A 105,000-nucleotide genomic window follows, 5' to 3' on the forward strand; every position below is an offset into this window, starting at 1 on the left:
CCGAGCCGCCGCGCGGCGTCGCGATCGCGACCGTATGCAGCAGCGTGAATTCGTTGTGGCAATCGATGCGGTTGTCGTCGGTCGGTCCGACGTCGAGCCGGCAGAAGCCACGGCAAATGCCTTCGCGCCACGCCTCATAGGCCGGCCCTTTCGCCAGCCCGCGATGGAAGATCGAGAAACGGTTGGGCACCTGTGTCTCGGACATGATCCGCTCCGAACGCCCGATCGACCACAACGCTGCCACGATCGATCACCTGCCGCCCGATATGCGCATGTGTCGTGCGCGTGTCGTTCCTGTCCCTACGCTTGGCGCGACGGTCCACGACTCCGGTGGGGAGCCTGATACCACTCCGCCGATTGCTGGTAAAGCTATTCACGAGATGCAACCCTATGATGCGAAACGCCAAAGCCGGGAATAAAACGGTGCAGCAGTTTCGTGACGCGGCCCTGCCGTGGCTCGACGATGCCTATGCTCTCGCCCAAATCCTGATGCGAACCGAGGTGGACGCCGAACAAGCCGTGCAGGACTGCTATCTGCGCGCGCTGCGGCAATTCGACGGCGTTCGCGGTCCGGCCGTCAGGTGTTGGCTGCTCGCGATTCTCAGAGCCGTCTGCCGGAAAAGACGTGGCGAGATGCCCGGCCGCCGCGCTACACCGACGAACAGTACCGATTACAACGCAACGACCGAGCATTGCGACGCCCCGACAATCCGGCAACTCATCGGCGAGCTGCCCGCGCCGCTCGGCGAGGTCATCGCCCTGCGCGACGTGATCGACCTCTCCTACAAGGAGATCGCCGAGGTCACCGGCGTTCCGGTCACAACCGTGATGTCGCGGATCGCGGACGCCCGCGGCCTGCTGCTCGCGGCGCGCCGCGCCGCGAACAAGGCGCCGCCCGCAGGCAGGACGAAGCCGACGGTCCTTGGGTAGCCATCTACGCCCTGCTCGAGTCCGTTTCCGCGGTCGTGCCTCGGAGAAACAGACTGATGCAGGCGCCGCGTTCAGCTATCCGGTGCCGACGTCGCTCGCGGCCTACAACGAGGCCTTCATGGCGCCCCTCACGTTCGACGCCGGCTTCAACGGCTTTCTGGTATCGAACGAGGATCTTGCATGCAAGCTTCCGACCGGTATCCCCGAACTCGCTGAGCTGCACGACCGGATCGCCGGACAGGCGATCCGGAAGTTTGAAAGCCGCACGGGAACGACGCATCGGGCGCGGCAAGCGATTGCCCGCCGGCTGCCCGACGGCACACCGCTACGCTCGGCGATCGCCGACGAACTCAAGATGGGCGACCATACGTTTCAACGCCGTCTCACCAGCGAGGGCATCTCGTTCACCGAGCTGGTCGACGACACCCGTCGCGAACTGGCCCAGCACCATCTGGCCGATCCGCGGGTGACGATCCCCGAGATCGCCTATCTCCTCGGCTACGCCGATCAGAGCACCTTCTTTCGGGCCACGCATCGCTGGTTCGGTGAATCGCCGGGCGAATATCGCACGCGCGTCTTTGACGGGTTGGCGCGCGAGATCGAGGCGGCTCGTCAAAACTAAAGCGCGATGAGATTCGGTTGAATCGTCACCGCGCTTCGGTTCGTTGTTCGATGATCTTCCCATCGCACGATCACGGCTGGGCGAACGCCTGTTGCACCGCCTTGGGATCGATGATGCCGTTGGCGATCAGGAGCTCGAGCAGCACGCGGGCCTTCTGCGGATTGAGATCGAGCGAGACCGCAAAGCCGAGCTTGTCGTCCTCGACCTCGACGTTGCGGTTCACGTAACCCGAGCCGACGCGGGTCGAGCGCACCACCACGACGCCCTGTTTCGCCGCGGCCGCCAGCGCATCGATCGCGCCCTTAGATGAATTGCCGTCGCCGACGCCGGCCAGCACGATGCCCTTGGCGCCGCGCTTGACCGCATCCTCGACCTCCGCGGCGTCCATGTTGGCGTGCGAATAGATGATGTCGACCCGCGGCAAGGGCGGCGCATCCGGCAGCTTCAGCTTGGCGGCTTTCACCGGTGCCGCCGGCTGCAGGAAGCGCAGCGAACCGGTGTCGACGTAACCGATCGGCCCGGCATCGGGCGAGCGGAACGTCTGGACGCTGGTGGTATTGGTCTTCTGCACCCAGCGCGCCGCATGGATGGTGTCGTTGAGCACCACGAGCACACCGCGGCCGCGGGATTCCGGCGCCGAGGCGACCCGCATCGCATCGTAAAGATTGGCCGGACCATCGGCGCCGATCGCGGTCGAGGGCCGCATCGATCCGACCAGCACGACCGGCATGTCGGTGTCGAGCACGTTCTGCAGGAAGAACGCCGTCTCCTCCATCGTGTCGGTGCCGTGCGTGATGACGACGCCGTCAACCTCCTTGTTGTCGATAGCCGCGCGGATGCGCTTGACGAGGTCGAACCAGACCTTGTCGTTCATGTCCTGCGAGCCGATCGACGAAATCTGCTCGGCCGAGATCTGGGCGAGCTTGTCGATGCCCGGAATGGCCGCAATCAGGTTCGCCGCGCTGACCTTGCCTGAATCATAGGCGTTGCCGGCGCGTGCGTTGGCCTGGCCTGCGATGGTACCGCCGGTGCCGAGCACAAGCACCCTCGCCAGCGAGGTAGCGGCGGGCGCCTGCTGTGCGATGCCTGGTGAGGCAAGCCCGAACATGAGGGCCGCGACCAGGCCGACGATCGTGCGTGCGGAACGGGTGGATCGAAGCGAATACGGCGCCATTTCTTCCCCCAGTGACAAACAATCTACTCACAACTCGTAGTTTTATCGCGCAAGAAATGGACAAACTTGCGGCGGAAAACATCGCCGCTGAAATTCCGGCTTCCCTTCCGGTACCGAGGGCGCAGCCTCATCCATCGAGTACCGCCCGAGCGTGCTTGCCGCCGAGCCGCGGATCAAGAAGGCCGTCGACAAATACGCGCTGCGCTAGGTGCAGCTGATCAGGCAGGCGAGCCGCGCCGGCACCTATCGCCGCAATCTCGATCCTTACACCGCGATGTCGCTGATGATGGGCGGGATGTGCCACCTTACCGCGGTCCGGCTGCTCGACGGGCGCAAATACCATCTGGTGAAAACGGGCGAGGCGCTGTTCACCACGCTGCACAACGGATTTGTTCAGCGTTAGCCCGCCGGCACGCACACGGCATAGCCGTGCCAAGCCTGGCCCGCCGCCGGAACGATTTGATCCAAATCCGGCGTTGTCTGGACGGCTGTTGAGACGATCCTTCTCAGAAACCGATACACGGCCGTCGAAATCATGTTCTAGTATGACGTGGTGGGCGCCCCGCGGCCGAAGTCGCGGGCACTGGGGATGGGAGCGAACCGATGGACGTCAAGGCTGTTCTGCCGCCGCGTGGCCGCGACTATCGGCTCGACCTGCTGCGCGGCTTCGCCAATTGGGCGATCTATCTCGACCACATCCCGAACAACGCGGTGAACTGGATCACGCAGAAGAATTTCGGCTTCAGCGACGCGGCCGACCTGTTCGTGTTCATCTCCGGCTACACCGCATCCTTCGTCTATGCGCGCATGATGCTCGAGCGCGGCACCGTGATCGGCGCCACCCGCCTGATCAAGCGGGCCTGGCAGATCTATGTCGCGCATGTCCTGCTGTTCGTGATCTACATCGCCGAGATCGGCTACCTCTCCCAGCGCTACCACGATCCCAATCTGCAGAACGAGTTCAACGTCGCGGGCTTCATGCAGAACCCGGCGGAGACGCTCTATCAGGGCCTGATCCTGGCGTTCAAGCCGGTCAACATGGACGTGCTGCCGCTCTACATCGCGCTGATGCTGGTCTATCCGCTGGTGCTGTGGGCGATGTTGCGGAAGCTCAATCTGACGCTGCTGGCCTCGTTCCTGCTGTATCTGGCGGCACGCCATTTCGGCTGGAACCTGCCGGCCTATCCATCCGGCACATGGTACTTCAATCCGTTCTGCTGGCAGTTCCTGTTCGTGTTCGGCGGCTGGTTCGCGCTCGGCGGTGCAGGCGAGTCGATCAACTTCATCCGCTCGCGCACCTTCCTTTGGCTCGGCGGCGCCTATCTGTTGTTCGCGCTGGTGATGACGCTGGCGGGTCGCTTCGCGGAGCTGGGTCAGGCGATGCCGCCCTGGCTCTATAATGCCTTCAATCCGAACGACAAGACCAACCTCGCACCCTATCGCGTGCTGCACTTCGTGGTGCTGGCCTTCTTCGTCACGCGCTTCCTGCCGCGCGAATGGCCCGGATATGAATGGCCGGTGTTCCAGCCGATCATCAAATGCGGCCAACAGTCGCTCGAGGTGTTCTGCTCGGGCGTCTTCCTCGCCGTGGTCGCGCATGTGGTGCTGGTCGAGGTTTCGGGCAGCCTCTGGATGCAGATCGTGGTCAGCGTGATCGGCATCGTGCTGATGACGGTGCTCGCCTATTACCGCTCCTGGTCGAAGAAGGTCGACAAGGCGCCCGCAAAGAAACCCGTGACTGCGGAAGCGCCGGTGGTCGCACGGCCGGCGGAATAGCCGGCCGGCGTAGATGGTCAACAGTGATGCGCATGCGCTAGAGTGTTGGGATGTCCCGCGCCCTCACTCATGACCATCCCGACATCCTTCAGCTCGAAACCGACGTGCTCGACGCGCGGCCCGGAGCTATTCTGCTCGAACGCTCGCCGTTCTTTCCGGGCGGCGGCGGCCAGCTTGCCGACCGTGGTACTCTGAAATGGTCCGGCGGCGAGCTGCCGGTGACCGGACTCGAGCGTGACGCGCGCGGCCTCTGGCACATGGTCCCGGGCAACAGCCTGATCTCCGGCAAGGTCATGCTCGAAGTCGAGCCGACGTTTCGTGCGATGATGTGCGAACTGCACACGCTCGCCCATGTCATCAACGCGCTGGTTTATACGCAGTTCGGCGGCGCGCTGCTGACCGGCGCGCAACTCAATGCCGACGGCACCTTCCGCGTCGATTTCGATCTGCCCGGCGCCGACAATGAGGCACTGCAGGCGCTCGAGGCGCCGCTGAACGACATCATCCGGCAGGACCTTGCGGTGAGTGCCGCCTTCATGCCGCACGCCGAGGCGCAAGCCATTCCCGGATTGTTTCGCAGCAAGGCGGTCGCTCCGCCGGTCGGCGAGGACGGCCTCGTCCGGATCGTCGAGATCCTCGGTCTCGACCGGCAGGCCTGCGGCGGCACCCATCTGATGTCGACCGGGCAGTCCCGCCCCGCGCGGATCGTCAAGATCGACAACAAGGGCCGCCAGAACCGCAGGATCAAGGTCGCGATCTGACCGACCCTCGCAAGCCGTGAGCGCTCGCTACTTCGCGAGCGGCTTTCCTGCGGTCTCCGGTGCCAGCTTGATCAGCGGCAGGCCGATCACATAGATCAGCGACAGCATCGAGATCGCCAGCGGAAAGCTCCCGGTGCGGGCGGCGAGCGCACCGATCAGCGACGGGCCGGCCGCGCCGAGCACGCGGCCCATGCTGAAGGCGAAGCCGGAGCCAGTCCCGCGCAGCGCCGACGGAAACATCTCCGGCAGCCAGATCGTGAACAGGCCGAACACGCCATTGGTGAAGAAGCCGAGCACCGGCAGCAGCACCATGAACAGCACCAGATTATCGAGCCATTCGATCGCGACTTCGTAGCAGACCACGACGGAGATCAGCCCGCCGATGAAGAACAGCACCGCGGTGCGGCGCCGGCTGCCGAGCCAAGTGGTGAGCGATGGCACAAGGAGGCAGCCGATCAGCGTGCCGACATTGGTGATCAGGCCGGCCACCGCGCCCATCTCCTGCGCATGCGCCGGCGTCGCGCCGGCCGCGACCAGCTTGGTCGCAATCACGGTGGGCGCCCAGAAATTCGACGACCACAGGCCGAAGATGATGCAGGCCATCATCAGCGCAGCGGCCCAGGTGGTGCGCGCCTGATCGCCGGCAAACAATGCCGAGACCGAAGGCTGCTCGTGCTGGGGGCCGCGCTCGGGCTCGGGAATGTTGCTGCGCAGATACGCAATCAGGAGTGCCGGCAGAATGCCGAGCAGGAACATGCCGCGCCAGCCGAGCGTGCTGCCGATCGCAAGCGTGACGGCGGCGGCGAGGAACAGCCCGGTCGGGGTTGCCGTGTGCAGCCATCCGGCGAGCCGCACCCGCGTGTTCTCGGGCACGGATTCCTGCAGCAGCGGCGTGCCTGCGGCCCATTCGCCACCAATGCCGAAGCCGGCAACAAAGCGAAACAAGGCAAACATCACGATCCCGGTCGCAAGCCCGCACAACGCGGTGAACAGCGAGTAGACCAGCACCGTCCAGCACATGATCCGGACCCGCCCGTAACGGTCGGCGGCCCAGCCCCAGACCATCGAGCACGCCCAACCGAGCATGAAGATCGAGAACAGCAGGCCGCCATAGATGCCGATATTGGCCTTGCTCGGCTCGATGCCGCTGGCGGGCAACAGTTCGCCGAGCGCGCTGACCAGGATGTAGCCGTACATCGAGGAATCGAAGCCATCGAGCATCCAGCCGAACCAGGTCGCCCAGAACACTTTCCGCGGCGACACCGCAGCAGGCGCCGCAACCGACGGCGCTACGGCATCAACGGTGCTCTCAGTCATGTTTCCTCGCATGTTTCTTTTGTGCGCGGACTATGACGAGGTTTGCGCGAGGGGACATCTCCGGCAAACGGGATGGAGGTATCCGGCATGAGAATGGCGGCGCCGTTCAGGAACGGTGGCTGGAATTTCTCAGGCGGCAATCCCGAAGGTCGGTAAAGACATATCGTCTTCCAAGAGGCACCTTCGGGCCGTCCAGGCGCAAGTATTCATCCGGCCTCGTGAACCTGACGACCCTCGAACCAAGTCGAAAGCACCTTGGTCTGCGATAGACGCTCCGGCGCGGTCGCTAACAAGTCGCGATCGACCAGGATGAAATCTGCCGACTTTCCCGCTTCGATCGATCCGGTGAGATCGGACAAGCCCATCGCCTGCGCCGCGTTGACGGTGTAGATGCGCAGCACCGTCTCGAGATCGAGGGCCTGCTCCGGCCAAAGCGCGCCTTCATATCCGCCCCGCGGATTGCGGCGCGTAATCATCCCTTCGATCCCGAGCCAGGGGTCCGGATTGGCCACAACCGGCCAGTCCGATCCGGCCGCCATCAACGCGCCGGCGGCGTGGAAATCGCGAAGCGGCCAATAGCAGTCGGCGCGATCCTCCGGGATCGCCGCGCGGATGGCCTCCTGGATCGGGCTGGGATACCAGATGATCGGCGACACGTCGGCGGCGACATCGAGCGCGCGGAAGCGCGGGATATCGGCGGGCGCAACGAAGCCCGCATGCGCGATCTGGTGAGTAGCACCGACGCCGTTTCCGGGTCCGTTGAAGCTGCGCACGATGTCGATGGCGTCGAGCGTATCGCGAACCGCGGCATCGCCGGTGCAATGCACCTTGACCCGCATCCGATGTTTCTCGGCCTTTGCGATCCACCGCACCAGATCAGGAATCGAGATCAAGGGATCGCCGCAAAAGCAGCAGCCTTGCAGACGCGTGGCGCGGTATGGCGTGAGCATGGCGGCGGTACGCGTCGTCGGCACCCCGTCCATGAACAGCTTGATGAAATCGGGGCGGACGTGGCGGGTGCGATAGGTCTCGCGGCGCACGATCAGCGCGTCGCCGACGAGATCGGCGCCCGACAGGGTCCGCTGCGCGGGCAGCGAGGCGACGCACCAGCCATTGAGCTCATTCGCGCGATCGAGCGCGGCCAGCGCCTCCAGGAACGGGAGCGTCGTCGTCGCATCCTGAAAGGCGGTGACGCCGAAGCCATTGAGAATCTCAACCGCGCGGCGGCATGAAGCCTTGTTGCGCTCCGCAAGATCCGGGATGCTTCGCTCGACCGCCTGCTCGGCGAGCCCCGAGGCTCGCTCCAGCAACAGCCCGGTCGCCGCCCCGGTCTCAACATCGCGCAGGATTTGACCGTCCTGGGGATCGGGGGTGCCGGCATCGATCCCGATCAGCTCCAACGCGCGAGAATTGACCCACCGGTTGTGCTGGCTGTCGTCGCGCAGCATCACCGGATGCGCTCCGGAAACGGCATCGAGCGCCGCCAGCGAACTTGCACGGCCGATCATTTCGACCAGTTGACTTCCCCAGATGCCGCCAAAGACCCACTCGCCCGGTTTCGTCGTCGCGCATCGCGCGCGCACAGCTGCGAGCACCGCATCGAACGACATCGTCGGCAGGAGTTTCAATTCATAGAGGTCGGCTTGCCCGCCACGGAGATGGTGGTTGTGCACGTCGACGATACCGGGCAACAGCATGCCGCCGCCGAGGTCCACCATCCTGGTTCCGGGACCGGCCAGGCTTTTGACGTCGAGATCGTGACCGACGGCAACGATCATGCCGCCGGCCACCGCAATCGCCTCGGCGCGGCTCGCAGCGGCATCCGCCGTGAACACTTTTCCATGATGGAAGATCAATTCCGGCCGCATCATCGTGCTTGGCCCTCAGTGCGCCGACAAGATTCGCGGCCGACGCGATAAAATAGTGAGGCCGAGAGCGTAGGCCGCGATTGCGGCGGTCTGCAGCCAGTAAGGCAGGGTGGACTTGCCGGTGAGAACGCCTTGCAGCGCGTCGGAAAGATTGACGGCGCACAGACCGAGAACCGTGACCCAGATCGCGACCAAGGCGAAGACGACCTCGCCCGAACGCGCGGCGGAGGCAAACAGGCAGATATAGGCCACCACCGCGAACGAGATGATCTTGTCCTGATAGGCGTAATAGGGTGTATCGTAGTAGACGAACAGGATCGGCGCCTTGATCCCGAAGAAGTGCGCCATCGCCATGCAGCAGAAGTAGGCCACGCCGGCCCAAAGAAGCAGTCCGAGAATCCGACCGTTCATCGAGTCACCCATGAAGGACCCTGCGAGATATTCCTGCGAGATATTCCTGGCGGCGGGCTGGTTACGTCGCTCGCGCCGTTCACGGTCCCACATCAATCATGGACCAGCCAGACACATTAATTTCTGACCGAGGAAACCATGGCCTACCATCGCAAGCGCCCTGCCCCGGATCCGTGCCCCGTCGAGGCGGTCCTCAAGATCGTCTCGGGCAAGTGGAAGGTCCGGGTGCTTCATCTGCTTTCGCTGGACGAACTCAGCTTCGGCGAATTGCGCAACTCGATCGTGGGCGTTCGCCAGCAAGTCTTGTCCAGCCTGCTGCGGGACATGATCGCCGACGGCGCGGTCCGTCAGCGCAAGATTTCATCCGAACGATCGATCTACGCGCTGACGGACAGAGGATTCGAGCTTGTTGCGCTGCTGACCCCGCTGGCCGAGTGGGGAAACAATCTGCTCGCCGAACAGGGCGTTGCGTGGCGGCCACCCGAGCCGCGGCGAAGCGCTCAGCACAGCGACGGTGACGAGACCTACCGGACCTCGGGGCACCCGTCCGCGCAGAACGTGCAACGATAATTGCGTTCGACCGGTTTGCTCACCGATTCCCGTGCCGGGTGTACGCCGCAGCCACCGTGCAACGGCAATCCGTCGGACCGGCGCCAGGAATGAATGTGTCATAATTGAACTCAGGTCTCGAGTTCGACGGACTGATTGAATGTGGAGTGGATCCGAACTGGCCGGATCGCGCATCTGAACCGAAATTGACGCGAAAAGAATCCTCACCGGATTGGCAGGCGAATCAGACACGCTGTGGTGGCTCGATCAACCGCCATCTCGCCGGACGACTAGTGCCACCGGTTAAGTCCGGTCGCGCCTGGGGATCGTGCCGCGGTCCGCTCGACGGGGCGCGATCGGCTTGTTAAGCCGCGTCTCCGCAAGGATGATTTGAGTCGGGGCATGACCGTAGCGATCGAGATGGGACAAACGACGTCCGGCACTTCGGCGGCCATCGACCTCGAGGAGCTATTGGCCACGCGCCTCCTGGTGCAGGGCAATTCGGGTTCCGGCAAATCGCATCTGCTGCGCCGGCTCCTGGAACAGAGCGCCCCGTGGGTCCAGCAGACCATCATCGATCCCGAGGGTGACTTCGTGACCCTCGCCGAGCGATTCGGTCACCTCGTGATCGATGCCGAGGACCATACCGAGCGCAGTTTGCAGGTCGCCGGCGAGCGCGTGCGCATCCACCGCGTTTCCACGGTGCTCAATCTCGAAGGGCTCGACGCCGAGAACCAGATGCGGCGGGCCGCGGCTTTCCTCGGCGGAATGTTCGAGGTCCCGCGCGACCACTGGTACCCGATGCTGGTGGTGGTGGACGAGGCGCAGCTGTTCGCACCGGCCGTTGCAGGCGAGGTCACCGACGAGGCGCGCAAGCTCTCGCTCGGCGCGATGACCAATCTGATGTGCCGTGGCCGCAAGCGCGGCCTTGCGGGAATCATCGCAACCCAGCGGCTGGCGAAGCTCGCCAAGAATGTCGCGGCCGAAGCGTCGAACTTCCTGATGGGCCGGACCTTCCTCGATATCGACATGGCGCGCGCCGCCGACCTGCTCGGCATGGAGCGGCGCCAGGCGGAAGCCTTCCGCGACCTCGAGCGCGGACAATTCATGGCGCTGGGGCCCGCGCTCTCGCGCCGCCCGCTGGGCTTGCGCATCGGTCCAACGGACACGCAGCCGCGCAACGCGGCGCCGCGGCTGATGCCGCTGCCCGAAGCGGCCCTGGAGGACGCACGCGCCATCATCCTCGCAGCTCCGCCGCCCGAAACCGTGCGGCCGCCGCGCCGCGCGCCGGCGCCGGACCTGCTCAGCCAATTGATGGCCGCCAAGTCACCAGCACCGGAGGCGGAGCCTGAAACCGCGGAGCCGCCGCCGAGCGCCGAGCAACTGGCCGAGCGGCGTGAGCGGCTGGATCGCATCCTGCGCGCCATCCTCGCCGAGCCCGACGCGGGCTTCCGCGCCATCGGCGTGCTCTATCAGGAGTTCGTGGTCCGCTGCCGCATCGAGGGACTCGGCGCCGTGGTGCCCGAGCTGACCGATTTCCGCCGCATGCTGACGCGCGCCCGCGCCGGGCTCGGCACCGACATGGCCGAGGACGACGTGTGGCAGGACGTCTCGCTGCGTGCGGCCCTGCTGCCCGAGGACATGCAAGGCGTCTTCATGATGATCGCCCGCGCGGCGAAGGAAGGCTGGCCCTGCCCGAGCGATGCAGCGATCGCCCGCGCCTACGGCACGCACTCGCTGCGCCGCGCGCGGCACCTTCTGACCTACATCGAGGAACAAGGCCTGATCGTCTGCCAGCTCGACGGCACCGGCCGCAGGACCGTGACCCTCGTCGAACTCGCCTGGGCCACGGCCGCCGCGGATCCGAATGCCGACGATGTGTCGGCGGAAGCAGCCGGCAGCTCGTCACTGTGATCCGGGATTGAGCAGCAAGAATCCGAGCATGAAAAGCCCGCCGTAAGGCGGGCTTTTCATCTCTGCCGGTCGAGAGATTTGGTTGCGGGGAGGCGCAACCACCGATACCGACATTCACTGACGGTCGCCATTTAGACGATTTTCCATCACGGCAACGAATTGAATCTACACAACAATTGCTTTGCTGTCATAGAAGAAAAACGACGACCGACCGTCAATCCGCGCGCCTGAGTCAGTTCGGCGGCCGAACCAATCCAAGCGAGTCGCGCAGCGTCGTGCCGCCATACTCTGTTCTGAAGAGACCACGGCGCTGCAGCTCCGGCACCAGTTGATGCACCACGTCCTCTACCCCGCCAGGGAGATAAGGAATCTGCAGCATAAAGCCGTCGCAGGCGCCGGCTTCAAACCATTCCTGCATGCGGTCGGCGACCGAGCCGGGCGTTCCGGTGAAGCCGCTGGTAGTACGCCCCGCGCCGTAACGCTGCCCCAGTTCGGCCAGGCTGAGACCGGAGCGACGGGTCAGCTCGGAAACCTCGCGATAATGGCCCTCGACGCCGGGGACATTGAGATTTTCGGGCAGGACCTGGTCCTGCGGAAACAGCGAGAGATCGACACCGAGGTGATAAGACAGTGTCGAGAGCCCGGCCTCGGGATGGGAAAGACCATAGAGTTCATCGTGCAGCGCCTTGGCATGGCTCTCGGTGTCTGCAATTACCGGCACGACGCCGGGCAATACCTTGAGCGTATCCGGGTCGCGGCCGAACCGCACCGCACGCGCGCGCAGGTCGTTGCGAAATTCGACGGCGACGTCGATCAACCCGGGGGTCACGAAAACGATCTCGGCCCAGCGCGCGGCGAAGTCGCGGCCACGTGCCGAGGCACCAGCCTGGATGAAGACCGGACGGCCTTGCGGTGGGCGACTGACATTGAGAGGACCGCGAACATTGAACCATTTGCCGACATGATTGATCGCCCGGACCTTGGCCGGATCGGCAAACAGCGGCGCCTCGCGATCGCGCACCAGAGCGTCATCCTGCCAGGAATTCCATAGCTTGGTCGTGACTTCGAGAAATTCGTCAGCACGGTCGTAGCGTTCGTCGCGCGAGAGCTGCTCGGTCAACCCGAAGTTACGCGCCTCCGCTTCCTGGAATGACGTGACGATGTTCCATGCCGCTCGGCCGCCGCTGATATGATCGAGGGTCGCCAGTGCACGGGCCAGACCGTACGGCTGCGTGTAGGTCGTGGAAATCGTCGCGCCAAGCCCGAGGTGCCTGGTCGCTCCCGCGATGACCGATAACACCACCAGCGGATCGAGCCGCAGGGCACCCAAGGCCCCATAGCGGAGCTGGCTGTCCAGGCTGCCACCGAGCGTATCCGGAATCGCGACAATGTCGGCAATGAAGAGCAGATCGAAGCGCCCCTCCTCCAGCAGCCGGCCAATGTTCTGATAGTACCGGGCCGACAGGAGGTCGCCGTCCGCTTTAGGGTGTCGCCATCCGCCGTGACTTCCCGAGACCGGGCCGGCGGAGACGAATGCGGCGAGATGAAGTTTCTTGGCAGCCATCGATCAGCTCACGGTCCAGGAGATTACGACGGGTCCGCCGCGCTTGAGCGTGTTGTAGATCGGATGTGAAGCCGGCGATGTGATCGAAACCGTCTCACCGATTTGGGCGCTCATGATGATTTCTCTGTGTTGCTGATTGCCGCGACGAGTGGCCTATGCGCCAAGCTCCAGGGCAACCGCCCTCTTTGCTGCGTCGAATTGTGCGCCGAGCAGGAACGATCGCACGCCAACCTTGTTCGGCAGGACGCCCAAAGCGTGGAAATTATCCGCGAGATCCTGCGTCGATGCGGCGGCTGCTTCATCGATCGGCCTCAATGCGACAGCCGTGGACTCGGAAAGTCTGGCGTCGCGGATCAGCTTCTCGTACACGGCCTGCTCGGCGCCATCAGGTGGAAAACCGCCTTGGGACGCCCATAGTGCAACCGATTCTGCCGGGTGCGCGAAAATATAGGCCTGCGTCTCGCGGATGAACTTCACGAACTTCGCGAAGACTTGCGGATACTTCACCGCGACCTCGCTGCGCGCCACATAGAATGCATAGTCGTAGGTTTTGACGTCCGGCAACAAGCGCGCCTTGTCGCCAAGCTTCGTCAGTGCGAGCGCCGTCGCGGGCTGCCAGTGAATCCAGCCGTCGATGCTCCCTTGCGCAAACGCTGTGAACGCGTCCGCCCCGCTCAGGCTTACGGCCTGCACGTCGGATAGTCGGAGCCCGGCAGTCTCCAGATACTTGATCAAACTATAGGTGCCGGTCGTCCCGTTCTGATGGGCAATCTTCTTGCCCTTCAGATCGGCCGCGGACCTGATCGCCGAGCTGGCCTGCACGAGAAAATCGACCTCGTCGACGGGCAGCGGATAAGCGGCCAGCGGCACGATCGGCACGCGCGCGGGTACGGCGTTCACGACGGCGGTCGCGGTTGCGAATGTGAAGTCGACCGAACCTGCCTTCACCGCCTCCATGACGGGAAGCGAAGCCGTGAATCCCGGTTGCCAGATGATCCTGGTGCCAAGTTCCCGCTCAAGGTTTCGGCCGCCGGCGCCGGCCCGCAGCGAGGCCCAGACACCGGTGCGGCCGTCGCCAATGACAGCCACAGTCAATTGTGGTGGAACCGATTCTGCGGCGCCCGCAAACGACATGCCACGCGCGCCGACCGTCGCTGCTGCGACCGTTACCGCGGCCGAGGCCAGGAATGTTCGGCGCGAAACGGTACGACGGCGCATGCCAACTGAGCCTTTCGAAGTCATTCGGTCATCCTTTCGATGCGTCATGCGACCGCCGGAATATTGCCTTCCGCCGTCAACAGACCGTCGAGTAACTCTTCCTTCAGAGCAGCCAGGGCCGGCTCGCCACGATGCCTCGGACGTGGCCGATCGAACACGAGGTCCCGCGCAATGCCGCCGTCCTTGACCAGGAGTACGCGATCGGAAAGCAGCAGCGCCTCCTCGACATCGTGCGTGACCAACACGACGGTCCGGGGGCGCGCGGCGAGCAGTTGCTCCAGTAGCAATTGCATCGCCGCGCGGGTGATGGCGTCGAGCGCGCCGAAGGGCTCGTCGAGCAGGAGGAGATCCGGTTCATGAATGAGCGCCCGCGCCAGCGCCACCCGCTGCCGCTGCCCGCCGGAAAGTCCGATCGGGAACTCGTTCTCGCGCCCCCGCAAACCCACGGCGCGAAGGATGTCAAAGGCCTCGCGGTCCCGGCCGTTGAGGCCCAGTTGGACATTGCCGAGCACAGTCCGCCACGGCAGCAGGCGATCCTCCTGGAACATCAGCCGTACGTCCGCAGTGCGGCCGGTCGCGCGCAGTTCGATACGACCGCCGGAAGGTGTCTCGAGGCCCGCAACGAGGCGCAGCAACGTTGACTTGCCGGCACCACTCGGGCCGATGATCGAGACGAACTGGCCCGCTGCGATGTCAAGGTCGACCTTTTGCAGGACTGAACGGCCGGCAAACGACTTGCTGACGGAGCGCAAGCTGACCTCCGCGCCGCTCATGCCTTCCCCCGATCGGTATAGTTCGGATGCCAGCGCAACAGGCGCCGTTCGATCAGCCGCGTGATAAAATCGGATAGCCAGCCTGCGATCGCATAGAGGATGATCGCCAACATGATGATGTCGATGCGCAACAGCTCGCGGGCATTTTGCACGAGGTACCCGATGCCGTCCCGCGATGCGATCGTCTCGCCGACGACCAGGGTCAGCCAGGCGACGCCAAGCGCATAGCGGATGCCGACCAGGATAGGCTGCAGCGCCGCCGGCAGGATGATGGACCACACCAGCTCCACAGGTCCGAGACCGTAGGACCTGCCGAGCTCGACCAGCTTGGGATCGACGTTGCGAATGCCGCCGACAGTATTGATGTAGACGGGGAAGAACGATCCCATCGCGACCAGGATCAACCGCGGCTCCTCTCCGATACCGAACCAGAGGATCATGAGCGGCACCAGCGCCAGATGCGGAATGGTTCGGATCATCTGCAGCGAGCGGTCGAGCAGGTCGCGAACCGTCACGAACAACCCGACGAGCAAGCCAACGATGAGGCCGGCGGTGGCGCCAATCCCGAAGCCGATTGCGACACGACGGAGGCTGATCAAGATATCATGCTGCAATTCACCACGCTCGGCGAGCTGACGGGCAGCGTTCCAAATATCCGCTGGTGCCGGCACGATCGCTGTCGATACGACCCCACTAACCGACAGGGCATGCCAGATGGCGAGCACCGCAAGGGGCGGTAGCCAAGGCAGCAACAACGAACGCCACGGCACGCCTCGCGAAGCCGACGCTGCCGACATGTCCGCGCTGTGCCTGACGTCGGCCACGATCGTCACGACGGGTTCGCCCCCGCGGAGGGCTCTCTCCTTGCGAGCAAGTGTTCGCGCCGCTGCCGCATCGGCAGGCGCAGAAAGCAGTGACGCATCCGCCATGAAATCGAACTAGTGCCGCCTTGTCCTGAGACTAAGGCACCTTGGCAAAGTCCGACGCGGAATTCGACGGCAGTGAAATTCATATTTCAGCACTTTGCATCGAAGCTGTTCTACTTTTCCGCGCCATTTGCAGAACTATTTTTCTGTGCTGGGCCTGCTTGCTCGCATCTCCGCCCAATCCGGTCGCTGCCGCCCACGAGCATTTCTCGGCGGTTTCATCTCGAACGCCGAGAGCGGCCACATGGAACGAAAGGTCGCTGTGTTATGCGTTGCAACTCGCAAGGCTGCTTGGGCTCGGCTATTTGCTGGCAGCATCTCGGCGCCCGGCGTGACGACGGTCTCCTGACCTGCAGCAACCGCAGAGACGAACTACGAGAAGCCGCACCTGCAGAACGGATCTTCTCCGACTGGAGCTTTATTCAAAACGTTGGCGACTTGCGTAGAATATTCTTTCATCTAGCATCAATCATAACCCATTCATTTGAAAGTTCTCTGCATATGACCGACATCCACACGCCTCCAGCGGTCGCGCCACGCCGCCTCGATACGATCGATCGCAAGATACTGAGGGTGCTTCAGGAAGACGCGTCGCTATCGGTCGCCGAGATTGGTGAACGCGTTGGGCTGTCCTCAACGCCTTGCTGGAAGCGCGTGCAGCGCCTGGAGACGGAGGGGATCATCACTGGCAAGGTCGCCCTCGTCGACCAGAACAAGATCGGCCTAGGTTTGTCGGTCTTCGTGTCCGTCGAGAGCGACGATCACTCCGACACGTGGCTGATGAGGTTTGCGTCCATCGTCAGCGCGATGCCTGAAGTGATCGAGTTCTACCGCATGGCCGGCGACATCGACTATGTCCTGCGCGTGGTCGTCGCGGACATGCAGAGCTATGATCTGTTCTACAAGAAGCTGATCGGTGCAATTGCACTGAAGAATGTGACTTCACGTTTCGCGATGGAAAAGATCAAGTCGGTAACCGCCCTGCCCGTGCCAGGACTTGAGCTCGCCAAGCCACCTCACCTCCCCACTCGATCAGCCGTTGAGACGAGAGTTTAGCGAACGGACCCGAACGAGAGGCACCGGTGGCCTTGAGCGCGGCGGACACCGCGCGGAGTAACGGAACCCGTGAACACCGGAGGAACATTTTACGTCATTGGCCTGACCAAGAAAATGAATCATCTCGAGAACGTCGCAATGCAGTTCATCGATTTCAAACTTGCAACTGAAGCCGGGATTCGAAGGTGAGCGACGCAAAGGCGTGATACCCTCGTGGCAAATTATGGATGCGAAGGAGGGTCTATGCAGCGGATATCTTCTTGGCTTTATGCTTTTGGTCGAATGACTGGACGGTTCCAGGCAAAGTGTCGAGAGCTCGCGCGACCCAACCGCGCCAAAGGGGGCGAAGACGCGCACGAATTCTTCTTTTTCGGCCCACACGGCTAGGACTTTTCCTCGTCTCGACCCCGCAGAAATCGGCGGGCGGCTTTTTTAAGGGCTGGACGTCAGCCCCCGTCACAGCCCCTGACGTCACGTGATGACCTGCAATCCAAGGCGTCCATCGCTGGCATCGCCCATCCGGAGCGGCCGGCAGATCAGTGGAGCGGCACATGACAGGTTACCGTGGACGAAACGTCATCATCATCGGTGGTGGCGCGAGCGGCGTGCTGCTGGCGTACCAGCTGCTCCACCAGCCAACCCGCGATCTCCGCGTCACCCTGATCGAGCAGCGCCCGGATATCGGGCGCGGCATCGCCTATCACACCGGCAATCCCGATCACCTGCTCAATGTACGGGTCGCGAACATGAGTGCCCTGCCGGATCAGCCCGATCATTTCTGGGGCTGGCTTAGCTCACGCGAGCTCGATGTTCCCCTCTGTCCGGACCCCTATTGCTTCGTGCCGCGACGCATCTATGGCGACTACATCGCGAGCTTACTTGAGCAGCATACATCCGATCCGGCAGACGTAGAGCGTCTTTCCATCGTTCGTGGAACTTGCGTCGATATCAACGAAGGCGACGCCGGGGTGACGATCACGCTCGACGATGGTCAATCGCTGGCCGGCGAGGCTGCTGTTCTTGCGACCGGACATGACATGCGCGCCAGCCGCGCGGGTTATGCCGATCCGTGGGCGCCGCCGTCGGCCGCCCCGATCGATGCCGATGCGACCGTGCTGCTCCTCGGCACGGGACTGACGATGGTCGACTACGTCCTGTCACTGTTGCGCGACGGGCATCGAGGTCCGATCATCGCGATGTCCCGGCGCGGCCTGCTGGCAAAGTCGCATCGGCGTGTGGATGCCCAGCGCATTGACGAAGCCGATGTCCCATTTGGCGCCAGCATCAGCAAACTGCTCCATTGGCTCCGCAGCCGCATCGCGCGGAATGCGGCCGAGGGGGGTGACTGGCGTGGCGTGATCGACGGCTTGCGGCCCTACGCTCAGCGCCTGTGGCACGAGCTTCCGCAGGCGTCCAAACGCCGCTTCCTCGAGCACGCTCGCGCCTGGTGGGACGTGCATCGGCACCGGATGGCGCCGGAAGTCGAGGCCCGCGTGTCGCAAGCAATCTATACGGGGCAGCTCAACCTGTTGGCAGCCAAAGTCGTCAGCGTCGCGCCGACCAACGATGGAGCCCGCATCCATTATCGGCGGCGCGGTGATACCAGGATCCTCAACATGCAAGTCGGTACCGTCGTGGATTGCACCGGCATCGTCAAGGATCCGCGCGCCACGCCAAATCCGGCGGTACGCGGCCTGTTCGACCGAGGCCTGGCGCGCGTCGACCCGCTCTGCATCGGCATTGAGACGGATCGCAACTGTGCCATCATCGGCCGCGATGGCGAGGTCTCGCAGCGCCTCTTCGCCGTAGGCCCGCTGACGCGGGCGGCGTTCTGGGAGATCATCGCGATTCCCGATATCCGCAACCAGTGCGCCACTCTCGCCGCTCGGCTCGCCGAACCGGTAAGTTCGCGTCAAGCAGAGCCGGAGCGAGTCCAACTTTAGCACGCCCGACAAAGTGTACGAAGGCCCTGCGAGCCCGGCGGCAGCGCCACCGGGACCTCTCACTGAACCTCACCTGATCCCAAGCGGACTCAACCGCGCCAGCGACTTCGCGCTATCCGGCTGCTTGAGAAGATCGAGGATCCGGCGCTTCAGACGCACAAAATCCGGCTCGGTGACAAGCTCGGCCCGGCGTGGCCGGCCAAAGGGGAGGCGGATATCCTCGATGACCCGTCCCGGTCTGGCGCTCATGACAACGACGCGGTCCGCAAGAAACAGCGCTTCCTCGATATCATGCGTCACGAAGATGGTTGTTGTCGGGATTCTCGTCCAGATCTCGAGCAGAACCTCCTGCATCATGCTACGAGTCTGCGCATCCAGTGCGCCGAACGGTTCGTCCATCAATAGCACGCGTGGCCGATTAATCAGAACGCGCGCGATCTCGACGCGTTGCTGCATCCCGCCGGAGAGTTGCGAAGGATAGAAGTGCTCGAAGCCTTCGAGGCCGACCAGCCGCAGAAGCTCGTCAGCGGCGTGATACCGTTCGCTCTTGCCTACGCCACGCATCTTCGGACCGAACGCGACATTGTCGCGAACACGCTTCCACGGGAACAACGTATGCTGCTGAAATACAATACCGCGATCCGGACTCGGACCAAGAACTGTCTGGCCATCCACCGTCAAGCGCCCGCCCGTTACCGGCAGGTGGCCCGCCAAGGCACCGAGCAAGGTGGATTTGCCGCAGCCGGATGGGCCGAGCACGCAAACCAGTTCACCCGGCCCGATTGCAAAATGGAGATCGCGAACCGCCTCAAAGGCGTCGGCACCGTCGCCGAGTGAGATCGAAACACGCTCGATGCCGATACGCCCAACAGATCTCGTAGAAGCATCAGATATCCGAATGTTCATCGTGCGACTGCCGGCTGTCGCCACGGCATCAGATATTGTCCCAATGTCGTCAAGAGCCAGCTGCTGCCCATACCAAGCAGCCCGATCACGAGCATGCCGACGATGATATCGGCATAATTCTGCAGCGTGTAAGCCTCCCACGTGTAGTAGCCAATGCCGAATTGGCCGGAGATCATCTCGGCTGTGACCAGGCAGAACCACGATGTACCCATGCCGATCGCGAGCCCGGTAACGATGCTCGGCGCAGCACCCGGCAGTACGATCTCGCGCAGAATAGCGGTTGGTGTGCCGCCGAGACTGCGCGCGGACGCAACCAGCCGCCGGTCAATATTCGCAACACCATGCACGGTGTTGAGAATGATAGGAAACAACGCGCCAATGAATGTGATGAAGATCATCGACATTTCCGACGACGGAAAGATCAGGATCGAGAGCGGTATCCAGGCCACCGCCGGGATCGGCCGCAACAGCTCGAGTGGCGGCAGCAACAGGTCGCTTGCGGCGCGCGAGCGGCCGATCGCAAAGCCGAAGCCAATTCCCAACAAGACCGCTGCACCATATCCAGCGAATACCCTCCACAGGCTGCTACCGACATGTGCCAGTAACTTGGGCGATTTGAGCAGCACGATCGCGGATTGCAAGACTTCGGTCGGTGGCGGCACATTGCGGAATGTCACGAAGCCTAGGCTCAGGTGCTGGGCCGAGGCGAGTTGCCACAGCACGATGCAAGCGACGATCGAGAGACCCCGAACCAGCCAGCGTGACCGTGGCACTTGGCCAGCGGTGCGTGCGGCTGTCATTGCTCACCGGCTCGCGACGAGCGATTCCCGCGCGCCGGCATAGTCCACGACTACGCCACCATGCGCCTTCGACCACCGTTCCGCCCCATCCTTCAGCAGGAACGCACTGAGCTCTCCCTTCGGCGACCGCACAAACCACGCCTGATTTGCGAACAGTTTGATGCCGGTCTCGCGATCCTGGACATATATAACGCGAATCGCCTTGCCTTGCTTCTCCAGGGCTGCAAGAGCCGTCAAAGCGCCCTCCGGTGAACTGAAGTGCTGAACGAGCGGCTCGTCCTTGACCCAAATCTGAGCGACACGACTGAAATCCGTGATCCTGGCGCCGGTCGTCACATCTTGGGCCTTTAGACCAAGCTGGCCGTAGTCCTTCAGCTGCGCTTCGTAGTCTCCGCCGGCTTCCGCAACGGCCGCCCGGATGTATTTGTCGGTCACGAACTGATTGATATCGAGGTCGCTATCGGCACGCTTCAACAGCGTCAGCGTCTTGATCGAGGTGGCCACTGCCTGACGATATTCGGGTTTCCAAGTCACGTCGCGCGTCTGCAGGCCAAGCGGTCCGTGGAACAGATAGACGACTTCCGCCTCGATACCGGTCACCTTGGCGATCAGATCGCTGTATTTCTCCGGTTCGTTCGCAATCAAGCGATTCGCCTCGAGTGCGGCGCGCTGATAGGCAATGACGATCTCCGGATACTTTTCCGCGTAATCTGCATCGACCAACGACCCGTGAAACGTCGGCGCATTGGCCTGTGAACCATCAAAGATCTTGCGGGCAAATCCGCGCCAGGGGAACAATTCGGCAAACGGAACGAAATCGGCGTGCGCCTCGATCTTGTTGGCCTGAAGCGCGGGACCCGCGACTTCAGGCGCCTGGGTGATGATGTGGACGTCCGTCTCTGGATTCCAGCCCTCGGCCTCGATCGCGCGCAGCAACATGCCGTGTGACGTCGATGCGAAGGGCACGGAAATCGTCTTGCCCTTGAGATCCTTGATGGACTGAACCGGAGAGTTCGAGGGCACCACGATGCCGTTGCCGCTGCCCTTCGTGCTTCCGGACAGGACACTGATGAAGAGGCTGCGGCGGCCTGCCTTCTGGAACGCCACTCCGTTCAGCGAGCCCGGAAAATCCGCCATCGCGCCAAAGTCCAGCTTACCGGCGACCATTTCGTTGGTCAGCGGGGCGCCGCTGGTGAAGTTCTTCCATTGGATGTCGTACGTCACATCCTTGTACTTGCCGTCATGCGGCAGGAATTTCTCCAGCAGCTTCAGCTCCCGAATCAACAGGCCGCCGGTCGCGCAATTGATGGTCGTGTCCTGGGTCCCAACCGCGACTCGGATCGTTTCGGCCTGCGCTACGCCGGTTAAGCCCAACACAGTGGCAACAACCGCAGCCGCCACCTTTACAAGATCGAACGAACGCATTGGCCTGTCTCCAACGATAGATCGGCGGCGGCCAGCAGCCGCCGCAATATGCGGATCGAAACTATCGAGCCGGCGCGCCGATCACATAAGCAATTACTTGCATCGCGGTGGGGAGGTCAGTCGCTGGAAGGCGCGCGTTAGGACGCGGGGCGAGTGCTTCAAATGATTTTCTCACGCCAGCTGCATCCGCAGTTAATCCATTCCAGCGGAATGTCGTTCTCGCGTCATCTTTGCTAAGTGCGTTGACGGGCATTCAAATAGGTGGACTTCGCGATCTCCTCACACTTAGCTAGGGGACGACAGCGCAGGATATCCGGGCCGCAATGACCACAATCAAGGAAGCTTCCGAAGGCTACTCACGCACTCCGATGGTGCAGACAGGCCTCTCGGTGGACGGCAGCTATCGAACAAGGAAGAGCCTTGCTGTCTCCAGCGGACCGCACGCAACGGCCAGCGACTCCGCATTTTTCATAAGCGAGAGCATCGACGGCCTCAACGTCGGCGCCCAGTTCCTGGATCGCTTGTCCACCGAACAGAAGGCCCAAGTCCTGGCCGCCGGTCGCACCGTTTTCACCGCGCAGGGCGAAATGGTGTTCAGCCAGGGCGAGCATCACAACGGCATCTTCATCATCAGGCGAGGACAGGTCCGCGTCTACTACACCGCACCATCCGGCCGGGAGATCACCCTCGCCTACTGGACGGCTGGCCACTTCATCGGAGGTCCCGAGATCTCCGGTGGCGGTCCCCACATGTGGTCCGGCGTCGCCATGGAGGACTGCGAGATCCTGGCCTTGTCGAGCCCCGCGCTTCAACGAATGCTGGCCGAGATGCCGACTTTCGCGCTGGCGTTGATCGATGGCCTCGTCGCCAAGGGCAAGTGCTATTCATCGATGGCGCAGATGCTCGGCACCCGCTCGGTGATTGAGCGGCTCGCTCAATATCTTTTGAATCTCGCCGAACTGTATGGACTCGCCGACGGCGAGACAGTCATCATCAACCGAAAGGTCACGCATGACCAGATCGCCGCGATGGTTGGCTCGACCCGCCAGTGGATCACCATGATGCTGAAGCGGTTCCAGACCAAGCGCATTATCGCGATCGAGGACGGCGTCATCAGGATCCGGCGCCTCGATCTTCTCGAGAACATCCTGTTCAAGGATTAGTCATCCGCTGCCAATCTGTTCAAGCGCCCGGATCACGGTCTTTCGAACGTCGGGGTCCGCATCGCCAGTATGCCGCGCCAGAGCATCGCGCGAGCGCGGATCAGCGATATCACCGAGCGCTGCGGCGGCATCCTTGCGCAGCGAAGGCAGCTCGTCGTCAAGGAAGGCAACGATGGTTTCGATCCCGTCCCGAACCCTTAGCCGACCCAGGTTCTGCAGCGCTTTCTGACGAACTTGCCAATATGGGTCGGTAAGCGAGGCGACCAGCGCGCCAGCGGCTGACACCTGACCGATCCGCCCAATCGCTTCCGCCGCGGCGGCCCGGACCTGCCACTCCGGATCCGAGAGCGCGGTTGCCGCGGCCTGAGCCGCGATCTCGTTGCGAGCGAACGACAGCGCGTTGACGGCGGCGAGCCTGACATCAGCAGATTTGTCTCGCGTTGCGCCGATCAAGGACGGCAGCGTTTCAGTCTTCTTGAGATAGCCGATTACTCCCACGGCCTGCACGCGCACGCCGGGATTGTCGTCACCAAGCCCTGTGATCGCGGGACCCAGCGATGCATCGACCTGGAGTGCCTTCAATGCCCGAAAAACCGCAGCACGCACGAAAGCGGCCGGGTGAGTGACGAACGCCAAGAGGAGGCCACTCGTCTCTGGATCGCGGAGCTCGGCAAGGCTGTCAGCGGCCGCCTGCGCGACCTCCGCCACGGGGTCGGGCACCGCGCCAATCAAAGCCTTGGCAACCTGAATGCCGTCAAACTCCCCAAGGGCCTGCGCGGCTTGCTGGCGGACCATCGGTTCAGCGTCGAGGATGGCACCCGCCAGCAACGGAACCGCCTCGCCACTCGACGTCTCCACGAGGTCAAGCACCGCCAGTCGGCGCACCGATGGATCTTCACTCGCCAGCCGCTCAGCAATCTCCCCGAGATCCCCGAAGGTTTCGAATGGCTCGAACACGGTCATGTCAGCGTAACAGATAGGGAATGTTGACCGTCACGGCGCCGGTCGGGCAATCGGTCTCGCAGGGCATGCAGTACCAGCACTCGTCGTACTTCATGTAGGCCTTACCGGTGAGATCGCTGATCCGGAGCACATCCAGCGGGCAGACGTCAACGCAGACCGTGCATCCCTTGTCGGCAATGCATTTGGCCTCGTCAACGATAACTGGAACAGCGGTTGGCGTATGAGCAATTGGCATGCGACGTCCCCTTCTCTCTAGGCGTGCCGCCGGATGCGCTGGCGGTCATAGGCCGAGCGCTCGGATTCGTCGATTGGCACAATATAGGGCGCGACCGGCCGCTTCTCTGCGATCATCCGTCCGTCCCGCTTGCGCAGAATGCTGTGGCAGAACCAGTCGTCATCATTCTTCTCGGGATATTCAACTCGGTGATGATAGAGCCCCCAGCGGCTCTCAGTACGGAACAGCGACGCAGATGCCGCCATTTCGGCACAATCCAGAATCGATGCCGCCTCCAGTGAACGCATCAGTTCATGCGCGTCGCGCACTATCATCGCATTCTCCATATCCTCGCGGATTTCGGCGAAACGAGCTTGCCCCAGCTTCATCTTCGCGGTCACTTTCGGCGGCTGAAGATAGTCATTCACGAAGCGTCGCGTCTTGTATTCAAGCTGGTTTGGCGGGATGCCATCTTCTCGCCGGGTCGCGGCCAGCACACGTTGCTGTTCACGCACGACGTCGGCGGTATCGTAGTCGACGAGGTCAATGTTTGTCGCAACTTCCGCCGCATGCTCGCCGGCCACCGCTCCGTTGGTGAAGGCGCCCAGCATGTAATTGTGCGGGACGCTTGCCATATCGCCGGCTGCATAGAGACCCGACACCGTGGTGCGCGCAAATTCGTCGACATAGACCCCCGAAGCGCTGTGCCCGGAGCAAAAGCCGATCTCGGAGATATGCATCTCGATCATGCGTTCGCGGTAGTTCGTGCCGCGGTTTTCATGGAAACGCCCGCGCGTTGGCCGTTCGACGTGATGCAAGACCGCCTCGATCTTGCCGATCGTTTCGCTGTGCAGGTGATTGAGCTTCAGGAACACAGGTCCCTTGCCGGATTGCAGCTCGTTGTAGAACTCCTGCATCATCTGTCCCGACCAATAGTCGCACTCGATGAAGCGGTTTCCTTCGCTGTTGGTGGTGTAGGCTCCGAATGGACCGGCTACGTATGCACAGGCCGGACCGTTGTAATCCTTGATCAACGGATTGATCTGGTAGCATTCAAGGTTCGCCAGAGCGGCTCCGGCATGGTAGGCCATGGCATAGCCGTCGCCGGAATTCGTCGCGTTCTCGTAAGTGCTCCAGAGATAGCCCGATTGCGGCAAGCCCAACCGGCCGGCGGCACCGGCGCACAGGATGACGGTCTTCGCACGCAACACCAGAAACTCGGCACTCCGGGTGTTGACGGCGATCGCGCCGGCGATCTGCCCATCGCGTCCGGTCAACAGTCGCGTCGCCATGTAGCGGTTCGAGATCAGCACCTTCTCGCGGCGCAACTGCCGGTACAGCGCCTTCTTGACCGTATCTCCGTTCGGCATCGGCAGCACGTAAGAGCCGAGGTGATGAACTTTCTTGACATCGAAATCACCGTTCTCGTTCTTCTGGAACTTGATGCCAAAACCATCGAGCTCCTGGATTATTTCAAAGCAGCGTGATGCATATTTAAACACCGGCGCCTGATCACAGATGCCGTCATTGGCGATCGTGATTTCCTTGGTGTACTGCTCCGGCGTCGCGTAGCCTGGGACGACCGCGTTATTCAGCCCGTCCATGCCCATCGCGATCGCGCCAGAGCGCTTGACGTTGGCCTTCTCCAACAGAACGATACGCGCCTCCGGGCTATGGCGCTTCGCCTTGTAGGCTGCCATCGGCCCGGCGGTGCCCCCACCGATCACGAGGACGTCGCAGACGACCTCCGCCAAGCCACTCTTGATCTCATCCATGTTGTGCCCTCAAGCTGGCTGCCGTCCGGCGAGCTCGCGCAAATAGGACCACGGGTAGATCCCGCGGTCGTGGCCGTCCGAAAAATGGAGCCGCAGCGCGTAGTTCCCGACTGGCTCGAGCGCTGCGATATGGAGGTCCGGCGGGAGCGCCAGTTCGATGCCCTCGATCTGCCGACGGATTTCGCTGGCTGCACGGCTGGCTCGGCGCAGGGCCTCGGCGTCAACCTGCCGGGTCCCGCAATCCGGCCAGGTCAGCGCCAATGCCGTTGCGCCTTCGCATAACTCGACCTGGGATGGTTGCATGTCGACTCTCCTTGTTGCCACGGCTTGTAGGCCGGGCTGTCGCCCCTGGCGCGCAATAAATTGCTTCCGCAATGTCATGACCAGGCGGCCAGAGGCTCGCTCAATCTACGGGCCCTTCTGTCCGGCCTGCTCGGCACCGTACCAGGGCAGCAACCTGCGGACCGCGTGTTCAAACAGGAGATCAGCCGCAAATCCCATCGCACCGAGCGCGATCAGCCCGACGAACATCTGATCGACCCGAAATACCTGTTGCGACATCTGGATCAGATAGCCGACCCCGAACGCCGCTCCGGCCAGTTCCGCCGCCACCAGCACGACCAGCGCAACCGACAGGCTGACGCGAAGCCCGGCGATGATGAACGGCAGCGCGCCGGGTATGACGACGTAGGCGAAGTTGCGCCAGCCGCGTGCGCCGAGACTCGCCGCCGCCCGTCCGAGCAGCGGGCTCACGTCGCGCACGCCGATATAGGTATTGACCCAAACCGGGAAGAAGACGCCCCAGGCGATCAGAACAATCTTGGACATTTCACCGATTCCGAACCAGAAGATCGCAAGCGGAACGAAGGCAAGCGACGGAACGGCGCGAAACATCTGCACGAGGGGATTGATTGTACCGTGAAGCAGCGGCAATCGTGCCATTGCGACGCCAAGTATCACACCAAGCGCCGATCCGCCGAGGAAACCGATCGCGGCCCGCACCAGGCTCGCGCCGAGATGCCTGGGCAATTCGCCCGTCAGAATCAACTCCCATGCGGACTGTACGATCGTGCTCGGCGCCGGCAGCATCACGTTGTTGACGAAACCGCTCCGGCTGAGCGCCTCCCACGCGCCGAAAAATGCAAGCGTACCGATCATACCGGCGACGCTGTGGCGACTGACGCCGAACGCCATGCTCCTACTCCGCCGTTTCCAGGCCGATCGCCCGTGCCACGTGCTCGTAAATTTCATTGAAGCGCGGCGCCGTACGACGGCGTGGACGCGGCAGATCGATCCTGATGTCCTCCACGATCCGTCCCGGGTTCGGCGCCATCACGATCAGCCGGCTCGCAAGCACGAGCGCTTCGGTGATGTTGTGGGTCACGAACAGGATGGTTGGCCGCTCCTGCCGGTGAATCTCAACCAGCTTGGCTTGCAGGGAGCTGCGCGTCATCGCGTCGAGCGCCGCGAATGGCTCGTCCATCAGCAGGAGCGACGGACGGGTCGCAAGCGCGCGCGCGATGGCGATGCGCTGCTTCATTCCGCCGGACAGTTCGAAAGGATACTTCGCACCTTCATCGGGCAGGCCGACGAGCCCGAGCAGATCGTGCGCAATTGTCGCTCGTTCGCGGGCGGCGCGCCCCGCCATCCGGAGCCCGAACTCGACATTGGCCTGCGCGGTCAGCCATGGGAACAGGGAGTAGTCCTGAAACACGACGCCGCGCTCGGAACTCGGTCCGTCGACCGCATGGCCGCCAACGCGCACGTCGCCGTGCGCGGGCACGACAAAGCCGGCCAAGATGTTGAGGAGCGTGGTCTTGCCGCAACCGCTCGGCCCGAGAACGCAAACGAATTCACCACGATCGATCGTAAGCGAGATGCTGCCCAGCGCGGCGGTACGGCCGCGGCCGAAATCATAGACATGACCCAGCTCGATGCACGTGATCAGTGGCTCGCCGACGGCGATCGGCGACGCAATCTCCACCCTTGCATTCATTGCGGTCGACCACCCTATTCCCGGCCTGCCCGATCCAGCACGGATGTCACCACCACCGTATTGAAGTCCGGAATTTTGGCATCGGGCCGGACCAGCTTATTGTCGACGGCCCACTTCGCCTGCTCCTCCATCAGGGACACCAGCGACGGCTTGTCGAGCTCGAGCTTGAAATTTGCCCGCTTCCAGAACGCCTTTGCGATCGCGGGATCGAGCTTGATGCGCTCGGCGGTCAGCGTGGCCGCGGCATCTGGGTCCTTCCTGATATTGTCGTCCGCCTCGAGCAACGCTTTTACTGCCTTGACCAGCAGGTCCGGCTTGCTGTCAATTGTCGATTGCAACGTGATGATCGTTGAATACGTGTAGTAGAGACGTTCCGAGCGAATGATGTGGAATCTGTCTGCACCTTGCGCGATCGCTTGCGACAAGTGTGGCTCCGTCCAGATGAACCCATCGATCGCACCGCCTGCCAGGCTGCTGACGAAATCGCCCGGGTTGAGGCTGACCGCCGTGATATCCGACCACGCCAGACCTTCCTGCCTGAGCAGCTTGGACAGGTAGTAATGCGCGTTCGTCCCCTGCGAATAGCCGATACGCCGACCCTTGATGTCCTTGGTGGTCTTGATGTCCTTGATGGCGACGAGATCGAAAGGTTCATGCCGGTTCAACGTGCCGATAATGCGCACAGGCAGCCCGTTCAGGGTGGCGAACACCACGGGTGTTTCCGCCGCGGTGCCGATCACGACGCCGCCGCCGACCAGCGCGTCCAGCACCAGGCGGCCACTGGCAAACGTCGAGACCTTCGGCGCCAATCCCTGCTTCTGCCAGGTCTTGTCATGATCGGCGACGAAGAATTGGCCCCAGCCGAGCGCAATCCCTTCACCAATCGTGATGTCCTGAGCGCGCGAAGGCGCACTCGCCAGCGACAGCACGGCAGCAAGCGCGACTGCCGCGGCTCGTGCGAACCTGCTGGATCCGGCAAATAAGGCGGCAATTGACGTCACGATATGGTCTCCTTGTCTCGGCGGGCATGAACCGGACTCGCGGCCGGGCGCACGTGGCGTGCACCGAGCGGCAGGCCGACGTCGTGAAATCGCTGCGCCAAGGCAGCCGCATGATGATCCGCGAAAGCCGGGGCGATCACCGTGATACCTTGTGGCAAGCCGTTGGGCAGAAACCCGGAGGGAACGGCGACCGCCGAAAGATCGGCCAGATTGACGAAGTTCGTATACGTCCCGAGCCGCGCGTTGAGCGTGATGGGATCGGCCGCGACCTCATCGATGCGGTAGATTGTGCCGGTGGTCGGCACGACGAGGACGTCGATCGCGCTCCAGAGCATCTCAATCCGACGCTTCAGAATGTTCAGCCGCTGCTGCGCCGCGAAGACCTCGCCGCCGGAAATATCACGCCCTCCAAGCAGGATGTCGCGGGTGACCGGAAACAGGGCTTCGGGCCGGTTATCGACGAACTGGCGCAGAGCGCCGTAGCGATCCGCCAGCCACGCCCCTTTGAACAGGAGATCGTTGATCTCCGCGAATGGGGCGTAATCGACCTCGACCTTGCTGCCGCCGAGGTTTTCCAGCCGCCCGACGGCCTTGCTGAACAGCGCAGCCGCATCTGCATTGCCGAAGAAGTCCAGCCATTGCGGAGCGGGAACGCCGAAGCGGAATTCGGCCGATAACGGACGATTTGCCGCGGGCGACCCGGTCCGCGAGAACGGATCCGCCTCGTCGTACCCTTGCGCGACATCAAATGCCGCCTGTGCATCCCCGACCGTCAACGCGAAGATCGAGAGCGTCTCGATCGAACGGCAGGCCGCGACCGATCCGACACCACTGATCAATCCACGAGTCGGCTTCAGTCCCACGACATTGTTAAAGGCCGCCGGCACCCGTCCCGATCCGCCGGTATCGGTCGCGAGCGCAAAGCTGACCAGTCCTGCCGAGACTGAGACCGCCGCGCCCGAGCTGGATCCGCCGGGAATATAGGCGGGATCGAACGGATTGCGCGCAACGCCATAGGGCGAGCGGACCCCGACCAGCCCGGTCGCGAACTGGTCCATATTGGTCTTTCCAATCAGGATGGCTCCCGCCGCCAGCAGCCGTTCGACAGCCGGATTATTCTTCGCGGGCTGGTAGGAAAATCCCGGACAGGCTGACGTGGTCGGCAGGCCGACCGTGTCGATGCAGTCCTTGACGCTGAACGGAATGCCCCAGAGCGGCAGCGCGTCCCGCTCGCGCCTCGACAACGACTCAAGATGCACGGCTCGCGCGAGCGCATCCTCGCGCGCCACGACACTGATCCAGACGCCGTCCGCGCCGCGGCGGGCGATCTCGCCCAAGATGTGCTCGACCACGGTCGACGGGGTGAACGCGCCGCTGGCATAGGCGATCGCCAGTTGCGGCAGTTCGAGGTCGGGGCTCTGGGGTTGCTTGGTCATGACGGATCCAGTGGACGCGGGAATGGCGTTGCCTGCTCGAAGGCGCGTGCTGCGCGCAGGACGGTCGTATCCGCGAACTTCGCTCCGATGATCTGCAGGCCCACCGGCAATCCCGCGTCGGTAAGACCCGCCGGCACCGAGGCCGCTGGCTGCTGCGTCAGATTGAACGGATAGGTGAAGGGGGAGCGAATCGGCCGAACCACAAGATCGGCCTCGGACGCATCGATCGCTGAAGCGGCATACGCCGTGGTCGGTGTGAGCAGAAGGTCCCAATCCTGATGGAAACGATTGAAATGTCGACCGAGCGCTTCGCGGCGATCGACTGCCTGCAGGTAGGTGACGGCATCGATCGCTCGCCCCTTCTCAGCAACCGCCTGCAAGCCCTGCTCGACCAAAGCGCGACGGGCCGGATCGAACGAGGCCAGGAGCTTGGCTGCGCCCGCGAACCAGAAGGTCTGGAAGAGATCGATGGGATCTTCGATACCCGGATCGACCTGTTCGACGATCGCCCCGAGCCCGGCAAGCGTGTTGGCGGCCTCGGTGACGATCTTCTCAACCTGCGGGTCGATCTGTGCGTAGCCGAGCTTCGGACTGAATGCGATGCGCAGGCCTCGAACACCTTGATCCAGCCCCGCTTGCCAAGATATCTCGGACGGCGGCAGAGCGGTCCAGTCGCGTAGGTCGGGCCGTCCAATGATATCGAGCAGCAAGGCCGCGTCACGCACGGAACGCGTCATCGGCGTGACGTGGAAAAGCGCACCGTTCTGCGACGGCGGATAGACGGGAACGCGACCAAAGGTCGGCTTGAACCCGAACACGCCGCTGTGCGCCGCCGGAAGCCGGGTCGAACCGCCGCCATCCGTCGCGACATGCAACGGCCCAAAACCCAGCGCCGCGCCGGCCGCGGATCCGCCGCTACTGCCACCCGGCGTGTGTGCGGTGTTCCACGGATTGCGCGTGACGCCGGTCAACGGACTGTCGCCGAGCCCCTTCCAACCGAATTCTGATGTTGTCGTCTTGCCGAGCAGCACCGCGCCCTGCTCCCGCAAGCGGGCCGTGGCGGGGGAATCCTCGTTCCAGTTTTGCGCGGGATCGATCGCCCGGCTGCCCCGCAGTGTCGGCCAGCCCTTGGCGAGAATGAGGTCCTTGAGGGCGACCGGCACGCCGTCGACCGGACCGAGCGGCTCGCGACGCCGCCAACGGACTTCGGACTCGCGCGCCGATACGCGCGCGGCGTCGGCATCCAGCAACGCGAAAGCGTTGACATGGCGGTCGAGACGCCCGATGCGATCGAGGACAGCTTGTGTCGCTTCAACCGGTGAGAGCGTTCCTGCCCGATAATGTTCGATCAGGTCGGTTGCGGAAAGAAGGGCGATGTCATCCGACCCGCGCAGCCGCGAAGCCGGATCCCGCAACGGAGCATTCTGAGCCGACATGCGCGCTACCTCATTCCTCGATCAGGGCAAATCACTTGCCGGATGAATGATGGCTAGGCGCTCGTGCTCGCGCGCATCAGCAATTAATTGCGGAACTGTGAGCGGCGCTACAAGATTGCAAGATCTGACACGCCGACCAATACTACGTCGGAATGAAACTCTCCGAATCGCAAATCGTGCAACGAAGTCCACCTAGCCAAGGCGACGCCGAGCTACTGCCGTGCCTCCCGTCCGGGGTCGGGCTCTTCTCGAAAATCGAAAGTTGTGAACCTGCCTCAGAGACGCTCATCTGCGCAGAGCTCCGCCTTTCGGACGTCACGACGCCCGGAGGCTACGACGCACCAGTGATCGAACGGCTTTCGGCGACGCGCGCGCGAGCCCTACCTTTGATGGCAGCGCCGGCTTCCTGGCGCCGCTGAGATGTCTCTTCACGCCGCAGGCGGGAAGAACACCAGTGCGCGGACCTCGATGCTTTCGCGCGGCGGCGCGCCCGGTGCGAGCGGATTTTCGAACGAGGTATGAAACGACAGCCGCGCACGACCGTCGTTAGCGCTGTCATGTATCCGGATCAACAGCGCCTCGTCGGCCTGCATTTCGGAGAAATAGTACCAGCGATGCGTCGGCTTGTACTCCACCCTGGACGTTTCCCCGCGAACGTGGGCGTAGACCAGATCACTGGGGATCAGATCATCGTCGGTAAACGAGCGCGCGTCACACAGCGCGAGCGGGGAGTCCAGCACCGGGCCGCGTACCGGTCGCCACACATTGACGATGCCAAACCGATGCTTCAGCAGTTCGTCCGCCTCGGCGCCCAGGTGGTCGCGGACGCGCCGCGGGGCAGAGTTGACCGTGTGATCGTTGTGCACCTGCCGCGAAGGCGGAGCGAGGCCGGGAACGCTGGCATTGCGCACATTGTGGTCGAAGATGAACACGCGGCTTGCGCCGACGGCACTGCGCAGCAGCTGCTCGACCTCCGGGTAGTAAACCCGCTTGATCTCTTCCGGATCGTAGAAACTGGCGACGGCCGTCGGCGCCTTGACCAGGGCGAAGCCATTGCGGTCCAGCGAGAACTCTGACTCGCGTCCGCGCGCATCCTCGATCGATACCTCGTGCTCATCGTCGATCCCGTTCCATTGCGGTACGCCGGGCGGCGGCTCGATTCGATAGAAGGTCGGCTTTTCCGCGCCACGCTTGAGGTAATGAAGCTTCGCGGTGAGATTGCGGGGAGAGATGGGTCCGTCGAGCGCCATGGTTGCTGCTACTCCACGTTGGCGCGCGGAAAACGCCGCGGCTATTTTGTTGCAACGATATTATCGCTTTGGCGCGCGAACGTCAGCGCTGCGAATCACCAAAGATTCCGCGACCGCGCATGTCACGCTCCAGAACCGAACGTGAAGATGGAAATTACTTCTCTTCGGCGATCGAGCGGGACTGGAGAGGCGCTGTGCAATCCAGCGCATCCGATCCGAGATAAGCCACCAGCACGCCGGACGCTTCGCCGGCGAATTCCGCGGCACGCTCTCGAAAAGCCGCCGCCTCCTGATCGGTTGCGGCACGCAGATGCGTATCGATGCTTTCCGCACCGAGCCGCTTCGAACAAAAGCCATCGAGTGCGCGGGTGAACCAGGACGCCCGGGTTAACCCTTCTGCATCGTCACGGTTTCCCGCTTCGAAGGCAAACCTCCGGGATTCGGCCGTCTCGACGATGTACACGCTGCTGGCGATCATAGCCGTAGATGAACCGTTAGCTGGATGGGGACTGGAGCGTTCCGGATGGGTCATTCAGTACAATGCCGAGCCTGGCTGCTGTTGTGGCGGTCGAGGTGACGCTGCGATTGAGACTTCGTGCGATCTTCTCGACGGGCGTGTTCGTCTTCGCCAGGCCTCTGAGCTTGTACTTCTCCGCAGCTGTCCACGGACGACCACTGGCCGGCCCGGATTCCTTGTTGGCGGCTGCGTCCTGTCGCGGGCTCACACGTCCCTCCCCTTGGCCTCACCTCTCCCACCGATCGACGCCCGCGATCGGCTGGCCGCGGGCGCCACCAATACATGATCGGTTGTCAGCTAGTTGAACAGGTCCGGCTCGGCCTCGCTGATCCAGTCCCAGAGCGGCTGGAAGCTGAAATAGCCACCTTTGTGCGTACCGACCTGACTTGCGGTCAGCTTCGCCACGTCATGCGGGATCGGCTTCGGCGTACCGGCGGCCTCCGCGAGCAACTGCGCGCGAGCTGCGTTGTCCATCGCGATGTACCACCAGGCGGTCGCCTCGATCGTCGGTCCGACCGTCAACAGCCCATGGTTCTGCAGGATTGCGGCTTTCTTCGATCCCAGCGCCTCCGCGATTTTCCTGCCCTCCTCCGCCTCCAGCACGACGCCAGAGAACGGATCGAACAGCGCGTGGTCCTCATAGAAGGCACACGAATCCTGGGTAAGCGGATCGAGCAGGCGGCCGAGCGCGGACCAGGCCTTGCCGTAGGTCGAATGCGTATGGGCGGCGGCAATGACATCCGGATGCGCCGCGTGAATCGCAGAGTGGATCACGAACCCGGCCTGGTTGATCGGCTTGTCGCCGATCAGGATGTTGCCGGCATGATCAACCAGTTGGAGGTCCGAGACCTTGATCTGACCAAAATGCTTCGACAGCGGATTGATCCAGAAGCGGTCCGGAAACTCGGGGTCACGGACGGTGACGTGGCCGGCGAGGCCCTGATCGAACCCGTAGCGGGAAAACAGCCGGAACGTTGCCGCGAGACGCTGCTTGCGGTGCAGCCTCTCTTCTTCGAATGAAGCTGCGGGCGTGCGTTCGACGAGGGAATACTTCTTCGGCTTTTCAACGATCTGGTTCATTCTCGAGGCTCCTTGCTTCAGTATCCGAGCTTCTTGTCAAAGACATCGGCCAGCGGCGCGCCGTGCGCGTAGGCGTCGAGGTTGACCAACGTCTTGTCAGCCAGTCGCTTGACGTCGTCTGCGCCGGTCCAGGACACGTGCGGCGTCAGAACGATCTTCGGATGACGGTAGATCGGATCGCCCTCGGGCGGCGGCTCAGGATCCGTGACGTCGAGCGTGGCGCCCGCCAGCTGGCCGTTGTCGAGCGCGCGTAGCAGAGCCTCCTGATCGACGATTCGGCCACGCGCCACGTTGATCAGGTGCAGCGACTTTTTCGCGCGCGTCAGGACCTCGGCGTTGATCAAATGCACTGTCTCCGGCGTCGCCGGCAGTGCAATCACCAGATGGTCGGAGGCCGCAACCAGCGCCTCGATACTGTCGACCGGGAGGATGCCCGGAACGGCATATTGCCACGGTGAGCGCCGCAGCACCCTGATCTGCACACCGAACGGCTTCAAACGCTCGGCGACAGCATGGCCGATCGCACCGAATCCCGCGATCCCCACCGTCTTGCCGGCAAGCGAACCGAGCGAAGAGATCTTCCACTCTGCGCGATTGCGTGGACGCACGTCATGGAGCCGTTTGGCAAAGCCCAGAATCGCAGCCAGGACATATTCCGCAATCGCGTCCGCTGAGATGCCGCGTCCAACCGTAACGACTGGGCCATCGAGCAGCCATTCCGGAAAGAAGTCGACCCCTGTCGACGCGGTCTGGATCCAGCGCAGGCCGTACGGCCATCCCTTCGGTTTGTCCGCCGGCGCCTTGCTCCAACCTGCGGCTGGCCGAGTCAGCAACACGTCGGCTTCCGGTGCGATGTCCCACGCCGGCCTCTCCGGCGGATGATCAACGATCAGCGGGCGGGACCAGTGATCGCTCAATGCCGCGCCAACTTCGGCTCCAAGCTGGTTGACGATGATCGGCGATCGCACGCTCGCTGAGGTGCGCGCGCTGACGATGCGAGGCGTGTTCATTGCATGCACTCATGATCTCAAGACCGAGAGATGCTAGGCGCTTGCCGCAAGATAGTCTTTTCAAAGATGTCTGAGGCTCTGCAACAACAGGATGACGCCCCGAGACCGGGCAAACGAAATCGCCTCTCTGAGTTCGGCTCGCGGCGAATCGACGGCCCTCTCTGAAGGATCGAGGTCAAGGCGTGGACGGCTTCAACGACCTGACGCCGTACCGCTCAGCCGATGCACCTCCAATTTAAAGGATGAATATCCGTAATATTGGATATCTGGTCACTGCATCTCGCTTCGCCTCCATTTTCCCGGAGGAAAGCAAACGAGACGAAACTTTCCCTATTCGCCGATATCGCACTGCACTCTATCTATCGTGATGACGGAATTGAGTACGCTATGCTCTGACCCTGGAGAACGATGATGAACACCGCGATGCAGATGATGCCCATGCCGATAATGATGGGCGGGATGATGAACCCTGCGATGGCCGGCGGCATGATGCCGATGATGAACATGCCCATGATGGGCATGCCGATGATGGCCTGCCAGATGAAGTGCACCATGACCCCCACCGGTATGACCTGCGAGATGATGCCGATGGATCCGGCCATGAAGGACATGTTCATGAAGTGCTGCGAGAGCATGATGAACATGATGCAAATGGGCATGCCCATGATGATGGGCTGCGGCGGCATGATGATGACGTGCATGCCGATGAAGGCCTGAGGCCTCAACCGGCTTGCGCTGCGTTTGCCAAAGGGCCGGCACTGCCGGCCCTTTTTCGTTTCAGGTCGCATCCTCGGCATAGGTCATGACGAGATAGAGCACTGCCTCGCTGGCCACGAGGTTCTTGTAGACATGCGGTACATCGGCTTCGAAGACGATCGCATCGCCTTCCGTCAATGTCTGCGGCTTATCGGAACCGGCCGCGATCTCAACGACCCCCTTCGCCACAAACAGGTTCTCGCGCGTGCCGGGCGCGTGTGCTTCGGCGCTCTCGCGATGCAGCGGACCGATTCTAATTTCGTAGAACTCGACCTGATGATCGCCATCGAACGGAAATAGCGCGCGAGACGTGAACTGTCCCTGGCTCGATGACAGCAGCTTGGCATCGCTGCGCCGAAGCACGACCGGGCCTCGCGCGACGTCCGCCTGTAGCAGATTGGCGAACGGAACATGCAGTGCGTTCGCAACCTTCCACAACAATGCGATGGTCGGAATGCTCTTTCCGGTCTCGATCTGTCCAAGCATCGCCCGGCTGACGCCGGACTGCTTGGCCAACCGCTCCAGCGAGTGACCGCGGCTGGTCCGCAACCGGCGCAGATTGCGCCCGAGAACCGCAGGGAGATCCTGGTCCGTACCGGATGACGGGGTGGTACTTGATGACGAAGCGACGTTGCCGTCGCTCATAAGGCATCCCATTGCACGACGGGTGTTGCGGAGACTGCCACCGGGACCCAGACCCAGGCTGGCCAGACCCAGAACAGTTGCATCGCACCAAAGAAGGGTCCAAAAGTGGTGCTCTGCCGGGGCCCAGCGGATATCGTCGTCCGCTGACGGTGACGCATCGATCGATACGCGTCGAGATCAATAATCCGCGCTGAGTTCGAGATTTCTGTCACCTGCCCGGTCCGCGTTCGATTGCCTTGTTCGACATCGTAGTCGGACCTTGGCTTCCGACAAGCGGTCGTCAAACAAAACAACGCACGCCCTGTAAAGTCCCGACGCGTAGCAAAGGCTTCTCGCGACCGTCCTTCCGGGAGCAGCCCGCTGCTCTCGCTCAAGCGGCTTCGCGACCGTCGCGGATGACGGATGCACCTTCGCGGGCCGCCGGCCTGGTCGATCTTTCCATTCGATCCCGCCGTCGGATGCCGTGCTGCTCCGGGCTTGCGTCGCACGCACTGGAAGACGGCATCTCACGTCAGGAATTGATTTCTCCGTCAAAGAAAAATTGGAGAACAACGATCTCCCCAGGCATCATTGAACGAATTTTCTGGATGCCCGCGATTTGCCCAATCCATTGGACCAATTGCAGCATGTCCTGACGTGTGTCCAAAAGGATCAAGTGTGGCCAAAAGAATCTGCAAAGCGCCACGTGCCGCTTGGACAAACGGAAACCAAGAAGATCACAGAATGAACACAACGCTTCTAAGTGCCGGCGCGGCTCCTCCGGGAAATTGGCTAGACGTCAATATCGACGACGACGCGATTGGCAAGCTTGGCCGGGTCCGTATTGGGTTTGATGATCGTGGCACGTTTCAGATCGCTCGTGATCTTCACGACTTCGCGACGCAGGTCGGCGCCTGCCGGATGATGTCCGTGCGTGTGGCTGCGCAGCATCGTCGCAAGATCGGCGACCGCTACCTTCGGGGTGTATTTGGAGAATATCTCGGCAGCGTCATCGGGATTTTCGGCGACATGATGCGCCGCGTCGCGAACAGCGACGGTCAGCGCCTTTACCGCCGCAGGATCTGACGCCCAGAGCGAACTCCGCACGCCGAGCGTACAGCATGACAGGTTGGCATATTCCCCGCTGAGATTTGATGCGATCTCGACCAGATCGCCATTGGCGCGCCGCTCGGTCAGCCAGGCATTCGGATCGGAGTCCGCAATTGCCTGGATCTCACCGCGCTGCAAAGCCGTGAGCTGCAGGTCGGCAGGAAATTCGCGCCACTGTACGTCGGTCTGCGGATCGAGCCCGTTGTCCGACAGCAGGATGGCAAAGAAGTTGCGCGGAGGCCCGGAAATGCTGGAGACGCCGATCGTCTTGCCCTTGAGATCGGTGATATCCTTGTAGCCGGACTCCTTGCGCACGAATAGCCGGGTGCAACCGCCATGCAGGCCGGTGGTCAGCTTGACGTCGATGCCCTGTTCCAATGGCTTCAGCCAGTTGAGCAGCATGCTCGAGCCGGCATCCGCCTTGTCGGTTGCCAGCGACTGCAACATCTGGTCGGTGCTCCCTGCAAGCTGCAGGAATTCCACATCCAGATTGTGACGTGCGAAATAGCCCCGGTGCAAGGCCACGGGTACCGCCGCCGTGCAGATGCCCGTGCCGTTATAGGCAAAGCGGATGTGACGAGCCGGTCCCTTAGGCGCCTCCTCCGAACCGCCGACACGGCAGATCGGCGCCTCACCCAAGAGATCAGCAGCCGCATTCAGGCCAAACGCCGGAAACGCACGCGCGGCCTGCATGGCGGCCAACGGCGCGGCAAGACCTGCCAAACCAGCCAGCCCGAGAAGACTGCGCCGCGACGGTGAGAAAGATTCGCGCTGGTATTTCGTCATGGAGCGCCTTCCAATCTGTAATATTCATCGCACGCTCCGGACCAGCGTAGCGGGGGACGGAGCAACCGCCGTGCTCGATAAACACTCGCTACGGCGCGCGATCTGCCGTTCAAAATGCTAGGTCTAGCGACCGGTTGCGTCGATCGCAAAGTTGACGGCAAAGATAGAGAGTCCTTGTCGCGGTGCGACGCGCGGCGGAATAGCTCTCCTGAAGCGCGGCAGATGAGGCTTTCCCTCGATCAGACCCGCGCTGACGCAGCGCCCCACGGTATCAACCAGCGCTCCAGCCAACTCGCGCCGCGATCGACCAGGAAGCCGACCGAGCCGACAACGAGAATACCAAGCATCACGAGATCCATATCGAAGCGTTCGCGACCGGAAATGATGAGCCCACCGATACCGGGACCGGCAGCCATGAAGTATTCGGCACCGATCGTCGCGAGCCACGCATAGATCAGCGCCAGATGCAGTCCGGTCAGCAGCGACGGTAGCGCCGCTGGAAGGTAGAGGTGAAGAATGAATTGCCTGCGGCTGAAACGGAACACCTCGCCCACCTCGATCAGCTTGCGGGATGTGGCGCGAACACCTTCGACCAGGTTGAGAATGACGGGAATCGCTGCCGCTAGTCCGATGAAGGCGATCTTGGCCATCTCATCGAACCCGAACCAGAGCGAGATAAGGGGGATCCACGCCAAGAGCGCGATCTGCTTGATTCCGTTGAACCAAGTCATGACGACGCGGTCCGCGATTGTGGAGAGGCCAAGCAACAGCCCGAGCAACACTCCAATGCTCGAACCGAGCGCAAATCCGAGGAGATCGCGGCGCAGGCTGGCGGCAAGCGCCTCAACGAGCTCACCGCTCGCCAATTCCTGCCAGGCGCTGGTGCCGACGTGCTCGAGCGGTGGCAGGAACTGGCGATTGACCAGGCCGGAATGACTGGCGATCTCCCAGCTCAGCAGCAAGCCGACCGGCAAGACCAGCCCGCGGCCGATTGATCCAAGGGCGCTATCGGACGTCATCGATCCGCCAGCGTTGCAAACGGGCTTCGATCACGGCGAGGACCTTGTCGCTGGCAAAACCGATCACGCCGATCACGATCATCGCGACCAGGACGGTATCGAGCCAGAACATCTGGCGTCCCCAGACCAGGAGATAGCCGAGCCCCTCCGACGAGGCCAGCAGTTCGACGCTGACCAGCGCGATCCAGGCGTGGGTCAGTCCGTAGCGCAGACCGGTGAAGATCGGCGGTACAGATCCCGGGAGGACGACGTGCCGCAGCATCTGCAGGGGAGTAAAGCGGAACGTTTCTCCCACCTCGACGAAAGCCTTCGGTACGTTCGCGATGCCCGCGCTGGTGTTCATGACCACCGGCACGAAGGCCGCCTTGGCGATCACGACGATCTTGAGCCCCTCCCCAATGCCGAGCAGCAGCATCGCAAGTGGAATCCAGGCCAGCGCCGGTACCTGGGCAATCGCCGTGAACAGCGGACGGACATAATCGTCCACGCGCCGCGACAGTCCCATGGCGGAGCCGGCAATCAGGCCGGCGGTCGCGCCGATCGCGAAGCCAAATGCAACACGCCGCAGGCTATAGCCCGCATGCTGGGCGAGCTCGCCGCTCGCGATCATGTCCCGCAGCGTGTGCAGCACATCCTGGGGTCGAGGCAGGATCTGCTCCGGAAGCCAGCCATGGCCGGTGCCGACGATCCAGATCGGAAGGGTTACGGCCGGCAGGATAAGCAACCAGCCGAGCTTCACCAGCCGGCGGAATGCCGCTTCGCCGATGCGAAGGGAGATTCGTCGAAGGCCCGCCAGCGCGGGAATTCGCGGTTCGAGCGTCGTACGAAGCGCTGCATCGCTCATCCCAGGCCACCGATCGGCGCGGCTTCGGGGCCATCTTCTCCGGCATCGCCGAGTGCACGCAGCACGGCGTTACGGATACGGACGAGATCATCGTCGGTTCGCGACCTCGGCCGCGGCGCAGAAGTCTCAAAAATCCGAGAAACCCGGCCGGGTCGGGGTGCGAGCACGATGACACGGTCACCGAGCAGCACCGCTTCGTCAACATCGTGGGTGACCAGGATCATCGTGATCCTCTCATGCGCCCAGATTCGCTGTAGCTCGACCTGGAGCCGCGCCCGCGTCAGCGCATCAAGTGCACCAAAGGGCTCGTCGAGCAGCAGGAGCCGCGGGCGATTGACGAGGCCACGCGCGATCGCTGCGCGCTGCGCCATGCCGCCCGAGAGCTGGTGCGGATAGGCCTGTGCGAATCCATCGAGACCGACGAGCGCGATATGCGCGGCGACGGCCTCCCGCTTGGCCCGCTCGCCAAGCGGGGCATTCTTGAGGCCGAGGGCGACATTCTGGGAAACGGTCGCCCACGGGAAAAGCCGCGGCTCCTGGAAGACGATTCCGCGATCCAGGCTGGTCCCCGCGATCACATCGCCATCCTAGCTGATGCTGCCACGAAACTCCGGCTCGAGCCCGGCAATCAGCCGCAACAGCGTCGACTTCCCGCAACCGCTCGGCCCCAGCAACACGACGAACTCACCGGCCGCGACGTCGAGCGAGACGTCCCGGAGCGCCTCGACGGGCTCGCTATTGACGACGAACGACTTGGAAACGTTACGCACTTCAAGCCGCCCGCCAACGGGCCCGGCGAGCGGGAGCGAGTTTCCGCGCGCCTGGACCGTGACGCTCATTGTCCGGCCGCCTGCGGCTTCCCGCTCGCGTCATATTCCTGCCAGTAGCCGACGAGACCCTGCTCCTTGATCGCAGCATCCAGGAATGAACGATCGAACCACCCATTGAGGTCGACGTCACGGCGAAGCAGACCGAACTCCTTCGCCTGCCTGGCCTGCACGCGGTAGCTCTCGATGATCGATGCATCGATGATCGGGGTGTTGCGATACTTCAGCTCCTGCCCGGAGAAGTCGAAGCGATATCCCGAGGCCGGGAAACCCGTTCGGGCCGATATGTCAAAGAACGCCTCCCGATTGGCTTCGTCCGAAGCCCACCGTGCCGCACGGACGATCGCCGAGACAATCTTCTGCGTGATATCGGGGTGCGCCTTGATGAAAGCCTCCTGCCCGATCAGGGTCGAATGCCGTTCATAGGCCGGATTATCGCCTTTGGTCGTGTAGATGATCTCCGCGATATTTTTCTCGGCCAGGCTCGCCAGTGGGAAGTTTCCGAACGCAGCGTCGATGTCCTTTGACGTCAGCGCCGCATTCGTGGTGGCCGTATCCATATTGATGACCTGAACGTCCCGCTCCTGGAGACCGTTGCCCGCCAACACCTTGACCGCGGCGAGATGATTGTTGGTTCCGCGAAAAATCGAGACTTTGCGGCCACGGAGATCGGCAACCTTTCGGATCGGCGAGCCGAATGGAACAGCAAGATAGATCGGCGCGTGAGCACCGGACGCGAGCAGTATCCTGGTTTTCAGGCCATTTGCACGGCCGATGATCTCCGGCAGATCGCCCTGGATTGCGAAGTCGAGCTGGTTGTTGGCGAACGCCTCATTGACCGCAGGCCCGGCTCCCTTGAAGAAATACCATTCGACTTTCACATCCGGTCGATCGCGCAATTCCTGATCGAGATAATGTTCTGAATGGGCGACCGCCGCGGATGAGCCTCCGGAGAACTGGCGATTGTCGGCGCCAACGGAGGCAAAGCCGATCCGCACCGTGAGCGCATCGGCGGCGAGCCCCGACCTCAAGCCGACCAGGAGACCGGCGCCCACAAGCAGGAGACAGAAAAGTCTGCATTTCGAAATCATCAGCACATTCCTCGCCGCACCACCATCCGTCCGGCATCGCGATCAGAGTATGGCAATCCATGATCGCCCCGCGCAATCACACAGATTTTCATTCTTGACGCGTCATGCGTTAGTTCTCTTCTGCGCTGGCAGGCGAAAGGAAAAGAAAGTGATGTCATGGCCTAGACCGACGGATCGATCCAGAGATCGGCGAAGCTACCGTTCAATCCTTCAGCCCCGGGCGCGAAGTTTCGGACCTTCTTGTTGGCAATGATCACGCCACCCGCCGCGACGATGTCGACGGAAGCCACTTCCTCGTGGATGATCGACTGGAACTTGGACCAGATCGCCCGACGCCTCTCGGCGTCCGGCTCGATCGCAGCCGCCTCCAGCAGTTGGTCGACCTCCGGATTGCTGTAATGCGCAGCATTCGAGAACGGCAGGCCGATACGGAAGTTCTTCGACCAATAAGCGCGTTGCACGCCGAGCGTCGGATCGAACGTGTTAGAGAGGCTTTCGATCGTCAGATCAAATGCTCGGTCACGATAGACGACATTGAGGTAGGTTGCGAGATCGTAGCGCAAGATCTCGATATCAAGACCGATCCGGCGCAAGGAGTTGCGCAGGAAATCGGCGAAGCTTGCCGGCAGAAACGGGTTTTGCGTGAGCCTCAGCTTGGCCCTGATACTGCCCGCGCCGCGCTTGAGGCCAGCCTCGTCCAGCAATTGATCCGCCGTCTTTGGATCAAATGGCCAAGCCTGGATCTTCGGATCGTAGAACTTGGGCAAGGCCGTGCTGACCGGGGACGGAGAGATCAGGCCGTAGCCGAAAAACACGACGTTGAGCAACGCCCGATGGTCGATCGCGTGCGCGATCGCCTTGCGCACACGGCGGTCCTGCAGGATCTGCGTGTCGAAGTTGAAGAACAGCTGCTGCTGCGGCCCTGAATAGGCGTAGGTTGTGGTATCGACCACGAACCGCTTGTCGACCTTGAAGCGCTCGATATCGCCATGCGGCACCGGCGTCGCGCCGATGTCGACCTCGCCGGCCTCGAGCGCCGCCGCACGCGCGGCCGGATCCAGAACGACCTTCAGCACAAGGCGATCGACATAAGGCTTCGGCGCATCCCAATAGTTCGGATTGCGAACGAACAGAAGATGACTGCCGGGAACCCATTCCCGCAGAATGAACGGCCCGGTACCGATCGTCTGCTCCAGGCGGGGCTGTTCCTCGGGCTTCAGCGCCTCATAGATGTGCTTCGGCACAATGGGGGATTCGGCACCGGCCAACGCTGAAATCAGAAAGGGGGCTGGCTTTGACAGGACGATCACAGCCGTCAGCCGGTCCGGCGTTTCGATCGCCTCGACATTCGCGAATGTGATGCGGCCCCGCGGATGAGCGATCTTCAGCCGCTCGATCGAAAACGCGACGTCGGCCGACGTGAATTCCCTTCCATCGGACCACTTTACATTCGGTCTCAAGTGGAATGTGTAACGCCTGCCATCGTCGTCGATTGTCCAGGATGTCGCCAAGACCGGCTTCGGATTGAGATCGTAATCATACGCCAGGAGCCCTTCATTGACCTTGGTGCCGATTGTCTGTCCGGTTCCCGACGACGTATTAATCGCAATGATCGCGGACGGATCAGGGTAGTACACCCAATTCAGAATGCCACCCGACACCGGCTTGGCATCGGCTGCCATCGCTCGCGGTCCGAGCAGACCGACCGCGCCGGCGGCAACCAAGCCGCGATTGAAAGCCCGTCGATCCAGCGACATCGCGCCTCCGCGTCTGGCCGTGGCTTTCGGAGAGCCCGTCTCGCCGAAAAATCCATCGCGCAATTTTTATCGACACAATCTTGATCACGCTTCGTAGAGAATTTGCTTTTGTTGTTCACAGCATCGGCGCGCGTTCATGAGCGCGACGCGCCACACATGCAGCAGCAAATTTTCATTATGCGAACAGGAGCTCCGCGGGATTGATTGTCGAACCTCGAGGTGGATTATTGCGACGCAGTGTTCACACGTGACGTGCGATTGGCAATGAACGGGCTTACGCGTCGGCAAATCACGAATGCTCTGCTGTTGGCTTCCGGCGCTCTTGTCGGCGTTCCAATGCTGACCTCGGCGCGTGCAGCCGATGAGGGCAAGCATGGCGGGACACTGAACGTCGTGATCCAGCCCGAGCCCCCCATTCTCGTCAGCCTCACGCACACCGCAGGCCCAACCACCCGCGTGAGCGGAAAAGTGACTGAAGGGCTGGTCACCTTCGATCTGAATTTCAATCCCCGCCCGCAGCTCGCGACCAGCTGGCAGAAGAGCGAGGACGGTCTCAGCTATCGGTTCGAGCTGCGACGCGGTGTAAAGTGGCACGACGGCCGTGACTTCACGTCCGCAGATGTCAGCCACTCCATCGAGCTTCTCAAGCAACATCATCCCCGCGGCCGCGGCACTCTCTCCTCGGTTCGCGAGGTGCGCACGCCCGAACCGCATGTTGCGGAAATCGTGCTCGACAAGCCCGCGCCATACCTGCTTGCCGCCCTCACGGCCTCGGAATCGCCGATCGTGCCGCGACACCTCTACGAGGGCACCGATCCGCTGGCCAATCCCAACGGACGTGCGCCGATTGGAACCGGCCCCTTTGTTTTCAAGGAATGGAAACAGGGCAGCCACATCCTGCTCGAGCGCAATCCTAACTATTGGGATCCGGGCAGGCCCTATCTCGACCGTATCGTCATCCGGTTCATTGCTGACGCCAACGCCCGCGCGGTGGCGATCGAGACCGGGGAGATCCACTACGCGCCCGACACGCCGGTGCCGCTCGGGCAGATCGAGACGCTCAAGGCCAACCCGAACCTTCTGATCGAAACGCGCGGCTACGATTATCAGCCCATGGTGTACCGGCTCGAGTTCAACCTCGCCAATCCCTATTTTGCCAAGCCGGAGGTCCGGCGTGCCGTCGCGCACGCGGTGGACCGCGACGCGATAAGCCGCCTCGTTTTCTACGGATGGACACAGAGTGCACCAGCGGCAATCAGCCCGGCACTGAAGCAATTCTACAACCCCGACATTCCACGATACGAATTTGCTCCAAAAAGGGCCGAAGCGTTGCTCGACGCCGCAGGCTTGCCGCGCGGGCCGGACGGAACGCGCTTCAAGGTCATCCATGACTACATGCCTTACGGCGAGACCTACCAGCAGCTTGGCGCCTACACGCGCCAGGCGCTTGGCGCGATCGGCATCGGCGTGACGCTGCGCGCGCAGGATGTCCCGACCTGGTTCAAGCGTACCTACACCAACCGCGACTTCGACTTCATGAGCAACGGCATGAGCCACTCGTTCGACCCGACGGTCGGCGTGCAGCGGCTGTACTGGTCGAAGAACTTCAAGCCCGGCGTGCCTTTCTCGAACGGCTCGGGCTACAGCAATCCTGAGGTCGACCGGCTGCTGGAAGCAGCTGCCATCGAAAGCGATCCGGCAAAGCGCCGTGAGCTGTTCTACGCGTTCCAGGTCATCGTCGCGACGGACCTGCCCGACATCAACCTGGTGACGGGACCCAACCTGACCATCGTCAATCGCAAGGTCCGCGATCACAGCACGACGATCGATGGGCCATCCGGCAACTTTGCCGACGTCTGGCTGCAAAGCTGATCTTGCACGAGGTGCCTTCAATGAGCTTCGATCTCGATACGTCAAATCCGCATTTCGCCAAGGCTGTCCGGTTGCGCGAGATCTTCGCGCGCGACGCCGCAGAGCGCGACCGCGCCGGCGGCAAGCCGCTTGAGCAGTTGGCCTTGCTGAAGGAGAGCGGCCTGCTCAACCTGTTGATACCTGCAGAATTCGGCGGTGCCGGAGAACGCTGGTCGACCGCGCTGAAGATTGCCCGTGAGTTCGCCAAGGTGGACGGGGCGCTGGGACACCTCTACGGCTACCATTTCGGCTCCCAGCACGCCGCGCATCTGCGTGGCACGAGTGAGCAGGCTGCCGACATCTTCCGGCGGTCCGCCGCCGGCAACTGGTTCTGGGGCAATACCGCAAACAGCTTCTCGAAGAGCCTGTTCGGTCGCCGCGACGTCGATGGCTATATATTGGACGGGTTTCGCCCGTTCACATCGGGATCGCATATCGCGGACTATCTGCAGGTCGCCTGGGAAGACCGCGACACCAATGCCCGGAGCTTCGCGGCTATTCCAGCAAACCGAGACGGTATCCGGATCGAGAATGATTGGGACGGCTTCGGCCAGCGGCAAACGGGAAGCGGACGCGTTACCTACACCGGGGTCCGGGTCCATCGAAACGAGGTGTTCGACCACAAACCCGACGGCGGGCGTGCTTATCAGACTGTTACACCCTTCCTGCAGCAGAGCACCCTGCTGAACGTCTTCGTCGGCAGTGCGCAGGGCGCCCTGATCGCGGCGCGCGACTATACCCGGGAAACGTCCCGCCCCTGGCTTCATTCGGGCGTTGAAAAACACACCGACGACCCCTGGGTCAGACGGGTCTATGGCGAGCTTTATACGCGCGTGAAGGCCGCCACGCTGCTCGCGGATGAGGCGGCCGCGACACTCGACCGTGTCTGGTCGCGAGGCCGCGATCTGACGCCCCAGGAGCGTGGAGAGGCCGCGGTCGTAATTGCCGGCGCCAATGCCCATGCCGGAGAGGTCGCGCTCGATGTCACCAGCCGCATCTTCGAGGTAATGGGCGCCCGCTCCGCGACGATCGCCAATGGCTATGACCGCTTCTGGCGCAACGTCCGCATCCACACGCTGCACAATCCCGCGGAATACAAGACGCGCAATGTCGGGAACTGGTTTCTCACGGGTGTCCATCCCGAGCCGTCCACCTTCCAGTAGCCAAGGGAGTCCGCCGTGCCCAAGCAAATCCAGGTCAACGGCTTCGCCATCTTCAGCCCGGTTCACCTTTCTCCAGGGCTATGGCGTCATCCGCAGGACCGCTCGCTTGACTTCGATACGCTTGATTACTGGACGGACGTCGCGCGCATTCTCGAGGCCGGCAAGTTCGACTCCATCTTCATCGCCGACGGCATCGGAATTCATGACGTCTATGCGGGAACGGCCGACGCGGCGCTGAGCAGCGGGGCGCAGATTCCGAAGCTGGATCCGATGCTGCTGGTCTCGGCCATGGCTCATGTCACGGAGCATCTCGGCCTCGGCGTCACGGCGCCTGTATCGTACGAGCCGCCCTTTACGCTCGCCCGCCGTTTCTCAACCCTGGATCACCTGACCAAGGGGCGCGTCGCGTGGAACATCGTGACCGGCTATTCCAACGCAGCGTCACGCGCGGTTGGCCACGACAACATCATGCCACACGATCCTCGCTACGATCTTGCCGACGAGTTCCTTGATGCCGTCTATGCACTCTGGGAAGGCAGCTGGGACGACGAGGCCATCGCCGTCGACCCCAACAGGGGCGTGGTCGCGGATCCACAGCACATCCGCAAAGTCCATCGCCATGGCACGCATTTCAAGGTCGATGCCATTCACCTCGTCCACCCCTCGCCGCAACGGACGCCATTCCTGTTCCAGGCCGGCGCCTCCAATCGCGGCAAGGATTTCGCAGCCCGGCACGCCGAAGCGGTGTTCCTCGGCGAGCACTCCAGGACAAGAACTGCAACCAACGTCGCCGAGACCCGCGCACGCGCACGCGCGTTCGGCCGCAACGAGCGCGATATCCGTTTCTATGCCCTGACGACGGTGATTGTCGCCGAGACCCGTGCCGCGGCGGACGCCAAGTATCGCGACTATCAGCGTTATATCGACCCGAAGGGCTCGCTCGCATTGCTGTCGGGCTGGACCGGGATCGACCTGTCCCGTTACAGCCTCGACGATCCGTTTCCGACCGTGAAGAAGGACAACGCGGTCACCTCGATGATCGATTCCTTCTCCAGGAGCGAGCGCCCCTGGACCATTCGCGAAATCATCGAACACAACGGCATCGGCGGCCGCGGCCCCGTCATCGTCGGCTCACCCGCAGAAGTGGCCGACGAACTGCAGAGCTGGATCCGGGAGACCGATATCGACGGGTTCAATCTCAGCTACGCCGTGACGCCCGGCGGATATCGGGATTTCGCCGAGCTTGTCGTGCCGGAATTGCAGCGGCGCGGCGTCTACAAGACTGAATACGCTCCGGGCACGTTGCGCGAGAAGGTCTTCGGTACTGGTCGGGCACGTCTGCCCTCGTCGCATCCTGCCGCCGGCTTCCGGCTGTCCGCCGTCGGGCGGGCGCTCAAAGCTGCCTCCGCCTGACCCGCATGGAACACGCGTCAACCAATCTCGAGCTTCGGCACGACATGGCGCAGCCCGGCCTGCTCCATCAACGGCAGCACGCGGCGACCGAAGAAGTCCAGATCAGGCTTGAAGTCGAAGAAGCTGAGCTGAAGACCATCGATCCCGGCTTTCTTGAGTTGTACGAACTGCTCAACCACCTGCTCGGGCGTGCCGATCACTTCGATATTGCCTCCGATGGCACGACGCTTCGGCGCATCAACACCGACGCGTCCCTTCCACGCATGCGCATCGCTCGCGAAGTTCTGCATGCTGGCGACAGGATCGACGTGGTCGACGATCGCGTCGTGATACTGCCAGGTCTCGCGTTCAGTCTCGCGGCAGACGACCATCGGATTGAGCAGCGTCCGCACCTCGCGTCCGACATCGACAGCAGATTGCTTGACGCGCTGGACATGCGCCGGCAGCACGTCGATCGCGCTCGCAAAGGACGAGCCTGCCGGGCTCGTGACGAACACGATGTCGGAATAGCGGCCCGCGAACGCGATGCCGGCGTCCGATCCGGTCGCGTTGACAAGGATTGGCCGCCCGAACCGCGGCTTGGGCGTCACGAACGCGTTGCTCAGGCGCCAGGGAGATTGCCCCTTGAACGAGAAGTTCTCGTGGTCGCTCCACAGCCGCTGCAGCACCTCGATGAATTCGGCCGCCAGTTCGTAGCGCCTGTCATGCTCGATCTGGTTCCAGCCGAACGCCTCGTGCTCGATGGCACGGTGCCCGGTCACGACATTGATCCCCCAGCGCCCTCCGGAAATGTGATCCAGCGTCGCACCGTATTTGGCGAGGTGCAGAGGATGGATCGGTCCGTAGAGCACATGGATGGTCGAGATCAGCATGATCCGCGACGTGACGGCCGCGAGCGATGCCGTGGTGATGAACGAATCGAGCGCTTCACCTGTGAAGACGCCACCATAGCCGCCCTTCGGCAGCCATTGCGACAGCGCGAACACGAGGTCGAAGCCGAAGGACTCTGCGCTGAGGGTGAGATCGCGATTGTAGTCAAACGTCCAGGTCGTCGAGCGCGGCAGGGTCGATGCGCTCCAGCCCCCGGCCTGGATCGGCAGGAACAGCCCGAGCAGCAGCGGCTGTTGCAGTGCCTTCGACAGCGGACTTTCTGGAAACTGGCTCGGGCTCGAAAAGACCGGCCAGCCAACGATGTCGCCCGGCTTGTGCACTATCGTCATCATCATGTCCGTCGTGGTGATACGTGTGGTTCGTGGCGCATTCGCAACATCGATACGATCGCACGTGAATGTATCGACGTTGGCGACGCGCTTCACCGTTGTCAACCGCGTCTCCTCTCTCGTCATGGCGTCTCTCCATCCGCCCGCCGCACGAAGGACGACGAGTTGAGCAAATGCATCTATCCGAGACATCACGGAAGTTAGAAGAAACATGTCGAACATCCAGCGCATCGGAAATACTTTTCGCCGGACGATCTTGCAGGCGATCCCGACGGTGATCGGCATCATCGTCATCAATTTTTTTCTGCTGCAGCTCGCGCCGGGAGATGCGGCCGACGTGCTGGCCGGCGAGTCCGGATCGGCGACGATGGAAACGGTTGCAGCGCTACGGGCCCGCTTCGGCCTCGATCAACCGGTCCTGCTGCAACTTGTCGCCTACCTCGATAATCTCGCCCATCTGAGCCTCGGCTATTCGCCACGCTACAATCTTCCGGTCGCCGACATCATCGGTCAGCGACTGCCCGGTACCGTAGCCTTAATGGCAACCGCACTTGTCATCGCGCTCGCCGGAGGCATCGCGCTTGGCATCGTGATGGCGACGTTCGCCGGCCGATGGCCTGATCGCCTGATCTCGATCGTGGTCACGCTGTTCTACTCGATACCCGGCTTCTGGATCGGCCTGATGCTGATCCTGCTGTTTTCCGTCAAGCTGGGCTGGTTACCAAGCGGAGGCGCCGCCACCATCGGCGCGGACGTTAGTGGCTTCGATCTGCTGATCGATCGTGCGCGCTACATGGTTCTTCCCGCTCTCTCGCTCTCCCTGTTCTACATCGCGATCTACTCCCGGCTGGCTCGCGCGGCCATGCTGGAGGCCCAGGCGCAGGATTACGTGCGCACGGCTGCCGCGAAGGGACTTTCTCCGCTCACGATCACGGTACGTCATGTGCTGCGCAACGCCTTGTTGCCGGTTACCACGGTCGCCGGCATGCATTTCGGAGGCCTACTTGGCGGCGCAGTGGTGGTCGAGACCGTGTACAGCTGGCCCGGCCTCGGCCGCCTCGCCTTCGAGGCCGTGATGAGCCGCGACTTCAGCGTGCTCCTCGGGATCCTCCTGCTCTCTTCCCTGCTCGTGATCGTCGCCAATATGACGGTTGATCTCGTGCAGGCCTGGCTCGACCCACGCATCGAGGCTCGCTGATCATGACCGACGCCATCCTCGACTCCACACGTCCTGCCGAGCGGTCTCCGGACGACCGGCTACGGACCGATCCCGAGCGTCCCGAATGGCCGAACATTCACGCGCCGGACACGCATCTGATCGCGGCCGACGCTGGCCATTCCCGATCACAATTGCTCCGGCGCCTTGGACGGAATCCGTCCTTCGTCGCCGGCGCAGGCTTGTTGCTGGTGATCTTCGCTGCAGCCGTATCTGCGCCGGTTCTTTTTCCCGGCGATCCTCTTTCGATGGTGGCGCGCCCGCTCTTGTGGCCCGGACAGGATCTGGCCTACGCTCTTGGAACCGACTCGCTGGGCCGCGATGTCGCTGCAGGCCTCATGCACGGCGCGCGAGTCTCACTTCTGATCGGTCTTGTCGCCACGACGATCGGCGTCGCGGTCGGCACAGCGGTCGGAGCCGTCGCCGGCTGTCGGGGCGGCCGTATCGACGACATCCTCGTCCGGATCATCGAACTGTTCCAGACCGTTCCGAGCTTCATCCTGCTCGTCGTACTGGTCGCGATCGCCCAACCTTCGATCACCACGGTGACGTGGGCCATTGGGTTGGTCACCTGGCCGACCATCGCGCGGCTGGTCCGCGCCGAATTCAGGGTGCTGCGCGAGAAGGAGTTCGTCATGGCGGCGCGCTCTCTTGGCTTCAGCGACAGCCGTATCGTGATCCGTGAGATCCTGCCGAATGCTCTCCCGGCAATTATCGTGACCACATCGGTGATGGTCGCAACTGCTATCCTGATGGAAGCGGCGCTGTCATTCCTCGGCCTTGGCGACCCGAATGTCGTGAGTTGGGGCAGCATGATCGGCTCCGGGCGCGAGTTGATCAGAACAGCGTGGTATCTCACCGCGCTTCCGGGCGTGGTCATCGTCCTGACCGTGCTCTCACTGAATCTGATCGGCGACGGGCTCACGGACGTGCTCAACCCACGTCTGAGCAAGGAGTAACAGGATGACGCCGTTGCTCGACGTCCGCGACCTCACTATCTGCTTTCCGAACGCAACGCCGGTGCGGAACCTCAGTTTCGGCCTTGCTCCGGCCGAAGCGCTTGCCATCGTCGGCGAATCCGGGTCTGGAAAATCGCTGACGGCGCTGGCGCTCATGCGCCTGCTCCCCGGCGCCGCCCGCATTGCCTCCGGTCGGGTGCGTCTTGACAATGACGACCTGCTCGCGCTTCCAGAAGTTGAGATGCGCAGCCGGCGCGGCCGCGATATCGCGATGATCTTCCAGGAGCCGATGACGTCGCTGAATCCCGTGCTGACCATCGGCCGGCAGATCGCCGAGGTTCTGCAACTGCATCGCGGCCTCACGAAGGCGCAGGCGCGCCGCGAAGCCGCCGAACTGCTCGATCTGGTACGCATTCCCAATCCCGAGCGTTGCCTTGATGACCATCCACACCGGCTGTCGGGCGGCATGCGCCAGCGCGTCATGATTGCGATCGCGGCGGCATGTCGTCCCAAGATCCTGATCGCGGACGAGCCGACAACGGCCTTGGACGTAACCATCCAGGCTCAGGTGCTGGAGCTGCTCGACCGCCTGCGTCGCGAACTGTCGCTATCGCTCCTGCTGATCACCCATGATCTCGGTCTGGTGGGCCAATGGGCCGACCGTGTCATCGTCATGTATGCAGGACGAAAGGTCGAGGAAGCGTCCCCGGGCATCTTGTTCGAGCGTCCCTTGCATCCCTATACGCGGGGGCTTCTCGCGGCATCCCCGCGATTGCACGACAGGCTGCATTATCGAAGCGCCAGGCTGGCCGAAATCCCCGGCAACATCGCCTCTGCCGCGACTCAGGCAGGCTGCCCTTTTGCGCCGCGGTGTCCTGACCGGCTGGCGCGGTGCCGGACCAACGTCCCGGACGAGCGCGATGCTGCAAGCGGACGGCGCGTTGCCTGCCACGTCGATCTCACCGAATCGTCCCGCGGATTACACCATGACGCTGCTCTCAGTTACTGATCTCAAAGCCACCTATCGGGTCGGCGCTGCGCCGGTCCACGCCGTCGACGGCGTGTCGCTCGATATCGCGCCAGGCGAGACCGTCGGCCTCGTTGGTGAATCCGGTTGCGGAAAGTCGACCCTAGGCAAGACAATCCTGCGGCTCGTCGAGCCATCGGCCGGGCGCATCGCGTTCGATGGCGTCGATCTCACGACGCTGCCGGAGCGGCGGCTGCGAGCCTATCGGCGCAGATTGCAGATGATCTTCCAGGATCCGTTCGCCTCGCTCAATCCGCGCCAGACCATCGGCGATATCCTGCTTGCACCGCTCAACGTCCACCGCGTCGGCTCGCGGCCCGACCGGCGCCGGCGGGTCAGCGCCATTCTGTCCCAGGTCGGTTTGCCGGAGGACGCGGTCGCACGCTATCCGCACGAATTTTCCGGCGGCCAGCGTCAGCGGATCGGGATCGCGCGAGCCTTGATCCTGGGACCGGACCTCATCATTTGCGATGAGCCGGTGTCGGCGCTGGATCTGTCGGTGCAGGCACAGATCCTCAATCTGCTCGCCGACATCAAGCGCGACCTGAAGCTGTCGCTGCTCTTCATATCCCACGACCTCTCGGTCGTGCGCTACCTATCCGACCGGGTGCTGGTGATGTATCTCGGGCGCATCGTCGAAACCGGCAGCCATGAGCAGATCTGGAAGACTCCGCGGCATCCCTACACCCGCGCCCTGATCGACGCCGTTCCGGACCCCGCGCGGCGTCGGTACGCAGCCCCCCTGCCCGGCGATCTGCCTGACCCGCGCAACGTGGCCGAAGGCTGTCGCTTCCAGCCACGCTGTCCGCTCGCGACGGAGCTCTGCACGCGACAGGCCCCCGAGCTGCGGGTCACGTCGACGGGCCATCAGGTTGCATGCCACCATGCCGAGATGACTGCAGCGCCGAGCGCGGCCTAGCCGCGCAACCAGACGTTCGCAAAATTGCCCTGCACACCGGCGCTATCGATGGTGTGGCCGACCACGCGCCGGTTGTAGACCGTCACGGGTTTGCTCAGCATCAGCGGGAGCACCGGAAGGTCATCCGCGACAATCTCCTGAAAGCGATCAATCAGCGCTCTGCGTCTGTCCGTGTCAGATTCGACGGCGATCTCGGCAAAAAGCCTGTCGACCTCCGGATTGGAGTAATGGCTCGCGTTGGTGAAGGCCACACCCTTACGAAAATTGTCGCTGGTGAAGAACCGCTGCAAGCCGACCGTCGGATCGAACATGTTGGTAAAAGGGTGAAAGGTGAAATCGTAGTCGCGGTCGGTATAGACGCGCTTCAGATAGCTCGGAAAATCCTGCCCGCGAACGGTCACGTCGATGCCGACGGCCGCCAGCGCGCTCTTCAGGGCCTCGCCGCTACGCTTGAAGTTCTCGCCAAAGGGCTGGAAGTCATGCGTGAGCGCAAAGCGCCAGCGCCCCTTCAAGGGGAAGCCCGCCTCATCCAACAGCTTGCCCGCTGCCTTCGGATCAAATGGATATGTCGGGACCTTGGTGTTGTAGAACCGCTTCAGAGTCGGACTGACGATGCTGACCGTCCGCTCCCCAAGTCCGTACCATGCCACGTTCAGCACCACGGCGGGATCGACCGCATGTGCGATCGCCTTGCGAACTTGCGGGCTCTTCAGGATCGGGTGATCCAGATTGAACTCGAGGCCGTACAGCGTCGGCGAATATTCGTAACCACGCGTCTCCTGGCCCAGATGTGGAAGGGATCGGAAACGCTCCAGATCCAGTGGCGAAACGGGCGTTGATCCACCGAGGTCCAGTTCGCCGGTTTCAAACGCGACGGCGCGCGCTGCCCCGTCAGGGATTATCCGAACCAGCAAGGCGTCAAGGTATGGCTTCGGGTTGTCCCAGTAGTTTGGATTGCGGGAATAGCTGACGTAATTGCCGAGCACCCATTCCTTGAAAACGAAGGGTCCCGTCCCAATTGGCGCGCGGTTGTTCGGATTCTGCAGCGGATCGCCCTTGCCGTCGTAAACGTGGCGCGGAACGATGGGAGACTCACCTGCCGCCAGCGCATAGAGCAGATACGGCGACGGCTTGGACAGTCGAAGCACAACCGTGTGCACATCGACCGCGGCGGCTTCGAGCAGATTGGCAAATGTGGTGCGGCCGCGAGGATGCGCGGTTTTGAGAAGACCGATGGAATAGACAACGTCCGCTGCCGTAAACGGTTGGCCGTCATGCCATTTCACGTTTTGCCGCAGGTCGAAGCGGTATTGCAGCCCATCTTCAGTGATGCTCCAGGCCGTTGCGAGCTGCGGCTTGGGATTGAGCTCAAAGTCGTAGGTCAGCAGCCCCTCGACCACCTTGGTGCTGGCCTGGATCGCCGGACCCTCCGTGGTGTTGAAGCACACCAGAGTGGTCGGCTCGGGCTGGATCACGAAGCTCAGTCGCCCGCCGGTGCGGGGGCTGCCCTCCTGCGCCCGCGCGCCGCCGGCCGGCGCTGCGAGCCCAGCCAAGGTTGCTTTAACGAAGGTTCGTCGGGAGATCGAGACCATTGTGCCTCCCTACGACCCCGGGAAGCTCACAAGCGACCCATAAAGTTCCAGCAATCTGGCACGCACGGCTTCGGATCCACGGTAGAGGGCTATGAAGCGCTTCAGGCGCTCATCGTCTTTCAGTTCCGGGCGCGTTACGAACTGGAACGCATAGATCGGGTCGTTCTCGAAGATCAGGCCCGCCGACGGATCAAGTCCCGCAAGTTTCGCGAACGTCGGATAAGTTGCTGCGGCATCAACGTCGTCAAGGGCGCGCGCAATCTGCGGGCCCTCGAGCTGAACCAGCTTCAATGGCCGGCGATAGCTGACGATGTCCTCCAGCTTCGCACGATGGTCGGCCCCTGGCTTGAGTTCGATCAGGCCGGCTCGCTGCAGAAGCAGCAAGGCGCGCCCCGTGTTGACCGCGTCACTCGAAATCGCAATCCGGGCATTGTCCGGAAAATCCTGTATCGACTTGTACTTCTTGGAATAGAGCCCGAACGGCGTACTGAAGGCGGCCGCGACGGGAACGAGCTTGTAGCCCGCATTCCTGATGCTGAATTCAAGGAACGGAGCGTGCTGGAACAGATTCGCGTCGATCTCCTTTTCGGCCACTGCGCGGTTCGGCGTATTCCAGTCGTTGAACTCGATCAGTTCAACGTTCAGACCCTGCGCCTTGGCTTCGCGCGCCGCAATCTCTGCGGCCTGGTTCGATATGCTGGTCGCGAGCCCGATCCTGAGCAGCCTTTCATCAGCCGAAGCCAGCGAAACGCTGGCAAGCAATCCAGCGAGGGCCAGGCCAATCGCGACGTATCGCCTCGGCCGGGCCACGTTGAAGGGATGAGATCTGCTTCCTCGCGACATCGTCTTGCTTTCCCGATCCTTGCCGCGGCAATCCATGCGTGAGACGGAGACGACTGTCGCGGGAGATCGACCAAAGCCGCCGTTTGGCCGTTTCTCCGCGCGACAGTCCCGTTCTGATCAATCGACCGGCGAGACCGCCGGCCGGTTGCTCAGAACTCTCCCCCCGCCCCGGGAGCCACGATTGCTGGCTTGTCCTTTGGCAGTTCAGCCACCAGCGCTTCCGTGGTCACGATCAATGACGCGACTGATGCGGCATCCTGCAACGCCGTTCGCACCACCTTCGCCGGGTCTACGATCCCTGCCTCGATCAGGTCGACATACTCCTCGGTCTGCGCATTGAAGCCGTAGGTCGGCGAGCGCTGCTCAAGGATCTTCCCGACCACGATGGACCCCTCAACGCCGGCATTTTCGGCGATCTGCCGGATCGGACTTTCCAGCGCCTTGAGGACGATATTGATCCCGGCCTGCACATCGGAATTGCCATGACTCAGCCGACCGATGGCGGCCTTCGCCCGCAACAACGCAACACCGCCGCCGGGCACGATGCCTTCCGCGATTGCCGCTCGCGTGGCATTGAGCGCATCGTCGACACGATCCTTCTTTTCCTTGACCTCGACCTCGGTTGCTCCACCAACGCGGATTACGGCAACCCCGCCCGAGAGCTTGGCAAGGCGTTCCTGCAGCTTCTCGCGGTCATACTCCGAAGTGGTCTCTTCGACCTGCGCCCTGATCTGGGCGATCCGACTGTCGATATCCTTGCGCTTGCCGGCCCCGCCGACAATCGTCGTGTTCTCCTTGTCGATCCGGACGCGCTTGGCACGGCCAAGCTGCGACAGCGTCACGTTTTCGAGCTTGATTCCAAGTTCATCCGAGATCGTCTGCCCCCCGGTCAGGACTGCGATATCCTCGAGCTGAGCTTTTCGCCGATCGCCGAACCCCGGCGCCTTCACGGCGGCCACCTTGAGGCCGCCACGAAGCCTGTTGACGACCAGGGTCGCAAGTGCCTCGCCTTCGACATCCTCGGCGACAATCAGCAACGGCTTGCCGGACTGCGCGACCGCCTCAAGCACCGGCAGCAATGGATGCAGCGAATTCAGCTTGGCTTCATGGATCAGAAGATAGGGGTCCTCGAACTCGACCAGCAATTTCTCCGCGTTCGTGACGAAATAGGGTGACAGGTAGCCACGGTCGAACTGGAGGCCCTCCACGACATCGAGCTCGGTGTCGAGGCTCTTTGCCTCTTCGACAGTTATGACGCCATCATTGCCGACCTTCTTGACCGCATTGGCGATGATCTTTCCGACCGCAACATCGCCGTTCGCCGAGATCGTGCCGACCTGGGCGACTTCTTCGGAAGACTGCACCTTTCGCGCCCGCTTTTCGATATCCTTGATCGCCTCGGCGACCGCCAGGTCAATACCGCGCTTGAGGTCGAGAGGATTGAGGCTTGCGGCGACGGCCTTCGCGCCCTCCCGGACAATGGCTTGCGCCAGTACGGTCGCGGTCGTGGTGCCATCGCCGGCAAGATCGTTGGTCTTGGAAGCAACCTCGCGCAGAAGCTGCGCACCGATGTTCTCGTATTTGTCCTCGAGCTCGATCTCCTTGGCAACCGTCACGCCGTCCTTGGTGATCCGCGGTGCCCCGAATGCCTTTTCGATGACGACATTGCGCCCTTTGGGGCCCAGAGTCACCTTGACGGCGTTCGCAAGTGTGTCCACACCGCGCAAGAGACGATCGCGGGCATCGGTCGAGAATTTCACATCCTTTGCAGCCATATGCATTGTCCTTCGAGCAAACTGATCCTATCGCGCAGAAGACTGCGCGGAGCGACATCGTTGAGGTGTTGTGGATGACGGGATCTAGGCGATCACGCCGAGTATGTCGGATTCCTTGGCGATCAGCAGATCTTCTCCATTGATCTTGACTTCGGTTCCTGACCACTTTCCAAACAGGACCCGGTCGCCCTTCTTCACGTCGAGCGGATGCAGCTTGCCGGCTTCATCTCGCGCCCCGCCACCGACGGCGACGACCTCTCCCTCCTGCGGCTTTTCTTTCGCCGTGTCGGGAATGATGATTCCACCTTTGGTCTTGTTGGTTTCCTCAATGCGGCGGATCACCACACGATCATGCAACGGACGGAAGCTCATCGGGCCTACCTTTGACAATATCTGCGTTCAGGTTCGCGCATCAATGGTGCGATTTCGCTTTTGACGGCTTCAAAACGTTATGGTCGCGATCGTTTCGTGTCCATGTCAAATTGCGTCGACAAAATAGATGATTGCTGCCAACGCAGCGCGGCGCGGAAAAACGTTTGGATCGGTAAGATGCAAGGACGCACCGAGCGAGATCAGCCGCGTGTCGCACCGTCTAGGCTGCGGCCTTGGCCTGCAGGCGTCGTACGCGCGGGATCACGTGCTCGGCGAAGCGCGCCATGTTCTCGTCCACCGGCTGGAATTGCAGCATGAACAGCTCGACACCAATTGCGTTGAATTCAACGATGCGCCTGGCGACGGTGTCGTAGCTTCCGACCAGCCGCGCCGACGTGCCGCCATTGGTCCCGACCCGCACCTCCTTGGCCGCGGTCTTGAACATCTGCGCGTCGGGATCCGCATTCGCCACCAGCCGCGCGCGCGTCGGCTTGTCCTGCTCCGAGATGGCAAATAGCCGAGCCAGCTCGGCCTCCGCTTCGGCATCCGTGTCGCGTGCGATGATGAAGGCGGACATCCCGAAGCGGATGGGCGGCCCGACACGTGGCCTGCGGGCGACATCCTGGACAAGGGCTCGGATGTCCTCGAGCGGCTGTCCATTCATGAAATAGACGTCCGCCGCGTGGGCCGCGAGCATCCGCGCCGCCTCCGACTCGCCGCCAAGATAGATCGCCGGCCGTGGCCGGAACTGGTCGCGCGGACGGAGTTGGTAGGCTTCGACATTGAAGTGCCGGCCGTGAAAGTCCACCCGATGGCCAGATGTCAGCCGCTCGAATATCTCGACCCACTCCCGCCCATAGGCATAGCGATCGTCATGATCGGGAAAGCCAATTCCCGAGCGCTCCAGCTCCGGTCGATACCACGCATTGACCAGATTAATACCGAACCGCCCTTCGCTGATATTCTCGATCTGCAGCGCCATCTTCGCGAGCACGACCGGGTGGACCAGCAAGGGCTTGATCGCCGCAATCAACTCGATCCGGTTAGTCACGGCGGCAAGTGCCGCTGCGCCAGTCCAAGTTTCGAGCAAATCCTGGTCGTCGCCGCTCGGATGAATGATGTGCTGCGCAAGCAGCGTAGATTCATACCCGAGCGCTTCGGCTTTCAAGATCTGGGCGCGAACGCGGGTCCAGGACGCATCGGGCGGATCGGTGGGATGATGACGGGAAGCCCAACTGCCATGGGTAAGCGCCCATACGCCAAATCGCAAGGGGAATGCCATCGGTGAAGAATCTCGTCTCGAGCCTGCTCTCGCCTCACGGCGTCCCGATCCGGTATTGACCCGGCGGGGGCGTTCCGTTGACGGCGAAATCGCCGACAATGCGGTCCCGATAGACCCGCGGGTTGTGGTTGGTGATCGTCCGCGCATTGCGCCAGTAGCGGTCGAGTGCCAAATTGCGCGCCGCCGACGACGCCCCGAGCGCATCGAAGAAAATTGTCGTCGCCTCCAGGATCAGGCCGGAAACAACCGTCACCGCCTGATCGAGCTCGAGTTCGGCAATGGCCACGGCTGCGGCAGTTCGGTCTTCGTCCCGTGAGAGCTGCGCCTCGTGGGCGCGTTGCAAGGCCTCGGCTACCTTGAGCACGATCGCGCCAGCTGCGTAGGCATTGCCGCGCACCCTTCCGACCACTTGAAGAATCTGCGGGTCGGCCGCAACGCTATCTGCATTGCCGTGGCTGAATACCCGCGTGCGCTGCTTGACCAGGCGCGCGACGTCGTTAGCCGCCGCGCGACCGATGCCGGCGAGTGTCGCGAGATGCACGAGCTGGTAGAATGGATTGGAGTATTTGAACCGCGCAGTCACCGGGACAACTTGGTTACCTTCTACCGGAACGTCCTTGAAGATCGTCGTGCCACTCGCCGTGAGCGCCTGGCCAAAGCCGTCCCAATCGTCGAGCACCTCGACCCCGGGCGAATGGCGCGAAACGACGACACCGACCGGCTCGCCGTTCTCATGCTGGGCCGCGATGTTGATCCAGTCGGCGAACAGCGTACCAGTCGTGTAGTATTTCCTGCCATTGAGCACCAGCTGCCCGTCCCTGCTCGAAACAGTGGTCGAGAAGGCTTGCAGCCTGTTGTCGCCGACCTCGCTGTGCCCATTGCCGAACAGCGTCTTCTCGCCGATGCGGCGCAGCCACAATTCGCGGCGCTTTGGATCGGCCGAGTTAAGCACATCCTCGGTAAAGCCAAAATGCGAACGGAGCGAATTGGTGACGTTCGAGTCGGCCTCCGACAGTTCGATCAGCAGGTTGAACAGCTCCGGCAGCGTCGCGCCGGCGCCGCCAAACTCGTCTGGCACCCGCACGGTCGTGAAGCCCGCCGCTCGCAACGCCTTGATCTCGTCATAGGGCAGGCGCCGCTCAAGATCACGCGCGACGGCGGTATCCCTGATCGAGCGGAACAACGGCCGAAAGGGCTCCGCAAGGTCTTCATATCGTGACGACGGGCCGCTGCCCCAGGCTTGATCGATCTGCGTCATCACTATCCTCCTGTTGTGGCCTCTGCCTCTTGGGCAGGGCTGGCGATGATCACGCCGGCCTGTTGCGCCCTGGCGGTTAATCCACGTTGGATATCCGGAACCGCGGCCAACAGAGACTGGGTGTACGGTTGCTGCGGATGTCCGAGCACCGCCTCGGCAGTCCCCTGCTCAATCACGCGGCCGTTGTGGAACACGAGCACCCGATCGGCCAGATGCTCGATCACGCCGAGATCATGCGAGATGAAGAGCAGTGCCGTGCCAAGCTTCGACTGCAGCTCCGCCAGCAAGTCCAATACCTGAGCCTGGATGCAGATATCGAGCGCTGACACCGGCTCGTCGCAGACGATCAGGATGGGCTCGGCGGCCAATGCCCTCGCGATCGAGACCCGCTGACGCTGGCCGCCGGACAGCGACCTCGGTCGGCGTTCGAGATATTCGGCACTCAGACCGACGAGTTCAAGGAGCGACACAATGCGTTCACGCTGCCGCTTGCGCTCCGGTTTGCCCGCGAGATTTTCAGCGATGATGTCCTGAACGCGATAGCGCGGATCGAAACTGCTGAGCGCATCCTGCGGAATATATTGCAGCTTGCGCCGGACCGGCCGCCGCGCCGCCTCTGAGATCGCCGCCCAGGGACGACCGAGCAACCGCACCTCTCCCTGATCGGGTGAAAGCAAGCCGAGAACGATTTTGGCACAGGTCGATTTGCCCGAACCCGACTCGCCCACGATGCCGACGACCTCGCCGGCTCTGACGTCGAAGCTGATGTCCTTCAACACAGTCGATCGGACGCGCCCCGCCGCCTTGGGCGAAATGAAGCTCTTGGAAATCATCTCGACCTCCAGAACAACCTCGCCGGCCTCCCGCCTGTCCGGCAGCGGCTCGCGCGTGATCTTGATGGAGTCTCGACTTTCGGTATTCGTGGCTACGAATTCGATTCGGGCTGACGCGAGCCGCGCGCCGCGCGACCGGACGGACGGAACAGCAGCGATCAACTGCCGTGTATATGAGTGTCGCGGCCGGGTCAGCACGTCGCGGGTCGGACCGCTGTCGACAACCTTGCCGTCACGCATCACGATCACCCGATCCGCAATCCCGGCGACCACGGCGAGATCATGGCTGATCAGCAACACGCCCGCACCTTCGCGGATCCTTTCCGCGAGCACTTGCAGGACCTGCGCTTGCACCGTGACGTCGAGGGACGTGGTCGGCTCGTCCGCAATGATCAGATCGGGATTAGCGGCGATGGCCGATGCGATCAGTGCACGTTGGCGCAATCCGCCCGAAAGTTGATGCGCATATTGCAGGGCGCGATCCGCGGCATTGGGAATGCCGACCCTGCGCAGCGTGTCCAGTGTTCGTTCCCGGATCGATCCAGGATCGGTCAGTATCTTGTGACTGGAGATCACTTCGCCGACCTCCTGGCCGATCGTGCGCAGCGGGTCGAGCGAGACCAGGGCATCCTGCATGACGAGACCGGTGACCGTGCCACGCAGGTTCCGCCAGTCAGCCTCGCGATAGCCGCGCACATCGCGCCCCTTGATCTCGAACCGGCGGGCCCTCGTGCTGGCGCGCTCTCCGGCAAGATTCAAGAGGCTTCGCGCAGTCACGCTTTTGCCCGAGCCGGACTCGCCGACCAATGCGACGCATTCGCCGGGGTGGATCGTCAGGTCGATGTCGATCACGACCGGCCTCCCCCCATTCGCGCCGGCAAAGCCTACATTCAGACCCTCGATTTCGACCAGCGGAGCTTTTTGCGGGAGCGTGGGTTGACCGATGCTCATGCCACCCGCCCCTCGAATTTCTTCTGCAGGAAGTTGCCGACCATGCTGAAAGCAATCACCGTGGCGGTGATCGCAAGGCCCGGAAACACGCCAGGCCACCACGCTACCCGCAGGACGTCCCGGCTTTCCGCCAGCATGACGCCCCATTCCGGCGTCGGCGGCTGCGGACCGAGACCCAGGAAGCTCAGGCCCGACACGATCAGGATGGTGCTGCCGATATAAACGGTCGCGATGATCGGAATGGCGACCAGCACGTTGGGCAATACGTGCCGCAGAAACGCCTGCCACTGGCTCAATCCATAGATTGTCGCCTGTGTGACGTAATCAGCATCGCGCACCAATTGGGTTTGCGCCCGGACCACGCGGCCGAACTTGGGAATGCCCGCGATCCCCACCGCGATCGCGATATTGAGCATACCCTGGCCGAGGAAAGTGACGATCAGCATCGCAAGCAACACACCCGGAAAGGACGACAGCATGTCGAACAGCCGAGACACGGCTTCATCGAGGATTCGGTTGCGCTGGCCCGCGATAATTCCAAGGATCACTCCGATACCGAGCCCGACCGCAACGCCACCGAATCCGATCAGAAGCGAGTAGCGGGTGCCGTAGATGGTTCGCGCAAACACATCGCGGCCCAGGCGATCCGTGCCGAACAGATGCGACCAGCCTGGCGGCTTCAGGCCCTCAGAGAAATCGCCGACAAGCGGATCGAAATGAGTGAACAGCCACGGCACGGTCGCCGCAGCGATCAGAAACGCCACGAAAGCCACGGACACGATGAACGCGACCGGCAGACGAGACCGATCGGCAATGACCGGAAGCGGAGTTTCAAAGGCGACGACGAGGTCTTCTGGCCGGTCGAGCGGGACTGCTCGCTCGAATGAGCGGTGCGACGGCGCGGTCATTGAGCCCTCAATCTCGGATCGATCAACACATAAAGGATGTCGAGCAGGGTCGACGCGGCGACGTGAATGAATGCGGCAAGCAGCACCACGGTCAGAACCACGGGCACATCGTGCGTGAGCACCGCACCGAGCGTGACCGTGCCGAGGCCCGGCCGGCCGAATACCTTTTCCGTGATCACCGCGCCGCCGAGCAGGCCGCCGATCAACCAGCCCCCTAAAGTTACCGCCGGCAACAATGCGTGCCGCAGCACGTGTCGCCACCGGATGAGGAACTCGCCGACGCCGCGCGCCCTGACCGTCGTCACGAACGGCGCGTCGAGCGTCTTTTCCATCGCTTCGCGCAAGACCTGCGTCAGCAACCCCGCTGTCGGCAGTGCCAAGGTGATCGACGGCAGGACGATCGACTTCCACCCGACCGCGCCGGACACCGGGAACCAGCGCAAGTTGAAGGAAAATGCCATCAAGAGCAGAATGCCGAGCCAGAATACCGGCGTCGAGGCAAACACGAGCTCGACCACCGACGCAATCTCTCGCGAAATGCGACCACGGCCGGCGTCAGGAGCGCGATGGCCCCCGCAATCACAACCGCCAGCAGGCCGGCGGTCAACGCGAGTTCGACCGTCGGCAGCAGCTGCGAACCGACCACTTCGAGCACAGGCTGTCGCAGCACGTAGGACGTGCCGAAATCGCCGCGAAAGATCCGCAACAGGAAATCGAGATACTGCTCAGGCAGAGACCGGTCCAATCCCCATTCGGCCGCGATCGCCTCACGCAGGCCGGGGTACTCGAGGTCTCCGGCAAGGATGTCCTGGATGCGCCCCGGTAGTGCGTGAAGTGCGACGAACGTCGCGGTCACGCTCGCCCAGGCGACCACCAGGCTGGTTAACAGCCTGGATATGATACGAGACCACATCCGGCTGCCCTTACTTCTTCGCAATCCAGCAGTCGTAAGCGCTCGACGGCGAGTCGAGACCTGCCTCGAAGCTCAAACCGTTGACAGTGCTCTTGGCCGCCAGGAACCAACTCGGGGCAAACAGCGGCACGATGAAGGCCTGATCGACGCCACGCTTCTGGACCGCATCCGTCAGCTCCCGTTTGCGGACCGGATCGGTCGACGCAAGAGCTTCGTCGATCTGGCGGGTGATCTCGGGATCCGGGTTGGGAATGTTGACGTACAGAAATCCCTTCGAGCCCAGCATGTCCCAGAGTTCGCGCGCCGGATCGGAGGGGTTGTCCGTGTTCGGGTAGATCGTCCAGGTACCGTTGGCATTGTTCTTGGCATATTCGCCGGCCGTGATGAGCCGCAAATTCAGATCCAGACCGACATTCTTGCGGAGCGACGCCTGAACACCCTGGATCAGGATGTCACGATTGTCCCGGACATAGGGCTGGGGATAGCCGACCTCGATCGACAACCGCTTGCCCTCCTTGGTTCGAAAACCTTCGGAGTCGCGGCCGGTCCAACCGGCTTCATCGAGCAACTTGTTGGCCCCCGCGATGTCGTTGCCCCAGGAACCGACAAGCGCCTTGTTATAGGCAGGATTGGCCGGCCCGATGATCGACCAGGCGCGCGGCACCGTTCCCAGATAAACTTGCTTGACGATCGGCTCGAGATCAAACCCATCGCGCAACGCGCGACGCACACGAACGTCATCGGCCGGTGGGCGCGTATAGTTGATGTTGAAGGTAAACGAGGTGCTGGCGCCAGATGGCCCGGTCAGCAGCTTGAAGTCCGGTTGCTCGGCAAACAGCGGCGCATCGGTCGGCTGCACCCCCTCGATCAGGTCGACCTGCCCGGAGGTCAAAGCGCCGGTCCGCACCGCATATTCGGGCAAGAATCGAAAGGTCACGCGATCGAGATAGGCCGGGCCCTCATGAGCCGCATTGCCCGGTCCCCATTTGTAGGCGGGATTGCGAACGAAAACCGCGGATTGACCGCGCGTATAGCCCTCGAAGATAAACGGCCCGGTGCCTGCCAGCGCGCGTCCACCGCCGCACAAATCCCCCTTCTCCAGCGCCTTCGGCGAAATCAGACCCAGTTTCACGTTCGATGTCGATTCCAGGAAGCTCGAGTCCGGCTTGGACAGGACGAGTTTCACGACGTAGGGAGAGACCACCTCGGCGTGATCGAAAGCCTGCAGAAGGGAGACCGCGGTTACCGCATTCTCCGGCTTGAAGATGAAGTCGAAGTTGGCTTTGGCTGCCGCGGCATCGAATTTCTCACCGTCGTGAAAAACGACGTCCTCGCGAAGCTTATAGGTATACTCCTTGCCGTCCGCTGAAATCGACCACTCCGTCGCGAGCCATGGAGCGAAGGTACCGTCGGTCTTCTTCGCGATCAGCGAGTCGATATAGTTGCGAGCGACAAAGAACGCGGCCTGTTGCGATGCGCGGTGAGGATCAAAGCAGGACGGCTCGGTCGTGACACCCCATGTCAACGCGCCGCCGGAAACCGGCCGATCCGCAGCCTGCGCCGTGCTTATCTCCAGCAGAGCAACGGCAATCCCGTTCACGAGTAAATTATTGTTCTTCATACGCGCCACCTGCACTTGTTTTCCAATGCCTGCGTCGGCGGCGCATCGAACATTCCCCGTCGGAAGATTGGAGAACGTCAGCGCATCAGCCGCTTCTTGCAGGCATTTTTTCTGTTGCAGTGCGATCTAATTCGTGGCCGAGCACGAGCGCAACAAGCAAACGTCCAACCTGGTCCCCGCAAGCGAAGTTTGAAAGATCATTCGCAAGCTTCGTTAATCGATGGATGAAATCGGTCCGACGCGATGCAAAATCGACAATCCGATGCTGTCCGAACATGACGCGCGCACGACGGATATCCGAATATACTTTTGATGATAGCGAAGTGTTGCGGGAATTTTGTCACGCCCGTCTCGTCCAATTGGTTGAACAGGGGATACGGCGCGCGCATGGCGGCAGATGGATACGGCTTCAGCATTGCCTACGATGTCGTTGGCGGGACAGCACGCCCCTTCCGGACCGAAGCTACGCCCGCAACGGCGCAACCCGTTTGATGCCTTAAAACGCGGGGATCTGGCCGGGTAACTTGTCCTTGATGAGCTGCCGGATAGTATCGTTCTGATAGGCCTGCACCAGCTTGGCGACCCAGGGGGCATTCTTGTCGCGCTCGCGAACTGCGATGAAATTGTTGTACGGATTGTTGACGGAGGATTCGATCGCGATCGAATCCTTGCCCGGGATCAGCCCGGCCGCTACGGCATAGTTGGTGTTGATCACCGCCGCGTCGACGTCGTCAAGGCTGCGCGGGAGCTGGGCTGCATCGATCTCGCGGATCTTGAGCTTCCTCGGATTGTCGACAATGTCCAGCACGGTCGGCAAGATGCCGACCCCATCCTTGAGCTTGATCAGGTTTTGAGTCTGCAGCAGCAGGAGCGCGCGGCCGCCGTTGGACGGATCGTTCGGAATCCCGATCGATGATTCATCCCTGATCTCGGAGACCGATTTTGCCGTTTTGGAGTAGAGGCCGATCGGCGCAACGATGGTCACACCCACCGGAGTGATCTTGTAGCCTCTTGTCTTGGTCTGATTGTCGAGGAACGGCCTGTGCTGGAACGCATTGGCGTCGAGATCGCCGGCATCAAGCGCGGCATTCGGCAGCAGGTAATCGTTGAATACCACCACCTGGACGTCGAGCCCGTCCTTGGCCGCGATCTCCTTCACCTTCGCCCAGACGATTTCGGAATCACCGCCGGATATTCCGACCTTGACCTTCTGATCCGCAAAAGCGGGTGCGGCAAGGAGAACGACTCCGGCAACAAGTGCGAGCAGGCTGTTTTTCATTGTCGCGCGTTCTTACAATTGTGGTGAATGGAGGTAGCGCATGATGCGAAAAATTTCGCGCGCGCTCAATGAAACTCTAAACCAAAGATGATTTCCGGAATGGAAGAACCATGCTCCGAGCATTGCGCGCCGTGGCGACATTCTTTCGTCCGCGGCGACAACATTCTGTGCACTCAACGCAGCCGCTGGGTACCACCAATCACCCAAGACGCGTCAATTGCGGTCAAGAAAAGCTCTGCGCGAAGCCGGCAACCACGCAGCCGAGAGCGATACCAGCAGCGACGACAATAAGCGCTTCATGTGAGCTTCCTTCGAGACGCGGCGGATTTCATCCGGATTTTGCGACGCCGGGCGTCTGCGCATTTGGGCGTTCGCGCTTGTCGCCGTCAATTCCAAATGGGCTCGCGAATTGAGATCAACGCAGCTGTCAGCGTCCCCCCGAAGAATGAATCTCATTCATCACGTGCGGCCGAAGCCCTATTCATTGCGTTCACCCACGGCACGCTGAAACGAATATCTTATTTTTCGACTGCGATTGACTCGACGCCACCGCGATGACGATCTGCACGCCTCATTCACGAAGGTGTAGCATGACGACATATATCCGCGCGAGCAGGCTGGGACGACGCGACGTGCTGCGACTGGGCCTCGGCGCGGGCGTGTTGTCACTGACGGCAGCACGCAGCCGCGCCCAGACCACGGCGAAGCCCGATGTCGTCCGCATCGGCTATCTGACGGCGGCGCGAGCCTGGGTGGTCGGCAAGACCGACGGCAGTTTCGACAAGGCGCTTGGTGTCAAGGTCGAGTGGGTACCGTTCCCGTCGGGCGGACCGGCGCTGTCGCTGCTTGCTGCCAAGCAGATCGATTTCGCGATCTTCGGTAACACGCCGATCGTGGCCGGGCTTTCGCGCAAACTGCCGATTCAGATCCTGGGCTCGCCGGAGATCGTCGCCACCAGCGAGCGGCTCGTCGCCAAGCCGGGCATCACCACGCTCAGGGATCTCGAAGGCAAGCGCATCGCAGTTGCTCCCTCCTCCACGATGGCCTTCGCGCTTGAAGCCCTGATCCGTATCAACAAGCTCGATGCCAGCAAGATCAAGCGCCTGCCCCTGAGCCAGCCGGACACGATCGCCGCATGGAAACGCGGCGACATCGACGCGACCTACATCAATGGTCCGTTCTGGGCGGAGCTTCTCGCGGACGGCGGCCGGCAATTGCTGGTCTCCGAACAGTTGCAGCCCTCAGGGGTCTTTGTCTGGAACAGCGCCGTGGTGCGGAGCGAGTTTGCCGAGCGATTCCCCGAGACGGCGGTGGCCTGGCTGCAGACCGTTCAAGCGCAATTCGACCGATACCGGTCCGACCCGGACGGCGTGTCGCGGATTCTGGCGAAGGATTTTGGCGCACCGTTCGAAGCCGTACGCGACACCCTGGCCGGGCTGCGCTATCCCACCTTTCAGGATCAGCTCAGTGCGAAATATTGGGGCGATGGGCCGGTCGCGGCAACGGATGCGCCGCTCATCAAGGCGCTCGGCGATGCCGCCGCCTTCCTCGCCGAGACAGGCGAGATCAAACGCGGCGACGTCCCCGCCTCATTCGTCCCGGCGGTGAACTACGCATTGCTGCGGCGCGCGTTCCCGTCTTGAACGCGAGCCGTCGTTTCCTGATCGGCCTGGCCGCGGTCGCCGGCATCACGCTGGCGTGGGAGATCGCCGGGCGGACTCATCTGGTCGAACCACTGTTGCTTCCGCCGCCATCCGAGATCGTGACGACCGCGATCGATCTGGCGCGGGACGGCTATCGTGGTACCCCGCTCTGGCAGCATCTGGCGCTCAGTCTCGCCCGCGCTCTGGGCGCGTTTGCGGCGGCGACGCTGGTCGGTGTGCCGCTCGGACTCGCCATGGGAGCAGCGCCGGGCTTTGGCGCCGTGCTCGATCCTTTCGTCCAGTTCCTGCGGCCGCTCCCGAAGCTCGCACTGATCCCCCTCGTGATCCTCTGGTTCGGCATCGGCGAAACCTCGAAGGTTCTTTTGATCTTCATTTCAGCCGCGCTCAGCATCATTGTCGGAACGGCAGCTGCGGTCAGCACCGTACAGAGACAACGGATTCGCGCCGGCCGGGCGCTTGGCGCTCACGGCCTGGCGTTGTTTCGCTACGTGATCCTGCCCCACATCCTGCCCGAGTTGTTCGTGACGCTGCGCCTGTCCTTCGGGATCGGCTGGACGACCCTGATCGCGGCCGAGATGATCGCCTCCGACGCCGGGATCGGCTGGATGGTCGTCAACGCCGGCTCCTATCTGCGCACTGACGTCGTCATGCTCGGCATCGTCATCCTCGGCGGCACAGGTTACGCGCTGGACCTGGCGCTCCTGGGGCTGCAGCGCTGGGCGGCCCCCTGGTCAGGGCGCGCCTGAGATGACGACCTCTCCATTGATCGTGCTTGAACACGTCGAGAAGCGCTTCGAAGACCGGCGCGCCCGACGCGAGACCGTCGCGCTCGACGGACTTTCGCTTGGCGTAGGCGAAGGCGAATTCGTATGCCTGCTGGGACCCAGCGGCTGCGGCAAATCAACCGTACTCGACCTGCTGGCGGGTTTCGAGCAACCCACGCGCGGCCGCGTGACGATCGACGGCAAGCCGGTCGGACGCCCGTCCCCCGATCGCGGCATCGTGTTTCAGGAAGCGACGCTGTTCCCGTGGTTGTCCGTCATCGACAACATCACCTTCGCATCGCGTCTGGCCGGCCGGCCGGCGTCCGAATATCGACCCCGGGCGCAAGAGCTGATCGAGATGATGGGCCTGCGCGGCTTCGAGCATCATGCCGTCTATGAGCTATCCGGTGGAATGCGCCAGCGCGTCGCGATCGCCCGCGCCTGGATATCGCAGCCGCTGCTTCTCTTGATGGACGAGCCATTCGGGGCGCTGGATGCCCAGACCCGGCTCGCGATGCAAGAGCTGCTGCTCGCCGCACGCGAGCAACGTCGCTCCACCGTCCTGTTCGTCACGCACGACATCGAAGAAGCGCTGTTCCTGTCGGACCGCATCGCCATCATGAGCGGCCGCCCTGGTCGTATCGTCGAAGAGATCATCGTCCCCTATCCGCGTCCACGCGCCTATCAGGAAATCATTGCGATGCGCTCGTTCGGCGAACTGAAACGATCGATCCTGGCGACGCTGCGCGAACAGGCCGCACGCCCTCAACACGCAACAATGGAAAGCTTGGCACATGGTGACGACTGACGATCGTATCCGCGGTCTCATTGATCGGCGAAGTGTCCTTAAGGCGGGGGCCGGCGTGCTCGCGCTTCCGCTCGCCGGCTCGCCTTTGCCGGCGGCCGAATCCCGGCGTGGCGGCACGCTGACTGTCGTCACACAGGGGGAACCGCGAACGCTCGTCCCCTTGCTCGACACCAACACGCAGACCCGCAATATCAGCACCAAGGTCACCGAGGGTCTGCTGGCCTACGATGCAGACTTCACACCGCGTCCGCTTCTGGCGACGGCCTGGAAATCGAGCGCAGACGGGCTCGAATATGGCTTCACCCTGCGTCCCAGCGTGAAATGGCACGATGGCGCGGACTTCACGTCCGCCGACGTCCAGTTTTCGCTGCAGGCGCTGCAAAAGGTCGGGCCGCGCGGACGGATCAGCTTCGCCAATCTCGATCGCGTCGAAACGCCTGATGCGCTGACCGCCGTGGTGAAACTGTCGAAGCCGACACCCTACTTCCTGAAGGCGCTCGCAGCTGCGGAATCGCCGATCGTTCCGCGTCACGCCTATCAGCCCGATAATCTCGACGGCAGCCCCAACAACAACGCACCGATCGGAACCGGGCCATTCATCTTCGAGGAATGGAAACGCGGCAGCCACGTCAGCCTGCGCCGGAACCCGCAATATTGGCGGCCCGAGCGGCCCTTTCTGGATCGGGTGGTGGTCAAGTTCGTTGGTGATCCAGCCGCAGCCTCCACGGCGCTTGAAACGGGAGAAGCCGACACCAGCGGCAGCATTTCGCTCGGCGATGTGAAACGGCTGGCAGAGGGCGGCAAGCTTGTCGTCTCGTCGCAGCGAGACGCCTATCTCAACAACGCCGCCGTGCTGGAGTTCAGCCTCGACAACCAGTACCTCGCGCAACGCGCCGTGCGGCACGCCATCGCGCGCACGATCGATCGCGATTTCATCCGGCAATGGATCTATTACGGCTATGCCAGCCGGATTCGCTCGCCGATTCCGGAAGTGCTTTCATCCTATTTCGACCCGACGAGCTTCGACCATCCCTTCAATCTCGACGAGGCCAATCGCCTTCTCGATGAGGCGGGATTAAAGCGCGGAAGCGGCGGCATCCGGTTTGCGCTGAAGCTGACCTTCATTCCGGGGGCCGCGTTCAAGGCCACTGCCGGCTACCTGCGATCCGCCCTCGGTCGTGCCGGCATCCGCGTCGATATCCTCGATGGTGATCTCGGCACCTTCATCAAGCGGGTCTATTACGACCGTGATTTCGACATCAACCTCAATGGACTCGGCCTGCTGTTCGACCCGACGGTTGGCGTGCAGCGGATCTACTGGTCCGACGGGATCAAGCACCCGCTGCCCTATGTCAATGCGGCCCACTACAATAACCCGGTGGTTGATGAGCTGTTCCGGCAAGCGGCTACGGAGCGTGACGAAGCCCGGCGCTCGGATCAATTCCGGCAGATCCAAAAGATCGCCAGTGACGACCTGCCAGCCTTGCCCCTGGTGGCGCTGGAGACAACCCTCGTCAGCAATGCGCGTGTGCGCAATCTTTACAACAGCATCGACCTGACCGCGGGAGATTTTTCCGACGCCTGGCTCGACCGGTGATCCCGGCGCCTCGATCGAGGCCTCCGCTCAATCACCCGAGCTTGCGTGCGAGAAATGAACTGATGGCGTCGAGCACGGCGTCAGGCCGCTCTTCCGGTTGAAGATGACCGCCCGGGATAGCCCGGCCATCAACATCGACAGCCCAGTTCCTCCAGATCTGAAGCGGCGTGTCCGTCTCGCCAAATCGGCCCTGTTCCCACAGCACCAACACAGGACAATCGAGGATTCGCCCGGCGGCGCGATCGGCAAGATAGTGCTCGTGGTCGAGACTGGCGCCGGAGCGATAATCCTGCATCATCGCGTGCCGCACCTCGGGCCGGCGAAATGCTTCGCGATAGGCGGCGCGGGCCTCATCCGACAGGGCATCGAAATCCTTGGCCATTCTTCGCAACGTACAGTCCAGGAAGAAGTCGGGATCACCGCTCAACAGCCGTTCGGGCAGGTCATAGGGCTGCGCGAACAGCAGCCAGTGATAGGCGCCGAGCGCAAAACCCTTGCCGGCGCGCGCCCAGACCTCGCTGGTCGGGATCACCGTCAGCGATACGAAAGCCTGCACCGTTCCGGGATGGTCCAGCGCCAACCGGTAGCCGACTCGTGCACCGCGGTCGTGCCCGATGACGGCGAAGCGATCGAAACCGAACTGCTTCATTACCGCGAGCTGGTCGCGCGCCATCGTCCGCTTGGAATAAGCCGATGCATCGACAAGCTGCGGACCGCGGCTGTCGCCATATCCCCGCAGATCAGTCGCGACCACGGTGTGGTTGCGCGCCAGGACCGGGGCGATACGATGCCAAGCGACGTGGGTCTGCGGGTACCCATGGAGCAGAAGCAGGGGAGGACCGCTCCCACCTATGAACGAGGCGATCGTGGCACCGTCGGTCTCGACATCGTGACGCTCGAATCCTTCAAACATGGCAGCTGTCCCGTCATCGTTCGACAGATACCTTGTTAGTCGACCTTTGCGCGGTCCGCCAGAAATCCAACTACGGGACGGCCGGACGAGCGCGAAGCCGTTCAGCGATCGATGCCCCCGTTCACGAACGCCGCAATCTCCCGCAATGCCTCGGTCGCCTCGGGAAACAAGCCAAGAAAAGCGTGCCAGACGTGGGCAAGCTCCGGCCAAATGCTCAGATTGACCCGAACGCCGGCCTCCGCGAGCCGCGCTGCGAAATTTCGGCTGTCATAGGCGAGTGTCTCGATTGCACTCACCTGCAACAGGGTCGGTGGAAATCCGGTGAGCAGCGCGTGCGGTCCACGAACCGGCGAGACGCGATAATCCGACGGAACTTCCCCCGGACCGAGATACGCGGCGGTGGCGGCAGCGAGAGATTCCGCCGTCACAATCTGGTCGTCTATTGCAGTTCGGTCCGGCGGCGACTGATTGTCGAGGGTGCCGGCGATTAGTACCAGGCGATCGGGCGTGCGCGCGCCCCTGGCCACCAATTCCAGGCAGGTCGCGGCGGCCAGATTTCCGCCCGCTGAATCGCCGACCAGACTGAGATGCACCTGCGCTTCGTGCTCTCCCTGACGGTGCGCATCAGGTCCATGGCGCGAAGCCCAGTCGAAGGCAGTGATGCAATCGTCCAGGCCCGCGGGAAAGCGATGCTCCGGAGCCAGACGATAATCAACCATCAGAACGGCCGCGCCGGAGAGTCTGGCCAGCGCGCCCGCGATGGCTCGATAGTCGTGAGGACAGCCACCGACCCACCCGCCCCGTGGATGTAAACCAGGCGACGAGCAAGATCGGCCTCGGGCGCAACGACCCACTCCGCCGACACTCCTCCGGCATCGACAGGCACAACCTTGACGTCGTCAAGCGCCGGTGCCGCGCCGACATCGCCGTAGCGCGGCATCAGGGCTCTGATCACGGCAACGAATTGCAGGAGAGGATCGGACACCCCTGTGAGATCAGCCGACGCGGCAAGCCCGGCGAGATGTGCGAAGGCCTGCTCAAGTTCCGGCCGACGCTGGCGCGGCGGGGTGATCTGATCCATCGGATGGCTCCATGGCTGTCAAGTTGCCGTCAGAGCCTAGCCGCAGGTACGATGCCGTACGCGGACCTAAGCGTGCGTGCTGGGGGGACAAAAGCGACCAGAAAACCGGGCCGACGGTTGATTCCGCCCTGAGCAAATTGCGATCCTTCCCGTTTACCCCTAGGATCAAGACGACGGCTCGGCGGTTGCGAGGCTTCATGCGTCAGCACATGCCATTCGAATGGATCACTCGGCACGTCAGCGGCGTGGTCCGCCAAGGCCTGCCGTTCGAGCAGATGATGGCGGCATCGCTGATCGACTTGCGTTACGGGGACAACCGCGACGTGGTCGGTCCAGCGCAGTATCTGTTGCTGTGTCTGAACACCGCGCTGGCGATCGGTGATGCGGCCCATGGCTTGACGCGCGCCCGCATCGATCCCGCCTACACGGCTCTCGGGCTGAGAGTAGCCCTTGGCTCCGCGGCGCTGGAGGACGCGATCCTGTCGGTCGAGCGGCTCTATAGGGCCGCGTCCAGCGCCGTTCGGATCGAGCTGAAAACCACAAGCGACCTGGCGATCCTGAATGTCCGCGCTGACTCGGCGCGAGACGCGGACGCCGTTCTGCTCGAGGATATCTACCTCAGCTGGGTGTTCATGCATTGCATGTACTTTCTCGGAACGGCGATGCCGGTCGTCGATGTGACGACCCGCGATACGTTTCACTTCAATCTCGGCCAACGCCACTTCGCCATTGGTGCTCCCGTGCGCCACGGGGCCGTCACCGGCATGCGGTTTGCGCGCACCCTGCTCGGCAAGCGCGGCACGGGCCGGGCTGGGACCAACCCGCACTGGGAGTGCTTTCGATTGTGGCTCGACCTTGTCGAGCCGGAAGACCTGTCGCTCCATGGCTGCGGGGGTCTAGGCGATGGCGGCCGGCCACGGTTGAAGGATCTCGCCGAGAAGGCCGGCGTCAGCGCGTCTACACTGCGGCGGCGGCTGGGGATCGGCGGCGGATTTCGTCACGCGCGCGAACGCACCCTGGCTCAGTCCGCGATTCGCCGACTGCGAGATTCCGACGACAGCATCGAAGCGATCGCGGCGGAGCTCGGCTATTCCGACGCGAGGAGCCTGCGCCGGTTTCTGAAGAACGCGACCGGTTCAACGCCAAGCCAAATTCGCGCCGGTAGCTTCTTGTCGCGCGACGATGACGATGCCGTTCGCAGGCGGCTGCAGACGCTCGGCGCAATGATGGGAGCCTGACGAAGGGGCAAACGCGCGGGGAGCCCGCCGGCCGAATGCAATGGCCGACCGGCGAGGACGACGCATTGCACCTCAATGCAACGGCGCTCGTGATCGACGCGGCTGCGGACTCAGGTTGAGTGATCACGCGCCACGCACGACGAAACAGTCGAGGTAAAAGGGCTCCGCGCGATGGCTCGTCGTGATTTGAACCTACGAGCTAAGTCACCGAGACTGTTACGCTCGATTGGACGGCAAAATAAAGCCCCAGCAAACCATTGAGGTTGCTGAGGCTTTTTACAAACTTGGTTGCGGGGATAGGATTTGAACCTATGACCTTCAGGTTATGAGCCTGACGAGCTACCGGGCTGCTCCACCCCGCGTTAAACCGTTGCGTGCCTTGCAGAAGGAGTGCCCGAACCGGCCGGCCAACGCTGATAACGGCGCCGATCGATCCGTCCGGAGGGCTTCCTGAGAAGGCGACCCGGGCCGAAGCCGTCGGGTGCGGGGCGTATGTATCAATGTGAGGTCGGTTTGGAAAGCCCCGGATGTGGGTTTTTGAGGATTTTGTGACGTCGGAATCACCGGTTTCCTCGGCAAATTTACCGCCGGGAACCGGGTCTTGCCAGATCGTGCGCAAAAGCAGAGCTTGGCGCCCAACAAAGTCCGTCAAGGAAATGTCATCCAAGGGGAAACGCCATGGACCGGCCATTGAAGAGCCCGGGGCTATATGCGCTTGAGGAGGCCTTCCAGCGCCAGTTCGGGCTCTCGCGCAGCGAGCCGGCGCCGACATTGCAGGCACGGCTCGACCGGCTGCGCCGCCTGCGCGCCGCACTGACCGAGAACGAGCCGCGATTCGAGGCGGCGATCTCGGCCGATTTCGGCCACCGCTCAACCGTCGAGACCGCGATCGCCGAGACCATGCTGGTGCTCGGCGAGATCAAGCACGCCGCCAAGCACCTCAAGGGCTGGATGGCACCCGAGAGGATACCGACCACCGTGCAGTTCGCACCGGCCAGGAACCGGCTGATGCCGCAGCCGCTCGGCGTGGTCGGGATCATCTCGCCATGGAATTATCCGTTGCAGTTGACGCTGGCGCCCGCCGTCGCCGCGATCGCGGCCGGCAACCGCGCCATCATCAAGCCGAGCGAGCTGGTGCCGCGGTTCTCCGAACTGCTGGCCGAGGTGATCGAGAAGAAGTTCGACACCACCGAGCTTGCGGTCACCGATATCGACGACGACATCGCAAGAGCCTTCGCCGCCCTGCCGTTCGATCATCTGATCTTCACCGGCTCGACCCGCGTCGGCCGGCTGGTCGCCGAAGCCTGTGGCCGCAATTTGACGCCGGTCACGCTCGAACTCGGCGGCAAATCTCCCGTCATCGTCGACGGCTCCGCCGACATCGACGAGGCCGCGCAGCGCATCGCCTATGGCAAGCTGCTCAATGCCGGCCAGACCTGCATCGCGCCCGATTACGTGCTGGTGCCGCAGGGCTCGGTGCAGTCGCTTGCGATGCGGCTGCAGGGCCACATGCAGCAGATGTTCGGCACCGATCCCAGGAATCCGGACTACACCTCGATCGTCTCGGACCGGCACTACACACGGCTCGAGAGCCTGGTCGCCGATGCCGCAGCGAAGGGTGCGACCATTATGCAGCCGGCAGCGCCGAACGATGCAGAGTGGAAGGGCGTGCGCAAATTCCCGCCGACCGTGATCGTCGATGCGACGCCCGAGATGACCGTGATGCAGGAGGAGATCTTCGGGCCGCTGCTGCCGGTGATCGGCACGCGCGACGCCTCGGAGGCGATCGCCTTCATCAACAAGCGCGACCGCCCGCTGGCGCTGTACTGGTTCGGCACCGACAATGCGGCCCGCGACGAGGTGCTGGCGCGCACGGTGTCCGGCGGTGTCACCGTCAACGACTGCCTGTTCCATTTCGCGCAGGCCTACCAGCCGATGGGTGGCGTCGGCGCGTCGGGCAGCGGCGCCTATCACGGCGAATGGGGGTTCAAGACACTGACCAAGCTGAAGCCGATTTTCTACCGCTCGCGCTTCAACCGGCTCGCCGATCTCTATCCGCCCTACGGCGCGAAGGTCGCGCGGCTGGAGAAGCTGATGCGGCTACTGTCGTAGCCATTCATACCGTCATTGCGAGGAGCGAAGCGACGAAGCAATCCATGCTTCCGCTGCGGAAAGGTGGATTGCTTCGCTCCGCTCGCAATGACGGACAACAACGAAAACAAGGGGGAAACGTGACTGACACATTCGATTTCGTGGTGGTGGGAGCAGGCTCCGGCGGCTGCGCGGTGGCGGGACGGTTGTCGGAGGATCCGGCGACCTCGGTGGCGGTGCTCGATGCCGGCGGCAAGAACGACAATTGGGTGGTGACCACGCCCGGCGCCATCATTCTCATGCTCTCGAGCAAGCTCAACAACTGGGCGTTCGACACGGTGCCGCAGAAGGGCTTGAACGGCCGCATCGGCTATCAGCCGCGCGGCAAGGGCCTCGGCGGCTCGAGCGCCATCAATGCCATGGTCTATATCCGCGGTCATCGCGCTGATTACGACCATTGGGCTGCGCTCGGCAATACCGGCTGGAGCTACGCCGACGTCCTGCCTTACTTCAAGCGTTCGGAGAACAACACCGAGCTCGACGGCGAATATCACGGCAAGGGCGGCCCGCTCAACGTCACGGGCCTGCAGTCCGACAATCCGGTCAAGGAGACGTTCCTGCAGGGGGCGCGCGAGGCCCAGTTCCGGATCCGCGACGATTTCAACGGCGCCGAACAGGAAGGCCTCGGCATCTACCAGGTGACCCAGAAGAACGGAGAGCGCTGGAGCGCAGCGCGCGGCTATATCCATCCCCACATGGGCCGCCGGCCCAATTTGCGCATCGAGACGCAGGCGCAGGCGACCCGCATCATCTTCGAGGGCAAGCGCGCCGTCGGCATCGAGTACATGCAGGGCAAGGAGAAGAAGGTGCTGCGCGCGCGGCGCGAGGTCATCCTCTCGGCCGGTGCATTCCAGTCGCCGCAATTGATGATGCTGTCGGGCGTCGGCGACGCTGCGGCGCTCGGCAAGCACGGCATCGCAAGCCGGCATCATCTGCCTGGTGTCGGACAGAACCTGCAGGATCATCCCGATTTCGTGTTCGGCTTCGCCTCCGACGCACCTTATTTCTCGGGACTGTCGTGGAGCGGCATCGGGCGGATCGTCAAGGGGATCGGCCAATACCGGCGCGAACGGCGCGGCCCGATGACCTCGAACGTCGCCGAATGCGGCGGCTTCCTGAAGACGCGGCCTGAGCTCGACGTCCCCGATATCCAGCTGCATTTCTGCATGGCCATGGTGGAAGACCACGGCCGCAAGCCGCGCTGGGGCACCGGCTTCTCCTGCCATGTCTGCCTGCTGCGCCCGGCAAGCCGCGGCAGCGTCTGGCTGAACAGCGCCGATCCGCTGGCAGCCCCCGCGATCGATCCGAATTTCTTCGGCGAGGACAGCGACGTCGAGACCATGGTCGCGGGCTTCAAGATGACGAAGCGGCTGCTCGACACGCCGGCGCTGCGCGCGCTGCAGCAGAAGGACATGTTCACAGCGGATGTCCGCACGGACGACGATATCCGCAGCATCCTGCGGGCGCGCTCCGACACCGTCTATCACCCGGTCGGCACCTGCCGGATGGGCACCGGCGATCCGCTCGCGGTGGTCGATCCGACGCTGCGCGTGCATGGGCTCGAAGCCTTGCGCGTGGTCGATGCCTCGATCATGCCGACCCTGATCGGCGGCAATACCAATGCGCCGACCATCATGATCGGCGAGAAGGCCGCCGACATGATCAAGGCCGAGATGCGGGCGGGGTCATCAAATGCGCAGGGTGGGTAGCCCCCTCCTTGCACGGCTCGTGGCGGTGGGCATGGCGCAAGAGCGCCTTTGCCCACCCTGCCAAACTGCTGATAGCCCAACGCGATAGCCTGCCGCCGCGGAGCGCACCACCAAAATATCGAAAACAACCCCATGCACAGTAGCCGGCGGCTGCCGGCCGACACGCCGACTTGACTCGTCGGGCAAATCAGCGGCATACTTCGATTATCCAGAAATCGTGCAGACGCCCCTACGCCCGTAGCCCGGGCCCTTGACGCATGCGCATACCGGAAGCGCTTCATGGCGGACGCAGCATCGTCGGCAAAACCTCAGAGCCTCTCGAGCGAAGGATGCTGCGCGTTCAGGAAGAAGCTGTCGAGTTTCCGCGAAAAATAGCCAGCGCAGCTGTCGATCAGCTCCGCTCCAAATGCCTCTTTGCTCGGATGCGGCGTTCAGCAAGTGACGGAGCCCCTCTTACTCCATCCACTAGCTCGATGGCAGGCATAGGCTCCGGCTTGGCTCACTCAACGTGGCTCGGCATTCGTTGGTGCGGGCGCGAACAGGTTGGTCGACGCGGCTTCCTGAACGATCACTGCCGCGTCGTCCGGCAGCAGAAATCCACGCGCCAGCAGATCCTGGGCGGCGATCCGGACCCGGTTCACGTAATCGTCGCGGCCATGATAGCGCTCTTCGATCGACGGGCGGGCGTCACCGGTACGCTCTCGTTCCGCTTTCGTCGCTGCGAATGGCGAGAAGGACCCGATCAGCATGCAGGTGAATGTCTGCGGCTGGTTCTGGGCGCCATTGGTGCCGGTCGGCACCGCGACATCCGGCAGCCGCACGCCGCCAAGCGCATTGCCGTCCTGATCGCGCTTCGGCACTTGTATCACTGCGGCGGAAAGCCGAGTCGGAGCGCGCAGCGCAGGTGGCTCGCCGCCCGCGGCTTCAAGCGACATCAGTTCGCTGGCGGGCGGCTCGGTGCCGCGGCTTACCCAGGCGTCAAGGTGCAGCAGCAGGGCCCGCGACAGCGGCGACCAATCGAGGCGACCCGGCGTCAGTGTGCAGGCCGGTGCCTTGGGGGCGGGTACATGCGGGCCTCCCGCGATATCGTACATCCGCACATTGGCGGGCAGTGGCTGATCTGCGGTTCCGGACGCGCCCGTGCGGCCAAGCGAAGCGCGCAGCGAATAGTAGTCCGTGGTGGAGTTCACGAGTATCATCCTCGGAGGCATCTCGCCGCGCGCCTCGACCTTGGCCGTGATCTCGCCGATCGTGAGAGGTCCGTCATTCACACCGGGAAAATCCGGATTGTCGAATGTGGGAGCCCCCTCGGCGCTCGACATTGGTCCAAGGCCCGTCTGCAGGATCGGAAGAAGGCCGGCGGCCGAGACGAACACATGCATGCCGTCGAAGACGCGCCGGTTGCCCATCATGTTGAAGCCGTTCAGGAGAAAGGTCTTCAGGAATCGTCCATCCTGGGACCTGCCGCTCGCGAGCACGCGGTTGATCGTTCCCTCGAGCGGGTTGGGCGTTCCACCTTTGTCGGAGGCTGCATGCGCGAGGAAATCGGCGGCGTCGCGGACGATCGCAAAGCCCACTCCCTCGACGAAGCGTGTCTTGCCGTCTGCGTCGGCGAAAGACGGCAGCTCCGCGCCCTGTCCAAGCTCCCAAAAAACCTCCGCAACCGCGAAACCGTGGTCCTGCAGAAACCCGGTGCCTTGCTCCAGCGTACCCGGGAGAAACCGCACATCGCGTGGCGAGTTGTAGATTGCCTCGGCCCAGACCTGCCCGCGGTTGGGTACGTCCACCAGCAATGCGCCGTTTCCCTCGCGGGGAGCCGCCGGCATCATGAGAATGATCTTTGCGGCGTAGTCGACGCGACCGTGTTCGTTGCGCGACGCCTTGTCGATCCCCGGAATGGCCTCTTGCGGCGACAGGTCGCCGTGGATCCTGCCCTGCCAGATCACATAATCGCCGGCACGAAATGTGCCGTAAGGCTGCTTCGACGTGAACTCGATCCGGGTGACTTCCGCGCTCGCCGGCCGTGCCGTCGACATGAGGGTGAACAGGCAAAACAAGAACATCCCAGTCGGCCCGTTTCGACGGTGCGGCATGGGAATTCTCCATGGTCGATAGCGGATGGTTCCGGTCATTTTTTGATCACGATGCTCCGTATCAGAAGCGGACATCATGGATCGGCAATTTCCCGCCGGTCCATCGCCTGTCGCGAAGACCTTCTCACTCCATCCAATAGTCGATGTCGGTCTGATTGGCATTGACGCCGGCGTTCGGCTCGGACGGCCCATGGCTGCTGATGATGCCACGAATCCTGGCGAGGCTACCTGTGCCTCCAGTAATGACGCACGATGTCAGGTTCGTCAGCTTCCCGTCTCCACTGCTTTGGGCGACCAGAGATGTCCTGACAAAAAATTTGTCGCCATTCTCCAGTATCCAGACGTTGTAGATGAGGGCCGGACCATTGTTATCGATGTAGTCCGACATGCCGCGCGTCCACTGCTCCTTCAACCTCGACCCGTTGATGAGGGGAGCATCGTCTCCATAGGTCCGCCGAATTTCGAAGAGCCGGGCTTGATGTCCCGGAATGTCGCCAACGTCGATGACGTGTTGTTGGGTGTATACCGTCCGGGTTGCCGGCGTATCGTAGCTGACATGGTGCTTTTGCTGTGCCCCGGCGACCGGCTCTGTTAGAGCCATCGCGAGAGTGATCGTCATTCCAAGCGCGATATTGCGAAACATGCGTGACCTCTCATGCTGGATCCACAGAACCGTGAAGGTATCGGCGGACATTGTTTGTTGAAGATTCTCTCATCAACCGGTCGGCGCTCGGTAGCGACCGAGGCCCAACCAAAGCTGATTTCACCACGCTTTTCCGAGGTGCCATGGATCAGACCGATCGTCTAGAACGGGGCTTGGCTGCACGGGATTCGGCTCATCAATCTTTTTTGACAGCGCTTTGCCGTACAAGACATCTGCCCGCTACGCTTTGCCGTACAAGACATCTGCCCGCTACGCCGGTCATTGCGGTGCCCAACGCGGAGGTCGGCTACCGGCGAGGAGCGGAAATGTATCTGGTGAGTTAGGGTGGGCCCCACCAGCAATGGCGCCGATCTGCCGCAAAACTCGCTGAGTTAACCCATGAACTTTCTTATCAGACTCGCAATTTCTGCAGAGGCCTCATCCAGTGCGAAGTGTCCGGCTTGCAGTATGTTTATTTGAGCATTGGGCACATCGCGCCCAATCGCATCCGTTTCTCGAACCGAAAAGTTTGGGTCGTATCTCCCCCATAGCACAAGAGTGGGCGGCTTCTTTTCTCGCAGGTATTCTTGATACGCAGGATATTGTCCGACATTGCTCCGATAATCATAGAAGAGCTCGATTTGAATTTGCGCCATGCCAGGACGGGCAAGAAAGGCGGCTTCGTCCGTCCACAGATCAGGATTGTACCGGTCAGGGTGCGGTGAGTTCCCGAGGTGTCTCATCTTCGCGATTTCAGCGGACATAAGCCCTGCGCGAACTCGATCTTCATGAGAGGCTCTATCGGCCCAGAACGCTCGGCGCGGTGCCCAGATCTTTTCCTCAAGCCCTTCGTCATGGGCGACAGCGTTCTGCACGATCAGTGCGGCCACTCGATCGGGATGGGCAAGGGCCAAACGGTAGCCAATCGGGCCGCCGTAGTCCGACATATACATGGTGTACTTGGTGAGACGCAGCGTTTCCGTAAGTCTGTCAACGATATTTGCGAGATGTTCAAACGTGTACTGAAACTTCTCCGGCGGCGGCGCTTCTGAATGCCCGAAACCGGGATAGTCGGGAGCGATGAGATGGTATTTGTCGGCCAGTAGCGGAAAAAGCGGATCGAACATACGGGAGGAGGACGGAAAACCATGGAGCAAAAGGATTGCTGGCGCATCCTTCGGACCTGCCTCCCGGTAAAAGACGTTTACTCCATCAATCTGAACGAAGTGGTAGGTCACGGCCATGCTGTCGCGAACATCCTTTCCGCTCTGCGCCGCCGACAAACACGTCCAAAGTGCAAGAAGGAAGCCCGCGCCGACTAACCGGGAGAAGGTTTCCATAAACTTCATTCGAGCCTCATTCCGTCGCTGGATGATCATTTGCTGGCCGGCTTGAGCGCAGCGGCCAGATGGCGGGGGACGCGCAGGAAAGATCGAATGAAGAACCGGCCTATTCGGCTGCGGCGATGACAATCCTGTGATCGGCGTCGGCTGGCTGCTCGCCTGGTCAGGTCGCCACTTTAGGCGGATGCGAGTCGGCGCGCGTGCCCGTGGAAGGCTGCAAATCCATCCGTCGAGCTTTCCCAGCCGCTTACTACCCGGAGAGGATGGCAGCGGACCTCCATGTCGGCTTCGGGGTCACAAGCCGTCCATAGCGCCAAGCCAAGGGACTTCCGGTTACCCTCGAAGAACCGACCTTCCGGGTGGTCATCCAGACCGTCAGCTTAGGGCCAGTAACGGACACAGCGTGAGGCTACCGTTCGAGATCATCCGTTGCTGCACTGAGGCTGGAAGCAATTGCAAGCGCAAAGCAGGCAAGTACCGCCGATAAAAGTGCGGCGACGCCGTTCAGGACAAATATAATCTTGGCGAGATCGATCAATGGAATGGTTCGATCAAACGTCCATGGTCGTATCTCCGTGGTGAAAACGTATCCCATCCAGCCAAAGATGACGAGGCATCCGATCCCGCCCGCAACCTGAAAGACATCGAGCCTGACGGGCGAATTCGTCAAACGCCAACTGCGATAGATCGTGCCACCAAGTACAATCGTGCATCCCGCTACGCAGATCGTCAGTGCGGTGTCCTGACCAAGCATGATACTAGGCAACTCGATGCACGCTACGATCAGACCAACGCTGAGCGCCGATTTTAAATACCGTTCTAGCGCCTCGCTTACTCCGGCGGCGCTTCGATAGGCTTCGAGCGTGGAGCGAAGTGGCAGATCATGGCGACGCAGTGAGAAGATCGCAAAGAGAAGCCCCAATGGGCCGCCGATAATGGGAGCAACTGTTAGCGCTGCCCATGAGCGGAAGCCAAACAATGCAATCGCAGCCGAGACGATGGCTCCTAACACCGAAACAAGGACCGCGTACGGCATCGGCCGGACATCCAACATGGCTAGATCGTTGTGCATGGAAGACGTGCGCGGAGAACTCCTAATAATTGATGAATGAATAACCGTCCGCTTCGGGTCAAAAGGCGACAACGGCGGCTGACCGCGAGACTGTCCGCTTGGGGCCAATAGCTGCCCTTCAACTACCATTTTTGTGATGTTACAAATCACCCGACAACGCTTCGACCTCTTGAGTATGTGAAATGGCGCGAAGGCTGATCTTCATCATGGTCGCTCTAACGCTAACCGGGCTGTGCGCCTGCGCCACCGCTCCATGGGTAATCTACTGGTACGGCCTTCGACAGATTGAAGGTCGCCCAACCCCAGCCGTCCATAACGCTACCGCCGAACAGTTGGACCGTCTGTTCAAGAAATTAAAGATAACGCAGCCCGTTCAAATCGATCCGCTGTCGCCATACACGCCTTTTCTCCAAGGCGCACACCCAAACTCAAGCACCCGGTTAGCGTGGATCATTGCCCGGTCGCACAATGTAAGCCATTTGGGCGACCATCATGGAATGCTAGTTTGGCATCTGTCCGGTATGGCTTTGACGATTTGGCTCACGCGCAACTGGACACAGACAGAGTTGATTGCGAAGGCGGTCGAGTTAGAAGAGCCTATTGCGGCTTCAACTGCTCCGTAGGCAAACTTCCGCTTAGGGTCACAAGCCGACATCCCTGACGTCAAGCCAAGTGTCTGCTCGGCTTCTGTAAGCGGGCATCCCAGCTTATGAGTACGCACCCTAGTTCAACAGGAACCCGCCATCCACCGTCACCACGGTGCCGGTCATGTAGCGCGAGGCGTTGGAGGCAAGCAGCATGATCGCGCCATCGAGATCGGATTCGGCGCCGACGCGGCGCTGCGGAATCCGCTTTGCAAGGCGCTCGCCCGCCGGCGTCGACCAGAAATCGTGGTTCATCTCGGTGTCGATGTAGCCCGGTGCCAGCGCGTTGACGCGGATGTTGTTGCCCGCGAGCTCCAGCGCCATCGCCTTGGTGCCTTGGATCATGCCGGCCTTGGAGATCGCATAAGGCGAAACCGCTTTCAGCACGCCCTGCCCGAGCACCGAGGCGACGTTGACGATGTTGCCCGGCTGCTTGCGCAGGATCATCCGCCGCGCCAATTCGGTGGCGAGGAAGTAGGCGCCCTTCAGATTGGCGTTGATGACCGCATCCCAGTCCGCCTCGGTCTGCTCGGTCGACAACTTCTCGATCGCGATGCCGGCATTGTTGATCAGGACCGAGACCGGACCGAGCGCGGCTTCTGCGGCGTCGAGCGCTTTCGCAATGCCGGAAATATCCGCGACGTCCATCTGCACCGCGGCGGCGCGGCCGCCCTTGGCCTTGATCTCGTCCGCGAGGCTTTTCAGCTTCGCGGTCTGGCGCGCTGCCAGCACCACCGCAGCGCCATGCGCCGCCAGCACACGGGCGAATTGCCGCCCGAGCCCTTGCGAGGCGCCGGTGATGAGGATGATTTCTTTACTGACATCGAATAGGTCGGACATCGACAGGTTCCTGGATTGAAGCGGACGATTGATAGCTACAATTGTCCCTGATGTAAGCAGGTTTGATCAACCAGGGCACCGCAGGAGATTGGGCAGGACCTGCTTCCATGAACCTCTTCGACCTTGCCGTGACCATCGGGTTGCTGTTCGCGGTCGTGACCGGTTTCACGACCGGCCTGTTGCGCAGCGCGGTCACCATCCTTGCCTATCTCGTTGCCATGCCGCTCGCGGTCGCGGTGCTGGCGATGATCGGGCCCCACATCGCGACGCTGCCGTCCTCGCCGTTTCCGCCCAACGGGGTGCTGCTGTTCGCCCTCTTCCTGCTGATCGGCGTCATCCTCGGAAAAATGGCACGGACAATGCTCGACGACACCATCGGCTCGGAGATCGGGATCGGCGACCGCCTCGGCGGCGCGCTGCTCGGCGCCATCAGGGTCGGCCTCGTCGTGACCACACTGGTGCTGGTGTTCGATCAGCTGGTGCCGCTGGCCCGGCAGCCGCAATTCCTCAACGGATCGCAATTGCGGCCGTTGTTCTCCGCGGCTGGACAAGCCGGATTCCGGTCGTTGCCGCCCGAAGCCACCATGGCGATCGAGCGATTGCGGCGCGAGCAGCGAATATAAAGCGTTTTCGAGCGAAGTGGATACCGGTTCGCGTGAAGAAAACGCGTCAAAAATCAGAGCACCGTTCGGGTTCAATCGGAACGAAAGAGGCCTCTCCGATCTCGCTCACCCGCCTGTTCCGACCCGGCATGCACTTATGCATTGCACGTCCCTTACCGGCGCCCCCGAGCTTGGCTAGACTGCCGCCATCGAACCTTTACAAACCAACCCGACATCACAGGGAGCGAACTCGTGGATCTTGGAATCAAAGGCCGCCGCGCCATCGTCTGCGCATCGAGCAAGGGACTGGGCCGCGCCTGCGCGATCGCGCTCGCCAATGAGGGGGTGCATGTCACGCTGACGGCGCGCGGCGCCGAGGCGCTGAAGCAGACCGCCGACGAGATCCGTAAAGGCCATCCCGGCATCACCGTCACCGAGATCGTCGGCGACATCACGACCCCGGCAGGGCGCGAAGCCGTGCTCAAAGCCTGCCCCGATCCGGACATCCTGATCAACAATGCCGGCGGCCCGCCGCCCGGCGATTTCCGCAACTGGACTCGCGACGACTGGATCAAGGCGATCGACGCCAACATGCTGACGCCGATCGAGCTGATCAAGGCGACCGTCGACGGCATGATGGCGCGCAAGTTCGGCCGCATCGTCAACATCACCTCGGCAGCGGTGAAGGCGCCGATCGAAATTCTCGGCCTGTCCAACGGCGCCCGCGCCGGCCTCACCGGCTTCGTCGCCGGCCTGTCGCGCAAGACCGTGATCAACAACGTCACCATCAACGGCCTGCTGCCGGGCCCGTTCGACACCGACCGCCTTCGCGGCACCGCCAAGCCTGAGGCTGAAAAGCGCGGCATCTCGGCCGACCAGGTCTTGACCGAGCGCGCGAAGCTCAATCCCGCCGGCCGCTTCGGCCGTCCCGACGAGTTCGGCTATGCCTGCGCGTTCCTGTGCGGCGACAAGGCCGGCTTCATCACCGGGCAGAACATCCTGCTCGATGGCGGTGCCTTCCCGGGCACGTTATGAGAGCTGTTTGGTACGAACGAACCGGCGCGGCGCCGACGGTGCTCACCGTCGGCGAGATGCCGACGCCCGAGGCTGCGCCCGGCGAAGTCCGGGTACGCCTCGAGGCCTCCGGCGTCAATCCGGCCGATGTCGGCCGCCGCAGCGGCAACTATCGCGCGATGGAATTTCCACGCGTGATCCCAAACAGCGACGGCGCGGGAATCATCGACCAGGTCGGTGAAGGCGTCACCCGCTTTGCGGTCGGCGACCGCGTCTGGCTGTTCAACGGCCAGCGCAACGGCCGCGCCTTCGGCACCGCGGCCGAATACATCACGCTTGCCGATTATCTGGTGACGCCGCTGCCGCAGGACGTCTCGTTCGCGGCTGGGGCGACCCTCGGCATTCCCTGCATGACGGCGTGGTGCGCGCTGTTTGCCGACGGCCCGATCGCGGGGCAAACGGTGCTGGTCACCGGCGGCGCCGGCGCGGTCGGCCATTACGCCGTGCAACTTGCCAAATGGGGCGGCGCGCGCGCGATCGCGACGGTGAGCTCGGAGGTCAAGGACGTCGAGGCGCGGCTTGCCGGCGCCGACACCGTCGTCAACTACCGGACCGAGGACGTCGTCGCCAAGGTGATGGCCTTCACCGAGAACCGCGGCGTCGACCGTGTGATCGACGTCGATTTCGGCGGCAACCTTGCGACCACGCTGAAGCTCATGGCGACGAACTCGACGATCGCGGTCTATGCCACCAACGGCAACCGGACGCCTGTGCTGCCGGTGCGCGAATTGATGGAGAAGTGCATCACGCTGCGCTCGCTGGTGCTGTTCGCACTGCCGCCGCCGCTGCTCGTGGCCGCGCAGGCCGACATCACGAAGTGGCTGCAATCAGGCACGCGCGTGCACAACATCGCCGGGCAATTCGCCCTGGCCGAGACCGCCGACGCCCATCTCGCGGTCGAGAAGGGCGACAAGATCGGCACCGTGATCGTCGACTGCGCGCGATAGCGACATTTACTGGATCGGCGTGATGCGCTCATCGCTTGGCGCAAGGCCGAACTCGTCGAGCCCTTCGGCAAGGAAATCGCCGAGCATCGGCTCGCCCAGCAGATAGCTCGCGGTGCGGCCATTGCGGCCGCGCGCGGCTTCGCGGCGCAGATCGGCCCATTCCTCGATCGTGGCGTCGCCGCGGCCGAGCCGCATCAACGCGACGAGGTCGACCTGCTCGTCCTCGCTCAGCGCGTTAATGAAGCCGGTGATCTCGCGTGCGACCGGATCGCTGCCATCATCCTCCAGCACGTCGATCATCTCGTCATCCGTGCCGTTTGAGCCGGAGTCCGGATCGACGATCTCCTCCTTGACGTCGAATTCCCGCGCTTTCTCGATCAAGAAGCCAACCTTTTCAGGGGAAATTGTGAGTTCCGGCATTCGCGCACTCCTTCGTCCAACGAGGCGGTAACGCAGAAGGCGCCGACTTGATCCATTGCGTCGGCGCGCGGAAACCCGCATGGTCCAGCGAGAGAACAAAAAAGCAGAGGGCACGCCGCATGCAATGGACGATCGGCAAGGTCAAGATCACAAAAGTCGTCGAGCTCGAGACCGTCGGCAGCACGCGCTTCATCCTGCCGCTGGCCGGCCGGGAAGATATCCAGAGCCTGCCCTGGCTGACCCCGCATTTCGCCAATGAGGATGGCCGGCTGAAAATGTCGATCCATTCGCTGCTGGTGGAAACGCCGGAGCATCGCATCATCGTCGACACCGGGCTCGGCAACGACAAGCAGGGCCGCAACGTGCCGACCTGGAACAACCGCAGCGATCCGTTCCTGGAAAAACTGACCGCGGCCGGATTTGCCCCTGACAGCATCGACACCGTGCTGTGCACGCATCTGCATGTCGATCATGTCGGTTGGAACACGAAACTCGCCGGCGGCAAATGGGTGCCGACCTTCGCCAACGCGCGTTACGTATTTGGCAGGACTGAATACGAGCACTGGCGCGACCACAGCGACGATAGCGCGCATGCCGCCGTGTTCGCCGACTCGGTGAAGCCGATCGCGGATGCCGGCAAGGCCGAGCTGGTGCCGAGCGATCACCGCCTGACCGAGGAGATCACGCTGATCCCGACGCCGGGTCACAGCCCCGGCCATATGAGCATCCACATCAAGTCCGCTGGCGAGGAAGGGCTGCTGACCGGCGACGTCGCGCATCATCCCTGCCAGATGTATCATCTCGACTGGTCGTCGACTGCGGATTCCGACCAGAAGCAATCGGCCGCGACGCGGCGCGAGCTGTTCTCGCGCTTTGCCGATACGCCGACGCTGGTGATCGGCGGCCATTTCGATGCCGGCCACATCAAGCGCGACGGCGACGCCTTCAGGTTCATCGCGCTGGGATGATCGGCCCGAACCGGCCTTGAAATAAGGCTTGGCAGCAATGCAGCGCCCTCATGGCGGTTGAATTTCCGCCCGCGCTGTTCCATGAAGCGTGTCGAGGTATACCAGTAACAATCCTCAAGACACCGTAGGGAGTGATCAACATGAAGCTTGTTCGTTATGGCGAAAAGGGTGCGGAAAAGCCCGGGCTGATCGATAAATCCGGCCAGCTCCGCGACCTCTCGGCGCATCTGAAGGACCTGACGGGCGACGCCTATTCGCCGGAACAGCTGAAGAAGCTTGCTGCCCTCGATCCCGCCTCCCTGCCCGCCGTCTCCGGCAAGCCGCGCTTCGGCGCCCCGGTCACCGGCATCTCGAAATTCGTCGCGATCGGCCTCAACTATTCCGACCACGCCAAGGAAACCGGCGCCGCGATCCCGACTGAACCGATCATCTTCATGAAGGCGAATACCTCGCTGTCCGGCCCGAACGATGCGGTCGAGAAGCCGCGCGGCTCGACCAAGCTCGACTGGGAAGTCGAGATCGCCGCGATCATCGGCACCCGCGCCAAGTACGTCTCGGAAGCCGACGCGCTGAACCACGTCGCCGGTTATTGCGTCTGTAACGACGTCTCCGAGCGCAACTTCCAGACCGAGCGCCTCGGACAGTGGACCAAGGGCAAGTCGCACGACACGTTCGGTCCGGTCGGCCCGTGGCTCGTCACCAAGGACGAAATCGCCGACGTGCAGAACCTGTCGATGTGGCTCGACGTCAACGGCCAGCGCCGCCAGACCGGCTCGACCAAGACCATGATCTTCACGATGGCGAAGTGCATCTCCTACGTCTCGCAGTTCATGACGCTGCTGCCTGGTGACATCATCACGACCGGCACCCCGCCCGGCGTCGGTCTCGGCATGAAGCCGCCGACCTTCCTCAACGTCGGCGACGTCGTGACGCTCGGCATCGAAGGCCTCGGCGAGCAGCGCCAGGAAATCGTCGCGGCGTGAGGCTCGGCTAGCGCAACCACCGTCATTGCGAGGAGCTATAGCGACGAAGCAATCCATCTTTCCGCGTGTTCGGAAGCAATGGATTGCTTCGCTTCGCTCGCAATGACGGAGGTCCAAGACGTATCCCGCGCATTCTCAGAGGTGCATTCATGAAACTCACCTTCTCTCCCGCCTCCCCGTTCGCCCGCAAGGTGCGCATCGCGGCGATCGAGCTCGGCCTGATCGACAAGATCGAGTTCGTTCCGGCGACCGTTGCGCCCGGTACCGCCAACGACGAATATTCCAAGATCTCGCCGCTGAAGAAACTGCCGGTGCTGATCCTCGACCATGGCGACGTGATCCTGGATTCCTACGTCATCGTCGAATATCTCAACGAGATCGGCGGCGGCCGGCTGATCCCGGGCTATGGCCCGCGGCGCTGGCAGCTGAAGACCGATCACTCGCTGCTCAACGGCATGCTCGATTCCATGCTGCTGTGCCGCTATGAGAAGATGGTGCGGCCGCAGGGCTCGCTGTGGCAGGCCTGGTATGACGATCACTGGAACAGGGCCTGGGCCGGCATGGCGCGGTTCGAGAACCGGCCGGACGTGCTGAACGGCTCGTCGTTCGACATCGCGCAGATCGGCCTCGTTTGCGTGCTCGGCTATGCCGATTTCCGCTTCGCCGATTGCGGGTGGCGCAAGGCCTATCCCAAGCTCGACGCCTTCTACCAGAAAATGCTGGAACGGCCGTCGGTGAAGATCTCGGCGTCACCGCCGGCGTAGCCAAGGCAAAGCGCGGGGAGATTGACGATGCGCGCACGTCTGCCCGCAGCTGACGTCCCGGCGCGAGCCTTGCACTCGCGCCGGCGATTCCCGATCTCGATCTTGTGATGATGATGACGGCAGCCCGGTACGGCCGGCCGAACGAAGCCCTTGCGGCGATGGATATCCTCGCCAACATCATCATTCCCGCCGTGCGCGCCGCGCACCGACCTTATCCAAGGAATCACCATGAGCCTGAAATTTGCCGCCGGCGATCTCACCATTCATCGCATCGTGGAGGAGGAAGGACTGTTCCTGCCCGCGCACGACATGCTGCCCGGACTGACGCCCGAAGTGCTCGCCGAGAACCGCGCCTGGATGAAAGCGGCCGGTGCGCTCGACGACAGCGACACGCTGATCCTGGCGTTCCAGTCCTACATCGTGAAGACGCCGCACCACACCATTCTGATCGACAGCTGCATCGGCAATGACAAGCCGCGGCCGGGGCGGCCGAGCTGGAACATGAAGACCGACGACAACTATCTGCGCGGCCTCGCGGCGGCGGGTTTTTCGGTCGGCGACATCGACTATGTGATGTGCACGCATCTGCATGTCGACCATGTCGGCTGGAACACGCGGCTCGAGAACGGCCGCTGGGTGCCGACCTTCCCGAACGCGCGCTACGTGTTCGACAAGAGCGAGTTCGACTACTGGACCGCGACCAACGCCAAGGCCGAGGTCCCGCCGTTCGTCGACAGCGTGCTGCCGGTGGTGGAAGCCAAGCGGGCCGAACTGGTCGGCAACGATTTTGCGATCGGCGATCATATGCGCATCCTGCCGACGCCCGGCCACACCCCGGGCCATGTCGCCTTCACCTTCGGCCGCGGCAAGGATGACGCGGTGTTTGCCGGCGATTTGATGCACTCGCCGATCCAGACGCTCTATCCAGAGCTGTCGCCAAAGTTCGATGTCGACCCGACGCTGGCGGCAAAAACGCGCCGCAGCTTCCTGGAGCGCTATTGCGACACCGACACGCTGTGCTGCCCCGCGCACTTCCCCTCGCCGACGGTCGGCAAGATCAGGCGGAAGGGGAACGGGTACGTGTGCGAGACGGTGAAATAGGCGAACGCTTCACCCTCCCCTGGAAGCCTTCCAGGGGAGGATAAGAGCGCCGGCCGCTCAATCAAACAAGCTCGGCGTGTGGTTCACCACCGCGCCTTCGATCTGCAACATCTTCAGCTTGGTCACGACGCCACCATTGGCCGAGAAGCCGCCCGGCTTGTTGCCGGCCGCCAGCACCCGGTGGCAGGGCACCACGATCGGGCACGGGTTGCGGCCGAGCGCCTGGCCGACATCGCGCGACAGCTCGACGCCGCCGAGCTGCTTGGCGATGTCGCCATAGGTCACGGTTTTCCCGGGCGGGATTTTGCGCGCGATGTCGTAGACGCCGCGATTGAACGCCGGGACGCCGTCGAGATCGAGCACGATGTCGGCGAGGTCGTTCGGCTTGCCGGCGAGCAGCTCGATCATGCCGTCGATCGCATGCTGCACCTCGGCGGGCGGAGCCGCCTCGGTGACGTCGCCGTTACGCTGGGCAATCCGCTTGCGGGTCTTCTCCTCGGTGCCCATCGGCAGCTGCACGCCGGTGACGCCGTGCTCGCCCCAGACGACGCCGCAGGCGCCGATCATGGTCTCGAAGATTGCAAAATGCTGGCCGGTCATGGCTCGCTCCCGATGTTCCTTCAATAGCTCACGCGTGAGCCTGCTGTTGATCTGAAATCTAGGCTTGGAGAATGTTGCTATCCACCCGAATTCCGTGGGAACTTGGGTTAAATCAACAACATCTCCTGCCCTCCGCGAGCCCCCAAATGCACAGCCTCCGCGTCAATGGTTTCGACATGCCATATCTCGATATTGGTCAAGGGCCTCCGCTGGTCTGCGTGCACGGCTCGCTGTGCGATTTCCGGATCTGGTCGGCGGTGCTCGGCCCGCTGACGCGATCGCATCGCGTGATTGCGGTCAGCCTGCGGCATTTCTTCCCGGCGCATTGGGACGGCGTCGGCGACACCTATTCGATCGCGCAGCATGTCGACGATGTGATCGCCTTCATCGAGGCCTTCGATACCAAGCCGGTCGACCTGATGGGGCATTCCCGCGGCGGCCATATCTGCTTTCGCGCCGCGCAACGACGGCCGGACCTGCTGCGCAAGCTGATCCTCGCCGAACCCGGCGGCGAGCTCGACGAGAGCCTCGATCCCGATTTCAAGCCGGGCCCCTCGCCGCTGGCAGCGCGCTTCGCGGCATGCGCCGCGGAGATCGCCAAGGGCGACATCGACGGCGGCCTGCAGATGTTCATGGACGCGCTCGAAGGCCCCGGCGCCTGGAAGCGGATTCCGGCGACCTCCAAACAGCTCTTGCGCGACAACGCGACCACCCTGATCGGCCAGACCCGCGACCAGCGGCCGCCGTTCTCGAAGGCCGATGCGGAGGCGATCAAGACGCCGACGCTGTTCATCGGCGGCGCCAACACCAAGGGTGTGCTGCCGAAGGTGCTGCACGCGCTCGCCGCCAATGTGAAGGGTTCGCGCACCGAGATGATCCCGGGCACCACGCATCCGATGTTCGAGCAGGCCCCGCAGCGCTACTGCGAGATCGTGCTGGAGTTTTTGGCGGCATAGGCGGTGTCCCCTCTTCACCTCGCCCCGCTTGCGGGGAGAGGTCGGACCGCATGCAGCGAAGCGAAATGCGGTCCGGGTGAGGGGTACAGGTCTATCGACGCATCACTCGCGGAGAGAGCCCCTCACCCCAACCCTCTCCCCGCAAGAGCGGGGAGAGGGAGAATACCGCTCACACCTTCCACGCACCGACCGGCTGCCGCACGGCCACGTTCAGCCGGTTCCAGACGTTGATCGCCGCGATGCCGAGCACCAGAGACGCCAGCTGCTGCTCGTCGAAATGCTTCGCGGCGTCATCCCACACCGCGTCCGTCACCGGGTCCTCGCGGTCGCTGAGCCGGGTCACCGCTTCGGTCAGCGCCAGCGCGGCGCGCTCGGCTTCGGTGAAATACGGCGCGTCGCGCCAGGCGCCGACGGCGAACAGCCGCTCGTCGGTCTCGCCGGCGCGCCGGGCGAGCTTCGGGTGCATATCGACGCAGACGCTGCAGCCATTGATCTGGCTGGCACGCAGATGGACCAGTTCGAGCAGCTTTTCCGGCAGCGCCTTCTTGGTACTCTCGCTGAGCGCCTGCAGCGCCTTCATGGCATCGGGAACAACCATCACCGGATGGTTCATGCGGGCTTTCATCATGTCACTCTCCTGATTTGCTTTTTGACGCCGCCGTGCCGATCTGCTGTCACATCGGCCGGCTTTCGTTCGTCAAAGCCATGACGGAGCGGACAAAGGGAATGTGACCGATGGACGAGAAGAATTCTCTCGCCGAACAGTTCGAGGCCAACCGGCCACGCCTGCGGGCGGTGGCCTATCGCATGCTGGGCTCGACCACCGAGGTCGACGACGCCGTGCAGGAGACCTGGCTCAGGCTCGGCCGCACCGATGCCGCTGCGGTCGACAATCTCGGGGGCTGGCTGACCACGGTGGTCGCGCGGATCTGCCTCGACATGCTCCGCTCGCGCAAATCGCGCCGCGAGGAGCCGATCGGCCCGCACGTGCCGGAGCCGGTCGCTGACAATCCGTCCGAGCGCGAGACCGAGATGGCGGACTCCGTCGGCGCCGCGCTGCTCGTGGTGCTGGAAACGCTGGCACCGGCCGAGCGGCTGGCGTTCGTGCTGCACGACATGTTCGCGGTGCCGTTCGAGGAGATCGCGCCGATCGTCGGGCGCACGCCGGCCGCCGCACGCCAGCTTGCGAGCCGTGCGCGACGCCGCGTGCAGGGCGCGCCGCCCGCACCGGATCCCGATCTCAGCCGGCAGCGCGGCATCGTCGAGGCATTCCTTGCCGCATCCCGCAACGGCGATTTCGAAGAGCTGCTTGCGGTGCTGGCGCCCGACGTCGTGGTGCGCGCCGATCAGGCCGCGCAGCGGCTCGGCTCGCTGCCGGTGATCCGCGGCGCCGCAGCGGTCGCCGAAAGCTTCAAGGGACGGGCGCAGGCGGCGAAAGCGGCGCTGGTCGACGGCGAGATCGGCGTCGCCGTCATCCTCGGCGGCACGCTGCGTGTCGTGCTGCGGGTCACGATTGCGGGCGACAGGATCGCGGCGATCGACGCAACCGCGGAGCCCACGCAGATCGAAACCTTCGACGTCGAGGTCCTCGATCGGAATTGATCGCGGCTGGAGGCAGCCAAATTGCGATGCTAGTCTCTCCCTGCGCTCACGCAGGGAGGACAACAATGAAACGATCCATCAGATTGCTCGCGTCGGTCGGGCTATTCTCGCTCACCCTCGCCTCGTCCTCCGCCTTTGCCGCCGCCGACGAAAAGCTGCGCGCGGCCGCCGAGCAGGCCCAGCCGGCGGTGATCGAGAGCCTGCACGACATGGTGCTGATCGAGTCGGGCTCCGGCGATGTCGAGGGCCTGAAGAGGATGGCCGACTACACCGAAGCGCGGCTGAAGGCGCTCGGCGCCAAGACCGAGCGGCGCAAGACCACGCACGGCGCCGGTGCCGACATGGTGATCGGCACCTTCGAGGGTACCGGCAGCAAGAAGCTGATGCTGATCGCACACATGGACACCGTCTATGAGCACGGCATCCTCGATACCCAACCATACAAGGTCGACGGCAGCAGGATCTATGGACCCGGCATTGCCGACGACAAGGGCGGCATCGCCGTCATCCTGCATTCCCTGAAGATCCTGAACGACGCGGGCTGGCGCGACTATGCAAAGCTCACCGTGTCGTTCAACCCGGATGAAGAGGTCGGCTCCACCGGCTCCGGCGAGATCATCGCCGAGCTCGCCGACCAGCATGATGTGGTGCTGTCCTGCGAGCCGACGGTGGCGCCGCCGGTTGCCAAGAATGAAGGCCTGCTGCTCGGCGCCAGCGGCACCGCCACCGGCACGATGGATGTGAAGGGCAAGGCCTCGCATGCCGGTGCCGCGCCGCAGCTCGGCCGCAACGCGCTGCTCGAGCTCGCGCATCAATTGCTGCAAACCCAGGACGTCGCGAAATCCATCCCCGGCACGCAGCTGAACTGGACCACCGCGAAGGCCGGTACGGTGCGCAACCAGATTCCCGATCACGCCAGCGCCGGCGCCGACATCCGGCTCACCGTTCCGGACGGCGTCGCGAGGCTGCAAGCCGCGCTCGACGAGAAGGTGAAGGACAAGCTGATCCCCGACACCGAGGTCAGCGTGACAGTCGTCGCGGGTCGTCCGCCCTTCGTCGCTGATGATCGCGGCCGCGCGCTCGCCAAGCAGGGACAGGCGATCTATGCCGAGCTCGGACGCACGCTGGAAATCGCCGAAATGACCGGCGGCGCGACCGACGCCGGCTACGCCGCGCGCAGCGGCAAGGCGGTCGTCGTTGAAAGCTTCGGTCTCGCCGGCTGGGGCTATCACGCCCGCGACGAATATATCGACACCAACTCGATCGTGCCGCGGCTCTATCTGATGACGCGGGTCCTGATGGAGCTCGGCAAGGCGAAGTAGCGGGGGCGAGAGCGCAACGGCAATGGGTTGAGAGAGCAACGCCAATCGTTCGCGCCAACGCCCGGGGCCACCCCTCTCCCCAACCCTCCCCCGCAAGGGGGGAGGGAGCCTGATCCGTGTGCTCACCTCACGCGTTGATCTTCGCGGTGTGTCGCACGGATACCGCCCCTTGCGGCGGAGTAGGGGGAAGGGTGCCGCTTGCTCCGCTGGAGGATTGAGACTGACCCATCACCGCAACCGACGCGATCATGGCCGTCGAATCGCGGAAGAAATGAATATTTCTCAATCGGTTAGCGGCGCCGCAAACTGGCGCCTTGACCGCTCTTGCAGCCCGCGGTAGCTTGATCTCAGAATACGGAATTCTGTATTCCATATTGGACTGATGGCATGATCCCGTTGGACCCGCTTCCGAACCTCATAGACCAGGTCTATGGGCGGCTGCTCGAAGCGATCATCGACCGCTCGCTGTTGCCCGGCCAGCGCATCACCCAGAACGAACTTGCCGAACGGCTCGGCGTCTCACGCCAACCGATCTCGCACGCGCTGCATTTGTTGCATCGCCAAGGCCTCGTCGCCGAGAGCGGCAAGCGCGGCTTCGAGGTGACGCAGCTCGATCCGCAGCGGATCCGCGAGCTCTATGAAGTTCGCGGCGCCATCGATGCGCTGGCGGCACGACTCGCGGCCGGCCGGGTCAGGGACGATTCCGCGGCCCGCACACAGCTCGAGAGCGCGCTCGAAGCCGGACGCGCGATCGACGACAACGCGCCGCTGGCGCGCCTGATCGCGCTCGACGTCGACTTCCATAGCGCGATCTATCGGCTGGCGGGCAATTCCGCGATCGAGGAAATGATCACGCCGCAATGGCCGCATATGCGCCGCTCGATGGCGACCGTGCTCGCCGAGCTCGATTACCGCGGCAGCGCCTGGACCGAACACGAGACCATCGCCGCGCATATTTTCTCCGGCAATGCCGCCGCCGCCGAAGCTGCGGCACTGGCGCATGCGCAGACGGCAGGACGGATGACCGAAGAGAGATTGAGAGCGACCGACGTGGCGGCGTGAACAAACAAAGCCGTCACGCGCAGACGTGCCCCCGGGCATCCACGGCTTGCTTTGCCGCTTGAAAAGGCATGGATGGCCGGGTCAAGCCGGCCATGACGAAGAAAGAACAGAAGATAACAACAGGAGGAAAGCACCATGAAACTGACCCCGGAGCAGATCGAATTTTTCCATCGCGAAGGCTGGCTGTTCCTGCCCGAACTGTTCAACCAGGAAGAGGTCGATTTTCTCGCGCGCGAGGCGGTCTCGATCTATGACGCCAACCGCCCCGAGGTGTGGCGCGAGAAGAGTGGCGCGCCGCGCACCGCCTTTGCCGCGCATCTCTACAACGAGGCGTTCGGCCTCCTCGGCGCCCATCCGCGCATGATCGACCCGATCGAGCAGCTGTTCGGCGAGAAGGTCTACATGCATCAGTTCAAGATCAACGCGAAGGCGGCCTTCACCGGTGACGTCTGGCAGTGGCACCAGGATTACGGCACCTGGAAGCGCGACGACGGCATGCCGGAGCCGCGCGCGATGAACATCGCAATCTTCCTCGACGAGGTGATGCCGATCAACGGTCCGCTGATGCTGGTGCCGCAGAGCCAGACCGCCGGCGATTTGAAGGCCTCGCACGATCTCGAGACCACGTCCTACCCGCTGTGGACGCTCGATGAGGAGACGGTGACCCGCCTCGTCAAGCAGGGCGGCATCGTCGCCCCGACCGGCAAGCCCGGCGGCATGCTGATGTTCCACGGCAATCTGGTGCACGGATCGAGCGGCAACATCACGCCCTACCCGCGCAAGATCGTCTATCTGACCTTGAACGCGGTCTCGAACTACATCCGCACCCCGACGCGGCCCGACTACATCGCGCACCGCGATTTCACGCCGATCCAGACGGTGGCCGACGACGCGCTGCTTCGGCTCGCCCGTGCGCCGCGGCAGGCGGCGGAGTAGATTCAAGGACCGTCATTCCGGGGCGACGCACAGCGTCGAGCCCGGAATCCATTTGACCACACGGTTCGTAGTACAATGGATTCCGGGCTCTCGCTTCGCGGGCCCCGGAATGACGATTTGTCATTGTTCCAGATCGATCCCTTCGACCGTACCATTGGTAATCAGCACATGAACCTGCATCACCTCCTCAAAACCCGCGCCGCCGCCGGCAAGCCGGTGCGCGTCGTCCTGATCGGCGCCGGAAAATTCGGCTCGATGTTCCTGTCGCAGGTGCCGCACACGGCGGGGCTTGAGGTGCCGGTAATCGTCGATCTCGACCGCGACCGCGCGCGCGAGGCGTGCCGCACGGTTGGCTGGGATGAGGAGCGGATCGAAGCGACCACCTTCACCGACGACGGTGCGCGGGCGATCGCGGGCGGCGCATTCGACGTCGTGGTGGAGGCGACCGGCAATCCCGCGGTCGGCATTCGCCATGCCCGTGCGGCGATCGCCGCCGGCAAGCATATCGTGATGGTCAATGTCGAGGCCGACGTGCTGGCGGGGCCACTGCTCGCCGAAGAGGCGCGCAAGGCCGGCGTGGTCTATTCGCTCGCCTATGGCGACCAGCCGGCGCTGACTGCCGAGATGGTCGACTGGGCGCGCGCCACGGGTTTTCGCGTCGTCGCCGCCGGCAAGGGCACCAAATATCTGCCGGCCTATCACGACGTGACGCCGGAGGGCGTGTGGCAGCATTACGGACTCACCGCCGGCGAGGCGCAATCCGCCGGCATGAACCCGCAGATGTTCAACTCCTTCCTCGACGGCACCAAATCCGCGATCGAGATGGCGGCGATCGCCAACGCCTGCACGCTCGACGTGCCGTCGGAGGGCTTGCTGTTTCCGCCCTGCGGCGTCGACGATCTCCCGCATGTGATGCGGCCGCGCGACAAGGGCGGCGTACTCGAGAAATCCGGCATCGTCGAGGTGGTGTCGTCGCTGGAGCGCGACGGCCGTCCGGTGTTTCGCGATCTGCGCTGGGGTGTCTATGTGGTGCTGGAGGCGCCGAATGATTATGCCGCCGATTGCTTCAGGCAGTACGGCCTCAAGACCGACTCATCCGGCCGCTATGCGGCGATGTACAAGCCGTATCATCTGATTGGGCTGGAGCTGAACATCTCGGTGCTGTCGGCAGCGCTGCGCAACGAGCCGACCGGGCAGCCCCGCGGCTTCCGCGGCGACGTTGCTTCGGTGGCGAAACGCAATCTGCGCGCCGGCGAGATGCTCGACGGCGAAGGCGGTTACACGGTGTGGGGCAAGCTGATGCCCGCCTCCGCCAGTCTCGCCGCCGGCGCGTTGCCGATCGGGCTCGCGCATCGCGTCAAGCTGAAGAACGACGTCGCTCACGGCGCGGTGGTGCGCTGGAACGACGTCGAGGTCGACGAGAGCAACGATACGATCAAGACGCGCAAGGCGATGGAGCAGGCGTTTTCGTAGAAAGTCACCTCGCCCCGCTCTTGCGGGGAGAGGTCGGCGCAAAGCGCCGGGTGAGGGGCGACCTCCACGAGTCCGTCTTCGACCGTCTTTTCGGAACGAGCCCCTCACCAGCCCTCTCCCCGCAAGAGCGGGGCGAGGGGGACGAGAGAGCGGAGACTTTGATGCTCACGGCAGCAGCCGGCTCGCCTTCGCCAGCCTGAACCACTTCCGGAACATCACCTCGGTATCCATCATCTCGGTGAAGCCGGCCTGGTTGATCTTCACCGTCGACACGATCGACGGCGGACCGGACTCGGTCCGCCCGTAGCGCATGCTGTAATCGGCATATTGGAACGACAGGCCGACGAACTCCTCGAGACCGGGTGCGATCAGATCGTGCTTGCTGCGCAGCTCGTCCCATAGCGGAATCCACTTCGGATATTCCTGCGCCAGCGACAGCGGCGCGTGCTTGCCCGGCGCCATCTCGAGCGCATCGGCAATCGCCGGCCAGATATTCTCCCAGGTGAAGACGTCGCCATTGGTGACGTTGAACGCTTCATTGCGCGCGGCATCAGTCTCGCCCGACCAGGCGATCGCGCGCGCCAGCAGATCGACGTCGACGGCCTGGGCGACGCGCGGCGCACCGCCGGGATAATCCAGCGGCCTGCCCTGCGCGCGCAGCACCGCAGCATAGACGCCAAGCGGCGGGATCAGATCCATCGCACCGCCCATGGCCTCGCCGATGATCAGGACCGGACGCAGGATGCTCCAGTGCCAGCTCTTGCCGCGTTGCAGCTCGCGCAGGAAATTCTCCTGCGCCCAATAGAAATTCGGCTGCTCGTACATCTCCGAGCGGCCTTCACGCGCCGGCACGGTGAGCGGCCGGACATGCACGCCATAGGCCTTGGTACCCTGTAATAGCGCGACGTGCTTGAGATCGGGCGCGACCGGTTCGAGCACGCCCATCAGATTGCGCAGCATCCGGTCGTTGGTCTCGATCTGGCCGGCATCGCGCCAGCCATCGACGAGGCTCGGCGCCTCATAGAGTGCGGCATAGATCAGATGCGTTGCGCCGCCGAGCTCGCCGCGGCGCGGCGGCAATCCTCGGCATTGGTGAGATCGATCGGCACGTGTTGCGCACCATGGAGATCGCGCGGCTTGCGCCGCGACAGCGCAACACGCTCGCAATCGCCGGATGCGCTGAAGTGTCGCAAGGCGGCGTTGCCCACGAGGCCGGTCGCGCCGGCGACCACGACTTTCTTGTTGGCCATGTCTCCTTGAACTCCCATCAACTCGCCTGCCGTCGTAGCAGATCGCGGCGCAGCCGCCAGGTATCGGATGAGACCGGCAGTGCCGAATTCCCTTCGCAGCTGCAACGAAGGCCGGCGCTTGATTTCCTCCGGCAAACGCTCATCCTGAGCGGTGGAACCGAAGCTCGGATTTCCACACAAGAGCCCGTCGAGGGCCACCGGATACATCACCACAGCAACGTCGATCGATCGGCGAAGAAAGACGGCACCAAGATCGTTCCCTTTGTCGAGGCATCGGCACACAGGAGGGATACGCATGAAACGTCGTGATTTCTTGACGGCAGGCGGCGTCGGGCTGGCTGCGACGGCGGTGGCTGCGCCCGCGGTCGCGCAATCGATGCCCGAGGTCAGATGGCGGCTCGCGGCGAGCTGGCCGAAGGCACTCGATACGCTCTATGGCGGCTGTGAATTCTTCTGCAAGCGCGTCGCCGAAATCACCGACAACCGTTTCCAGATCCAGTCCTTTGCCGCCGGCGAGATCGTGCCCGGCCTGCAGGTGCTGGACGCCGTCTCCAACGGCACGGTCGAGATGGGCAACACCGCGCTGTATTATTACTGGGGCAAGAATCCCGCCTTCACTTTCGGCACCTCGCTGCCGTTCGGCCTCAACACCCGCCAGCATATTTCCTGGCTGCAATGGGGCGGCGGCAGCGAGCTGATCAACAACCTGCTCAGCGAGTACAACTGCGTCGGCATTCCGACCGGCTCGACCGGCGCCCAGATGGGCGGCTGGTTCCGGAAGGAGATCAAGTCGATGGCGGATCTGCAGGGGCTGAAATTCCGGGTCGGCGGCTTCGCCGGCACCATCATCGCCAAGGTCGGCGGCGTGCCGCAGCAGATCGCCGGCGGCGACATCTATCCGGCGCTGGAGAAAGGTACCATCGACGCCGCCGAATGGGTCGGCCCCTATGACGACGAGAAGCTCGGCTTCGTCAAGGTCGCGAAGTTCTATTACTATCCCGGCTGGTGGGAAGGCACCGGCCAGGGCCACAATGTGATCAACAAGGACAAGTGGAACGCGCTGCCGAAGCACTATCAGGCCGCGGTCCAGGCCGCCTCCGAGGACACCTTCACCTGGGTCACCGGAAAATATGACGCGGTCAACCCGCCGGCGCTGAAACGCCTGATCGTGGCCGGCGCACAGTTGCGGCCGTTCCCGCAGGAGGTGCTGGAAGCCTGCTACAACGCCGCCAACGAGATCTACGCCGATCTCGCCAAGAGCAATCCGCATTTCGGCAAGATGTATGCGAGCCTCGCCGCCTATCGCAACGAATCGCTAGCCTGGATGCAGGTCGCCGAGCTCTCGTTCGACAGCTTCATGATGCGGATGCGCACGCGGACCTGAGCCGACGCGACGGCTTTACACTGCCGTCATTGCAAGGAGCTCGCGACAAAATTGCAGAGCAATTTTGCGCTGAAGCGACGAAGCAATCCATGCTTGCGGTGGGATGGATTGCTTCGCTCCGCTCGCAATGACGGGGCTGGAGCAGCGCGTGTTATTTCGGTCATCCTGAGCCGGGCGCATTCCCTGACAATAAAAAAGCCCCGGAGAATTTCTCCGGGGCTCTTTCTTGATTCGGCTTCGATTCGGATGACGGCTCAGTTGTCGTCGCTGCCGCCGAACTCTTCCATCAGCTTGTCGTAGCTCTTGGTCACGAGATCGATATTGCCCTTGTTCTCGACCGCGGGCGGCGGCGATTTCAGGGCTTCGTTGAGATCGGCGAGCGCATCCTTCTTGTCCTTGGCCGACATCTTCTTGTCGGCCTGGACCTGGGCGATCTGCGCCTTCACCACGGCCTCGGGACCGACATACTTCTTGGTCTGCGGATCGAAGCCGCCGAGCACCAGCGAGATGTTGTCGACGACGGTGTTGTACTCCTCATAGCCGGCGAAGCCGTTCTTCTTGGCGATGGCCTCGAGCTGGGCAACGACCTTCGGATCGGGTTTGGCGTCCTGCGAAAGCTTTGCGGTGATCGGGTCCATTTCCTTGGCAGCGGCGATCGCACCGTCGATCTGCTTGTCGGTCAGCGCGATCTGCTTGATCGGCGCAGCCTGATCCTGGGCTGGAGCAGCGGGCGCCGGCGCCATCTGCTGCTTGGCCTGCGCGAATGCGCCGCTGTTCGACGCTGCGGTGAAGGACATCGCAAGACACGCGACGCTCAACGCAGCAAGTACGGGACGGACGATCTCACGCATGAAAGTCTCCTTGTTGAGGCAGGTTTGGTGCCGAGCTTCTTGAGTGGAACTGGTACGGAAATCGAAATGAACGGCCCATGAACTTTGGTCGTAGACGATGAC

The 105,000-nt window shown here is 62.8% G+C and carries 99 protein-coding genes, 1 tRNA gene and 2 pseudogenes; 41 read left to right on the forward strand and 61 right to left on the reverse strand.

Annotated features, from left to right (window positions below; translation table 11 throughout):
• Window positions 1-205 (reverse strand): annotated as a pseudogene (locus tag H8A92_RS04545) (AraC family transcriptional regulator); the annotation flags it as partial.
• A 188-nt stretch (window positions 206-393) separates the two neighbouring features.
• Here H8A92_RS04545 and H8A92_RS04550 point away from each other — a divergent pair.
• Both H8A92_RS04550 and H8A92_RS04555 read left to right on the forward strand, forming a co-directional pair.
• Window positions 394-930 (forward strand): sigma factor-like helix-turn-helix DNA-binding protein, encoded by a 537-nt coding sequence (locus H8A92_RS04550; protein WP_338026501.1) that lies wholly within the window; start codon window positions 394-396, stop codon window positions 928-930.
• Window positions 931-1,012: 82 nt separating this feature from the next.
• Complete coding sequence (locus H8A92_RS04555) at window positions 1,013-1,552, forward strand: helix-turn-helix transcriptional regulator (protein WP_229194664.1); 540 nt, start codon at window positions 1,013-1,015, stop codon at window positions 1,550-1,552.
• 70 nt (window positions 1,553-1,622) lie between these two features.
• Here H8A92_RS04555 and H8A92_RS04560 read toward each other — a convergent pair whose 3' ends face one another.
• Window positions 1,623-2,726 carry an asparaginase gene (locus H8A92_RS04560; RefSeq protein ID WP_229194665.1) on the reverse strand — a complete coding sequence of 368 codons (1,104 nt, stop codon included), beginning with the start codon at window positions 2,724-2,726 and terminating at the stop codon, window positions 1,623-1,625.
• 208 nt (window positions 2,727-2,934) lie between these two features.
• Here H8A92_RS04560 and H8A92_RS04565 point away from each other — a divergent pair, with 208 nt between their 5' ends.
• The 3 genes from H8A92_RS04565 (at window position 2,935) to H8A92_RS04575 (ending at window position 5,263) form a co-directional block, all read left to right on the forward strand.
• A complete protein-coding gene (locus tag H8A92_RS04565) occupies window positions 2,935-3,129 on the forward strand; it encodes a hypothetical protein (RefSeq protein WP_229194666.1) in 195 nt (64 codons plus the stop codon).
• A gap of 200 nt (window positions 3,130-3,329) precedes the next feature.
• A complete protein-coding gene (locus H8A92_RS04570) occupies window positions 3,330-4,502 on the forward strand; it encodes an OpgC domain-containing protein (protein WP_229194667.1) in 1,173 nt (390 codons plus the stop codon).
• Window positions 4,503-4,552: 50 nt separating this feature from the next.
• Window positions 4,553-5,263 (forward strand): alanyl-tRNA editing protein, encoded by a 711-nt coding sequence (locus H8A92_RS04575; RefSeq protein ID WP_229194668.1) that lies wholly within the window; start codon window positions 4,553-4,555, stop codon window positions 5,261-5,263.
• 27 nt (window positions 5,264-5,290) lie between these two features.
• On the opposite strand, the gene H8A92_RS04580 is transcribed toward H8A92_RS04575, so the two are convergent.
• From H8A92_RS04580 to H8A92_RS04590, 3 genes are all read right to left on the reverse strand, one after another.
• Window positions 5,291-6,580 carry an MFS transporter gene (locus H8A92_RS04580; protein WP_229194669.1) on the reverse strand — a complete coding sequence of 430 codons (1,290 nt, stop codon included), beginning with the start codon at window positions 6,578-6,580 and terminating at the stop codon, window positions 5,291-5,293.
• Window positions 6,581-6,786: 206 nt separating this feature from the next.
• Window positions 6,787-8,451, reverse strand: a complete 1,665-nt coding sequence (locus H8A92_RS04585; RefSeq protein ID WP_229194670.1) for an amidohydrolase — start codon at window positions 8,449-8,451, stop codon at window positions 6,787-6,789.
• Between the two features lie 12 nt (window positions 8,452-8,463).
• Window positions 8,464-8,859, reverse strand: a complete 396-nt coding sequence (locus H8A92_RS04590) for a hypothetical protein (protein ID WP_229194671.1) — start codon at window positions 8,857-8,859, stop codon at window positions 8,464-8,466.
• 138 nt (window positions 8,860-8,997) lie between these two features.
• Between H8A92_RS04590 and H8A92_RS04595 the strand changes: the two genes are divergently transcribed.
• Both H8A92_RS04595 and H8A92_RS04600 read left to right on the forward strand, forming a co-directional pair.
• Complete coding sequence (locus tag H8A92_RS04595) at window positions 8,998-9,429, forward strand: winged helix-turn-helix transcriptional regulator (protein ID WP_229194672.1); 432 nt, start codon at window positions 8,998-9,000, stop codon at window positions 9,427-9,429.
• A 381-nt stretch (window positions 9,430-9,810) separates the two neighbouring features.
• The gene (locus H8A92_RS04600) at window positions 9,811-11,322 is read left to right on the forward strand and encodes a helicase HerA domain-containing protein (RefSeq protein WP_229194673.1); all 1,512 of its coding nucleotides are present in this window, start codon (window positions 9,811-9,813) and stop codon (window positions 11,320-11,322) included.
• Between the two features lie 232 nt (window positions 11,323-11,554).
• On the opposite strand, the gene H8A92_RS04605 is transcribed toward H8A92_RS04600, so the two are convergent.
• The 4 genes from H8A92_RS04605 to H8A92_RS04620 form a co-directional block, all read right to left on the reverse strand.
• The gene (locus H8A92_RS04605) at window positions 11,555-12,886 is read right to left on the reverse strand and encodes an LLM class flavin-dependent oxidoreductase (RefSeq protein WP_229194674.1); all 1,332 of its coding nucleotides are present in this window, start codon (window positions 12,884-12,886) and stop codon (window positions 11,555-11,557) included.
• 153 nt (window positions 12,887-13,039) lie between these two features.
• A complete protein-coding gene (locus H8A92_RS04610; protein ID WP_338026502.1) occupies window positions 13,040-14,152 on the reverse strand; it encodes an ABC transporter substrate-binding protein in 1,113 nt (370 codons plus the stop codon).
• Window positions 14,149-14,877: an ABC transporter ATP-binding protein gene (locus H8A92_RS04615; protein ID WP_229194675.1), complete on the reverse strand. Its 729-nt coding sequence runs from the start codon at window positions 14,875-14,877 to the stop codon at window positions 14,149-14,151. Before H8A92_RS04615 ends, H8A92_RS04610 begins: the two co-directional genes overlap by 4 nt.
• Window positions 14,874-15,476, reverse strand: a complete 603-nt coding sequence (locus H8A92_RS04620; RefSeq protein ID WP_229194676.1) for an ABC transporter permease subunit — start codon at window positions 15,474-15,476, stop codon at window positions 14,874-14,876. The genes H8A92_RS04615 and H8A92_RS04620 overlap by 4 nt, the downstream gene beginning before the upstream one ends.
• A gap of 371 nt (window positions 15,477-15,847) precedes the next feature.
• Here H8A92_RS04620 and H8A92_RS04625 point away from each other — a divergent pair, with 371 nt between their 5' ends.
• The 3 genes from H8A92_RS04625 (at window position 15,848) to H8A92_RS04635 (ending at window position 18,802) form a co-directional block, all read left to right on the forward strand.
• The gene (locus H8A92_RS04625; RefSeq protein WP_229194677.1) at window positions 15,848-16,138 is read left to right on the forward strand and encodes a hypothetical protein; all 291 of its coding nucleotides are present in this window, start codon (window positions 15,848-15,850) and stop codon (window positions 16,136-16,138) included.
• Window positions 16,139-16,304: 166 nt separating this feature from the next.
• On the forward strand, window positions 16,305-16,859 hold the full coding sequence (locus H8A92_RS04630) for an Lrp/AsnC family transcriptional regulator (RefSeq protein ID WP_229194678.1): 555 nt from the start codon (window positions 16,305-16,307) through the stop codon (window positions 16,857-16,859).
• 551 nt (window positions 16,860-17,410) lie between these two features.
• Window positions 17,411-18,802, forward strand: a complete 1,392-nt coding sequence (locus tag H8A92_RS04635; RefSeq protein ID WP_229194679.1) for an FAD/NAD(P)-binding protein — start codon at window positions 17,411-17,413, stop codon at window positions 18,800-18,802.
• A gap of 69 nt (window positions 18,803-18,871) precedes the next feature.
• Here the strand turns inward: H8A92_RS04635 and H8A92_RS04640 are convergent, their stop codons facing one another.
• Genes H8A92_RS04640 through H8A92_RS04650 form a run of 3 tightly spaced genes read right to left on the reverse strand, consistent with a single transcriptional unit; the run spans window position 18,872 to window position 21,933 of the window.
• Entirely contained in the window at window positions 18,872-19,708 is an 837-nt protein-coding gene (locus tag H8A92_RS04640) for an ABC transporter ATP-binding protein (protein ID WP_229194680.1), read from the reverse strand.
• The gene (locus H8A92_RS04645) at window positions 19,705-20,508 is read right to left on the reverse strand and encodes an ABC transporter permease (protein WP_229194681.1); all 804 of its coding nucleotides are present in this window, start codon (window positions 20,506-20,508) and stop codon (window positions 19,705-19,707) included. Before H8A92_RS04645 ends, H8A92_RS04640 begins: the two co-directional genes overlap by 4 nt.
• A gap of 3 nt (window positions 20,509-20,511) precedes the next feature.
• Window positions 20,512-21,933 (reverse strand): ABC transporter substrate-binding protein, encoded by a 1,422-nt coding sequence (locus H8A92_RS04650; RefSeq protein ID WP_229194682.1) that lies wholly within the window; start codon window positions 21,931-21,933, stop codon window positions 20,512-20,514.
• 323 nt (window positions 21,934-22,256) lie between these two features.
• On the opposite strand from H8A92_RS04650, the gene H8A92_RS04655 reads away from it, so the two are divergent.
• The gene (locus H8A92_RS04655) at window positions 22,257-23,096 is read left to right on the forward strand and encodes a Crp/Fnr family transcriptional regulator (protein ID WP_229194683.1); all 840 of its coding nucleotides are present in this window, start codon (window positions 22,257-22,259) and stop codon (window positions 23,094-23,096) included.
• On the opposite strand, the gene H8A92_RS04660 is transcribed toward H8A92_RS04655, so the two are convergent.
• From H8A92_RS04660 to H8A92_RS04725, 14 genes are all read right to left on the reverse strand, one after another.
• Window positions 23,097-24,059, reverse strand: a complete 963-nt coding sequence (locus H8A92_RS04660; RefSeq protein WP_229194684.1) for a HEAT repeat domain-containing protein — start codon at window positions 24,057-24,059, stop codon at window positions 23,097-23,099.
• A 1-nt stretch (window position 24,060) separates the two neighbouring features.
• Window positions 24,061-24,294 carry a 4Fe-4S dicluster domain-containing protein gene (locus H8A92_RS04665; RefSeq protein WP_027584110.1) on the reverse strand — a complete coding sequence of 78 codons (234 nt, stop codon included), beginning with the start codon at window positions 24,292-24,294 and terminating at the stop codon, window positions 24,061-24,063.
• Window positions 24,295-24,311: 17 nt separating this feature from the next.
• Complete coding sequence (locus H8A92_RS04670) at window positions 24,312-26,048, reverse strand: fumarate reductase/succinate dehydrogenase flavoprotein subunit (protein WP_229194685.1); 1,737 nt, start codon at window positions 26,046-26,048, stop codon at window positions 24,312-24,314.
• Between the two features lie 9 nt (window positions 26,049-26,057).
• On the reverse strand, window positions 26,058-26,351 hold the full coding sequence (locus H8A92_RS04675) for a gamma-butyrobetaine hydroxylase-like domain-containing protein (protein WP_229194686.1): 294 nt from the start codon (window positions 26,349-26,351) through the stop codon (window positions 26,058-26,060).
• 105 nt (window positions 26,352-26,456) lie between these two features.
• Window positions 26,457-27,242 (reverse strand): ABC transporter permease, encoded by a 786-nt coding sequence (locus H8A92_RS04680; RefSeq protein ID WP_229194687.1) that lies wholly within the window; start codon window positions 27,240-27,242, stop codon window positions 26,457-26,459.
• Window positions 27,243-27,246: 4 nt separating this feature from the next.
• The gene (locus H8A92_RS04685) at window positions 27,247-28,044 is read right to left on the reverse strand and encodes an ABC transporter ATP-binding protein (protein WP_229194688.1); all 798 of its coding nucleotides are present in this window, start codon (window positions 28,042-28,044) and stop codon (window positions 27,247-27,249) included.
• Between the two features lie 14 nt (window positions 28,045-28,058).
• Window positions 28,059-28,973: an ABC transporter substrate-binding protein gene (locus tag H8A92_RS04690; protein ID WP_229194689.1), complete on the reverse strand. Its 915-nt coding sequence runs from the start codon at window positions 28,971-28,973 to the stop codon at window positions 28,059-28,061.
• Between the two features lie 68 nt (window positions 28,974-29,041).
• Window positions 29,042-30,481 (reverse strand): allophanate hydrolase, encoded by a 1,440-nt coding sequence (atzF, locus tag H8A92_RS04695; RefSeq protein ID WP_229194690.1) that lies wholly within the window; start codon window positions 30,479-30,481, stop codon window positions 29,042-29,044.
• On the reverse strand, window positions 30,478-31,917 hold the full coding sequence (locus H8A92_RS04700; RefSeq protein WP_229194691.1) for an amidase: 1,440 nt from the start codon (window positions 31,915-31,917) through the stop codon (window positions 30,478-30,480). Before H8A92_RS04700 ends, atzF begins: the two co-directional genes overlap by 4 nt.
• A gap of 428 nt (window positions 31,918-32,345) precedes the next feature.
• Window positions 32,346-33,167: a CmcJ/NvfI family oxidoreductase gene (locus H8A92_RS04705; protein ID WP_229194692.1), complete on the reverse strand. Its 822-nt coding sequence runs from the start codon at window positions 33,165-33,167 to the stop codon at window positions 32,346-32,348.
• Window positions 33,168-33,321: 154 nt separating this feature from the next.
• The gene (locus H8A92_RS04710; RefSeq protein WP_229194693.1) at window positions 33,322-33,645 is read right to left on the reverse strand and encodes a hypothetical protein; all 324 of its coding nucleotides are present in this window, start codon (window positions 33,643-33,645) and stop codon (window positions 33,322-33,324) included.
• Window positions 33,646-33,661: 16 nt separating this feature from the next.
• Window positions 33,662-33,892, reverse strand: a complete 231-nt coding sequence (locus tag H8A92_RS04715) for a hypothetical protein (RefSeq protein WP_229194694.1) — start codon at window positions 33,890-33,892, stop codon at window positions 33,662-33,664.
• Window positions 33,893-33,981: 89 nt separating this feature from the next.
• Window positions 33,982-34,764 carry a class II aldolase/adducin family protein gene (locus tag H8A92_RS04720; protein WP_229194695.1) on the reverse strand — a complete coding sequence of 261 codons (783 nt, stop codon included), beginning with the start codon at window positions 34,762-34,764 and terminating at the stop codon, window positions 33,982-33,984.
• 17 nt (window positions 34,765-34,781) lie between these two features.
• Window positions 34,782-35,774, reverse strand: a complete 993-nt coding sequence (locus H8A92_RS04725) for an NAD(P)-dependent oxidoreductase (RefSeq protein WP_229194696.1) — start codon at window positions 35,772-35,774, stop codon at window positions 34,782-34,784.
• Window positions 35,775-36,185: 411 nt separating this feature from the next.
• Here H8A92_RS04725 and H8A92_RS04730 point away from each other — a divergent pair, with 411 nt between their 5' ends.
• Window positions 36,186-36,491, forward strand: a complete 306-nt coding sequence (locus H8A92_RS04730; protein ID WP_229194697.1) for a hypothetical protein — start codon at window positions 36,186-36,188, stop codon at window positions 36,489-36,491.
• Between the two features lie 60 nt (window positions 36,492-36,551).
• Here H8A92_RS04730 and H8A92_RS04735 read toward each other — a convergent pair whose 3' ends face one another.
• From H8A92_RS04735 to H8A92_RS04765, 7 genes and pseudogenes are all read right to left on the reverse strand, one after another.
• The gene (locus tag H8A92_RS04735; protein WP_229194698.1) at window positions 36,552-37,175 is read right to left on the reverse strand and encodes a helix-turn-helix domain-containing protein; all 624 of its coding nucleotides are present in this window, start codon (window positions 37,173-37,175) and stop codon (window positions 36,552-36,554) included.
• A 771-nt stretch (window positions 37,176-37,946) separates the two neighbouring features.
• Window positions 37,947-39,050: an ABC transporter substrate-binding protein gene (locus tag H8A92_RS04740; protein WP_229194699.1), complete on the reverse strand. Its 1,104-nt coding sequence runs from the start codon at window positions 39,048-39,050 to the stop codon at window positions 37,947-37,949.
• 239 nt (window positions 39,051-39,289) lie between these two features.
• Entirely contained in the window at window positions 39,290-40,069 is a 780-nt protein-coding gene (locus H8A92_RS04745) for an ABC transporter permease (protein ID WP_229194700.1), read from the reverse strand.
• Complete coding sequence (locus H8A92_RS04750) at window positions 40,056-40,913, reverse strand: ABC transporter permease (RefSeq protein ID WP_229194701.1); 858 nt, start codon at window positions 40,911-40,913, stop codon at window positions 40,056-40,058. The genes H8A92_RS04745 and H8A92_RS04750 overlap by 14 nt, the downstream gene beginning before the upstream one ends.
• Window positions 40,910-41,752: pseudogene (locus H8A92_RS04755) on the reverse strand (ABC transporter ATP-binding protein). Before H8A92_RS04755 ends, H8A92_RS04750 begins: the two are co-directional and overlap by 4 nt.
• On the reverse strand, window positions 41,749-42,831 hold the full coding sequence (locus tag H8A92_RS04760) for an ABC transporter substrate-binding protein (RefSeq protein ID WP_229194702.1): 1,083 nt from the start codon (window positions 42,829-42,831) through the stop codon (window positions 41,749-41,751). The pseudogene H8A92_RS04755 and the gene H8A92_RS04760 overlap by 4 nt, the downstream one beginning before the upstream one ends.
• Before the next feature lie 161 nt (window positions 42,832-42,992).
• Window positions 42,993-44,588 carry an ABC transporter substrate-binding protein gene (locus tag H8A92_RS04765; protein ID WP_229194703.1) on the reverse strand — a complete coding sequence of 532 codons (1,596 nt, stop codon included), beginning with the start codon at window positions 44,586-44,588 and terminating at the stop codon, window positions 42,993-42,995.
• Window positions 44,589-44,852: 264 nt separating this feature from the next.
• Between H8A92_RS04765 and H8A92_RS04770 the strand changes: the two genes are divergently transcribed.
• From H8A92_RS04770 to H8A92_RS04780, 3 genes are read left to right on the forward strand one after another with little or no spacing between them, the layout of a single operon-like run.
• Window positions 44,853-46,460 (forward strand): ABC transporter substrate-binding protein, encoded by a 1,608-nt coding sequence (locus tag H8A92_RS04770; protein ID WP_420831292.1) that lies wholly within the window; start codon window positions 44,853-44,855, stop codon window positions 46,458-46,460.
• A 20-nt stretch (window positions 46,461-46,480) separates the two neighbouring features.
• On the forward strand, window positions 46,481-47,662 hold the full coding sequence (locus H8A92_RS04775; protein ID WP_229194705.1) for an acyl-CoA dehydrogenase family protein: 1,182 nt from the start codon (window positions 46,481-46,483) through the stop codon (window positions 47,660-47,662).
• Window positions 47,663-47,677: 15 nt separating this feature from the next.
• On the forward strand, window positions 47,678-49,075 hold the full coding sequence (locus H8A92_RS04780; protein ID WP_229194706.1) for an LLM class flavin-dependent oxidoreductase: 1,398 nt from the start codon (window positions 47,678-47,680) through the stop codon (window positions 49,073-49,075).
• Window positions 49,076-49,092: 17 nt separating this feature from the next.
• On the opposite strand, the gene H8A92_RS04785 is transcribed toward H8A92_RS04780, so the two are convergent.
• The gene (locus tag H8A92_RS04785; protein ID WP_229194787.1) at window positions 49,093-50,295 is read right to left on the reverse strand and encodes an LLM class flavin-dependent oxidoreductase; all 1,203 of its coding nucleotides are present in this window, start codon (window positions 50,293-50,295) and stop codon (window positions 49,093-49,095) included.
• A 211-nt stretch (window positions 50,296-50,506) separates the two neighbouring features.
• On the opposite strand from H8A92_RS04785, the gene H8A92_RS04790 reads away from it, so the two are divergent.
• The 4 genes from H8A92_RS04790 to H8A92_RS04805 are packed head-to-tail and all read left to right on the forward strand — an operon-like array spanning window position 50,507 to window position 54,416.
• The gene (locus tag H8A92_RS04790; RefSeq protein ID WP_229194707.1) at window positions 50,507-51,493 is read left to right on the forward strand and encodes an ABC transporter permease; all 987 of its coding nucleotides are present in this window, start codon (window positions 50,507-50,509) and stop codon (window positions 51,491-51,493) included.
• A gap of 2 nt (window positions 51,494-51,495) precedes the next feature.
• Window positions 51,496-52,470, forward strand: coding sequence for an ABC transporter permease (locus tag H8A92_RS04795; RefSeq protein ID WP_229194708.1), 975 nt, complete (start codon window positions 51,496-51,498; stop codon window positions 52,468-52,470).
• A 4-nt stretch (window positions 52,471-52,474) separates the two neighbouring features.
• Window positions 52,475-53,479, forward strand: coding sequence for an ABC transporter ATP-binding protein (locus H8A92_RS04800; protein WP_229194709.1), 1,005 nt, complete (start codon window positions 52,475-52,477; stop codon window positions 53,477-53,479).
• Window positions 53,457-54,416, forward strand: coding sequence for an ABC transporter ATP-binding protein (locus H8A92_RS04805; RefSeq protein ID WP_229194710.1), 960 nt, complete (start codon window positions 53,457-53,459; stop codon window positions 54,414-54,416). Before H8A92_RS04800 ends, H8A92_RS04805 begins: the two co-directional genes overlap by 23 nt.
• On the opposite strand, the gene H8A92_RS04810 is transcribed toward H8A92_RS04805, so the two are convergent.
• The 12 genes from H8A92_RS04810 to H8A92_RS04865 form a co-directional block, all read right to left on the reverse strand.
• On the reverse strand, window positions 54,413-56,008 hold the full coding sequence (locus H8A92_RS04810) for an ABC transporter substrate-binding protein (protein WP_229194711.1): 1,596 nt from the start codon (window positions 56,006-56,008) through the stop codon (window positions 54,413-54,415). The genes H8A92_RS04805 and H8A92_RS04810 overlap by 4 nt on opposite strands.
• Window positions 56,009-56,017: 9 nt before the next feature.
• Window positions 56,018-56,851, reverse strand: a complete 834-nt coding sequence (locus tag H8A92_RS04815) for a MetQ/NlpA family ABC transporter substrate-binding protein (protein ID WP_229194712.1) — start codon at window positions 56,849-56,851, stop codon at window positions 56,018-56,020.
• A 149-nt stretch (window positions 56,852-57,000) separates the two neighbouring features.
• The gene (gene groL / locus H8A92_RS04820; RefSeq protein ID WP_229194713.1) at window positions 57,001-58,626 is read right to left on the reverse strand and encodes a chaperonin GroEL; all 1,626 of its coding nucleotides are present in this window, start codon (window positions 58,624-58,626) and stop codon (window positions 57,001-57,003) included.
• An 84-nt stretch (window positions 58,627-58,710) separates the two neighbouring features.
• Window positions 58,711-58,998: a co-chaperone GroES gene (gene groES / locus H8A92_RS04825; protein WP_229194714.1), complete on the reverse strand. Its 288-nt coding sequence runs from the start codon at window positions 58,996-58,998 to the stop codon at window positions 58,711-58,713.
• A 220-nt stretch (window positions 58,999-59,218) separates the two neighbouring features.
• On the reverse strand, window positions 59,219-60,280 hold the full coding sequence (locus H8A92_RS04830) for an LLM class flavin-dependent oxidoreductase (protein ID WP_229194788.1): 1,062 nt from the start codon (window positions 60,278-60,280) through the stop codon (window positions 59,219-59,221).
• 34 nt (window positions 60,281-60,314) lie between these two features.
• Window positions 60,315-61,538, reverse strand: a complete 1,224-nt coding sequence (locus H8A92_RS04835) for an acyl-CoA dehydrogenase family protein (protein ID WP_229194715.1) — start codon at window positions 61,536-61,538, stop codon at window positions 60,315-60,317.
• A 2-nt stretch (window positions 61,539-61,540) separates the two neighbouring features.
• On the reverse strand, window positions 61,541-63,322 hold the full coding sequence (locus tag H8A92_RS04840; protein ID WP_229194716.1) for a dipeptide ABC transporter ATP-binding protein: 1,782 nt from the start codon (window positions 63,320-63,322) through the stop codon (window positions 61,541-61,543).
• Window positions 63,319-64,230 carry an ABC transporter permease gene (locus H8A92_RS04845; RefSeq protein WP_229194717.1) on the reverse strand — a complete coding sequence of 304 codons (912 nt, stop codon included), beginning with the start codon at window positions 64,228-64,230 and terminating at the stop codon, window positions 63,319-63,321. The genes H8A92_RS04840 and H8A92_RS04845 overlap by 4 nt, the downstream gene beginning before the upstream one ends.
• Window positions 64,227-64,748, reverse strand: coding sequence for an ABC transporter permease (locus tag H8A92_RS04850; protein ID WP_229194718.1), 522 nt, complete (start codon window positions 64,746-64,748; stop codon window positions 64,227-64,229). Before H8A92_RS04850 ends, H8A92_RS04845 begins: the two co-directional genes overlap by 4 nt.
• Window positions 64,691-65,086, reverse strand: coding sequence for an ABC transporter permease family protein (locus H8A92_RS04855; RefSeq protein WP_229194719.1), 396 nt, complete (start codon window positions 65,084-65,086; stop codon window positions 64,691-64,693). Before H8A92_RS04855 ends, H8A92_RS04850 begins: the two co-directional genes overlap by 58 nt.
• 67 nt (window positions 65,087-65,153) lie before the next feature.
• Window positions 65,154-66,779: an ABC transporter substrate-binding protein gene (locus tag H8A92_RS04860; RefSeq protein ID WP_229194720.1), complete on the reverse strand. Its 1,626-nt coding sequence runs from the start codon at window positions 66,777-66,779 to the stop codon at window positions 65,154-65,156.
• A 481-nt stretch (window positions 66,780-67,260) separates the two neighbouring features.
• Window positions 67,261-68,043 (reverse strand): MetQ/NlpA family ABC transporter substrate-binding protein, encoded by a 783-nt coding sequence (locus H8A92_RS04865; protein WP_229194721.1) that lies wholly within the window; start codon window positions 68,041-68,043, stop codon window positions 67,261-67,263.
• A gap of 554 nt (window positions 68,044-68,597) precedes the next feature.
• On the opposite strand from H8A92_RS04865, the gene H8A92_RS04870 reads away from it, so the two are divergent.
• From H8A92_RS04870 to H8A92_RS04885, 4 genes are read left to right on the forward strand one after another with little or no spacing between them, the layout of a single operon-like run.
• A complete protein-coding gene (locus H8A92_RS04870; RefSeq protein WP_229194722.1) occupies window positions 68,598-69,686 on the forward strand; it encodes a taurine ABC transporter substrate-binding protein in 1,089 nt (362 codons plus the stop codon).
• Window positions 69,683-70,453 (forward strand): ABC transporter permease, encoded by a 771-nt coding sequence (locus H8A92_RS04875; RefSeq protein WP_229194723.1) that lies wholly within the window; start codon window positions 69,683-69,685, stop codon window positions 70,451-70,453. The genes H8A92_RS04870 and H8A92_RS04875 overlap by 4 nt, the downstream gene beginning before the upstream one ends.
• 1 nt (window position 70,454) lies before the next feature.
• Window positions 70,455-71,279, forward strand: coding sequence for an ABC transporter ATP-binding protein (locus tag H8A92_RS04880; protein ID WP_229194724.1), 825 nt, complete (start codon window positions 70,455-70,457; stop codon window positions 71,277-71,279).
• Window positions 71,280-71,334: 55 nt separating this feature from the next.
• Window positions 71,335-72,876 (forward strand): ABC transporter substrate-binding protein, encoded by a 1,542-nt coding sequence (locus tag H8A92_RS04885; protein ID WP_229194725.1) that lies wholly within the window; start codon window positions 71,335-71,337, stop codon window positions 72,874-72,876.
• Between the two features lie 31 nt (window positions 72,877-72,907).
• Here the strand turns inward: H8A92_RS04885 and H8A92_RS04890 are convergent, their stop codons facing one another.
• The 3 genes from H8A92_RS04890 to H8A92_RS04900 all read right to left on the reverse strand — a co-directional run bounded on the left by H8A92_RS04890 (window position 72,908) and on the right by H8A92_RS04900 (window position 74,870).
• Window positions 72,908-73,789, reverse strand: coding sequence for an alpha/beta fold hydrolase (locus H8A92_RS04890; protein ID WP_229194726.1), 882 nt, complete (start codon window positions 73,787-73,789; stop codon window positions 72,908-72,910).
• 101 nt (window positions 73,790-73,890) lie between these two features.
• Window positions 73,891-74,550, reverse strand: coding sequence for an alpha/beta hydrolase (locus H8A92_RS04895; protein WP_229194789.1), 660 nt, complete (start codon window positions 74,548-74,550; stop codon window positions 73,891-73,893).
• Window positions 74,508-74,870 carry a hypothetical protein gene (locus tag H8A92_RS04900; protein ID WP_229194791.1) on the reverse strand — a complete coding sequence of 121 codons (363 nt, stop codon included), beginning with the start codon at window positions 74,868-74,870 and terminating at the stop codon, window positions 74,508-74,510. The genes H8A92_RS04895 and H8A92_RS04900 overlap by 43 nt, the downstream gene beginning before the upstream one ends.
• A 197-nt stretch (window positions 74,871-75,067) precedes the next feature.
• Here H8A92_RS04900 and H8A92_RS04905 point away from each other — a divergent pair, with 197 nt between their 5' ends.
• Complete coding sequence (locus H8A92_RS04905; protein WP_229194727.1) at window positions 75,068-76,108, forward strand: helix-turn-helix domain-containing protein; 1,041 nt, start codon at window positions 75,068-75,070, stop codon at window positions 76,106-76,108.
• A gap of 285 nt (window positions 76,109-76,393) precedes the next feature.
• On the opposite strand, the gene H8A92_RS04910 is transcribed toward H8A92_RS04905, so the two are convergent.
• Window positions 76,394-76,470: transfer RNA gene (locus H8A92_RS04910), tRNA-Met, on the reverse strand.
• 316 nt (window positions 76,471-76,786) lie between these two features.
• Between H8A92_RS04910 and H8A92_RS04915 the strand changes: the two genes are divergently transcribed.
• Both H8A92_RS04915 and H8A92_RS04920 read left to right on the forward strand, forming a co-directional pair.
• On the forward strand, window positions 76,787-78,220 hold the full coding sequence (locus tag H8A92_RS04915; RefSeq protein WP_229194728.1) for an aldehyde dehydrogenase family protein: 1,434 nt from the start codon (window positions 76,787-76,789) through the stop codon (window positions 78,218-78,220).
• Between the two features lie 119 nt (window positions 78,221-78,339).
• The gene (locus H8A92_RS04920) at window positions 78,340-79,968 is read left to right on the forward strand and encodes a GMC family oxidoreductase (protein WP_229194729.1); all 1,629 of its coding nucleotides are present in this window, start codon (window positions 78,340-78,342) and stop codon (window positions 79,966-79,968) included.
• A gap of 503 nt (window positions 79,969-80,471) precedes the next feature.
• Here H8A92_RS04920 and H8A92_RS04925 read toward each other — a convergent pair.
• The 4 genes from H8A92_RS04925 to H8A92_RS04940 all read right to left on the reverse strand — a co-directional run bounded on the left by H8A92_RS04925 (window position 80,472) and on the right by H8A92_RS04940 (window position 85,083).
• Window positions 80,472-82,136, reverse strand: coding sequence for an alpha/beta hydrolase domain-containing protein (locus H8A92_RS04925; protein ID WP_229194730.1), 1,665 nt, complete (start codon window positions 82,134-82,136; stop codon window positions 80,472-80,474).
• A gap of 49 nt (window positions 82,137-82,185) precedes the next feature.
• Window positions 82,186-82,704 (reverse strand): hypothetical protein, encoded by a 519-nt coding sequence (locus tag H8A92_RS04930; RefSeq protein ID WP_229194731.1) that lies wholly within the window; start codon window positions 82,702-82,704, stop codon window positions 82,186-82,188.
• A 392-nt stretch (window positions 82,705-83,096) separates the two neighbouring features.
• Window positions 83,097-84,053, reverse strand: a complete 957-nt coding sequence (locus H8A92_RS04935) for an alpha/beta fold hydrolase (protein WP_229194732.1) — start codon at window positions 84,051-84,053, stop codon at window positions 83,097-83,099.
• A gap of 403 nt (window positions 84,054-84,456) precedes the next feature.
• Window positions 84,457-85,083 (reverse strand): hypothetical protein, encoded by a 627-nt coding sequence (locus tag H8A92_RS04940; RefSeq protein WP_229194733.1) that lies wholly within the window; start codon window positions 85,081-85,083, stop codon window positions 84,457-84,459.
• Window positions 85,084-85,301: 218 nt separating this feature from the next.
• On the opposite strand from H8A92_RS04940, the gene H8A92_RS04945 reads away from it, so the two are divergent.
• Window positions 85,302-85,742, forward strand: a complete 441-nt coding sequence (locus H8A92_RS04945; protein ID WP_229194734.1) for a hypothetical protein — start codon at window positions 85,302-85,304, stop codon at window positions 85,740-85,742.
• Window positions 85,743-85,841: 99 nt separating this feature from the next.
• On the opposite strand, the gene H8A92_RS04950 is transcribed toward H8A92_RS04945, so the two are convergent.
• On the reverse strand, window positions 85,842-86,603 hold the full coding sequence (locus H8A92_RS04950; protein WP_229194735.1) for an SDR family NAD(P)-dependent oxidoreductase: 762 nt from the start codon (window positions 86,601-86,603) through the stop codon (window positions 85,842-85,844).
• 107 nt (window positions 86,604-86,710) lie between these two features.
• Between H8A92_RS04950 and H8A92_RS04955 the strand changes: the two genes are divergently transcribed.
• The 3 genes from H8A92_RS04955 to H8A92_RS04965 all read left to right on the forward strand — a co-directional run bounded on the left by H8A92_RS04955 (window position 86,711) and on the right by H8A92_RS04965 (window position 89,226).
• Window positions 86,711-87,226, forward strand: coding sequence for a CvpA family protein (locus H8A92_RS04955; RefSeq protein ID WP_229194736.1), 516 nt, complete (start codon window positions 86,711-86,713; stop codon window positions 87,224-87,226).
• Window positions 87,227-87,457: 231 nt separating this feature from the next.
• Complete coding sequence (locus H8A92_RS04960) at window positions 87,458-88,240, forward strand: SDR family oxidoreductase (RefSeq protein ID WP_163161212.1); 783 nt, start codon at window positions 87,458-87,460, stop codon at window positions 88,238-88,240.
• Window positions 88,237-89,226, forward strand: a complete 990-nt coding sequence (locus H8A92_RS04965; RefSeq protein ID WP_229194737.1) for an NADPH:quinone reductase — start codon at window positions 88,237-88,239, stop codon at window positions 89,224-89,226. Before H8A92_RS04960 ends, H8A92_RS04965 begins: the two co-directional genes overlap by 4 nt.
• Before the next feature lie 6 nt (window positions 89,227-89,232).
• Here the strand turns inward: H8A92_RS04965 and H8A92_RS04970 are convergent, their stop codons facing one another.
• Entirely contained in the window at window positions 89,233-89,646 is a 414-nt protein-coding gene (locus tag H8A92_RS04970; protein WP_229194738.1) for a DUF3775 domain-containing protein, read from the reverse strand.
• Between the two features lie 119 nt (window positions 89,647-89,765).
• Between H8A92_RS04970 and H8A92_RS04975 the strand changes: the two genes are divergently transcribed.
• The 4 genes from H8A92_RS04975 (at window position 89,766) to H8A92_RS04990 (ending at window position 93,462) form a co-directional block, all read left to right on the forward strand.
• Entirely contained in the window at window positions 89,766-90,614 is an 849-nt protein-coding gene (locus tag H8A92_RS04975) for an MBL fold metallo-hydrolase (protein ID WP_229194739.1), read from the forward strand.
• A 140-nt stretch (window positions 90,615-90,754) separates the two neighbouring features.
• Window positions 90,755-91,597, forward strand: a complete 843-nt coding sequence (locus H8A92_RS04980) for a fumarylacetoacetate hydrolase family protein (protein ID WP_229194740.1) — start codon at window positions 90,755-90,757, stop codon at window positions 91,595-91,597.
• A 149-nt stretch (window positions 91,598-91,746) separates the two neighbouring features.
• Window positions 91,747-92,361 carry a glutathione S-transferase family protein gene (locus tag H8A92_RS04985; protein ID WP_229194741.1) on the forward strand — a complete coding sequence of 205 codons (615 nt, stop codon included), beginning with the start codon at window positions 91,747-91,749 and terminating at the stop codon, window positions 92,359-92,361.
• A gap of 228 nt (window positions 92,362-92,589) precedes the next feature.
• Window positions 92,590-93,462: an MBL fold metallo-hydrolase gene (locus H8A92_RS04990; protein WP_229194742.1), complete on the forward strand. Its 873-nt coding sequence runs from the start codon at window positions 92,590-92,592 to the stop codon at window positions 93,460-93,462.
• Window positions 93,463-93,519: 57 nt separating this feature from the next.
• On the opposite strand, the gene H8A92_RS04995 is transcribed toward H8A92_RS04990, so the two are convergent.
• Complete coding sequence (locus H8A92_RS04995) at window positions 93,520-94,062, reverse strand: methylated-DNA--[protein]-cysteine S-methyltransferase (RefSeq protein ID WP_163161200.1); 543 nt, start codon at window positions 94,060-94,062, stop codon at window positions 93,520-93,522.
• 146 nt (window positions 94,063-94,208) lie between these two features.
• Between H8A92_RS04995 and H8A92_RS05000 the strand changes: the two genes are divergently transcribed.
• Window positions 94,209-95,018 carry an alpha/beta fold hydrolase gene (locus H8A92_RS05000; RefSeq protein WP_229194743.1) on the forward strand — a complete coding sequence of 270 codons (810 nt, stop codon included), beginning with the start codon at window positions 94,209-94,211 and terminating at the stop codon, window positions 95,016-95,018.
• A 169-nt stretch (window positions 95,019-95,187) separates the two neighbouring features.
• Here H8A92_RS05000 and H8A92_RS05005 read toward each other — a convergent pair whose 3' ends face one another.
• Entirely contained in the window at window positions 95,188-95,643 is a 456-nt protein-coding gene (locus H8A92_RS05005) for a carboxymuconolactone decarboxylase family protein (RefSeq protein WP_229194744.1), read from the reverse strand.
• Between the two features lie 110 nt (window positions 95,644-95,753).
• On the opposite strand from H8A92_RS05005, the gene H8A92_RS05010 reads away from it, so the two are divergent.
• From H8A92_RS05010 to H8A92_RS05030, 5 genes are all read left to right on the forward strand, one after another.
• Window positions 95,754-96,620, forward strand: coding sequence for a sigma-70 family RNA polymerase sigma factor (locus H8A92_RS05010; RefSeq protein WP_229194745.1), 867 nt, complete (start codon window positions 95,754-95,756; stop codon window positions 96,618-96,620).
• A 65-nt stretch (window positions 96,621-96,685) separates the two neighbouring features.
• On the forward strand, window positions 96,686-97,942 hold the full coding sequence (locus H8A92_RS05015; protein WP_229194746.1) for a M20/M25/M40 family metallo-hydrolase: 1,257 nt from the start codon (window positions 96,686-96,688) through the stop codon (window positions 97,940-97,942).
• A gap of 387 nt (window positions 97,943-98,329) precedes the next feature.
• On the forward strand, window positions 98,330-99,004 hold the full coding sequence (locus tag H8A92_RS05020; protein WP_229194747.1) for a GntR family transcriptional regulator: 675 nt from the start codon (window positions 98,330-98,332) through the stop codon (window positions 99,002-99,004).
• A 135-nt stretch (window positions 99,005-99,139) separates the two neighbouring features.
• Entirely contained in the window at window positions 99,140-99,940 is an 801-nt protein-coding gene (locus tag H8A92_RS05025) for a phytanoyl-CoA dioxygenase family protein (protein WP_229182511.1), read from the forward strand.
• A 168-nt stretch (window positions 99,941-100,108) separates the two neighbouring features.
• Window positions 100,109-101,413, forward strand: coding sequence for an NAD(P)H-dependent oxidoreductase (locus H8A92_RS05030; RefSeq protein WP_229194790.1), 1,305 nt, complete (start codon window positions 100,109-100,111; stop codon window positions 101,411-101,413).
• 165 nt (window positions 101,414-101,578) lie between these two features.
• Here the strand turns inward: H8A92_RS05030 and H8A92_RS05035 are convergent, their stop codons facing one another.
• Together H8A92_RS05035 and H8A92_RS05040 are read right to left on the reverse strand one after the other, a co-directional pair.
• Window positions 101,579-102,493: a Rossmann-fold NAD(P)-binding domain-containing protein gene (locus H8A92_RS05035; protein WP_229194748.1), complete on the reverse strand. Its 915-nt coding sequence runs from the start codon at window positions 102,491-102,493 to the stop codon at window positions 101,579-101,581.
• Window positions 102,451-102,663 carry an NAD-dependent epimerase/dehydratase family protein gene (locus tag H8A92_RS05040; RefSeq protein ID WP_229194749.1) on the reverse strand — a complete coding sequence of 71 codons (213 nt, stop codon included), beginning with the start codon at window positions 102,661-102,663 and terminating at the stop codon, window positions 102,451-102,453. The genes H8A92_RS05035 and H8A92_RS05040 overlap by 43 nt, the downstream gene beginning before the upstream one ends.
• 295 nt (window positions 102,664-102,958) lie before the next feature.
• Here H8A92_RS05040 and H8A92_RS05045 point away from each other — a divergent pair, with 295 nt between their 5' ends.
• Window positions 102,959-104,047 (forward strand): TRAP transporter substrate-binding protein, encoded by a 1,089-nt coding sequence (locus tag H8A92_RS05045; protein WP_229194750.1) that lies wholly within the window; start codon window positions 102,959-102,961, stop codon window positions 104,045-104,047.
• A 254-nt stretch (window positions 104,048-104,301) separates the two neighbouring features.
• Here H8A92_RS05045 and H8A92_RS05050 read toward each other — a convergent pair whose 3' ends face one another.
• Window positions 104,302-104,898 (reverse strand): hypothetical protein, encoded by a 597-nt coding sequence (locus tag H8A92_RS05050; protein WP_229194751.1) that lies wholly within the window; start codon window positions 104,896-104,898, stop codon window positions 104,302-104,304.
• Between the last annotated feature and the right edge of the window lie 102 nt (window positions 104,899-105,000).

Origin of the sequence: Bradyrhizobium acaciae, from assembly GCF_020889785.1 — a bacterium.
GTDB classification, from domain to species: Bacteria; Pseudomonadota; Alphaproteobacteria; order Rhizobiales; family Xanthobacteraceae; genus Bradyrhizobium; species Bradyrhizobium acaciae.

What these genes read in the sequence shown, in the direction of transcription:
- H8A92_RS04815 (WP_229194712.1), bottom strand. Translation starts at nt 56,851, where the DNA reads ATGTCGCGAGGAAGCAGATCTCATCCCTTCAACGTGGCCCGGCCGAGG.
- H8A92_RS04685 (WP_229194688.1), bottom strand. Translation starts at nt 28,044, where the DNA reads ATGAATGCAAGGGTGGAGATTGCGTCGCCGATCGCCGTCGGCGAGCCA.
- H8A92_RS05040 (WP_229194749.1), bottom strand. Translation starts at nt 102,663, where the DNA reads ATGGCCAACAAGAAAGTCGTGGTCGCCGGCGCGACCGGCCTCGTGGGC.
- H8A92_RS04840 (WP_229194716.1), bottom strand. Translation starts at nt 63,322, where the DNA reads ATGAGCATCGGTCAACCCACGCTCCCGCAAAAAGCTCCGCTGGTCGAA.
- H8A92_RS04670 (WP_229194685.1), bottom strand. Translation starts at nt 26,048, where the DNA reads ATGGATGAGATCAAGAGTGGCTTGGCGGAGGTCGTCTGCGACGTCCTC.
- H8A92_RS05000 (WP_229194743.1), top strand. Translation starts at nt 94,209, where the DNA reads ATGCACAGCCTCCGCGTCAATGGTTTCGACATGCCATATCTCGATATT.
- H8A92_RS04605 (WP_229194674.1), bottom strand. Translation starts at nt 12,886, where the DNA reads ATGGCTGCCAAGAAACTTCATCTCGCCGCATTCGTCTCCGCCGGCCCG.
- groES (WP_229194714.1), bottom strand. Translation starts at nt 58,998, where the DNA reads ATGAGCTTCCGTCCGTTGCATGATCGTGTGGTGATCCGCCGCATTGAG.
- H8A92_RS04630 (WP_229194678.1), top strand. Translation starts at nt 16,305, where the DNA reads ATGACCGACATCCACACGCCTCCAGCGGTCGCGCCACGCCGCCTCGAT.
- H8A92_RS04905 (WP_229194727.1), top strand. Translation starts at nt 75,068, where the DNA reads ATGCGTCAGCACATGCCATTCGAATGGATCACTCGGCACGTCAGCGGC.
- H8A92_RS04705 (WP_229194692.1), bottom strand. Translation starts at nt 33,167, where the DNA reads ATGGCGCTCGACGGACCCATCTCTCCCCGCAATCTCACCGCGAAGCTT.
- H8A92_RS04835 (WP_229194715.1), bottom strand. Translation starts at nt 61,538, where the DNA reads ATGACGCAGATCGATCAAGCCTGGGGCAGCGGCCCGTCGTCACGATAT.
- H8A92_RS05015 (WP_229194746.1), top strand. Translation starts at nt 96,686, where the DNA reads ATGAAACGATCCATCAGATTGCTCGCGTCGGTCGGGCTATTCTCGCTC.
- H8A92_RS04890 (WP_229194726.1), bottom strand. Translation starts at nt 73,789, where the DNA reads ATGTTTGAAGGATTCGAGCGTCACGATGTCGAGACCGACGGTGCCACG.
- H8A92_RS04580 (WP_229194669.1), bottom strand. Translation starts at nt 6,580, where the DNA reads ATGACTGAGAGCACCGTTGATGCCGTAGCGCCGTCGGTTGCGGCGCCT.
- H8A92_RS04970 (WP_229194738.1), bottom strand. Translation starts at nt 89,646, where the DNA reads ATGCCGGAACTCACAATTTCCCCTGAAAAGGTTGGCTTCTTGATCGAG.
- H8A92_RS04675 (WP_229194686.1), bottom strand. Translation starts at nt 26,351, where the DNA reads ATGCAACCATCCCAGGTCGAGTTATGCGAAGGCGCAACGGCATTGGCG.
- H8A92_RS04640 (WP_229194680.1), bottom strand. Translation starts at nt 19,708, where the DNA reads ATGAACATTCGGATATCTGATGCTTCTACGAGATCTGTTGGGCGTATC.
- H8A92_RS04870 (WP_229194722.1), top strand. Translation starts at nt 68,598, where the DNA reads ATGACGATCTGCACGCCTCATTCACGAAGGTGTAGCATGACGACATAT.
- H8A92_RS04760 (WP_229194702.1), bottom strand. Translation starts at nt 42,831, where the DNA reads ATGATTTCGAAATGCAGACTTTTCTGTCTCCTGCTTGTGGGCGCCGGT.
- H8A92_RS04660 (WP_229194684.1), bottom strand. Translation starts at nt 24,059, where the DNA reads ATGACCGTGTTCGAGCCATTCGAAACCTTCGGGGATCTCGGGGAGATT.
- H8A92_RS04590 (WP_229194671.1), bottom strand. Translation starts at nt 8,859, where the DNA reads ATGAACGGTCGGATTCTCGGACTGCTTCTTTGGGCCGGCGTGGCCTAC.
- H8A92_RS04935 (WP_229194732.1), bottom strand. Translation starts at nt 84,053, where the DNA reads ATGAAGTTTATGGAAACCTTCTCCCGGTTAGTCGGCGCGGGCTTCCTT.
- H8A92_RS04945 (WP_229194734.1), top strand. Translation starts at nt 85,302, where the DNA reads ATGGCGCGAAGGCTGATCTTCATCATGGTCGCTCTAACGCTAACCGGG.
- H8A92_RS04790 (WP_229194707.1), top strand. Translation starts at nt 50,507, where the DNA reads ATGTCGAACATCCAGCGCATCGGAAATACTTTTCGCCGGACGATCTTG.
- H8A92_RS05025 (WP_229182511.1), top strand. Translation starts at nt 99,140, where the DNA reads ATGAAACTGACCCCGGAGCAGATCGAATTTTTCCATCGCGAAGGCTGG.
- atzF (WP_229194690.1), bottom strand. Translation starts at nt 30,481, where the DNA reads ATGACCAAGCAACCCCAGAGCCCCGACCTCGAACTGCCGCAACTGGCG.
- H8A92_RS04730 (WP_229194697.1), top strand. Translation starts at nt 36,186, where the DNA reads ATGAACACCGCGATGCAGATGATGCCCATGCCGATAATGATGGGCGGG.
- H8A92_RS04880 (WP_229194724.1), top strand. Translation starts at nt 70,455, where the DNA reads ATGACGACCTCTCCATTGATCGTGCTTGAACACGTCGAGAAGCGCTTC.
- H8A92_RS04655 (WP_229194683.1), top strand. Translation starts at nt 22,257, where the DNA reads ATGACCACAATCAAGGAAGCTTCCGAAGGCTACTCACGCACTCCGATG.
- H8A92_RS04985 (WP_229194741.1), top strand. Translation starts at nt 91,747, where the DNA reads ATGAAACTCACCTTCTCTCCCGCCTCCCCGTTCGCCCGCAAGGTGCGC.
- H8A92_RS04810 (WP_229194711.1), bottom strand. Translation starts at nt 56,008, where the DNA reads ATGGTCTCGATCTCCCGACGAACCTTCGTTAAAGCAACCTTGGCTGGG.
- H8A92_RS04735 (WP_229194698.1), bottom strand. Translation starts at nt 37,175, where the DNA reads ATGAGCGACGGCAACGTCGCTTCGTCATCAAGTACCACCCCGTCATCC.
- H8A92_RS04740 (WP_229194699.1), bottom strand. Translation starts at nt 39,050, where the DNA reads ATGACGAAATACCAGCGCGAATCTTTCTCACCGTCGCGGCGCAGTCTT.
- H8A92_RS05030 (WP_229194790.1), top strand. Translation starts at nt 100,109, where the DNA reads ATGAACCTGCATCACCTCCTCAAAACCCGCGCCGCCGCCGGCAAGCCG.
- H8A92_RS04680 (WP_229194687.1), bottom strand. Translation starts at nt 27,242, where the DNA reads ATGGCGTTCGGCGTCAGTCGCCACAGCGTCGCCGGTATGATCGGTACG.
- H8A92_RS04865 (WP_229194721.1), bottom strand. Translation starts at nt 68,043, where the DNA reads ATGAAAAACAGCCTGCTCGCACTTGTTGCCGGAGTCGTTCTCCTTGCC.
- H8A92_RS04765 (WP_229194703.1), bottom strand. Translation starts at nt 44,588, where the DNA reads ATGTCGCTGGATCGACGGGCTTTCAATCGCGGCTTGGTTGCCGCCGGC.
- H8A92_RS05045 (WP_229194750.1), top strand. Translation starts at nt 102,959, where the DNA reads ATGAAACGTCGTGATTTCTTGACGGCAGGCGGCGTCGGGCTGGCTGCG.
- H8A92_RS04830 (WP_229194788.1), bottom strand. Translation starts at nt 60,280, where the DNA reads ATGGCATTCCCCTTGCGATTTGGCGTATGGGCGCTTACCCATGGCAGT.
- H8A92_RS05050 (WP_229194751.1), bottom strand. Translation starts at nt 104,898, where the DNA reads ATGCGTGAGATCGTCCGTCCCGTACTTGCTGCGTTGAGCGTCGCGTGT.
- H8A92_RS04975 (WP_229194739.1), top strand. Translation starts at nt 89,766, where the DNA reads ATGCAATGGACGATCGGCAAGGTCAAGATCACAAAAGTCGTCGAGCTC.
- groL (WP_229194713.1), bottom strand. Translation starts at nt 58,626, where the DNA reads ATGGCTGCAAAGGATGTGAAATTCTCGACCGATGCCCGCGATCGTCTC.
- H8A92_RS04665 (WP_027584110.1), bottom strand. Translation starts at nt 24,294, where the DNA reads ATGCCAATTGCTCATACGCCAACCGCTGTTCCAGTTATCGTTGACGAG.
- H8A92_RS04990 (WP_229194742.1), top strand. Translation starts at nt 92,590, where the DNA reads ATGAGCCTGAAATTTGCCGCCGGCGATCTCACCATTCATCGCATCGTG.
- H8A92_RS04785 (WP_229194787.1), bottom strand. Translation starts at nt 50,295, where the DNA reads ATGACGATAGTGCACAAGCCGGGCGACATCGTTGGCTGGCCGGTCTTT.
- H8A92_RS04595 (WP_229194672.1), top strand. Translation starts at nt 8,998, where the DNA reads ATGGCCTACCATCGCAAGCGCCCTGCCCCGGATCCGTGCCCCGTCGAG.
- H8A92_RS04600 (WP_229194673.1), top strand. Translation starts at nt 9,811, where the DNA reads ATGACCGTAGCGATCGAGATGGGACAAACGACGTCCGGCACTTCGGCG.
- H8A92_RS04845 (WP_229194717.1), bottom strand. Translation starts at nt 64,230, where the DNA reads ATGACCGCGCCGTCGCACCGCTCATTCGAGCGAGCAGTCCCGCTCGAC.
- H8A92_RS05020 (WP_229194747.1), top strand. Translation starts at nt 98,330, where the DNA reads ATGATCCCGTTGGACCCGCTTCCGAACCTCATAGACCAGGTCTATGGG.
- H8A92_RS04955 (WP_229194736.1), top strand. Translation starts at nt 86,711, where the DNA reads ATGAACCTCTTCGACCTTGCCGTGACCATCGGGTTGCTGTTCGCGGTC.
- H8A92_RS04745 (WP_229194700.1), bottom strand. Translation starts at nt 40,069, where the DNA reads ATGACGTCCGATAGCGCCCTTGGATCAATCGGCCGCGGGCTGGTCTTG.
- H8A92_RS04700 (WP_229194691.1), bottom strand. Translation starts at nt 31,917, where the DNA reads ATGTCGGCTCAGAATGCTCCGTTGCGGGATCCGGCTTCGCGGCTGCGC.
- H8A92_RS04750 (WP_229194701.1), bottom strand. Translation starts at nt 40,913, where the DNA reads ATGAGCGATGCAGCGCTTCGTACGACGCTCGAACCGCGAATTCCCGCG.
- H8A92_RS04615 (WP_229194675.1), bottom strand. Translation starts at nt 14,877, where the DNA reads ATGAGCGGCGCGGAGGTCAGCTTGCGCTCCGTCAGCAAGTCGTTTGCC.
- H8A92_RS04795 (WP_229194708.1), top strand. Translation starts at nt 51,496, where the DNA reads ATGACCGACGCCATCCTCGACTCCACACGTCCTGCCGAGCGGTCTCCG.
- H8A92_RS04575 (WP_229194668.1), top strand. Translation starts at nt 4,553, where the DNA reads ATGTCCCGCGCCCTCACTCATGACCATCCCGACATCCTTCAGCTCGAA.
- H8A92_RS04635 (WP_229194679.1), top strand. Translation starts at nt 17,411, where the DNA reads ATGACAGGTTACCGTGGACGAAACGTCATCATCATCGGTGGTGGCGCG.
- H8A92_RS04710 (WP_229194693.1), bottom strand. Translation starts at nt 33,645, where the DNA reads ATGATCGCCAGCAGCGTGTACATCGTCGAGACGGCCGAATCCCGGAGG.
- H8A92_RS05010 (WP_229194745.1), top strand. Translation starts at nt 95,754, where the DNA reads ATGGACGAGAAGAATTCTCTCGCCGAACAGTTCGAGGCCAACCGGCCA.
- H8A92_RS04940 (WP_229194733.1), bottom strand. Translation starts at nt 85,083, where the DNA reads ATGCCGTACGCGGTCCTTGTTTCGGTGTTAGGAGCCATCGTCTCGGCT.
- H8A92_RS04725 (WP_229194696.1), bottom strand. Translation starts at nt 35,774, where the DNA reads ATGAACACGCCTCGCATCGTCAGCGCGCGCACCTCAGCGAGCGTGCGA.
- H8A92_RS04585 (WP_229194670.1), bottom strand. Translation starts at nt 8,451, where the DNA reads ATGATGCGGCCGGAATTGATCTTCCATCATGGAAAAGTGTTCACGGCG.
- H8A92_RS04805 (WP_229194710.1), top strand. Translation starts at nt 53,457, where the DNA reads ATGACGCTGCTCTCAGTTACTGATCTCAAAGCCACCTATCGGGTCGGC.
- H8A92_RS04550 (WP_338026501.1), top strand. Translation starts at nt 394, where the DNA reads ATGCGAAACGCCAAAGCCGGGAATAAAACGGTGCAGCAGTTTCGTGAC.
- H8A92_RS04645 (WP_229194681.1), bottom strand. Translation starts at nt 20,508, where the DNA reads ATGACAGCCGCACGCACCGCTGGCCAAGTGCCACGGTCACGCTGGCTG.
- H8A92_RS04720 (WP_229194695.1), bottom strand. Translation starts at nt 34,764, where the DNA reads ATGAACCAGATCGTTGAAAAGCCGAAGAAGTATTCCCTCGTCGAACGC.
- H8A92_RS04775 (WP_229194705.1), top strand. Translation starts at nt 46,481, where the DNA reads ATGAGCTTCGATCTCGATACGTCAAATCCGCATTTCGCCAAGGCTGTC.
- H8A92_RS04610 (WP_338026502.1), bottom strand. Translation starts at nt 14,152, where the DNA reads ATGACGCATCGAAAGGATGACCGAATGACTTCGAAAGGCTCAGTTGGC.
- H8A92_RS04930 (WP_229194731.1), bottom strand. Translation starts at nt 82,704, where the DNA reads ATGTTTCGCAATATCGCGCTTGGAATGACGATCACTCTCGCGATGGCT.
- H8A92_RS04925 (WP_229194730.1), bottom strand. Translation starts at nt 82,136, where the DNA reads ATGTCCGCTTCTGATACGGAGCATCGTGATCAAAAAATGACCGGAACC.
- H8A92_RS04995 (WP_163161200.1), bottom strand. Translation starts at nt 94,062, where the DNA reads ATGACCGGCCAGCATTTTGCAATCTTCGAGACCATGATCGGCGCCTGC.
- H8A92_RS04950 (WP_229194735.1), bottom strand. Translation starts at nt 86,603, where the DNA reads ATGTCCGACCTATTCGATGTCAGTAAAGAAATCATCCTCATCACCGGC.
- H8A92_RS04570 (WP_229194667.1), top strand. Translation starts at nt 3,330, where the DNA reads ATGGACGTCAAGGCTGTTCTGCCGCCGCGTGGCCGCGACTATCGGCTC.
- H8A92_RS04650 (WP_229194682.1), bottom strand. Translation starts at nt 21,933, where the DNA reads ATGCGTTCGTTCGATCTTGTAAAGGTGGCGGCTGCGGTTGTTGCCACT.
- H8A92_RS04560 (WP_229194665.1), bottom strand. Translation starts at nt 2,726, where the DNA reads ATGGCGCCGTATTCGCTTCGATCCACCCGTTCCGCACGCACGATCGTC.
- H8A92_RS05005 (WP_229194744.1), bottom strand. Translation starts at nt 95,643, where the DNA reads ATGAAAGCCCGCATGAACCATCCGGTGATGGTTGTTCCCGATGCCATG.
- H8A92_RS04980 (WP_229194740.1), top strand. Translation starts at nt 90,755, where the DNA reads ATGAAGCTTGTTCGTTATGGCGAAAAGGGTGCGGAAAAGCCCGGGCTG.
- H8A92_RS04965 (WP_229194737.1), top strand. Translation starts at nt 88,237, where the DNA reads ATGAGAGCTGTTTGGTACGAACGAACCGGCGCGGCGCCGACGGTGCTC.
- H8A92_RS04900 (WP_229194791.1), bottom strand. Translation starts at nt 74,870, where the DNA reads ATGGATCAGATCACCCCGCCGCGCCAGCGTCGGCCGGAACTTGAGCAG.
- H8A92_RS04800 (WP_229194709.1), top strand. Translation starts at nt 52,475, where the DNA reads ATGACGCCGTTGCTCGACGTCCGCGACCTCACTATCTGCTTTCCGAAC.
- H8A92_RS04770 (WP_420831292.1), top strand. Translation starts at nt 44,853, where the DNA reads ATGAACGGGCTTACGCGTCGGCAAATCACGAATGCTCTGCTGTTGGCT.
- H8A92_RS04915 (WP_229194728.1), top strand. Translation starts at nt 76,787, where the DNA reads ATGGACCGGCCATTGAAGAGCCCGGGGCTATATGCGCTTGAGGAGGCC.